Origin of the sequence: Geothermobacter ehrlichii (genome assembly GCF_008124615.1) — a bacterium.
Classification (GTDB): domain Bacteria; phylum Desulfobacterota; class Desulfuromonadia; order Desulfuromonadales; family Geothermobacteraceae; genus Geothermobacter; species Geothermobacter ehrlichii.
In genome coordinates, this window is sequence record NZ_VNIB01000008.1 from 1 (window position 1) to 115,343 (window position 115,343).

Annotated in this window: 96 protein-coding genes, 2 tRNA genes, 1 other RNA gene and 2 pseudogenes (1 of these 101 running past the window's edge); 65 read left to right on the plus strand and 36 right to left on the minus strand. The window is 62.5% G+C overall.

The genetic code is table 11. The features are described 5' to 3' along the window. Window positions 1-129, plus strand: a pseudogene (locus EDC39_RS15835) (electron transfer flavoprotein subunit alpha/FixB family protein); the annotation flags it as partial. A gap of 81 nt (window positions 130-210) precedes the next feature. Beyond that, window positions 211-657, plus strand: coding sequence for a hotdog fold thioesterase (locus EDC39_RS15840; RefSeq protein WP_148896143.1), 447 nt, complete (start codon window positions 211-213; stop codon window positions 655-657). A gap of 17 nt (window positions 658-674) precedes the next feature. Here the strand turns inward: EDC39_RS15840 and EDC39_RS15845 are convergent. Further along, a pseudogene (locus EDC39_RS15845) lies at window positions 675-809 on the minus strand (integrase core domain-containing protein); the annotation flags it as partial. 331 nt (window positions 810-1,140) lie between these two features. Here EDC39_RS15845 and EDC39_RS09475 point away from each other — a divergent pair. From EDC39_RS09475 to EDC39_RS09520, 10 genes are all read left to right on the plus strand, one after another. Beyond that, a complete protein-coding gene (locus tag EDC39_RS09475) occupies window positions 1,141-3,285 on the plus strand; it encodes a putative bifunctional diguanylate cyclase/phosphodiesterase (protein WP_187426734.1) in 2,145 nt (714 codons plus the stop codon). A gap of 84 nt (window positions 3,286-3,369) precedes the next feature. Next, a tRNA-Ser gene (locus tag EDC39_RS09480) sits at window positions 3,370-3,457 on the plus strand. A gap of 308 nt (window positions 3,458-3,765) precedes the next feature. Continuing rightward, window positions 3,766-3,864: signal recognition particle sRNA small type (gene ffs / locus EDC39_RS09485), an RNA gene on the plus strand. A 45-nt stretch (window positions 3,865-3,909) separates the two neighbouring features. Then, window positions 3,910-5,583, plus strand: coding sequence for a DNA polymerase III subunit gamma/tau (gene dnaX, locus EDC39_RS09490; protein ID WP_148896145.1), 1,674 nt, complete (start codon window positions 3,910-3,912; stop codon window positions 5,581-5,583). 40 nt (window positions 5,584-5,623) lie between these two features. Continuing rightward, on the plus strand, window positions 5,624-5,938 hold the full coding sequence (locus EDC39_RS09495; RefSeq protein WP_222862861.1) for a YbaB/EbfC family nucleoid-associated protein: 315 nt from the start codon (window positions 5,624-5,626) through the stop codon (window positions 5,936-5,938). 236 nt (window positions 5,939-6,174) lie between these two features. Next, entirely contained in the window at window positions 6,175-6,774 is a 600-nt protein-coding gene (recR, locus tag EDC39_RS09500; RefSeq protein WP_148896147.1) for a recombination mediator RecR, read from the plus strand. A gap of 138 nt (window positions 6,775-6,912) precedes the next feature. Beyond that, a complete protein-coding gene (gene nifJ / locus EDC39_RS09505; RefSeq protein WP_148896148.1) occupies window positions 6,913-10,500 on the plus strand; it encodes a pyruvate:ferredoxin (flavodoxin) oxidoreductase in 3,588 nt (1,195 codons plus the stop codon). 177 nt (window positions 10,501-10,677) lie between these two features. Next, window positions 10,678-11,178: a roadblock/LC7 domain-containing protein gene (locus EDC39_RS09510; protein ID WP_148896149.1), complete on the plus strand. Its 501-nt coding sequence runs from the start codon at window positions 10,678-10,680 to the stop codon at window positions 11,176-11,178. A gap of 14 nt (window positions 11,179-11,192) precedes the next feature. Continuing rightward, window positions 11,193-11,780, plus strand: a complete 588-nt coding sequence (locus EDC39_RS09515) for a GTP-binding protein (RefSeq protein ID WP_148896150.1) — start codon at window positions 11,193-11,195, stop codon at window positions 11,778-11,780. Between the two features lie 111 nt (window positions 11,781-11,891). After that, a tRNA-Asn gene (locus EDC39_RS09520) sits at window positions 11,892-11,967 on the plus strand. A gap of 56 nt (window positions 11,968-12,023) precedes the next feature. Here the strand turns inward: EDC39_RS09520 and EDC39_RS09525 are convergent. Then, window positions 12,024-12,320, minus strand: a complete 297-nt coding sequence (locus EDC39_RS09525) for a helix-turn-helix domain-containing protein (protein WP_148896151.1) — start codon at window positions 12,318-12,320, stop codon at window positions 12,024-12,026. Further along, window positions 12,317-13,621 (minus strand): type II toxin-antitoxin system HipA family toxin, encoded by a 1,305-nt coding sequence (locus tag EDC39_RS09530; protein WP_148896152.1) that lies wholly within the window; start codon window positions 13,619-13,621, stop codon window positions 12,317-12,319. The genes EDC39_RS09525 and EDC39_RS09530 overlap by 4 nt, the downstream gene beginning before the upstream one ends. 431 nt (window positions 13,622-14,052) lie before the next feature. Here EDC39_RS09530 and EDC39_RS09540 point away from each other — a divergent pair, with 431 nt between their 5' ends. After that, window positions 14,053-15,027, plus strand: coding sequence for a hypothetical protein (locus tag EDC39_RS09540; RefSeq protein WP_148896154.1), 975 nt, complete (start codon window positions 14,053-14,055; stop codon window positions 15,025-15,027). A gap of 45 nt (window positions 15,028-15,072) precedes the next feature. Here EDC39_RS09540 and EDC39_RS09545 read toward each other — a convergent pair whose 3' ends face one another. Next, window positions 15,073-16,236 carry a cysteine desulfurase family protein gene (locus tag EDC39_RS09545; protein WP_148896155.1) on the minus strand — a complete coding sequence of 388 codons (1,164 nt, stop codon included), beginning with the start codon at window positions 16,234-16,236 and terminating at the stop codon, window positions 15,073-15,075. 119 nt (window positions 16,237-16,355) lie between these two features. Here EDC39_RS09545 and EDC39_RS09550 point away from each other — a divergent pair, with 119 nt between their 5' ends. Genes EDC39_RS09550 through EDC39_RS09560 form a run of 3 tightly spaced genes read left to right on the plus strand, consistent with a single transcriptional unit; the run spans window position 16,356 to window position 21,509 of the window. Beyond that, complete coding sequence (locus tag EDC39_RS09550; RefSeq protein ID WP_148896156.1) at window positions 16,356-17,315, plus strand: DUF4007 family protein; 960 nt, start codon at window positions 16,356-16,358, stop codon at window positions 17,313-17,315. Next, window positions 17,296-20,682 (plus strand): ATP-binding protein, encoded by a 3,387-nt coding sequence (locus tag EDC39_RS09555; RefSeq protein ID WP_148896157.1) that lies wholly within the window; start codon window positions 17,296-17,298, stop codon window positions 20,680-20,682. The genes EDC39_RS09550 and EDC39_RS09555 overlap by 20 nt, the downstream gene beginning before the upstream one ends. Then, window positions 20,679-21,509, plus strand: a complete 831-nt coding sequence (locus tag EDC39_RS09560) for a phosphoadenosine phosphosulfate reductase family protein (RefSeq protein WP_148896158.1) — start codon at window positions 20,679-20,681, stop codon at window positions 21,507-21,509. The genes EDC39_RS09555 and EDC39_RS09560 overlap by 4 nt, the downstream gene beginning before the upstream one ends. A gap of 29 nt (window positions 21,510-21,538) precedes the next feature. Here the strand turns inward: EDC39_RS09560 and EDC39_RS09565 are convergent, their stop codons facing one another. The 3 genes from EDC39_RS09565 to EDC39_RS09575 all read right to left on the minus strand — a co-directional run bounded on the left by EDC39_RS09565 (window position 21,539) and on the right by EDC39_RS09575 (window position 25,998). Beyond that, a complete protein-coding gene (locus EDC39_RS09565) occupies window positions 21,539-23,569 on the minus strand; it encodes a ParB N-terminal domain-containing protein (protein WP_148896159.1) in 2,031 nt (676 codons plus the stop codon). Window position 23,570: 1 nt separating this feature from the next. Then, on the minus strand, window positions 23,571-24,227 hold the full coding sequence (locus EDC39_RS09570; protein ID WP_148896160.1) for a hypothetical protein: 657 nt from the start codon (window positions 24,225-24,227) through the stop codon (window positions 23,571-23,573). Between the two features lie 166 nt (window positions 24,228-24,393). Further along, window positions 24,394-25,998 (minus strand): nuclease-related domain-containing DEAD/DEAH box helicase, encoded by a 1,605-nt coding sequence (locus EDC39_RS09575; RefSeq protein ID WP_148896161.1) that lies wholly within the window; start codon window positions 25,996-25,998, stop codon window positions 24,394-24,396. Between the two features lie 369 nt (window positions 25,999-26,367). Between EDC39_RS09575 and EDC39_RS09580 the strand changes: the two genes are divergently transcribed. Beyond that, window positions 26,368-26,559, plus strand: coding sequence for a hypothetical protein (locus tag EDC39_RS09580; protein ID WP_148896162.1), 192 nt, complete (start codon window positions 26,368-26,370; stop codon window positions 26,557-26,559). Between the two features lie 12 nt (window positions 26,560-26,571). Continuing rightward, window positions 26,572-26,952 carry a lactoylglutathione lyase gene (gene gloA / locus EDC39_RS09585; RefSeq protein WP_148896163.1) on the plus strand — a complete coding sequence of 127 codons (381 nt, stop codon included), beginning with the start codon at window positions 26,572-26,574 and terminating at the stop codon, window positions 26,950-26,952. 75 nt (window positions 26,953-27,027) lie between these two features. On the opposite strand, the gene EDC39_RS09590 is transcribed toward gloA, so the two are convergent. Then, entirely contained in the window at window positions 27,028-27,291 is a 264-nt protein-coding gene (locus EDC39_RS09590) for a hypothetical protein (protein WP_148896164.1), read from the minus strand. 191 nt (window positions 27,292-27,482) lie between these two features. Then, a complete protein-coding gene (locus EDC39_RS09595) occupies window positions 27,483-30,308 on the minus strand; it encodes a GPMC system transcriptional regulator (protein WP_148896165.1) in 2,826 nt (941 codons plus the stop codon). A 161-nt stretch (window positions 30,309-30,469) separates the two neighbouring features. Between EDC39_RS09595 and EDC39_RS09600 the strand changes: the two genes are divergently transcribed. From EDC39_RS09600 to EDC39_RS09615, 4 genes are all read left to right on the plus strand, one after another. Continuing rightward, entirely contained in the window at window positions 30,470-30,949 is a 480-nt protein-coding gene (locus tag EDC39_RS09600) for a CYTH domain-containing protein (RefSeq protein ID WP_148896243.1), read from the plus strand. 111 nt (window positions 30,950-31,060) lie between these two features. Continuing rightward, a complete protein-coding gene (pdhA, locus tag EDC39_RS09605; protein WP_148896166.1) occupies window positions 31,061-32,125 on the plus strand; it encodes a pyruvate dehydrogenase (acetyl-transferring) E1 component subunit alpha in 1,065 nt (354 codons plus the stop codon). Then, window positions 32,118-33,083 (plus strand): alpha-ketoacid dehydrogenase subunit beta, encoded by a 966-nt coding sequence (locus tag EDC39_RS09610; protein ID WP_148896167.1) that lies wholly within the window; start codon window positions 32,118-32,120, stop codon window positions 33,081-33,083. The genes pdhA and EDC39_RS09610 overlap by 8 nt, the downstream gene beginning before the upstream one ends. After that, window positions 33,076-34,317 (plus strand): dihydrolipoamide acetyltransferase family protein, encoded by a 1,242-nt coding sequence (locus tag EDC39_RS09615; RefSeq protein ID WP_148896168.1) that lies wholly within the window; start codon window positions 33,076-33,078, stop codon window positions 34,315-34,317. Before EDC39_RS09610 ends, EDC39_RS09615 begins: the two co-directional genes overlap by 8 nt. Here the strand turns inward: EDC39_RS09615 and EDC39_RS09620 are convergent. From EDC39_RS09620 to EDC39_RS09670, 10 genes are all read right to left on the minus strand, one after another. After that, window positions 34,272-35,417 carry a Glu/Leu/Phe/Val family dehydrogenase gene (locus EDC39_RS09620; protein ID WP_148896169.1) on the minus strand — a complete coding sequence of 382 codons (1,146 nt, stop codon included), beginning with the start codon at window positions 35,415-35,417 and terminating at the stop codon, window positions 34,272-34,274. The two genes, EDC39_RS09615 and EDC39_RS09620, sit on opposite strands and share 46 nt — an antisense overlap. A 56-nt stretch (window positions 35,418-35,473) precedes the next feature. Further along, on the minus strand, window positions 35,474-36,643 hold the full coding sequence (locus EDC39_RS09625; RefSeq protein WP_148896170.1) for an HD-GYP domain-containing protein: 1,170 nt from the start codon (window positions 36,641-36,643) through the stop codon (window positions 35,474-35,476). Further along, window positions 36,640-38,850, minus strand: a complete 2,211-nt coding sequence (locus EDC39_RS09630; protein WP_148896171.1) for a HEAT repeat domain-containing protein — start codon at window positions 38,848-38,850, stop codon at window positions 36,640-36,642. The genes EDC39_RS09625 and EDC39_RS09630 overlap by 4 nt, the downstream gene beginning before the upstream one ends. Before the next feature lie 99 nt (window positions 38,851-38,949). Next, complete coding sequence (locus EDC39_RS09635) at window positions 38,950-41,235, minus strand: serine protein kinase PrkA (protein ID WP_148896172.1); 2,286 nt, start codon at window positions 41,233-41,235, stop codon at window positions 38,950-38,952. Then, on the minus strand, window positions 41,232-42,851 hold the full coding sequence (locus tag EDC39_RS09640) for a SpoVR family protein (RefSeq protein ID WP_148896173.1): 1,620 nt from the start codon (window positions 42,849-42,851) through the stop codon (window positions 41,232-41,234). Before EDC39_RS09640 ends, EDC39_RS09635 begins: the two co-directional genes overlap by 4 nt. A gap of 405 nt (window positions 42,852-43,256) precedes the next feature. Then, window positions 43,257-44,627, minus strand: a complete 1,371-nt coding sequence (locus EDC39_RS09650; protein WP_148896174.1) for a DUF444 family protein — start codon at window positions 44,625-44,627, stop codon at window positions 43,257-43,259. Window positions 44,628-44,656: 29 nt separating this feature from the next. After that, complete coding sequence (locus EDC39_RS09655) at window positions 44,657-46,720, minus strand: serine protein kinase PrkA (RefSeq protein WP_148896175.1); 2,064 nt, start codon at window positions 46,718-46,720, stop codon at window positions 44,657-44,659. A gap of 134 nt (window positions 46,721-46,854) precedes the next feature. After that, a complete protein-coding gene (fusA, locus tag EDC39_RS09660) occupies window positions 46,855-48,912 on the minus strand; it encodes an elongation factor G (RefSeq protein ID WP_148896176.1) in 2,058 nt (685 codons plus the stop codon). After that, on the minus strand, window positions 48,909-50,750 hold the full coding sequence (locus tag EDC39_RS09665) for a TIGR04442 family protein (protein ID WP_148896244.1): 1,842 nt from the start codon (window positions 50,748-50,750) through the stop codon (window positions 48,909-48,911). Before EDC39_RS09665 ends, fusA begins: the two co-directional genes overlap by 4 nt. A 222-nt stretch (window positions 50,751-50,972) precedes the next feature. Next, entirely contained in the window at window positions 50,973-51,782 is an 810-nt protein-coding gene (locus EDC39_RS09670; RefSeq protein WP_148896177.1) for a GPMC system MBL fold metallohydrolase, read from the minus strand. A gap of 213 nt (window positions 51,783-51,995) precedes the next feature. Between EDC39_RS09670 and EDC39_RS09675 the strand changes: the two genes are divergently transcribed. Continuing rightward, window positions 51,996-53,303, plus strand: coding sequence for a hypothetical protein (locus EDC39_RS09675; protein ID WP_148896178.1), 1,308 nt, complete (start codon window positions 51,996-51,998; stop codon window positions 53,301-53,303). 6 nt (window positions 53,304-53,309) lie between these two features. On the opposite strand, the gene EDC39_RS09680 is transcribed toward EDC39_RS09675, so the two are convergent. Genes EDC39_RS09680 through prmA form a run of 3 tightly spaced genes read right to left on the minus strand, consistent with a single transcriptional unit; the run spans window position 53,310 to window position 56,560 of the window. Further along, on the minus strand, window positions 53,310-54,845 hold the full coding sequence (locus EDC39_RS09680; RefSeq protein WP_148896179.1) for an RDD family protein: 1,536 nt from the start codon (window positions 54,843-54,845) through the stop codon (window positions 53,310-53,312). Then, a complete protein-coding gene (locus EDC39_RS09685) occupies window positions 54,842-55,645 on the minus strand; it encodes a 16S rRNA (uracil(1498)-N(3))-methyltransferase (RefSeq protein ID WP_148896180.1) in 804 nt (267 codons plus the stop codon). Before EDC39_RS09685 ends, EDC39_RS09680 begins: the two co-directional genes overlap by 4 nt. A gap of 6 nt (window positions 55,646-55,651) precedes the next feature. Next, entirely contained in the window at window positions 55,652-56,560 is a 909-nt protein-coding gene (prmA, locus tag EDC39_RS09690) for a 50S ribosomal protein L11 methyltransferase (protein WP_148896181.1), read from the minus strand. Between the two features lie 302 nt (window positions 56,561-56,862). On the opposite strand from prmA, the gene EDC39_RS09695 reads away from it, so the two are divergent. From EDC39_RS09695 to EDC39_RS09715, 5 genes are all read left to right on the plus strand, one after another. After that, window positions 56,863-57,669 carry a pyruvate, water dikinase regulatory protein gene (locus EDC39_RS09695; protein ID WP_148896182.1) on the plus strand — a complete coding sequence of 269 codons (807 nt, stop codon included), beginning with the start codon at window positions 56,863-56,865 and terminating at the stop codon, window positions 57,667-57,669. Window positions 57,670-57,752: 83 nt separating this feature from the next. Then, window positions 57,753-58,433 (plus strand): response regulator, encoded by a 681-nt coding sequence (locus EDC39_RS09700; RefSeq protein ID WP_148896183.1) that lies wholly within the window; start codon window positions 57,753-57,755, stop codon window positions 58,431-58,433. 5 nt (window positions 58,434-58,438) lie between these two features. After that, window positions 58,439-59,878 (plus strand): sensor histidine kinase, encoded by a 1,440-nt coding sequence (locus EDC39_RS09705; RefSeq protein WP_187426735.1) that lies wholly within the window; start codon window positions 58,439-58,441, stop codon window positions 59,876-59,878. A gap of 83 nt (window positions 59,879-59,961) precedes the next feature. Continuing rightward, the gene (locus EDC39_RS09710; protein WP_148896185.1) at window positions 59,962-61,335 is read left to right on the plus strand and encodes a HAMP domain-containing protein; all 1,374 of its coding nucleotides are present in this window, start codon (window positions 59,962-59,964) and stop codon (window positions 61,333-61,335) included. A 173-nt stretch (window positions 61,336-61,508) separates the two neighbouring features. Next, window positions 61,509-62,267: a response regulator transcription factor gene (locus EDC39_RS09715; RefSeq protein ID WP_148896186.1), complete on the plus strand. Its 759-nt coding sequence runs from the start codon at window positions 61,509-61,511 to the stop codon at window positions 62,265-62,267. A gap of 88 nt (window positions 62,268-62,355) precedes the next feature. Here the strand turns inward: EDC39_RS09715 and EDC39_RS09720 are convergent, their stop codons facing one another. The 4 genes from EDC39_RS09720 to EDC39_RS09735 all read right to left on the minus strand — a co-directional run bounded on the left by EDC39_RS09720 (window position 62,356) and on the right by EDC39_RS09735 (window position 66,702). After that, entirely contained in the window at window positions 62,356-63,240 is an 885-nt protein-coding gene (locus EDC39_RS09720) for an Mrp/NBP35 family ATP-binding protein (RefSeq protein ID WP_148896187.1), read from the minus strand. A gap of 80 nt (window positions 63,241-63,320) precedes the next feature. After that, on the minus strand, window positions 63,321-65,213 hold the full coding sequence (locus EDC39_RS09725; protein WP_148896188.1) for a GldG family protein: 1,893 nt from the start codon (window positions 65,211-65,213) through the stop codon (window positions 63,321-63,323). Window positions 65,214-65,233: 20 nt separating this feature from the next. Continuing rightward, entirely contained in the window at window positions 65,234-65,968 is a 735-nt protein-coding gene (locus EDC39_RS09730; RefSeq protein ID WP_148896245.1) for an ABC transporter permease subunit, read from the minus strand. 2 nt (window positions 65,969-65,970) lie between these two features. Next, entirely contained in the window at window positions 65,971-66,702 is a 732-nt protein-coding gene (locus tag EDC39_RS09735; protein ID WP_148896189.1) for an ABC transporter ATP-binding protein, read from the minus strand. Window positions 66,703-66,809: 107 nt separating this feature from the next. Between EDC39_RS09735 and EDC39_RS09740 the strand changes: the two genes are divergently transcribed. Both EDC39_RS09740 and EDC39_RS09745 read left to right on the plus strand, forming a co-directional pair. Beyond that, on the plus strand, window positions 66,810-67,277 hold the full coding sequence (locus EDC39_RS09740) for a Crp/Fnr family transcriptional regulator (protein WP_148896190.1): 468 nt from the start codon (window positions 66,810-66,812) through the stop codon (window positions 67,275-67,277). 16 nt (window positions 67,278-67,293) lie between these two features. Beyond that, complete coding sequence (locus EDC39_RS09745) at window positions 67,294-68,493, plus strand: PP2C family protein-serine/threonine phosphatase (RefSeq protein WP_148896191.1); 1,200 nt, start codon at window positions 67,294-67,296, stop codon at window positions 68,491-68,493. 6 nt (window positions 68,494-68,499) lie between these two features. Here EDC39_RS09745 and EDC39_RS09750 read toward each other — a convergent pair whose 3' ends face one another. Both EDC39_RS09750 and pepN read right to left on the minus strand, forming a co-directional pair. After that, complete coding sequence (locus tag EDC39_RS09750) at window positions 68,500-69,435, minus strand: GGDEF domain-containing protein (protein WP_148896192.1); 936 nt, start codon at window positions 69,433-69,435, stop codon at window positions 68,500-68,502. Between the two features lie 58 nt (window positions 69,436-69,493). Next, a complete protein-coding gene (pepN, locus tag EDC39_RS09755) occupies window positions 69,494-72,142 on the minus strand; it encodes an aminopeptidase N (protein ID WP_148896193.1) in 2,649 nt (882 codons plus the stop codon). Between the two features lie 131 nt (window positions 72,143-72,273). Between pepN and EDC39_RS09760 the strand changes: the two genes are divergently transcribed. The 5 genes from EDC39_RS09760 to EDC39_RS09780 all read left to right on the plus strand — a co-directional run bounded on the left by EDC39_RS09760 (window position 72,274) and on the right by EDC39_RS09780 (window position 77,962). Then, a complete protein-coding gene (locus EDC39_RS09760) occupies window positions 72,274-73,116 on the plus strand; it encodes an ion transporter (protein WP_148896194.1) in 843 nt (280 codons plus the stop codon). A 434-nt stretch (window positions 73,117-73,550) separates the two neighbouring features. After that, the gene (locus EDC39_RS09765; protein WP_148896195.1) at window positions 73,551-74,252 is read left to right on the plus strand and encodes a response regulator; all 702 of its coding nucleotides are present in this window, start codon (window positions 73,551-73,553) and stop codon (window positions 74,250-74,252) included. A 10-nt stretch (window positions 74,253-74,262) separates the two neighbouring features. Beyond that, window positions 74,263-76,056, plus strand: a complete 1,794-nt coding sequence (locus EDC39_RS09770) for a sensor histidine kinase (RefSeq protein ID WP_148896196.1) — start codon at window positions 74,263-74,265, stop codon at window positions 76,054-76,056. Window positions 76,057-76,125: 69 nt separating this feature from the next. Next, complete coding sequence (aroC, locus tag EDC39_RS09775; protein ID WP_148896197.1) at window positions 76,126-77,208, plus strand: chorismate synthase; 1,083 nt, start codon at window positions 76,126-76,128, stop codon at window positions 77,206-77,208. Between the two features lie 58 nt (window positions 77,209-77,266). Then, window positions 77,267-77,962, plus strand: a complete 696-nt coding sequence (locus EDC39_RS09780) for an SDR family oxidoreductase (RefSeq protein WP_148896198.1) — start codon at window positions 77,267-77,269, stop codon at window positions 77,960-77,962. Between the two features lie 42 nt (window positions 77,963-78,004). Here EDC39_RS09780 and EDC39_RS09785 read toward each other — a convergent pair whose 3' ends face one another. The 5 genes from EDC39_RS09785 to EDC39_RS09805 form a co-directional block, all read right to left on the minus strand. After that, window positions 78,005-78,454 (minus strand): hypothetical protein, encoded by a 450-nt coding sequence (locus tag EDC39_RS09785; protein ID WP_148896199.1) that lies wholly within the window; start codon window positions 78,452-78,454, stop codon window positions 78,005-78,007. Then, window positions 78,451-79,518 (minus strand): type IV pilus twitching motility protein PilT, encoded by a 1,068-nt coding sequence (locus tag EDC39_RS09790; protein ID WP_148896200.1) that lies wholly within the window; start codon window positions 79,516-79,518, stop codon window positions 78,451-78,453. The genes EDC39_RS09785 and EDC39_RS09790 overlap by 4 nt, the downstream gene beginning before the upstream one ends. A 229-nt stretch (window positions 79,519-79,747) precedes the next feature. Continuing rightward, complete coding sequence (locus tag EDC39_RS09795; protein WP_148896201.1) at window positions 79,748-81,169, minus strand: carbon starvation CstA family protein; 1,422 nt, start codon at window positions 81,167-81,169, stop codon at window positions 79,748-79,750. 356 nt (window positions 81,170-81,525) lie between these two features. Next, a complete protein-coding gene (btsR, locus tag EDC39_RS09800; RefSeq protein WP_148896202.1) occupies window positions 81,526-82,236 on the minus strand; it encodes a two-component system response regulator BtsR in 711 nt (236 codons plus the stop codon). Continuing rightward, window positions 82,233-83,912 (minus strand): sensor histidine kinase, encoded by a 1,680-nt coding sequence (locus EDC39_RS09805; protein WP_148896203.1) that lies wholly within the window; start codon window positions 83,910-83,912, stop codon window positions 82,233-82,235. Before EDC39_RS09805 ends, btsR begins: the two co-directional genes overlap by 4 nt. A 187-nt stretch (window positions 83,913-84,099) precedes the next feature. Between EDC39_RS09805 and EDC39_RS15760 the strand changes: the two genes are divergently transcribed. Then, window positions 84,100-84,384, plus strand: coding sequence for a GSU3128 family (seleno)protein (locus EDC39_RS15760; RefSeq protein WP_281289750.1), 285 nt, complete (start codon window positions 84,100-84,102; stop codon window positions 84,382-84,384). A gap of 3 nt (window positions 84,385-84,387) precedes the next feature. On the opposite strand, the gene tsaA is transcribed toward EDC39_RS15760, so the two are convergent. Further along, window positions 84,388-85,116 carry a tRNA (N6-threonylcarbamoyladenosine(37)-N6)-methyltransferase TrmO gene (gene tsaA / locus EDC39_RS09815; protein WP_148896205.1) on the minus strand — a complete coding sequence of 243 codons (729 nt, stop codon included), beginning with the start codon at window positions 85,114-85,116 and terminating at the stop codon, window positions 84,388-84,390. 257 nt (window positions 85,117-85,373) lie between these two features. On the opposite strand from tsaA, the gene pstS reads away from it, so the two are divergent. The 27 genes from pstS to EDC39_RS09950 all read left to right on the plus strand — a co-directional run bounded on the left by pstS (window position 85,374) and on the right by EDC39_RS09950 (window position 110,069). Next, on the plus strand, window positions 85,374-86,444 hold the full coding sequence (pstS, locus tag EDC39_RS09820; protein WP_246140226.1) for a phosphate ABC transporter substrate-binding protein PstS: 1,071 nt from the start codon (window positions 85,374-85,376) through the stop codon (window positions 86,442-86,444). A gap of 15 nt (window positions 86,445-86,459) precedes the next feature. Continuing rightward, a complete protein-coding gene (gene pstC / locus EDC39_RS09825) occupies window positions 86,460-87,383 on the plus strand; it encodes a phosphate ABC transporter permease subunit PstC (protein WP_148896206.1) in 924 nt (307 codons plus the stop codon). Then, window positions 87,380-88,225: a phosphate ABC transporter permease PstA gene (gene pstA / locus EDC39_RS09830; RefSeq protein WP_148896207.1), complete on the plus strand. Its 846-nt coding sequence runs from the start codon at window positions 87,380-87,382 to the stop codon at window positions 88,223-88,225. The genes pstC and pstA overlap by 4 nt, the downstream gene beginning before the upstream one ends. Then, window positions 88,226-89,074 carry a phosphate ABC transporter ATP-binding protein PstB gene (gene pstB, locus EDC39_RS09835; RefSeq protein ID WP_148896208.1) on the plus strand — a complete coding sequence of 283 codons (849 nt, stop codon included), beginning with the start codon at window positions 88,226-88,228 and terminating at the stop codon, window positions 89,072-89,074. A 22-nt stretch (window positions 89,075-89,096) separates the two neighbouring features. Continuing rightward, entirely contained in the window at window positions 89,097-89,756 is a 660-nt protein-coding gene (gene phoU / locus EDC39_RS09840; RefSeq protein WP_148896209.1) for a phosphate signaling complex protein PhoU, read from the plus strand. 366 nt (window positions 89,757-90,122) lie between these two features. Then, on the plus strand, window positions 90,123-91,562 hold the full coding sequence (locus tag EDC39_RS09845) for a sigma-54 interaction domain-containing protein (protein WP_148896210.1): 1,440 nt from the start codon (window positions 90,123-90,125) through the stop codon (window positions 91,560-91,562). Between the two features lie 237 nt (window positions 91,563-91,799). Next, a complete protein-coding gene (locus EDC39_RS09850) occupies window positions 91,800-92,246 on the plus strand; it encodes an Hsp20/alpha crystallin family protein (protein ID WP_148896211.1) in 447 nt (148 codons plus the stop codon). Between the two features lie 58 nt (window positions 92,247-92,304). Further along, window positions 92,305-92,700, plus strand: a complete 396-nt coding sequence (locus tag EDC39_RS09855) for an Hsp20/alpha crystallin family protein (protein WP_148896212.1) — start codon at window positions 92,305-92,307, stop codon at window positions 92,698-92,700. Window positions 92,701-92,859: 159 nt separating this feature from the next. Continuing rightward, window positions 92,860-93,711, plus strand: coding sequence for a response regulator (locus EDC39_RS09860; protein WP_148896213.1), 852 nt, complete (start codon window positions 92,860-92,862; stop codon window positions 93,709-93,711). A 163-nt stretch (window positions 93,712-93,874) separates the two neighbouring features. After that, on the plus strand, window positions 93,875-94,150 hold the full coding sequence (locus tag EDC39_RS09865) for a thioredoxin family protein (RefSeq protein ID WP_148896214.1): 276 nt from the start codon (window positions 93,875-93,877) through the stop codon (window positions 94,148-94,150). A gap of 204 nt (window positions 94,151-94,354) precedes the next feature. Next, complete coding sequence (locus tag EDC39_RS09870; protein ID WP_148896215.1) at window positions 94,355-95,128, plus strand: NRDE family protein; 774 nt, start codon at window positions 94,355-94,357, stop codon at window positions 95,126-95,128. Window positions 95,129-95,250: 122 nt separating this feature from the next. Next, window positions 95,251-97,584, plus strand: coding sequence for an endopeptidase La (lon, locus tag EDC39_RS09875; protein ID WP_148896247.1), 2,334 nt, complete (start codon window positions 95,251-95,253; stop codon window positions 97,582-97,584). After that, the gene (thiL, locus tag EDC39_RS09880; RefSeq protein ID WP_148896216.1) at window positions 97,577-98,554 is read left to right on the plus strand and encodes a thiamine-phosphate kinase; all 978 of its coding nucleotides are present in this window, start codon (window positions 97,577-97,579) and stop codon (window positions 98,552-98,554) included. Before lon ends, thiL begins: the two co-directional genes overlap by 8 nt. 59 nt (window positions 98,555-98,613) lie before the next feature. Then, the gene (locus EDC39_RS09885) at window positions 98,614-99,474 is read left to right on the plus strand and encodes a CheR family methyltransferase (protein ID WP_187426736.1); all 861 of its coding nucleotides are present in this window, start codon (window positions 98,614-98,616) and stop codon (window positions 99,472-99,474) included. A 21-nt stretch (window positions 99,475-99,495) separates the two neighbouring features. After that, window positions 99,496-100,767 (plus strand): methyl-accepting chemotaxis protein, encoded by a 1,272-nt coding sequence (locus EDC39_RS09890; protein ID WP_148896218.1) that lies wholly within the window; start codon window positions 99,496-99,498, stop codon window positions 100,765-100,767. 6 nt (window positions 100,768-100,773) lie between these two features. Next, window positions 100,774-101,187, plus strand: a complete 414-nt coding sequence (locus EDC39_RS09895; RefSeq protein WP_148896219.1) for a chemotaxis protein CheW — start codon at window positions 100,774-100,776, stop codon at window positions 101,185-101,187. A 185-nt stretch (window positions 101,188-101,372) separates the two neighbouring features. After that, a complete protein-coding gene (locus EDC39_RS09900; protein ID WP_148896220.1) occupies window positions 101,373-101,744 on the plus strand; it encodes a response regulator in 372 nt (123 codons plus the stop codon). Window positions 101,745-101,755: 11 nt separating this feature from the next. Next, a complete protein-coding gene (locus tag EDC39_RS09905; RefSeq protein ID WP_148896221.1) occupies window positions 101,756-103,633 on the plus strand; it encodes a chemotaxis protein CheA in 1,878 nt (625 codons plus the stop codon). 8 nt (window positions 103,634-103,641) lie between these two features. Then, window positions 103,642-104,256 carry a chemotaxis protein CheC gene (locus EDC39_RS09910; protein ID WP_148896222.1) on the plus strand — a complete coding sequence of 205 codons (615 nt, stop codon included), beginning with the start codon at window positions 103,642-103,644 and terminating at the stop codon, window positions 104,254-104,256. Next, window positions 104,253-104,738: a chemotaxis protein CheD gene (locus EDC39_RS09915; protein WP_148896223.1), complete on the plus strand. Its 486-nt coding sequence runs from the start codon at window positions 104,253-104,255 to the stop codon at window positions 104,736-104,738. Before EDC39_RS09910 ends, EDC39_RS09915 begins: the two co-directional genes overlap by 4 nt. A gap of 35 nt (window positions 104,739-104,773) precedes the next feature. Continuing rightward, window positions 104,774-105,544, plus strand: coding sequence for a LolA family protein (locus EDC39_RS09920; protein ID WP_148896224.1), 771 nt, complete (start codon window positions 104,774-104,776; stop codon window positions 105,542-105,544). Window positions 105,545-105,679: 135 nt separating this feature from the next. Next, a complete protein-coding gene (locus tag EDC39_RS09925) occupies window positions 105,680-106,165 on the plus strand; it encodes a YajQ family cyclic di-GMP-binding protein (RefSeq protein ID WP_148896225.1) in 486 nt (161 codons plus the stop codon). A gap of 70 nt (window positions 106,166-106,235) precedes the next feature. Further along, entirely contained in the window at window positions 106,236-107,579 is a 1,344-nt protein-coding gene (gene rimO / locus EDC39_RS09930) for a 30S ribosomal protein S12 methylthiotransferase RimO (RefSeq protein WP_148896226.1), read from the plus strand. After that, the gene (locus tag EDC39_RS09935; protein ID WP_148896227.1) at window positions 107,566-108,588 is read left to right on the plus strand and encodes an FAD:protein FMN transferase; all 1,023 of its coding nucleotides are present in this window, start codon (window positions 107,566-107,568) and stop codon (window positions 108,586-108,588) included. The genes rimO and EDC39_RS09935 overlap by 14 nt, the downstream gene beginning before the upstream one ends. Then, window positions 108,579-108,974: a NusG domain II-containing protein gene (locus EDC39_RS09940; RefSeq protein WP_148896228.1), complete on the plus strand. Its 396-nt coding sequence runs from the start codon at window positions 108,579-108,581 to the stop codon at window positions 108,972-108,974. Before EDC39_RS09935 ends, EDC39_RS09940 begins: the two co-directional genes overlap by 10 nt. Then, complete coding sequence (locus EDC39_RS09945; protein ID WP_148896229.1) at window positions 108,955-109,521, plus strand: Gx transporter family protein; 567 nt, start codon at window positions 108,955-108,957, stop codon at window positions 109,519-109,521. The genes EDC39_RS09940 and EDC39_RS09945 overlap by 20 nt, the downstream gene beginning before the upstream one ends. Before the next feature lie 47 nt (window positions 109,522-109,568). Beyond that, on the plus strand, window positions 109,569-110,069 hold the full coding sequence (locus tag EDC39_RS09950; RefSeq protein WP_148896230.1) for a hypothetical protein: 501 nt from the start codon (window positions 109,569-109,571) through the stop codon (window positions 110,067-110,069). Here EDC39_RS09950 and hslO read toward each other — a convergent pair. After that, window positions 110,027-110,899, minus strand: coding sequence for an Hsp33 family molecular chaperone HslO (gene hslO, locus EDC39_RS09955; RefSeq protein WP_148896231.1), 873 nt, complete (start codon window positions 110,897-110,899; stop codon window positions 110,027-110,029). The genes EDC39_RS09950 and hslO overlap by 43 nt on opposite strands. A gap of 180 nt (window positions 110,900-111,079) precedes the next feature. Here hslO and EDC39_RS09960 point away from each other — a divergent pair, with 180 nt between their 5' ends. After that, window positions 111,080-112,672, plus strand: coding sequence for a DUF445 family protein (locus tag EDC39_RS09960; RefSeq protein ID WP_148896232.1), 1,593 nt, complete (start codon window positions 111,080-111,082; stop codon window positions 112,670-112,672). 26 nt (window positions 112,673-112,698) lie between these two features. Next, entirely contained in the window at window positions 112,699-113,748 is a 1,050-nt protein-coding gene (locus tag EDC39_RS09965) for an AI-2E family transporter (RefSeq protein ID WP_246140227.1), read from the plus strand. 296 nt (window positions 113,749-114,044) lie between these two features. Here the strand turns inward: EDC39_RS09965 and EDC39_RS09970 are convergent, their stop codons facing one another. After that, window positions 114,045-115,343, minus strand: partial view of a Fic family protein gene (locus EDC39_RS09970; protein WP_148896233.1) — the 3' portion only. The gene runs 210 nt beyond the window's last position; the window shows 1,299 of its 1,509 coding nt (coding positions 211-1,509); its start codon lies off the right edge, out of view; the stop codon is at window positions 114,045-114,047.

The following is a 115,343-nucleotide window of genomic DNA, read 5'->3' on the forward strand; positions in this document are numbered from 1 at the left end:
AAGAAATCGGACTTCATCCTGGCGATCAACACCGACCCTGAAGCGCCGATCGGCGAGGTGGCGGACGTTCTGGTGGTGGCGGACGTCAAGCAGTTCGTGCCGGCGCTGACGGAGCGGTTACAGGGATAACATAACGCCATTCCGGCAAGACCAAACCGGAGGCAAAGTAAATGAATAAGGCGATATTAGGTTGATCTGCTAATTAAACAAATGGAGCATTCTTTGACGACAAAGGACTTTACATATTTTCGTGCCATAATTGAGGAACAGATTCCTTTTCATCGGCTCCTCGGCGTTAAAGTGCGTTTTTTGGGGGAAGGGGTATGCACCCTTTACGTCCCCTTTCGAGAGGAACTTGTTGGCGACAGCATGAGAAGTACACTTCATGGCGGTGTTCTATCGACACTTATCGTCACTTGCGGTGGATTTGCAGTCTGGTCCATGTGCAATTTTAACGACAAGATTTCTACCATAGACATGAGGGTGGATTATCTGAGACCTGCATTTGACAGTGATTTGGTTGCAGAGTCGCGCGTGAGATTTGTTGGCAACAGGGTGGGTAATGCCCATACTGTAGTTTATCCTGATGGAGCTCCGGATAATATCCTCGCCGAAGGCCGGTCCGTCTATAACATCAAAAGGGAATCGCCGCGGTAATCACGTAAGCTTCCCCATCAAGCAGACAGTTGAAAAGTAGAGTTTTCAGCGTTCTTTGACATGTATTCGGCAGGCGTCAGATCCCCCAGGGAATCGTGAGGACGCTGCTCGTTGTAATCGATCATCCACCAGTAAGATGCTTTCCGGACTTCAGCCGGGTTGCGTATGCAACCCGGCCTGACTTTTTTATGTGACGTGGTACGCTCTTGGTGCGCTTGGAAACGAAATCTGGTGCCGAATGTGTGGGTTGCCGGCAGGATATGGCATCAGCGGGTAAGCGCGGGATTTGGCGGGATGTCATTTTGGTTAAAGCGGTGACGCCGGCCGGTCGATAAGATGAATGTGAGCCTGCATGGGCAGGCGACCGATAGGCTGGCATCTGGCACTCTCGAGGATTTGTTGGTGAACCCGCATTTGCAGATATCGTCGACTGGTGAGATGGTGGAGGCAGATTTCGGGACTTCGTCCGGGCCCGGGGCGTCCATGTCTGCCCGGGACGAGGAACAGGACCGTTACCGCCTGCTGGTCGAGGCGGCCAGTGACGTCTTCTACCAGATCGACGGCGATGGGGTCTGGATCTATCTCAATCCGGCCTGGGAAGAAGTGACCGGATTTCCCGTCGCCGCCAGCCTCGGTTCGCCGTTCCGCGACAGCGTCTATCCCCCCGATACCGCCAGGGCGCAGAGCCTGCTCGAGACGGTCCTGGTCGGCGAGGTGCCCTGCATCAAGACCGACCTGCGGCTGAAGACGGCCACCGGCAGCTACCGCTGGGTGGAGATGGTCGCCCGTCCCTTCGGCCGGGTGGGGAAGGGGATCACGGGCGTCGCCGGAACCCTGCGCGACGTGACCGCCAAGCGGCTGGCGGAGGAGGCTCTGCGGGAAAACGAAGAGCGCTACCGGCGGATTTTCAGCAACATCCAGGACGTTTACTTCGAGTCGAGCATGGGCGGGCTGATCATCGAGGTCAGTCCGTCGGTCGAAAGGGCGCTCGGTTTTCGGCGCGACCAGCTGATCGGCATGCCTTTCGGCATGCTGTGCGACGATCCGAACCAGGCGGCGGAAATCCGCAAGGCCCTGCTGCAGGAAGAACGCCTGAAGGATTTCGAGATCAATCTCCGGCAACGGCGCGGCCGGGTCATCGCCTGTTCGATCAACGCCAGCCTGGTGCGCGACGAAAAGGGCAAGCCGCTGAAGCTGGTTGGCTCCATTCGCGACATCACCGAGCGCAAGGAAGCGGAACAGGAAATCCGCAAGCTGGCCTACCACGACATTCTCACCGGCCTGCCCAACCGCAGCCTGTTGCGGGACAGGCTGCAGCAGGCCCTGGCCCAGGCCCGGCGGCACAAGCGGGCCCTGGCGCTGCTCTTTCTCGATCTCGACCGCTTCAAGGATGTCAATGACACCCTGGGGCACGATGCCGGCGACATCCTGCTGCAGATGGTGGCCGCCAAGCTCAACTCCTGCGTTCGCCAGAGCGATACCGTCGCCCGGCTCGGAGGGGACGAGTTCGTGATCCTGCTCACCGCGGTGAAGAACGAACGCGACCCGGCCATTGTCGCCGAAAAGGTGCTGCGGCTGCTGAGCGAGCCGTTCGAGCTGAACGGCAAGGAAGTCTTTACTTCGACCAGCGTCGGCATCTCCATGTTTCCCTACGACGCAGCCGACGCCGACAGCCTGCTCAAACATGCCGACATGGCCATGTACGAGGCCAAGGAGAAGGGGCGGGGCAATTTCCAGTTCTTCTCCGAAGAGATGAACCGCAACGCGCTCGACCGCAATGCGCTGGAGCACAAGCTGCGCCGGGCCATCGAGGAGGAGCAGTTCGAACTCTACTACCAGCCGCAGTGGGACATGCACAGTCGCACGCTGATCGGGGTCGAGGCGCTGATCCGCTGGAGGCATCCGCAGGACGGCCTCATCTCTCCCGGCCGTTTCATCCCGGTGGCCGAGGATACCGGCCTGATCCGTCCCCTCGGCGAATGGGTGCTCCGGACGGCCTGCGCCCAGGTCAGGGCCTGGCAGGACCAGGGTTATCCTCCGGTGCGGGTGGGGGTCAACATCTCCGGCCGCCAGTTCCGCCAGCCCGACCTGGTGGAGATGATCGACCGCATCCTCGCCGAGACGGGCCTCGATCCCTGCTACCTGGAGCTGGAGCTGACCGAAACCTACCTGATGGAAGATGCCCGGTCGACCAGCCGGATCCTGGAGTTTCTCAAGGTGCGTGGCGTCGAGCTGGCCATCGACGACTTCGGCACCGGTTACAGCTCTCTCAACTACCTGAAGCACTTCCCCATCGACCGGATCAAGATCGACCAGTCCTTTGTCCGCGAGGTGACCAGCAGCCGGGATGACGCCGCCATCGTCGAGGCGATCATCGCCATGGCCGGCAGCCTGGAGCTGGACGTCATCGCCGAGGGGGTGGAAACGGCGCAGCAGCTCAAGTTTCTCAAGGCGAAGGGATGCCGGGAGATGCAGGGCTACTTTTTCGCCCGGCCGATGCCGGCCGACGAGATGTCCCGCTACCTCGAGGAGCACCGCGAACGACTGCGGATTCCGCGTCGTGGCCTCAAGGATGACCTGTCCGAGCTGTCACTGGAAGTCGAGTACGCGCCCCGCCTTTTTCACTGATTTCCGCCGCCGGCCGGACTGCTTGACTCGCGCCGGCAAAAGCCTTTACAGCCACAGGGCCATCGTGTATGCTACGCAACCTGCGGAGAGGTGACCGAGCGGCCGAAGGTGCACGACTGGAAATCGTGTGTACCGAAAGGTACCGAGGGTTCGAATCCCTCCCTCTCCGCCAGTTCAATCAGCAACGCGAGTCCCGGGGAGGGATTCGAAGCGCAGCGAGCGCGTCCAGTGGACGAAGAGCGGCCAGTGATGGCCGCGGCAGCGAGCGGAGGGGAGCCGACGCAGGAGCCGCCGTGATGGCGGCAACGAAGTGGGCGAATCCCTCCCTCTCCGCCAGTTCTAAGTAGATACAGAGCGGGTTCCGGCAAGGGAACTCGCCGATTCCTGCATCCAGGTCAGGCGTCGAAGGGGGCCGTCCCTTGATTTCGACCCTTCCTGCTTGCCCTCTTCGTGGCGGCCGGCCTTGCCGTCAGAAGTGACAGCCGGGTCCCGCGCAACGGGCGGTTGTGAACCCCGTCAGGCCCGGAAGGGAGCAGCGGTAGCAACTTTCCCCGTGTGCCGCGGGGGTGCCTGGCTGTCACTTGTGCCGGCAATGTCCAGCCGGATTCTGCACGGAGAAACCGCATGTCCTATCTGGTCCTGGCCCGCAAGTGGCGCCCGCAATCCTTCGCCGACCTGATCGGCCAGGAACACGTCAGCCAGACCCTCGCCAACGCCATCCGCTCCGGCCGGGTGCACCACGCCTTTCTCTTCACCGGCGCCCGCGGGGTGGGCAAGACCTCGGCGGCCCGCATCTTCGCCAAGGCCCTCAACTGTGAAACCGGCGTCACCGCCGAGCCGTGCAACCAGTGCTCTTCCTGCCTCGAGATCGCCGAGGGGAACGGCACCGACGTTCTCGAGATCGACGGCGCCTCCAATACCGGCGTCGACGACATCCGCGACCTGCGGGACAATATCCGCTATCTGCCCTCGAAGTCGCGGTTCAAGATCTTCATCATCGATGAAGTGCACATGCTCTCCATCAATGCCTTCAACGCCCTGCTCAAGACGCTGGAGGAACCGCCGGAGCATGCCAAGTTCATTCTCGCCACCACCGAGCCGCACAAGATTCCGATCACCATCCTGTCGCGTTGCCAGCGGTTCGATTTTCGCAAGATTCCCCTGAAGCGGGTCGTCGATCGGCTGCGGCAGATCGTCGACGCCGAAGGGATCGACATCAGCGACGGCGCCCTGGCCATGATCGCCCGGCGGGGTGAGGGGAGCATGCGCGACGCGCTGTCGGCCCTCGACCAGGTCATTGCCTTTTGCGGCGACCGGGTACCCGACGAAGACGTGCGCGGCCTGCTCGGATTCATCGACCGCCGGCTGCTGTTCGAAACCCTTGAGGGGCTGATCCAGCGTGACTGCCCGCGGCTGCTCGACCTGGTGCGCCGGGTCGACCATCTCGGCTACTCCTTCCGCCAGTACTGCCGCGATCTGGCCGAGGCCTGCCGGTCGCTGGTGTTCTGCCGCATTCTCGATGACCCCGAAGAGGCTCTCGACGTCACGCCGGAAGAACTGGACGAGCTGAAGGCGCTGGCCGGGCAGACCAGCCTCGAGGATCTGCAGCGGCTGCAGGGCGCGCTGCTCAGGCTGGAGCCGGAGGTGGCCGCCGCCTCGATGCAGTACCTGGCGGTGGAAAGTTCCCTGCTGCGCCTGGCGCTGCTGCCGCCGGCCGAGGATGTCGGCACCCTGCTGCGCAAGCTGACCGACCTGGAAAAACGGCTGGCGGGGATGGTGGCGTCCGGCCCGGCCGGCGGCGTGCCCCGCCCGGCTTCACCGCCCCCTTCACGCGACCGACAGGAGCCGGCTGCAAAAAAGGCTGAGGCCCCGGTCGCCCCGATGCCCGCGTCGGGCGGGTGGCCGGGGCTGATCGAACAGGTCCGAGGCACTCGTCCCCTGCTGGCCGCCATCCTGGAAAAGGCGAGTCCCCTCAGGCTGGAACCGCCGGAGATCGAGATCGGCCTGCCGAAAGGCTCCTTCGAACTGGTTCAGCTCGGCGACCGCGACATGCAGCAGGACGTGGCCCGGCTGGCCTCCGACTATTTCGGCTGCCCGGTGAATCTCAGGGTCCGGGGTATCGAGCCCGACCGGGAGCCGGCGCCGCCCTCGCTGGCCGAGGAGAGGCGGCGGCAGGAGTCGGATCGCAGGCGGCGGCTGCGGGAGGACGCCCTCGGGCATCCCCTCATCCGCTCGGCGCGGGAGATATTCGGGGCCGAGGTGCTTGACGTGCGCCCCATCGACAAGGAGTTCGTCTGAACCGACATCAATCGCCCGCAAGGGCATGCGGAGGAAGAAAATGGCAAAAGGACTGGGCAACATCATGAAGCAGGCGCAGCTGATGCAGAAGAAGATGATGCGCCTGCAGGAGGAGCTGGCCGAACGCGAGGTCGAGGCCTCGGCGGGCGGCGGCATGGTGACGGCGGTGGTCAACGGCCGCCAGCAGCTGCTGTCGCTGACGATCGACCCCGGCGTCGTCGACGCCGAGGATGTCGAGATGCTGCAGGATCTGGTGCTGGCGGCGGTCAACGAGGCGCTGAAGAAGAGCCAGGAGATGATGCAGGAAGAGATGGGCAAGCTGACCGGCGGGCTCAACATCCCCGGAATGTTCTGAACCGGCTTTGCCAACGCCTCCCTTCGCGGGAGGCGTTGCTGTTTGGGAGGGCCAAAGCGTCTTTTGGTGCCGACGAAAGTGACGATAAAACCTTGATTCCTGGTGCGAAACCGTGGTATTACAACTGGGCTGGCCTGACCAATTTACCGGCGGCTTTTAAGGTCGTTGTAAAGTTTTTTTGGTGATCCTATAAAAATAAAACGGCGTTCCATATTGTTGGATTTTTGCGAAATCTCATGCTAGACTCCATCCCGTCTTTCGCCCGGCTGGTCGCCGAACTGGCCAAGTTTCCCGGTGTCGGCAAGAAGACGGCAACCCGGTTGGCTTTCTCGCTTCTGTCACGTCCGCAAGCGGATGCGGAGGCCCTGGCGGAGGCCGTTCTCGACCTGCACAGAAATATCGGGTTTTGCTCGGTCTGCTTCCACATGACCGAGGTCGATCCCTGTCCCATCTGCCGGGATCCGGCGCGGGACGAGCGGCTTCTGTGCGTGGTCGAAGAGCCGCAGGATCTGCTGGCCATCGAGCGCAGCCGGTCGTTCCGCGGTCGCTATCACGTGCTGCAGGGAGTGCTGTCGCCCCTTGACGGTATTGGCCCGGATGATATTCGTATCAGCGAGCTGATACGCCGCCTGCGGAAGAGCGCGGTGGAGGAGGTGCTGATCGCCACCAATTTCACCGTCGAGGGGGACGCCACGGCGCTCTACCTGGCGGAGCAGATCCGACCGTTGAACCTGCGGGTGACCCGGCTGGCGCACGGGATACCCACCGGCAGCGATCTCGAATTCATCGACGACGCCACCGTTCATCGGGCGGTGGAGGGGCGGCGCGAGCTCTGACTGTTTTTTTTCTCTTGTGGTGTATACTGCATACCGTACGCTCCTGTCGCGAACCAGCTCGAAACTCCGCCGCTCATTGGGGAGAGTGACGGACAGGACAGGTTGACAACCAGTCATCAAGCCAAAAGGAGGACGTATATGTCACGCAGGATGGTCTGTATTGACGGCAACACGGCGGCGGCACACGTTGCGCATGCCACCAACGAAGTGATTGCCATCTATCCCATCACCCCTTCGTCGGTGATGGGCGAAATCTCCGACGCCAAGAGCGCCAGGGGCGAGAAGAACATCTGGGGCACGGTACCCAGGGTGGTCGAAATGCAGTCCGAGGGCGGTGCCGCCGGTGCCGTGCACGGCTCGCTGCAGGCCGGGGCCCTGACCACTACCTTTACCGCCTCGCAGGGGCTGCTGCTGATGATCCCCAATATGTTCAAGATCGCCGGCGAGCTGACGCCGACCGTCTTTCACGTGTCGGCCCGCGCCATCGCCGCCCAGGCGCTGTCGATCTTCGGCGACCACAGCGACGTCATGGCCTGCCGTTCCACCGGCTGGACCTTCCTCTGCTCGAACAATCCGCAGGAGGTCATGGACTTCGCCCTCATCGCCCAGGCCGCCACGCTCGAGTCGCGGGTGCCGGTGCTGCACTTCTTCGACGGTTTCCGCACCTCGCACGAGGTGCAGAAGGTCGAGGAACTGACCCACGATGACATGCGGGCCATGATCGATGACGAGCTGGTCGCCGCCCATCGTGCCCGGGCGCTCTCTCCCGACCATCCGGTGCTGCGCGGAACCGCCCAGAATCCCGATGTCTACTTCCACGGCCGCGAGTCGGTCAACCCCTATTACCAGAAGGTGCCCGGAATCATGCAGGCGCAGATGGACAAGTTCGCCAAGCTGACCGGCCGCCAGTACAACCTGGTCGACTACGTCGGCGCCGCCGACGCCGAGCGGGTGGTGGTGATGATGGGCTCCGGCTGCGAGGCGATGGAGGAGCTGGTCCTCTACCTCAACTCCCAGGGCGAGAAGGTCGGTCTGGTCAAGGTGCGCATGTTCCTGCCCTTCCCGGTCGAGCAGTTCTGCAAGGCGCTGCCGTCGACGGTGAAGAAGATCGCCGTTCTCGACCGCACCAAGGAGCCCGGCTCCATTGGCGAGCCCCTCTACCAGGCCGTCCGTACCGCCATCGGCGAGGGCATGGTCGACGGCATGACCTCCTTTGCCGGCTATCCGACCATCGTCGGCGGCCGCTACGGTCTCGGCTCCTTCGAGTTCAACGCCGGCATGTGCAAGGCGGTGCTCGACAACCTGCTGCTCGACAAGCCGAAGAATCACTTCATCGTCGGCTTTGAGGACGACCTGCTCGGTCTGAGCCTGCCCTTCGACGAGAACTTCAAGGTGCCGTTCAAGGGCTACGCCGCCATGTTCTACGGTCTCGGTTCCGACGGCACCGTCGGCGCCAACAAGAACTCGATCAAGATTATCGGCGACTGCACCGACTACAAGGTTCAGGCCTACTTCGTCTACGATTCCAAGAAGGCCGGCAGCATGACCACCAGTCACCTGCGCTTCGGTGACGAGGTGATCAAGGGGACCTACCTGATCTCCGACAACGAGGCCGACTTCGTCGCCTGTCACAACTTCTCCTTCCTCGAGAAGTACGACATGCTGAAAAACGCCAAGGAGGGCGCCACCTTCCTGCTCAACGCCCCCTACGGCAAGGACGAGGTCTGGAGCAAGCTGCCGAAGAAGGTGCAGCAGCAGATCATCGACAAGAAGCTCAGATTCTTCGTCATCGACGGCGTGCACCTGGGCGAGAAGATCGGTCTCGGTCCGCGCATCAACGTCATCATGCAGACCGCCTTCTTCAAGATCTCCGGCATCATCCCGCTCGAGCAGGCGGTGCGCGAGATCAAGGACGCCATCGTCAAGTCCTACGGCAAGGCCGGCGAGAAGGTGGTCAACATGAACAAGCAGGCGGTCGACATCGCTCTCGAGAACGTCTTCGAGGTCGAGGTGCCCGCCAGTGCCGACAGCACCATCGAAATGCAGGTCGGCAAGTGGGAGGGCACCCCGGAGATGGTGCGCAAGACCCTCGGTCCGATCATCGACGGTCTCGGCCACAAGCTCCCCCTGTCGGCCATGCCGGCCGACGGCACCTTCCCCACCGGCACCGCGGCCTTCGAGAAGCGCAACATCGCCGTCAACGTGCCGGTCTGGAAGGAAGATCTCTGCATCCAGTGCGGCATCTGCTCCTTCGTCTGTCCGCATGCCACCATCCGGATGAAGATCTATGACCAGTCCGAGCTGAAGGGCGCGCCCGAGGCCTTCAAGGCGGTGCCGGCCAAGGGTAAGGACATGGACGGCAAGATGTTCACCCTGCAGGTGGCGGTCGAGGACTGCACCGGCTGCGGCGCCTGCGTCTACAACTGCCCGGCCAAGAGCAAGACCGAAGAGGGCGTCAAGGCGATCAACATGGAGCCGCAGTTCCCGCTGCGCGAGAAGGAGCGGGTCAACTGGGAGTTCTTCCTCGGTCTGCCCGACACCGACCCGGCGCTGATCAACCGCGCCTCCCTCAAGGGAAGCCAGCTGCTGCCGCCGATGTTCGAATTCTCCGGCGCCTGCGCCGGCTGCGGCGAGACCCCCTTCGTCAAGCTCTGTTCGCAGCTGTTCGGCGACCGGATGGTGGTGGCCAACGCTACTGGCTGCTCCTCCATCTACGGCGGCAACCTGCCGACCACGCCCTGGACCAAGCGCAAGGACGGCCTGGGTCCGGCCTGGAGCAACTCGCTGTTCGAGGACAACGCCGAGTTCGGTTTCGGCATGCGGCTGGCCATCGACAAGACCACGGCCTATGCCCGCGAGCTGCTCGAGAAGAACATCGAGTGCGGCTGCAAGGCCTGCGAAGGCACGGCCGATCTGAAGCGTGAAATCCTCGCCAGCGCCCAGGACAGCCAGGAAGAGATCGAGGCCCAGCGGGGCCGGGTGGCCGGGCTGAGCAAGATTCTCGGCGCCTGCACCCACGAAACCGCCAGGCCGCTGCTGGTCAACATCGACTACCTGGTGGCCAAGTCGGTCTGGATCCACGGTGGCGACGGCTGGGCCTACGACATCGGCTACGGCGGCCTGGACCATGTTCTCGCCTCCGGCGCCAACGTCAACGTCCTGGTGCTCGACACCGAGGTCTACTCCAACACCGGCGGCCAGGCTTCCAAGTCGACGCCGCTGGGCGCTGTCGCCCAGTTCGCCGCCGGCGGCAAGCAGATGCCGAAGAAAGACCTGTCGATGATCGCCATGACCTACGGCAACATCTATGTCGCCCGGGTCTCCCTGGCCAACCCGGCGCAGTGCGTCAAGGCCTTCCTCGAGGCCGACGCCTATCCCGGACCGTCGCTGATTATCGCCTACAGCCACTGCATCGCCCACGGCATCAACATGACCACCGCCGTCGACAACTGCAAGGAGGCCGTCAACTCCGGCTACTGGCCGCTCTTCCGCTACGATCCGCGCCTGGTCGAGCAGGGCAAGAACCCGCTGCAGCTCGACAGCAAGGATCCCTCGATCAGCTTCGAGGAGTTCGCCAACCACCAGAACCGTTTCCGGGTGCTGAAGAAGGCCAACCCCGAGCAGGCCGACGCCCTGCTGGAGCGAAGCGCCAGGGACGCCGCCAACCGCTACGATCTCTATAAGAAGCTGGCGGCGCTGCAGGCTGACTGCGGCAAGGGCGAGTAAGCTGAAAGCCCGGTATGCAAATGGCCGAGATCCCCGGCGCACAAGCGCCGGGGATCTTTTTTTTCGACCGGTTCCATCCCGGTTCGGAAGCGGTCCCTGGCGGGTAAAGTCCTTGCCCGTACAGGGGTTTGATGCTATATAACGACGGATGCGCAAACCTGCCGAAGGAGCTTTCGCATGTTCGGGACCCATACCTCTCCCTTTGTCATGTACGAGGAGGAACTTCAGCAGATCAACACCGTGCTGGACAAGCTGCTGAGGGAATCAAACTCCAAGGTCATCTTTCTGGTTGACAAGAACGGTCAGCTCATATCGTCCACGGGGGAGACCGAGCACCTTGACACCACCAGCCTCGCTTCGCTGACCGCCGGCAACATCGCCGCCACCGGCGGCCTGGCCAAGCTGATCGGCGAGAAGGAATTTTCCATCCTCTTCCACGAAGGGGAGAAGGACAATATCCACATCTCCATCGTCGCCCAGCGGGTGATCCTGGTCGTCATCTTCGACCAGCGCTCGTCCCTGGGCCTGGTCCGCCTGCGGGTGAAGAAGGCCAGCGACGAACTGGCCCGGATTTTCGAGGCGCTGAGCCGCAAGACCGAGCAGCTGGAAAGGGCGGGCCAGACCCAGAGTCCCTTCGCCGAAATCACCGACGACGACATCGACAACCTGTTCAAGTGACGGGGTAGCGGATCATGTCCTTCATCAACTACGCATCGCGGGAGATCAACTGCAAGATCGTCTACTACGGGCCCGGACTGTGCGGCAAGACCACCAACCTGCAGTACATCTACCAGAAGACCGACCCAGCGGCCAAAGGCAAGATGATCTCGCTGGCGACCGAAACCGAGCGAACCCTCTTCTTCGACTTTCTGCCCCTGGCCCTGGGGGAGATCCGCGGCTTCAAGACCCGTTTTCACCTCTACACCGTGCCCGGACAGGTCTTTTACGATGCCTCGCGCAAGCTGATCCTCAAGGGGGTCGACGGCGTCGTGTTCGTCGCCGATTCGCAGGAAGAGCGCCTCGACGCCAACATCGAAAGCCTGATCAACCTCGAGGAAAACCTCGAAGAGCAGGGCTACAAGCTCGAGAACCTGCCCTTCGTCGTCCAGTACAACAAGCGCGACCTGCCCAACGTCACCCCGGTGGAAGAACTGCGCCGGCTGCTCAACCCCAGGGGCGTGCCCGACTTCGAGGCCTGCGCCACCACCGGCGAGGGGGTGTTCGAAACCGTCAAGGCGGTCGCCAAGCTGATTCTGCTCGAGCTGAAAAGGGGAGGATAAACAAGGAGTTGCGCCCTGCCGGCCGGCGGAGGTGACGGAGGTCATTTTCTGGCTTGACACCGGCATTCTGTCAGTGTATATATTCGTTCGCTCCACCAAGGTGGAGTTTGTTCCCCGATAGCTCAGTTGGTAGAGCAGGTGGCTGTTAACCACCCTGTCGCAAGTTCGAGTCTTGCTCGGGGAGCCAGATTGATCAGGCCCGCAGGAGAAATCCTGCGGGCCTTTTTGCGTTTGCCCGCAAGGTCAGCTGTGTTCTTCAGGGTTCCGCCAGGAGGGCGGCGGCAGAAATGTCACTTTCAGTCCGAAGGGGGCGGCAATCTTTTCCAGGGTCGCCAGGGTGGGGTTGCCCGTTCCGGTTTCGAATTCAGCCAGAATGCGCGGGGAAATGCGGGCCACTTTCCGGGCGTATTCCTTCTGGCTCATGCCCAGGATTCGGCGCATTCTCCGGGTGGCTTCCCGGATGTCGATGGCGCCGGTTGCCAGATCCCTGTAGAGGGTCTCTTTCAGCCTGGTCATTTCCTTCAGTTCGGGTCGTTTCATGGGGTTCCTCCCTGCACGGTCCTGGCCCTGGCGGCGTCAAGTCCCCTGGCAACCTCTCCGATCCAGCCGGCCAGCCGTTCGATGAGGTCGTCATCGACCCGGCAGTCGTGCATGATGTCGGGTAATGTTCGAACCTTTTCGGCCTGGGACGAGAGCCAGTCGCGGGTTTCCTGCGGGTCGAGGCCATAGCGGAGTTTTTCCGCGATGGCGCCCCACTCCGGCTGGTTGCCGGGAACTTCGTCCTGCCAGCGGGTGACCCGGCTGATGCCCTCGGGATCGAGAAACATCGGGGCGAAATCAAAGACAGGAGAAAGGGCGATCTTGTCGGCCTGTCGCAAGATGGCGCTGTTGCGGCCGTGGTTGTCGGTATTGCGCAGTGCCAGGTTCAGAATGTCCCTGAGCAGATATTCCCGTAATTCCGCGGCCGGATCGGTGGCGGCCCTGGCTAGGGCCTGGCAGTAGATTTCATGATGGACGGCGGCTCCGAACCCGGGGATATTGGCCAGGGCGTAGAGGCTGTGCATCCCGTGGCGAACGACCCTGCCAGATTGAACGGCACGATCAAACCGTGGCACAAAGAGGGTGTCGTTCTGGTATTCCAGGGGAGCGCCGGTCCGAATGCCGAAGCGACGGGCGACCTCGAGATAGGGGGCCTCGTTTTTCAGAACCTTCCGGTTGCGCGGATTCGAGCGTTTGCCGCGGGGGAATTTCACCAGCCAAAACTTGCTGATACGCTCGTCGGGCAGTGCGCCCTCCGCGTGAAACATGCCGTTGAGGTCTTCGACCAGCAGGTATTTGGGGGCCTCCCCCTGTACGCTCGATGCGCCAGCGACATGGGCGCCCCGTTCGGCGGCGTATTCAAGAAAGTTTTCCTGCTGTTCGAGGATGTCCAGCTTGGTAAACCCGGCCCTGAACTGATCGGGAGGGGGAGGGAGGATCGCTTCGGCAATCCGGAGGTGCCCGGGAGGATTGCCGGCACCTTTGGTCAGCATGTGCCAATCCAGGTGAGGGCCGTCGCCGGGTGCCTGCAGGCGTTGCAGCCAGGCCCGCCGACCGGCGCCCGAGGGGAGCAGGTCGACCAGAAAGGCTGGCCAGGTTTCGAACTGAAACAGCTCGAACCCGACTTTCAGGCCGGGAACAATTTCGGCCCGGGGATTGTCGAGGTTGGTAACAGCGTAGTCGACATCGTATTGCAGCCGGCAGGGCCCCTCGACTCCCCTTTCAACCGTTGCCGGGTAGGGTTCGAAGGTCGCGGCCACCTGCCAGCGACCGTTGAGATAGGCTTCAATATGGCAGATCATGTTGGTTCACAATAGTGGTCTATATTGTGAGATTTTAAGAGTTTTGGTCCACTAAAGTAAGCTTTTTGTTGTTTTTAGCTTGATAATCGATAGGTGTCAATTCACTATCGTGAATCAAAAGAGGGGGATTGGCAAGAAAATTTTTACCGTGATGGCACGGTTGCCCTGTTCCTGTGCCGGCATCCCCAGGGTTTGCGGTGTCTCCAGATGCCTGGAGGATGATTCCGAAAACTGGTATGGTCAGTTTGTTCTCTATGGTCGTTGACGCGATTTTCTGGGTCGGCGGGGCTTGCAGCGCTGCCACTGGCTGAAAGCGGATATCGGCGACCGGTTCGTCGTCCAGTGATATCGATTGCAGATCCCGGCCACCGAAGAGGTGGTGATCGGGCAGCCGTCATCGAAACACTGTCTGCCGGCGGGAAGGAGGGGTCATGAGCAAGGACAGCGAGAACAAAGACGGCAAGGGGGTTTTGATTCCGTTTCGCTCCCGGCAAAAGGGCGGCACGAAGGATGACGCCGGCGTCGAAGAGAAAACGCCGGAGTCCGCGCGTGAGGCGTCCTGTCAGGACGCGCAGGAGGTTGGGAAGCCGGTCGACCGTCCCCCAAAAGAAGACCGGCAGAAGCATCCGGAAAAGCGGGGCAGAAGCCGGGAGGCGGAGGAGATGTCCCGAAAGGTCATGGAGGCCATCGCAAAACAGCCCCCCATGTCGCCGGAAGAATTTTCCCGGCAGACGAAAAAGCTTCTTGAAAAGGCCCGGCCCATCATTTCACGCAAAGAACGCAGCAGTTATTCCGCAATCCGGGACGTCAAGACGGGCCATTGTCCGGACGTGCTGACCTCCCGGCTTGACGCCGACCCGCGCCCGGAAGGAGAGGCGCTGCGGTCTCTGCTGCACCTGTGGCTGAAGATCTTTGGCACGCCCAAGCAGTACGGCACCAGCGGCAGGGAGCTGCTGCGGTTTCTGCGGCCCGTTCTCGAAGGCCGGGTCGTCGCCGTTCTGGAACAGCTCGAGGCCTCGAGCGACTCCAGAGACCGCAAGGTTGCCGAAATTCTCCGGGAATACGGTCTGAAGTGGCACTCGCCCGGCCTTCTCCCCGCCAACATTCTGGCCAGGGTAGACTTCGGCTGGATCGGTATCGAGATGGGCAACCCGAGCGTGGATCCCGCCGAGGGAACCATCATTGTCGAAACCCCCACCGTCCCGGTCCTGGAGGAATTCATCCAGGGCCTCGGCGGAACCAAGCAGAGCAATCCCTATTTCGCAACGGGCTTTTACAAAGTCGAGAACCAAATCCTGGGGTACATTGAAAAAGCCCGCCTGTTGGCCAGAGAACACGAGCTCTACGTCAGTATTCTCGACTGGAGAGGCATCGTGGTGTGGAAAAAGGGCGGGTGGCAGCGATGATGCGGTGTCTTCTCTTTGGAAGTAGCGTTTGGGATTTCCCGTTTGTCAGCTTCTTCTCAGTTTTGTGACGCCGTCGACAATGATTTCAACGGCTTCTTCGACCTCTTGGCGAGTACTCATTCGGCCAAGGCTGAACCGGATGGATGATTGGGCCTCCTCGTGAGAGCAGCCGATTGCTCTTAAGACGTGAGATGGCTCTACGATGCCGCTGCTGCAGGCTGAACCTGAAGATGCAGCTATTCTGGGTTGGAGAACGGCGATGAGATCTTGGGCGTTGATGCCGGGAAAACAAAGATTGATGTTCCCTGGGTGCCGTCGGGGCCAGCTGGGGCCGTTTAGATTGATGTCATTTATGCGGGCCTGGAGCATTTCAAAAAACAGGTTCCGAAGAGAGGCAATGCTCTGATTTTCACATGTGAAGTGTTCTTTGATGAGTTTTGCGGCCATTCCCATCCCTACGCACAGGGGGGCAGGAAGGGTTCCGCCCCTAAGTCCGTTTTCTTGTCCCCCGCCATAAATAATTGGTTCTATGTGCTTTTGTAATTCTCTGCTGATGTAAATGGCTCCTATTCCTTTGGGGCCATAAATTTTATGAGAAGAGAGAGATAAGATATCGATACCGCTTCGTAGAACGTCAATCTCCATCGCTTGAGGAGCTTGTGAAGCGTCGCTATGAAAAATTGCACCAGATTTTCTGGCAATTTTCCCGATTACGTCTAGGTTTTGTACGGTGCCAATTTCATTGTTTACAGCAATTATTGAGATAATAAATGTATCTTCATTGGCATTGTTGCTCAGCCACTCAATGTCTATAAAACCGTTGTTGTCAACAGGTATTTTTACAACTTCAAGCGAAAATTTTTTCTCTAATTTGTGGCATATAGACAAGATGCTTTTGTGTTCGATGCTGCTTATAAATATTTTTTTTCGAGGGCCAGTGTAATGTTCGACTAGGCCTAAGAGCGCGAGGTTGTTTGATTCTGTTGCTCCCGAGGTGAAAACAATCTCGTCGCTATCGGCGTTAATAAGCTGAGCAATTCTCTGTCTCGCAGTTTCAACGGCTTTTGCTGCTTGCCATCCGAACCAGTGCTCTGCCGAATGTGGGTTGCCAAAAGAAGCGGCATAGTAGGGGGTTAGCTCGGCTAAGACCTTAGGGTCTGTCGGGGTCGTTGCTTGATAATCCAGATAAATCGAATTGCCAATTTTCATGGTAGTGACTTTTTCTGTCGCAAATGAGGTGTACGCCTGGAAAGGCCTTCCAGACACAATTGACAGTACAAAAGCGTTAGGATATTTTCAAGCTGGAACATGTTTCCAGGAGGGAATATATGCCGGTTACACAATTGTTATCAACCCAATATAGGCCCCACTTTACAGGGCATGAAACCTTTCCTTTGCGCTATGGTTGGCTGAAAAAAGCCTACGATGCCGTCGTAACTAGTCGAAATAAAAAAGAAAAGAAGTCCGTCTTCAATGAGGATGATGCTGTGGCTCGGTTTGGTGTTGGTAAAAACATGGTGGCATCCATGCGCCATTGGGCGACGGCGACAAGGGTTCTTGAAGAAAATGCGAGCGGCACGCTATTGCCTGGCGAGGTGGGCGAAAGGCTCTTCGGAAATACGTTGGGTGACCCTCTCGATCCCTATTTGGAAAATCCCTCGTCCCTTTGGGTCCTTCATTGGCAACTCTGTCGTCATTCCAGTAAGACGACGTGGCACTTTCTGTTCAATTATTTTCACGCGGAAGAGTTTGAGCGGAGCGTCCTTGTTGATGCTCTTTTGAAGTTGGCACAGGAGAAAGGATGGGGACGTGTCTCCGCAGCTACGGTCAAGCGCGATGTTGAGTGTTTATTGCGTTGCTACGTTCCTAAGCCGGAGACAGCCAAAACCACCCCTGAAGACACTCTGGAATGCCCTTTGGCCGAGCTTGGGTTGATCAAGATGACTGGCAAGCGGGACGGGTTTCGATTGGCGCGGGGAAGCAAGCCAACGTTGGGTAATGGCGTGTTCCTCTATGCGCTGGTTGATTTTTGGGCCGAGTCTCGCTATGCGGATCTGAACCAGCTCCCCTTTGAGGCCATTGCTTACGAACCTGGATCGCCAGGGCGCATCTTTCTTCTTGATGAAAACGACCTTGCGGAAAGGTTGACAAAAATTGAGATCTATTCGGATGGAGTTTTAAGTTGGTCTGAGACCTCTGGAATTCGAGCGATTATCAAAAATCCAGGACGAGGTCTAAGAGGGAAATCGACGAGGCTGGGGTATATCCATGACGACTACCAAAGGTAAAAGCAACCTGGCGAGCATCGTTTCGATTGCTCCACGATTTCAGCGGGCCATTCGCATTGATATGGATCTTGGCAAGCCCGAAGCCTTGGAGGGTTTTATTTGCCCCCAGTCCTCAATCAACGCCTTGCTTGGGATGGCGAGGCATGTTTCGCAAACGGGGCAGTGTGCTTTTACCTGGACAGGTCCCTATGGGAGTGGCAAGTCGAGTTTGTTGGTTGCGCTTGGGGCTTTGCTGAGTAATAAGCCGCAGGCCGTTGCGGCAGTGGCGGCGTCGGTTGGCCAGGAGAATGTGGAAGAAATTTTAGCGGCACTCCCTCCCAAGAAAAACGGATGGAACGTTTTGCCCGTGGTGGGTCGCCGTGATGATCCCGCACGGGTGATATTTGAGGCGATAAAAAATCAATTTGGGAGGAAAGTTGCGGGGGAACAGGATTTAAATGACGGTGAAATTATCGAGTTGCTTTTCAAGATCGCCCAAGAGAAAAAGACAACCCGTGGGGGACTCATCGTGTTTATCGATGAGATGGGGAAATTTCTCGAAGCAGCGGCCAATCAAAATAAAGACATCTATTTTTTTCAGCAGCTAGCAGAAACAGCATCACGTAGCAATAACCGTCTGATAGTCATTGGGGCTTTGCATCAAGCCTTCAGTGAGTACGCCCACCGTCTCTCGCGAGAGATGCGTGATGAGTGGTCGAAAATACAGGGCCGGTTTGTCGATTTGCCCATCAACGTTGCTGGCGAAGAACAGTTAGAGCTGTTGTCCCGGGCCATATCAACCCAAAAGACGTCGACAACCAAAGAGATTTCGAGACAAGTTGCTGACATTATAGCCCGCAACCGACCGGGAGTGTCCGAAAGTCTTGCCCAGACTTTGGAGGCGTGCTGGCCGCTGCATCCTCTCGTGGCTTGTTTGCTTGGCCCCATATCGCGCAGGCGGTTTGGCCAAAACCAAAGAAGTCTTTTTGGTTTCTTGAACTCGGCAGAGCCTGCCGGGTTTCGGTACTTTTTGGAGAGGGCTACCGAGGACGATCTGTATGACTCGGATCTGCTCTGGGACTACCTTCGCTACAACCTTGAGTCGGCCATTTTGACATCTCCCGACGGTCATCGCTGGGCCTTGGCAGCCGAGGCTGTTGACCGTTGTGAACTGCAGGTGTCGAAGGGTGATTATTCACGGATCCTGAAGGCGATAGCCCTTATCGATATGTTCAAGGGCACCTCTGGATTGATGGCAAGTCCCGCTCTTTTGAAGGCTTGTTTCTTTGATCTGCCAGAGGCAGAAATCGACCGCATTCTCGAACAGCTTCGGAAATGGTCTCTTGTTATTTATAAGAAACACCTTGGGGCATACGCAATTTTTGCCGGCAGTGATTTTGATATCGAAGAGGCGATCAACCGTGCACGTTCCGAAATTGGTGAGGTTGATTTCGATGAACTGAAAGAATTGGCTGGTATTCAACCGATATTGGCCAAGCGGCATTACCATGAAACAGGGGCTTTAAGGTGGCTTGATGTCAGTCTTTTGCCCGCCAATCAGCTCAAGGCAAAGGGCATTGACAGCCCATTGGAAAAAGGCGCTTTCGGGCGTTTCGTGCTTCTCGTCGCTACTGAGAACGAAACAAGAGAAACGTTGGAAGCCCTTTGTGGCGAGGTGTCTGCCAAGCCACATGACTATCCTGTGATTATAGGCGTTTCCAAGCAGGCCTGGACGATCAATGCCTTGGCTACCGAGATCTTGGCGCTGAAGAAGGTTTATGAGGAAAGCTCAGAGCTCTCAGGTGATGCGGTTGCTAGAAAAGAGATAAGGGCCAATTTGGCCGAGGCTCAGATTCAGCTCGAGGCCGAGCTGAATAAAGCCTTTGACCAAGCATGTTGGTATGGCCCTTTTGGGAAAAAAGAGGTCAGCCGCCCTGGGCTTAGTGTGTTGGCGTCCGACCTCGCAGATGAGGTGTTTGAAGCTTCGCCCAGGATACATAACGAATTGTTAAACCGCATAAAACCTTCGAGCAATGCTGTTGCGGCCCAGAACAATCTGTTGCGGCTGATGGTCACCAAAGAAGGTGAACCACGTTTAGGGATCGAAGGTTTCCCTGCTGAGGGGGGATTGTTTGCGTCAATCATTGAAGAAAGCGGGCTCTACCAAGGCAAGCCTCCTGTTTTTCACCCCCCTACACCTGCTCGAGACAAGTGCCACCTTTTGCCGGCCTGGACGGCTGCAGACGACTATTTAAAAGCAAACGCCAATCGATCTGTCGCTCTGAATGAGGTTTTTGATCTGTGGAAAGATGCCCCTTACGGCATCAAAGACGGGCTGCTTCCGGTTCTTGGTGTGGCCTATATTTTGACCCGAAGAAGTCAGCTCGCTTTTTACCGTGAGGGCATTTTTCAAAGCCGGTTGACGGACCTCGATGTTGAAATCCTGGCCAAAAATCCCCAGGCCATCCAGGTTCGTTATATGAACTTGTCGGAACTGTCCAAAAAACTGCTTTCGGGGATGGCAGACATTGTGCGGGATTTGGACAGCGTCAATGTCCTTGAAAATCTTGAGCCTATTGATGTTGCGCGAGGGCTGATCGCTGTTTACGACCGCGTTCATCCTTGGGCCAAAAGGACCATGCGGCTTTCGAAGGATGCCATACGAATCAGGAACTTGTTCAAAAAGGCAAACGATCCCAACAAGTTTCTGTTCGATGACATCCCAGGGTTGTTAGGAAAAAATATCTCCGCTGCTGAGGAAGACGGCATAAAAGAGGTTGTCCAATTTATTCATAATGGATTGAAAGAAATCTTAAGTGCCTATCCCACAGAGCTTGCGCGGATTCGAGACCTGATGCTCGCAGAGTTGCAGGTGCCCAATCTCTATCCCCAGACCTTGGCAAATCTGAGGGAGAGAGCCGAAAACATAAAAGATGTTTCTGGGGATTTTCGGCTTGAAGCTTTTATTGTGCGCCTAGCAAAGTTTAAAGGAACGGAAGCGGACGTTGAAGGGCTGGCTAGTTTGGCTGTTAACAAGCCGCCACGAAGTTGGATTGACGCTGACATTGACCGTGCCAAAGTTGAGATTGTGGCTTTGGCGCAGCAGTTTATCCGCATGGAGACTTTTGCCCGGATCAAGGGGAGAAAAGACAAGCGGCAATCATTGGCAGTGATGGTCGGTCTGAACGGCCGCCCCGAGCCTCTTCAAAAGGATTTCGAAGTTTCAGAAGAGGACAGGGCCAAGATTGATTCTCTCGTTGCGAAGATCGATGCCGCAATGACAGCGGATGAAGATGAAAATGTCGTATTGGCTGCAGTTGCTGAATTTGTAGCCAAATATATTGAGGCAAGATCTTTGCTGAAAAAGAAAGCAGTTGGTTCGTCATGAAAGAGAAACATGTGTTGGGTATTTCCGGAGGGAAGGATAGCGCCGCTCTCGCTGTATATATGCGGCAAAATTACCCCGAGTTGGACATTGACTATTTTTTTACGGACACTGGAAAGGAGCTACCCGAGGTCTACGAGTTTTTGGGGCGCCTCGAGGGGCTGTTGGGAAAACCGATTTTGCACCTGAACCCCGACCGGGACTTTGATTATTGGCTGAAGCAGTTCAATTATTTTCTCCCTTCGCCGCAGACACGCTGGTGTACGAGGCAGTTAAAGCTCAGGCCTTTTGAGCAATGGGTAAAGCCTTTTCTAGACGATGGCTACAAGGTCTACAGCTATGTGGCGATAAGGGCAGATGAAGAGTTTCGTGGGGCCTACAATTCCAAGCATGAAAACCTCATTATCAGATTGCCTTTTAAGGAGGAAGGCATCGACAAGGCCGGGGTGCATGAGATTTTGGAAGTCAGTGGTTTAGGTCTGCCCGCGTATTATGAGTGGCGAACGAGAAGTGGCTGCACCTTTTGCTTTTATCAACAAAAGATCGAGTGGATAGGTTTGCTTGAACGCTATCCTGAAGCGTTTGAAGAGGCCATGTCCTACGAAAAGACCGCCCTAGAGCATGATTCGCCCTTTACATGGTCAGAGGGGGAATCGCTTGAGCAGCTGTCAAGGCCCGAGAGGATTGAGCAAATCAAAGAGGACCACCGTAAAAGACTAGAAAAAATAAAGGCTCGGCGTTCCATAAATCCTTTGAGGCCGAACGCCGAGCCTATTGATAATGATGATTTATATGGTCAGGCTAAAGTGTGCTTGTCGTGTCATAAATAAGAGTTGATTATTGGCGGTCGTTTATGGGCTTAGTCGTCGTTTTCCTCGTCGATGTCTTCATTATCATTTTGTTCGATAGTTGTTTTCTTGACAGACTCGGAGATAAAAGCTTTTTCTGTGGCCTTTACAATTAAATCATCACTTAGCGGATTGAGGCCACATTTTTGGAGTGTGCGCTTTAGTTCATTGATCGATTCATTTATGTAAGTCTTTACAAGATCTACTCCAGGTTCTTCCATTGGATTTGTTGCCTTGAATCCATCTATTTTAGATTTGACTTTACGTTTTACCGCCATGAAGTCTGGACTGTATCTAATGGTATCAATGTTATCAAAATATTTGTTCTTTGTATTGCTTTGAACAACCCTAAGAAATAGATTCCTCATCTGTATCCAAAGTTTAGGGTTAAGCTCGCTGCCAATTGCTTCTTTTTTTAAGTCTGTTAAGATAAAAATCCAGTTTTCAGCTGGAAGCTTGTTTAGGGCATTCACAAAAAGATTGTCGGACGTTGTTTCTTTGTTCCCGGTTTTTATTTTTCCCCAACCGGTTTTCTCAGAAAAATAGCTTAGGGCCATTAGCATTCCAGTTATTGATGCTTTGGTTGTCAAAGTATTATAAGCATTGTCAACTAAGTTGTGGACTTCTTCTTGAAATAGCCCTTTTCTTAGCTCAATGAATTTTGTTTCGAGTTCTTTGATCCCGTCTATGTATGTTTTAGCCGAGGCAGGTGCGTTTGCGCCAACTTTCTCAAAAGACATATAATTAGAAAACAGCCCTTCTCCTCCACAATATATTGTAGTCCATATTTCCTGTAAGACAGCAGAGCTTTTGTAGACATGTTTTCTGAGCTCTTCGGTTGCATTGATATGTTTTTCAAACAAAATAAACTTTGACAATAAATTGTAAATAATTTTGTTTATGGTTTTGTTTAGAGCATCTTGTATGTTTGATGTGGTGAATTTTTCGCTTAGATCTGGCTTTTCATTTTCCTCTAGGGTGTCAAAAAATTTTTCAAGCCTATTCAAGTTGCTTTGTTGTTTATATGAATCCCTGCTTATTTTGTGGGTTAATATGTTGAATTCGTCTTTTCCAATGGCAAACATTGAACATGCATAATGGATAATCACTGGATCAAAAAGATATACTTTTGATAGAGTTTCGCCATCAGAATCAAATCCGCTTTGCAGTAAGGAAAGATCTTTGCTGGAAAATGATTTAGACGAAAGCAGAGAATAAAAGCTCGATGTGCAAATTGAACTTAAATCGTGATCGTCAAGTAATATGTTTCTTGCTTCATTGACTTTTTTTGCATTTGTATTGACATCAACAAAAAGTCTTCTTGAAATAGTAAGAGGGGACACCTCTTCTTCTCCGCATCTCTCGAACCAAACTAATGTAACAGGCAGTTCTGATTTGAAGTTTTCCGGAGGTTTTGGGCAATTGCTGTAAAAAGGTTTGTATACGCTTGACTTTTGGCTAGTAACGTCGTCAAAGGTGTTAGTTAGGTATCGAAAGGCATTGGCCCTGTGTTGACCGTCAAGTACTATTAGATCTGTATTGTCGCTGTCTATGCTTATCTGACCTAGGGCAATCTTATTTCCTTTGGAATCTTCAAAAAGTTCAACAGTCCAATAGTCACCGTAGTTCAATTTTAAACCATTTTCCCCTTCGTTTGTTCTCTCTGGGTATTTTATGTTGCCTCCATTTCCGTTTGTCAAAAATCCCTTTGGTGAGAGTGCAACCAAAATACCGGGGAAAAAACCAGTACCAACTGGATTGCTTAGAAGATAGGGAATGAGGTCGTTGGCGACTCTAAAATCACTCAAATCTCTCTGTAGGAGAGAGGACATGTCCTTTATTTTGTCGGCAGATATCCTTTCTCTAACTGGCTTAAGTTCCTGTAGAAGGCTCTTTGAGTTTCCTCCGTCACTTGCATCGTTTGCCGACGCTTTAGTACTAAAGTGACATATTTTCCATTTAGATGTTGGAAGAACGGTAAATTCACCTAAAATTCCGTAAAGCCGAAATAGTTTTTTTTCAATAGATGTTCCAAGTTTCATATTACCTCCTTCCAAATACTGGATTGAAAATCGTGTTTAAGAATGTTTCGCAATATAGAAGGTCTTCAGTTACCTTTTTTATACACTCTTGGTGGCAATTTATTGATCTGCTGATACAGTTGTCAATGCACTTCCTTGGAATAGTGAACTTAACAAATAGGCAATCTGTTGACAATTTTTTGGGCCAGATTTTTGCTAGTCTGAGGCCAAAATATTCTGATTCAACATCAGAGTCTGCGGGTATTTCTGTGGATAGATCTGGATTGAGTTTCCCTAGCTGTTTTTCAAACTGACGTTTATGAGTTGTGAGCCTTTTGTTTAAATTTGTGGATATTCCTATATATAAAGGGTAGTTTACGCTAAAAATAGAGTCTGAGAATAAAGTGACGTCATCTAATGAGTTGGTATTGATATTTCCTATTTGTTTTTTTAGTTCGCCTTGGTATTTTAATCGAAGTGTAGACTTTACTTCTGCCTGGATTGAAATATTTCCGAATAGGGATAGCAGGTGATGCATTTGATGTTTTTTCTTAATTCTTATGTGCCAACTGTATATCCCTGGTGTACTTTTTATGGCAGCAATTTTTTCGTATGGACAAACATAGCTTATAAAATTTTCACCATATAGAAAATCAATTTTTATCTCTTTATATTCCATGTCTTTAATTTTTTTGTGAATAAAGCATGCTTGGTAGCTTTAAAAATAACCAAGAAATAATGAGTATATTTTTAATTGCATGTATAGTATTTTGTAATCATTTTTTAACAATGGTGAGTGGGGTGTTGTTCGAATAACTAGCCATGTAGTGTGTTTGTGAATGTTTTCAAAGAGTATGTCTAAGTTTTTTGACTTCCACAATCCTCACCACATCCGTCGCCCGAGTTAAGGCAATATGCATTCGCACATCCTTGCGGTCCTTGACCAGTCTCAGGTCTGTAACAATGATCGCCGGTCGTTCAAGCCCTTTGAACCGTAGAAATGTGTCGGCAACAATATTCTCCGTCATGGTCGGATCGTCCGCGCGTACGACGGGTGTGTTGCCGATTCTGTCAACTCTGGCGATGCCGTCGCTTGCGGTTTGTCCGCGCAGTGACAAAATCGCAATATCTTCTGGAGCGAAACCCTCTGAGCGTAATCTGGTGATTTCCTTTTCGAGTTCCTTTAGTGCAGTTGTTTCCCCCTTTGAGGTGATAAAACCAATCGTTCCATCCTTGATTCCTTTTTGCAGTCTCTCCTCGTCATAGGGCTGCTGACGTATCTTGCGGGAATATTCCATGACGGCAGGAGGGCAGCGGTAACATCTAGTGAGACAGAAGCGCCCTCCCTGGGCCGTCCATTCGGGGATACACCGGTCGTTCCAGAATGCCTGGGCCGGATCGTAAAAGATCCAGCAGGTCTGATCCAACCCGAGCGCCTCGACCAGCACCCAGTCGTTTTCTGTCAGGTCCTGGGCTTCGTCCAGGATGATGACTTCGGGGGCATCCTCTTTTTCGGGAAGGGCGTCGGCTGCGGCATGCAGAGAGACATTGAACCAGAACTCTGTCGTTGTGGGTGGGGAGTCGATCAGATTTGCTTTTTGCAGCAGGTGAACCGCATAGCGCGGCACGGTAAAGACATCAACACCGGCATTGCTCAGGGTCGGTCGTAACCATTCCGCCAGGGCATCGGTGAAGCAGAGATAGAGCACCCGCTTGCCCTGTTGGGCCATTTTCAGAGCCGCTTCGCGGGCGATCAGGGTCTTTCCTGAGCCGGCGACTCCCTCAACCAGAAGGCGCCGATTGCCCAGCAGGCAGTCGATCAGCCGAAGCTGTTCGGCATCGAGCTTGAGCCGTTCTTCCGCATTGATTCTGGCCTTGTGTCCCAGTTTCAGCCTGGGCGCCCAGCTTTCACCCCACAGCCGGTGAAGCTGCCCGGCCCAGTTGCCGTCCGGGACGAGGAATCCGGCAGGGAAGGCCTTGTCCAGTTTGGACTGAATCGAATCGATCAGCCAGGGGATATCCTGGGAACCCAGCAGCAGCTCGCTGATGTCATCCTGATTGGGCGGATTTGAGAAGGCGGTGTCGGGGAAGATGCTCAGTACGGCAAAAGGAACCGAGAGCAGGCCGGCTTCTTTGAGGCGGGTATGGAGCTTTCGGGCATAGCCTAGCCCCTGCTCACGTGGCCCTTTGGGTAGAAGGTGGCCGTTCTGATACCAGCGGCCATCGCGCTGCTCTAGGTGCCCTCCTTTGACTTCCAGCACGAGGAAGCCACGGTGAGGGATGGCGAGGACAAAATCACCCTCTCCCTCCAGCCCGTCGGCCGTTCGAATACGCAGGGAATGCCAGGCCGTCCAGTCTTTGGGCAGCTGTTTTTTCAGTGCCGCATAAACCTTCTGCTCGGCTAGCGAATCCGTTGGCCGCAACTGCTCTTTTGGCCAGAGCCCCCTCATTCAGAACATTCCCCAGAACACAAAAGGCCACCTGAAGTCCGGGACGTTGCCTCGGACGCAGGTGGCCTTTGAAGTTATGGTTTGATAATCAACAGTATTCCCCTCAACATACAATAACCAATCCCAAGTGCAGAGCTTAATCTACGGGTTTGATGGCAAAATGTCAATGAAACTGGCGAAATATCTGCGGGCCCGGGGAGAAGGGGTGGTTCCTGTCGCGGGGCGGGTTTGTGCGTGTTTTCGGCTTTCGTCGGATCTTGTCATCCTTTTGAGAGTTTTTTGAGATGCGTCAATTATAATCGCGCGAATTGCGGGTATTTTGTGCTGTACCTGTCGGTTTTTCGGTGTATCTTTGGGGGGCAGAGGACCATGGAAGAGAAGATCTACTGCCACATCTGCGGCGCGGAAACCTACAACGCCAAGGACCAGCTCTGCGATTTCTGCTGGGAAATGGATGTCCGCCTGCGTTTCGCCGCCCAGCATCGGCGCGAGGCGACGCGCAAGATCATCCGCATGCATTTTCCCGAGCTGACGGATCTGGGCGTGGTCGGCAAGGACTGAGGAGGCAAGAGCATGAACTGGCGCATGATCCATGTCTGCATCCGGGTGATGGACCTGGAGAAGAGCGAGCGTTTCTACAAGGAAGCCTTCGGTTTTCGGGTGGCCCGCAAGCGGGATTTTCCCGAGGGTGGTTTCACCCTCAGCTACCTGGTCGATCCGAGCGAGAGCTTCGAGCTGGAGCTGACCTACAACTACGACCAGCAACAGCCGTATGTCATCGGCAACGGCTATTCGCACCTGGCGGTGAGTGTGGAGGATCTGGAGGCGTCGCACCGCAGGCACCAGGAGCTGGGGCTGAACCCGACGCCGCTCAAGGGGCTGAAGGGGACGGCCAGCTACTACTTTGTTTCCGATCCGGACGGCTACCGGATCGAGGTGGTGCGGATGCGCTGAAAAACGGAAGTAACGACGACACAAAAAAGGGGTCCCGACCGGGACCCCTTTTTTGTGTCAGACAACGTCGCCCTGCTAGTGGCCGGCCACCTGGTTGCGGCGCCGGTTTGGCGTTTCGCTGCGCACCCGCACCACGGCCCGCTGCCGCTTCCGGTCGCGGAGCTTGTCGACGGCGACGGCCGCCAGCACCAGCATGCAGAAGAAGATCGCCAGCGCCGCGAGCACGTTGCAGGCGATCAGGGTGGCGAACCGGATATTGTCGAAGCCCGTTTCGGTCATGGCCAGGGCCGGTTGGGCGAGGGTGAGCAGAAAGAGCGGAATCATCAGTAAACGCTTCATGGGACTCTCCTTTGTCAACATCGTCGATCCGTTGCCGCGCAGTCTAGATGGATCGAAAATGTGCCGACAGCGCTATCCGCGCACGGTTCGGCACCGGTTGTCACGTCTGGGGGTGTGCGTTCGCACACAAAATATAACCAATATGGTTATATTTTGTGTTGAGCCGCCTGTCAAGGGGGAGAAAACGGTTTTCAGGTCAGACGGATGGTCTTGTAGAGAAAGTTCTTGAAGCGGTAGAAGACCTTTTTCTCTTCCGCATCGCCGTTTTTGGGATCGCAGGCCCGAAGCAGGACGGCAAGTCGGGGCATGCTGGTGGCGCCCTGGCTTTTCGCCTGCGCGATCAGGCTGCGCACCACGTCGCGGGAGATGCGGTTTTCGCTGTAGGGCCGGTAGACGCCGCTCCAGAAGGTCTCTTCGCCCTGGCGGATGCGCTGCAGGATTTCCCCGGCCAGTCGGCGGGTCAGTTCCTCGGCGGAGCCGGTGTCGGCGGCGGAGCCGGACGTCGCGCCGGCCGGGCCGATGGCGGTGCGGATCGTTTCCTCGTCGATGGTGTGGGCCCGGCGGAAGAAGAGGGCGCGGACCAGGATGCTGCGCAGCTCGCGGATGTTGCCGCTGTAGTGGTGGGCGGCCAGCAGGTCCTTGGCGGCGGCGGTGAGCTGCGGCGGATGTTCGGGCTCGCCGGGCCGGCGGTAGATGCGGTAGAGCCGGCCGAGGAAATGCACCGCCAGGTCGGGGATGTCCTCGCGCCGCTGGTTGAGGGAGGGCACCTCGATGGTCAGTTCCGACAGCCGGTGGTAGAGGTCCTCGCGAAAGCGCCCCTCGCGGATCAGCCTGCCCAGGTCCTTGTTGGTGGCGGCCACCAGCAGGACGCGGGCGTAGCGGGTGCGGTTCTCGCCCAGGCGGACGAAGCCGCCGTTATCGAGAAAACGCAGCAGCTGCACCTGGGTCTTGGGGTCGGCGTCGCCGATCTCGTCGAGGAAGACCACGCCGCCGTGGGCCTCTTCGAGGATGCCCTGGCGGTCGGTGTGGGCGCCGGTGAAGGCGCCTCTCTTGTGGCCGAAGAGTTCCGAGTAGGTCAGCTCGCCGCTGTAGGCGGCGATGTTGGTCTTCTTGACCGGCAGTTCCTTTCTCGGGCCGAAGCGGGCCTGGTACATCTCGTTGAGCCGCGAGAAGATGTTGTTGAAGATGAATTCCTTGCCGCTGCCGGTTTCGCCGGTGATGAGGATCGACGGCAGGCCGAGGGTGGCTTCCTCGAGGTTGCGCTGGTGCCAGAGGGCCATGCGGTTGAAGATGGGCGGCGTGACCTGCTGGATGAAGTGGACGATTTCCCGGGCGCGCGGGGCGTTGCCGATGATGTTGCCGAGACGGTAGGAGCTGACGCTCGGATCGCGGTAGCCGACATCCGAGCGCAGCTGCTCCACCTCGGTGGTCAGCTGTTCGATACGCAGCAGATCAAAGATGTGGCGCGAGATCATGCGCTGGATGATCTGCAGAATCCGCTGGTGTTCGTCGGTGAAGTAGTGGGGGCGCAGCGAGTCGAGACAGATGACCGCCAGCACCCGGTCTTCGTAGAGGACCGGCACGGCCAGTTCGCTGCGGATGTCGGGGGTGATCATGCGGTAGAAGCCGCGGCTGCCCTTCTCCTCGGTGGTGTCGCCGATCAGCTGCGCCTGGCCGGTGGCCGCCGCCAGGCCGGTGAGGCTGCGTTCCTCCGGCGGCAGGTCCTCGGCGCCGACGCGAATCGGGGGGATGTCCCGCTTCAGCCATTCCTTGATCTTCGCCCCGGTCAGGCTGCCGTCCTTTTCCTCCACCACCAGCCAGCGTTCGCCTTCCTGTTCCCGCACCAGGGCAATGCTGCCGGTATCGGCGCCGATCAGTTCGGCTGCCTTGGACAGTACCCGCGCCAGGAAGGGCTGCAGCCCGGAGAAGCTTTCCTGCAGCAGGGTGTTGATCTCGGCGAGCACCTGGATCTCCATGTGTTCGCCGCCGATCTCCTGGATGACCCGCTCGGCCATTTCGGCATGGGCCTCGAGCAGCCCCTGCTCGAAGGGGCTGAAGCGGTAGGCCTCGGAGGTGTAGTAGTTGACCAGGCAGCGCACCCGCCGGGTCCGGGGATCGTAGCGGGGAACGACGTAGAGGGACTGCAGGCCCATCTGCTCGGTCAGGTAGCGCTTCTGCAGCTCCTGCCGCGGCAGGTCCTCGATGTAGATCGGGTGCAGCAGCCGGTCGTCGCTGATGGTGCCGTCGCGGCTGATGTAGCGCGACAGCAGGGAGTGGCCGGCGCCCAGCTCGATCTGCCGTTCGGCTTCGTAGCGGCGCTTGATCTCCTTGTCGGGGGAGTAGGAGGCGAGGATCTCCAGGTAGCTCCCCTCGGGGTTGGCGGGCCGGGGCACCAGGACCGAGGCCAGGGTCAGCTTGTCGATCAGGCGCACCGCCGAGCGGACCATGAAGAAGGCGGCCTGCTGGCTCTTGGCGGCGTCGATTTCGCGGGCCAGCAGAATCTGCTGGTGGTACTTGCGGGCCTGATCGATGACGCCTGCGGCGTCGTCGAGAAACTGGCGCAGGGTCTCGATCTCCTCGTCGCCGGGCAGTTGCCGGCGCCGGCTGCTGTCGAGACAGAGGACGCCGACGGCGCGTCCCTGGTGGACGATGGGCAGCTGGCAGGTGGCCTGGATGCCGAATTCGCCGGCCAGGCTGCGGGCGGTGCGGCTCGGAAAGCGGTCCGGTTCGAGCACCTGGACCGGCTCCTGGTTGAGATAGACCTGCGAAACGAGGAAATCGCCGCTGTTCAGGGGAAAGCTGCGCTGGCGCAGGCTTTCGATGTGGGGGCCGGTGGCGGCGGCGCAGGTCAGGCGGCCGGCGGTCAGGTCTTCGAGGTAGATGCGCACCCGGCTCTGGCGGGTGATGAGGGTGGTGGCGTCGAGTACCAGGTGCAGGATGTCCTCGAGGTTTTCCTTGTCGAAATCGCGCAGCCGGGCGCTGATGCGGGCCAGGCGGTTGGTGCGGACGCTGTCCATGGGGCTCCTTTGTGAGTTGCTGTTCAACTCAGTGAGTATAGGGGGCGACGGCGAGGGTGTAAAGGGGCGGCTGGCCGGCGGCACGGTTTTGCAGTAGACTTTCCTGTCGGTGGGCACGACACAGGGAGGTGTTCGGCATGGAGAAGCGGACGGAGGAGGGGATGCGTTATGAAATCGAGCGCAAGTTCCTGGTGCGGGACGATTCCTGGCGCGGCCGGGACGAAGGTGTCCGCCTGCGCCAGGGGTATCTGAGCGTCGATCCCGAGCGGACGGTGCGGGTGAGGCTGGTTGGCGACCGGGGCTGGCTGACCATCAAGGGGGCATCCGTCGGCAGTGTGCGGCCCGAATTCGAATATGCCATTCCCGCCGCCGAGGCGGCCAGCATGCTCGAGCATCTCTGCCTGCGGCCGCAGATCGAGAAGATCCGCTACCGGATCGAGCATGCCGGCCTGCTGTGGGAGGTCGACGAGTTTCTCGGCGAGAACGCCGGCCTGGTGCTGGCCGAGATCGAACTGGCCGACCCGCGGCAGCCGGTGACCCTGCCCCCCTGGATCGGCGAGGAGGTGACCGACGATCACCGCTACAGCAACGCCTGGCTGAGCCGGCATCCCTTCCGGCACTGGGGAGCCGACCCGAACTGAGGCGCCATGGCGCCGGCCGCCGTTTGACCGTCCCAGACCCCCAAGGTAAACTGGAAGCAGGTTCGCACTGCGCCCTGCCGGCGTCGCTGCCGGGCCTGGGAAGGCGGAAGGATGCCGAAGAAAACCATTGCCTCCTTTGCCGTTTCCCGCCTCGAGATTCTGGATGAGCAGGGGCAGGTGGATGAGCGGCTGATGCCGGACCTGGACGATGACGACCTAGTCCGCATGTACCGGCTCATGCTGTTGACCCGCCTTTTCGACCAGCGCGCCCTGCATCTGCAGCGGGAAGGGCGGCTGGGGACCTACCCCTCGGTGCTGGGACAGGAGGCTTCCCAGGTCGGCAGCGCTTTCGCCCTGCACCCGGGCGACTGGTTCTTCCCCGCCTTTCGCGAACTGGGGGTGTTCCTCACTCTCGGCTATCCCCTGTCGGAAATCTACCAGTACTGGAACGGGGATGAGCGCGGACTGCTCTGTCCCGAGAATCTCCACATCTTTCCCATCTGCATCGCCGTCGGTACCCACATCCCGCACGCCGTCGGCGCCGCCATGGCGGCACGCTGCCGGGGGGACGGCATCGCCGTCGCCTGCTATTTCGGCGACGGTGGCACCTCCAAGGGCGATTTCCACGAGGGCCTGAACATGGCAGGCGTCTTTCAGGCGCCGGTGGTCTTCATCATCCAGAACAACCAGTGGGCCATTTCCGTGCCGCGCCGCCGCCAGACGGCGGCGACGACCCTGGCGCAGAAGGCGATCGCCTACGGCATTCCCGGCATCCAGGTCGACGGCAACGACGTGCTGGCCGTCTTCCAGGCGACGCGTCAGGCCCTGGAACGGGCCCGTCAGGGCGAGGGGCCGAGCCTGATCGAGTGCGAGACCTACCGCCTGGCCGACCACACCACCGCCGACGACGCCCGGCGCTACCGCGATCCGGAGGAGGTGCAGCGCTGGCAGCGGCGTGACCCCCTGCTGCGCCTGCGGCGGCTGCTGCAGCGGCGCGGGTTGTGGAACGACCGGCTGCAGGTCGAGGCGGAGGAGGAGATCCGCCGGCGTCTCGACCGGGCGGTGGCGCGGGAGGAAGCGACGCCGCCGGCCACGGTCGAGGATGTCTTCCGCTACACCTACGCCGAGCTGACCCCGAGGCAGCGGCGCCAGCTGCGGGAGCTGAAGCATGGCTGAAATGAACATGGTCGAGGCCATCAACCTGGCTCTGCGCGAAGAGATGGAGCGGGACGCCGACGTGCTGGTTCTCGGCGAGGATGTCGGTCGTGACGGCGGGGTGTTCCGGGTGACCGACGGCCTGTTCGAGCGTTTCGGCGGGGAGAGGGTCATCGATACGCCCCTGTCCGAGTCGGCGATTGTCGGCGTGGCGATCGGCATGGCCGCCTACGGGCTGAAACCGGTGGCCGAAATCCAGTTTCTCGGTTTTATCTACGGCGCCATGGAGCAGCTCTTCAGCCATGCCGCCCGTCTGCGCAGCCGTTCGCGTGGACAGCTGCACTGCCCGCTGGTGGTCCGGACACCCTACGGCGGCGGCATCAAGGCGCCGGAACTGCACGAAGAGAGCAGCGAGGCCCTGTTCTGCCACATGCCGGGTCTGAAGGTGGTGGTCCCCGCGACGCCCCGCTACGCCAAGGCCCTGCTGCAGGCGGCGATCAGGGACCCCGATCCGGTCATCTTTCTCGAGCCGACCCGGCTCTACCGCCTGCTGCGCGAGGAGGTTCCCGCCGGGGATATTCCGGTGGAGCTGGGGCGGGCGCGCATTGCCCGGGCCGGCGGGGAGGTGACGCTGGTCGCCTGGGGGAGCATGCTGGAAAAGGCCCTGCGCGCCGCGGAAGGATTCGACGCCGAGGTCATCGATCTGATGACCCTGGTCCCCTTCGACAGCGAAACGATTCTGGCCTCGGTGGAAAAGACCGGCCGGCTGGTGGTGGTACACGAGGCGTCGCAGACCGCCGGTTTCGGGGCGGAGATCGCCGCCACCGTCGCCGAAGAGGGAATCTGGTTTCTCAAGGCGCCGGTCAGACGGGTCACCGGCTGTGACGTGGTGCTCCCCCTGCCGCTGCTTGAGGACTACAACCTGCCGACGGCGAAGCAGATCGCGGCGGCCGTCGAGGAGGTGCTGGCCTTTGACTGACCGCCGATTCGAATTCGTGCTCCCCGATCTGGGCGAAGGGGTAACCGAGGCCGAAATCAGGGCCCTGCACGTCAGCGTCGGCGATCGGGTCGATGAGCACCAGACGGTGTTCGAAGTCGAAACCGACAAGGCGCTGGTGGAGGTGCCTTCGCCGCGCGCCGGCATCGTTCGCGAGATCCGCTGCGCCGAAGGGGAGAAGGTCGCCGTCGGCCGGGTTCTGCTGGTCATCGAAATGGAAGGCGAGGCCGCGGCGTCCGGGATGGCGGCGCCCAGGCCTGCCGCCGGCATTGTCGGCGTGCTGCCTGAAGCGCCTGCCGTTCCCGCGTCACCGGCCGCCGAACCCGGAGCGGCCGGGCCGCCAGCGCCGGGAACCAGGGCCATGCCCCGGGTGCGCCGACTGGCCCGCGAGCTGGAAGTCGACCTGCAGACCCTGACCGGAAGCGGCCCGCAGGGCAGTATCGTCGAGGCGGATGTGCGGGCCACCGCTGGCCGGAATTCCGGCGAAGCTGGTGTCTGTGGGGGCGGCGACCGGGTGGTACGGCGAATTCCCCTGACGGGATTGCGACGCAGCATCGCCGAGCATCTGCTCGAGGCCCAGCGCCGTACCGCCTTCGTGACCAGTATGGCAGAGGTCGACGTGACCCGTCTCTGGGGGATGAAGGCGCGGCTGGCGGAACATCTGGCCGGGCGCGGCATCAAACTGACCTTTCTGCCGTTTTTCATGAAGGCGGTTCAGCATGCCCTGGTTGAATTTCCGCTACTCAATGCCCGGGTCGATGAAGCGGCCGGCGAGATCGAACTGCTGGCGGATTGTCATCTCGGGGTGGCGGTCGACACCAGTGAAGGGCTTCTGGTTCCGGTGGTGCGGGATGTCGGCCGCAAGAGTGTGGCCGAGTTGGCAAACGAACTGCAGCAGCTGGCGCAACTGGCAGAGACCCGGCAGATCACCCGGGAGCAGCTGCGGGGAAGCAGTTTCACCCTGACCAATTTCGGCGCTTTCGGTGGCAGTTTTGCTACTCCGGTGATCAATCATCCCAACGTCGGGATTCTCGGCTTCGGCGGCATTGCGGAAAAACCCTGGGTGGTCGACGGCGAGATCCTGCCCCGGCGGATCCTGCCGATGTCGCTGACCTTTGATCACCGCGTGGTCGACGGCGCCGAAGCGACCCGGTTCCTGGTCCGGGTCGGTCAGTTTCTGGAGGACCCGGAGCTGCTGCTGGTCGAGAGCCGCTGAACGGCTCTGGGCCGGCCACCGTTGCCCATCGCCTGCAGGACGCGCTGCCGGGCGATCCGCTCGGCGGTCTGCCGGGGCAGCCTTCCTTCCTGTTGTGACTGGACCAGAATTCTTTCCGTGTTGCTTAGCAGTTTTTCCTCGATGCGGCGGAACGCCTCGTCCTTGTCCGCTCCCCGGTGTTCCGCCTCGGCCATGATCAGACCGCCGGCGTTGGCGATGACGTCGGGAACGACCAGCACGCCCCGCCCGGCGAGCGCCTTTTCCGCCTGCAGGGTGGCGGGGATGTTGGCGCCCTCCAGCACCATGCGCGCCCGGATCTGTTGCTGATTGTCTTCGCGGATGACATCGGCGGTCGCCGCCGGCAGCAGAATGTCGCAGTCGACGCCGAAGATGGCGTCCCGTTCCAGCAGGCTGCCGCCGGCGGCCGCTACCGGGTCGTCGCCGGATGCCCGTGCCGCCAGGGCGGCGTCCAGATCGAGGCCCTGCGGGTTCCAGGCGGTGCCCTGGCGGTCGCTCAGGGCCACCAGAACGGCTCCTTTTTGGGTGAGGAAGCGGGCGGCGGCGCTGCCGACATTGCCGAACCCCTGGACAGCGACCCGCGCGCCGGCCAGCGGCATGTCGAGATGGCGGCAGACGGTTTCGGCACAGACGGCGAGACCGAAGCCGGTGGCGCCGAGCTGATCCAGCGGCAGTCCGCCCAGGTCGGCGGGAAGACCGACGGCGCGGCCGGTTTCCTGGCGGATCCAGGTCATGCTGGTTTCGTCGCTGCCCATGTCGGGGGCCGGGATGTAGTCGCCGATATCGGCGATCAGCCGGGCGAACCGGCGCACTACCGTTTCCGTGTCCGGATCGCGGGAGTCGAAGACGATGCCCGCCTTGCCGCCGCCGAGGGGCAGGTCGGCGATGGCGCTCTTGAAGGTCATGGTGCGGGCCAGCCGCGCCACTTCCTCCGGCGTCACCTCGGGGGTGATGCGCACGCCGCCGAGCGCCGGGCCGCGGGCGGTGTTGTCGATGACCAGCCAGGCGTGAAACGGAATCGACGGATCGTACAGGTGCATTACCCTGGCCGGCCCGATGGAGTCGTAGCGGATGCGGTCCATGCTTCAACTATAGCAGTACGGAACGGGCCTGCCAGCCGCCGCCCCGCCGGAAGGCATCACCTGGCGGCCGAGGTGACCCGCTCGAGCACGCGCAGGAAGTTGTGGGTGAGTTGGGGGTTGAGCTTGCTGCCGGCGTTCTGCAGCAGGATCTGCGAGATATGGTGAACCTGCATCGAGCCGCGATAGGCCCGCTCGGTGCGCAGGGCGTCGAAGACGTCGGAGATGGTGGTCAGCTGGCTGCAGATGTTCTGCTTCCAGCCGGCGGGGACCTGCGGGTAGCCCTGCCGGTCGTACTGGATGTGGTGTTCGTAGGCAACGATCACCGCCAGCCGCGGCACTCCCGGGGTCTCCAGCAGGTAGCGGGCGCCCCTGACCGGATGCTGCCGGACCAGCTCCCATTCCCGTTCGTCGAGCTGCCCTTTCTTGGTCAGGATCTCCTCGGGGACGAAGAGCTTTCCCATGTCGTGCAGCAGGGCGGCCACGCCGATGTCGTGCAGCATCTGGCCGCTGATGCCGAGGGCCATGGCCTGGGCGATGTTCAGGGTGCAGACGTTGATCGAGTGGGTGAAGGTGTATTCGTCGAGTTCGCGCAGCGGGGCCAGGGCGAAGAAGGAGCCGGCCTCGCTGGTGAAGGCGGCGACGAAACGGGCGACGATTTCCGAAATCCCCACCACGTGCAGATGTCTTTTCTTGCGGACCGTCTCGCAGATTTCGGCGAAGCGGGCCAGCTCCTCTTCCGGGATCTCCTCGACCCCCGCCACCTCGGGCAGGTCCTCTACGGTGAAGTTGCTCTCGTCGATTTCGCCGCCGGCGTCAGGGCGGCTTTTGCCGTCACTGTAACGGATCTCGACCCGGCCGAGACGCAGGTTGGCCGAGGCGCGGATGCGCGCATCGGCGGCGGCTTCGCTCAGCTGGCGGATGAACTGGCGCAGTTCTTCGCCATCGAGTCCGGGCAGCAGTTTCAGGTGGCTGATGCCGAAGCGGCGCAGTTGCCGGGCCAGCCGGTCGATGTACATGCCGCGCCCGAGCGAGCGCCCGTCGGCCACCAGCTCGTCCTCGATGAAGAGGAGGGACAGGCCGGCGTCTTTTGTGCCGGTGACGGCGGCGGCCGCCAGTTCGCACAGCCTTTTTACCTGGGCGTGTTCGACGCCGTAGAGGCCGGCGGTGGCCAGGGCGGTGGCCAGGTGCCGGCAGAAGGTCCGGGCCGGGTGGCGTTCCCGGTTCATGGCCGCCTCCGGCGCAGCCTGCGCATCTTTTCGGCCTGCCGGTCCTGCCGGGCCAGCAGGATTTTCTGGGCGGCATCGCCCAGCCGCCCGCCATTGGCGGCCAGAAGCTCGAGCAGGTCCTGTACCTTTCTGAACGGATAGCGCTCCAGTGATTCGACGATGGCCAGCTTGAGTTTGGCCAGACCCTGCAGGTGCAGCAGGCTCTTGTCGTTGAGAACCTTTTCCAGCACCGGCAGGGCGGCCGGATCGCCGAGGGCGGCCAGTTCGGTGACCGCCCGGTGCTTCAGTTCGAGCATCTCCCGGCTGTAGTCGGGTTTTTCCATCAGGGCGATCAGGGCATCGCGCAGCGGTTCCGCCAGGGGACGGCGGACCTGTTCCATGGCCCAGCGGCGACGGCCGGGGTCGTCCCCGGCCAGTTCGTCGGCCAGGATCAGGTCGGCCTCGGCGTCGTCGAACTGGCGCAGCGCCTTGAAGACCTCGAGCCGCACTTTCGGATGGGGGTGACGGCGCAGGGCGCGGATGGCGTAGAGGGCGACCGGATCGGCCAGCCGCTGCAGGATGACCAGCATGTTGCGTACGACGAACCAGCGGCTGTCGCGCAGCCGGGCCAGCACCGGTTCGCGGATGGCGTCGCCCATCTCGAGCAGGCGGTCGATCAGGAAGCGGCGCAGGGCGCGCCGTTTTTCCACCGCCAGCCGGTCGAGCATCGGTTCGATGAAGGGAGGGCCGATCTGGCGGATCAGCTCCTCGATGCCGGCGAAACGTTCCTTGTCCCAGACGCTGAGCACTTCGAGGATGTGGTCGAGCAGTTCCCGTTCGCCGAGGACGCGGACCACCTCTTCCGACAGACCATCCCGGGTTGCCCGCGTCAGCCGCTGGTGCAGATCGAGCAACACGTCGAACTGGCCGAGTTCGACGAAGTAGTAGATCAGTTCGATCAGTTCGGTGAGCAGCCTGTCGCGGCCCTCGTGTTCGCTCTCTTGTCGCAGCAGGTCGAGCAGGATGCTGCAGACCTTGGTTTCGACCTGCTCGTTCGCCAGCTGTTCGCGGATCTCGACGCTTTCCCGGGTCTCGAGGGGGGGGATCTCTTCCAGGGAGACGATGCTGTGCAGCAGGTGCTGGTAGGTGCCGGGGACGTAGCGGTCGGGGTCGTCTTCCCTGAACAGGGAGCGCAGGTGCCGGCCGAGTTCGGCGCTGGAAAGGATCTGCTCCCCGGTTTCGGGAGGCGGCTGTTCGGCGTGCTGCGACAGCTTGCCGAGCAGGTTCATGATGGTTGGGGGAATGGTCAGCCGCTGCTGGTTGACGTCCTCCAGAGCCTGGAACAGGGCGTCGTTGGAGAGATGGGCGATGACGTCCTCGGCTATGTCCTCCCTGGCGGCCAGGGTGTTGAAGGTGCTGGCGAGAAACTGGCGGCGCAGATCGGGGCTGAGGCTGCTGACGAAGTTGCCCAGTTTTTCCATCGATTCCGTTCGGTAGGACTGGCAGCGCCCTTCCCGGTCGAGTTCGCGCAGAAAGCTGGTGATGGTCTCTTCGTAGCTGGCCAGGGTTTCTTCCGCCCGCCCTCCGTCCCGGCGCCGGTTCAGGTACTTGGCGACCAGTTTCGGATCGACCACCCGGGCGGCGGTCTTCTCGCCCTGCGGGTCGAGTGTGCCCTCCACCAGTCCGCCGACGAAGAGGTCCCAGAGGGATCCGGCCCTTTCCTCCTCGAGTTCGGCGTCGGCGGCGCCGATCTCCGCCTCTTCGCAGATGCTGAAGGCGCTGTAGTCGATGCCGGAGATGTCGATGTGCCGCAGGTCGAGATCGCGGCAGGCCGCGGCCAGGCCGCCCCTGTCAGCCAGTTCTTCGGGCCGGCTGACCGCCAGCCGCTGAAAGCGGAGCAGTTCGTCGCTGGTCAGTCCGGTTTCGAAGGTGATGGCGGCGATGCCCAGGTCGAACAGTTCGCTCGCCAGCTTGCGGAAGACCGGATTCTTTTCGTCCAGCACCGAGCCGTGCACCAGGATGCTGTCGCGGGCGATGCCGAGGGTCAGCCTGGGACGGAACTCGAGCAGGTTGGCCAGAAGATCGACCATGGCCAGGGCCGATTTGCGTACCAGGGGATGGTCGTCGGGGTAGGAGAGGGTGTGCTGGCGGGAGATGTTGAAGGCATAGATGAACCTGGTCAGCACCCGGGTGTCGAAATCGACGCTGTGGGTTGCGGTCTCGTCCATCTTCGGTTCCCCTCCCTGCCGGCAAGACGGCGGCCGGGCGGCCGCGACCGACAGGATACACCAGCCTCTCCTTTCATGAAAGGGGACGAAAGGGGGAGCTCAGCTGAACTTGCCGGTCAGGTTGTTGTCGATGACGTAGATGCAGACTTCTTTGGCGCCCTTCTTCGAGTAGTTGTGTCGCTCGCAGAGGTTCTGGATCAGGTAGCTGACGTCCTCGCGGATCTTGCGGTCGTAGGTCCTGAATTCCTCGCGCTCGTAATCCTTGATAGCGCGGCGGAAGTTTTCGTTCTCGAGGAAGGGATCGAGGGCTTTCTCCTTGAGGCTGTCAACATAGCGTTCGTAGAGGCGCCGGTACAGCTCGGTTTCGGTCAGGGGGTGCCCCTCGACCATGATCTCCTGGGTCAGGGTGCGGGCGGTGTATTCCTTCTGCGTTTCCAGGCGGAAGGCCTGGCGCTGTTCGCTGGACGCCCCGGCGCCGAGCAGGCGGTTTTCGATGGTGGAGAGGAACTCCTCGGTCACTTCGACCTTCTGGCCGTTGAAGCGGTTGGTGACCTTGCTGCCGAGATCGTAATTGAGGGCGAACAGGTAGTTCTGGATGTCGTTGGAGATCTGTTCCTCGTTGTAGTAGTAGAGGGATTCGCGCACTTCCTGCAGTACCGTGTAGTCGTACATGCGCAGCAGCGAATCCATGAAGCCCTCGGGGAGCTGCTTCTTCAGCTCCGGGTGGGTTCTGGAGAAGAAGCGGACCACCGTGGTCATGTCGATCAGCTGATCCTTGCGCGACATGGTGGAGAAGAGGTCGTTGAAGATGCGGATCGAGTCGCGGCCGGAAACACCCTTGAAGCCTTCGGTTTCCGATTCGGCAATGATCTTGCGCCGGCGCTTGGCGGTGAGCCGCTTGCGGTCTTCGCTGGTCAGCCATTCGGGGATGTGGCCGGTGAATATCTCCATCTTCAGCAGCAGCAGGTTTTCGTCGCAGTACAGGGCGTATTTCTTCGGATCCTCGATCCAGTCGAGCATCGCCTGTGAGGTTGGGTTGAGCCGCGAGGCGATGATCACCCGGGCGAAGTTGTGCAGCACCCGCGGCAGGAAGGCCTCTTCGATATGTTTGCCGAAATGGTGCCGGTAAATCTCGACCTCAGTCTTCAGATCGAGCACGTAGGGGATCTTGATGGTTTCGGTGCGGTCGGTGAAGGACTGGAAATTTTCGATGTTGTCCCGGTCCTCCGGGTTGAGCAGGGCGATGAACATGGAGTTGACGTTCTCCTCGATATCCTCGACCTTGTGCACGCCCTCGCTGATGATGTTGTGCAGCTCGAAGAAGCGGTCCTTGTTGTGCGACTTGATGTCCATCAGGGCGTAGATGCCGTTGTTGGTCCTGGCGAACCGCGAATAGATGTAGCGCACCCGGTTGCTGTCCCGCAGGATGTCGTCGATGCGCGACTGCAGGATGGGGTTGGTCAGGATGCTCTCCTTGGCCGGGGCATCGCCGGGGCTGAAGACGCTGATCCCCTCACCGAGCCGTCGGTTGAAGCGGAAGGGGCGGGCATGCAGCATCTTCAGTACTTCGGCCGGACTGCCGAGCTTGTCGAGCAGGGCCTCGTAGAGGGAAGTGCAGATGGTGCAGGCCTGGTCCCTGAATACCCACTCGTATTCTTTTTCGGTGAAGATCTCGTACTTGTGCTTGGTGTTGGCGAACAGGTCGTCGATGAAGGAGCGGCGCAGCTCCTTGGGCACGATGAGAATCGGACTGTCATGGCTGGGGCAGGGAACTTCCACGATGTGGGCCGATTCGTAGGCGTTTTTCTGCGCCTGGATGATGTCGTCCTGCAGGCTGGCCGTCTTGTCCAGCATTTGCGACAGCCGGTTGATCAGCAGACTGGTTTCCCGTTCGTCGAAACGGATGAGCACCTCCTTGTCGAGCCGCCACACCGCCTCGTAGCGGCAGCCTTCCGGGCTGTTGGCGTATTCCTCGAACTTTTTCAGCAGGTTGTTGAGAAAGGTGCTCTTTCCGCTGCCGTGCGGCCCTTCGAAGATGTAGATCTTGTTCTGCTGGGCGCTGCGCTGCAGGGTGCCGGCCAGGGCGACCAGCCGGTTGGCGAAGAGCCGGTCGGCGAAGAAGGGGCGGTCGGTGTCCTCGACGAAGAGGCGGCTGCAGTCGTAGGCCATGTAGTGGATCGACTCCGGGTCCCCCTCGTATTCGTCCGTGCCGGCCTCGATGCAGGTCTGGATCAGGTCGGAAAAGACCTGGAAGACGTTACGCAGGACCAGGGCCGGATTGCGGCTGAGGTGCTCGAGGTACTGCTCGAAGCGGATGGTCTGCGGCTTCTTCTGCCGCCGCAGGGAGCGGTCGATGTTGGTCAGGGCCTGGTCGATCTTTTTCATGCCGCGTCCAGTTCTTCCCGCTTGAGTTGACGCTGCTGCATCCGGTAGCGGACTCGGATCCACTTCGGTTCGGCAGGTTCCCCTGAGCGGGACGGCGGAGCCGGCGCCATTTCGTGGGTTTCGAGTTCGACCGGCCCGCCCCAGAGATATTCGATCCCGATCATGGTTCCGTGGATGTACTCCTGCACCAGCGGCCGTCCCTCGAAGACGTGTACCAGTTTCAGGGTTCCATTGTCGCTGCTGCTGGCGTCGATGCGGATGCGGGGTGGATGGTAGAGGCTGTCGAGCAGCATGCGGCGGTAGTCTTCGGCCCGCCGGCTGCCGACCCGGTATTCCCAGACCATCCGCTCCTCGTTGAGCCGCTTTTCGCTGACGAAAAGCCGGTAACGGTCGATGAAGTCCTGGTCGACGAACTGGTTGATGAAGAGGAAGTCGGACAGGTTCTCCCGCACCAGGAAGATGGTCTCCTTCCCCCGGCCGGTATTGCGGTCGAAGCCGGCCCGCTGGTGCCGGTCGCGCAGTTTCTGGTAGTCCCAGTCGAGCTGGCCGCGGTCGGCCTTCTCCTCGATGTGGCGGAAGAGGCGCAGGCCGATGGCATAGGGATTCAGGCCGACCCGCGGCAGGGCGGTGACGAAGGCGTTGACCCGGGCGAAATTGATTTCGTGACCGCGGATCCGGTCGTCGGTGAGGAAGAGCTCCTCGTGCCAGTAGCTGGCCCAGCCCTCGTTCATGATCTTGGTGCGGATCTGCGGCTGGAAATAGAGGCTGGTGTTGCGTACCACGTGCAGGACCGACTGCATCCACTTGTTCTCTTCGCGGTTGAGGAATTCGGAATGCTCCAGCAAAAAGAGCATCAGGTCGTCGTCACGTTTCGGACGACTGGCGACATGCTTCTGGTAGAGGGCTTCGAATTCGGGATATTTCTTGACCGTGTCGGCGAAGAAGGCCTGTTCGCACAGCTCGCCCGCTTCCCGGACGCAGGCGTTGTAGCGGTCGATCTCATCGAGATATTCCCGGGTTCGAACCTTGCGTATCTGTTGCAGAAAGATGTCGAAATAGTAATCGATCCGGCTGCTGGCCTTGATCTGGCGGGGGCGGTGCAGGTCGCCGAGCAGGCCGTGATAGTCGACCAGATTGTCGATGCTGAGCGAAAATTCGATCACATAGTCGACCCAGCGGCCGTAACGCGACCGCAGCTGGGCGATCAGCCGTTTGTCGGCCAGGGCCTGGGCGGTGAAATCGAAATCCCAGGTGTGGCGGAAATAGAGATTGTTCTGGAAAAAATCGATATGGGCCAGAACGTGGTAGAAGATCATCACGTTCAGCCAGTCCGGATTGTTGTCGTTGTAGAAGGAGATGGCCGGCCGGGTGTTGATGACCGTCTCGAAGGGGTTGTCCGGGTAGAGTTCGTAACGCCCCCGCTCCCGCATAACCTCGACGTCATGCACCCAGTAGTCGTACATGGTCGGGATCATGTTCTTCGGCGTCAGCTCGAGCAGGTCCCGGTTGGAGACGATGTATTCCAGCGTCTCGTCGCTGAAAGAGAGGCCGGCGTCGCGCGCCCGCTCCTTGCAGCCTTCCATGATTCGTTTGGTGTGCTGGTCAATCAGTTCCATTGCTACCGGGAAACGGTCTTTTTCCACGATCTCTGCGTTGTCTGCGCGCGGTCTGCGTCGACGTAGTTTTGGCTACGCCTCCTTGACCCGTGCTCGACGCCTTGACCTCGTGGAAAAATCCTCGTTTCTGTCACCTTTCTGCACGAGTTGTATGCCGGTGCACAGTCTGCGTCGACGCAGCTTCTGCTACGCCTCCGGCGCCTTCGCTCGGCTTCCTTGATTTGACAAAAAACTCCTCGCTCCGGATTCCTTTCCGCTTGGGTTCGTTCGGCGTTCAGGCCAGTCTTTTCTCGTCCCTCGTCCCTCGTCCCTCGTCCCTCGTCCCTCGTCCCTCGTCCCTCGTCCCTCGTCCCTCGTCCCTCGTCCCTCGTCCCTCGTCCCTCGTCACTCGTCACTCGTCACTCGTCACTCCGAAATCAACTTCTTGATCCCCTCGATGATGCGTGCCTCGTCGCTGTTTTCGCTCAGGGTGTCCTTGCGCAGCAGGTTTTTCGCGTCCTTGAGCAGGCCCGATTTGTGCAGGTACTTGTCGACTTCGGTGTTGCCGGCCTCGGTGTAGGCATGTTCGGCGATGGTGATACCGACCCGACTGGCGTAGCGCAGCATGCGTTTCAGTTCGGGGATGGTCTTCTTGCCGGTGGTGTCCCAGTCGTCGCCGTCGGTGCCATGAAAAACGTAGATGTTGTAGTCGCGCTCCAGGCTTTCCCGTTCGACGATCTCGTTCACCAGCCGGTAGGCGGAGGCGACCTCGGTGCCGCCGGCGACCTTGGAGTTGTAGTAGGTGTAGAAGTCCTCGACCTCCCTGGCTTCGGTATCGTGCAGGATGAAGCGGGTCTCCACCTGCCTCTGGTACTGGTAGAGCAGCCAGCTGTAGATCAGCACGTGCTGGGTGCAGACGACCTCGGTCGCCTTGCCGCCCATGGAGCCGGAATAGTCGCGGACAAAAAAGACCATCGCCTGGGATTCGTAGTCCTTCTCCTGCGACAGGACGCGATAGATCCGGTCCCGGGGGGCGATGATAAATTCGCTGGTGTCGATCTCGTCGAAGTCGGGCAGCCGGCCCAGTCCGATATTGGTTTCGAGAATCCTGCGCAGAGTGGCCTTCTTGTCGAGTACCTGGCCGGAGCCGCGGTTCCGGTCGGTCAGATCATAGGTATAGCGGGTCAGCGAGCGCTTCTTCCCCTTGTCCTTGAGGTTGGGCAGTTCGAACTTTTCGGTAAGGATTTTGCCGAGGTCATAGGCGTTCGATTCGAGCTCGTGGGCACCACCGCCCCCCTGGCCGGCCTGGCCGGAGCCGCTTTCGCCCTGCTGGCGCACCGGCTGCTCGCCGACCAGCTCCCCCTCCTCGCCGTCTCCCGAGCCGCCGGAGGTCGATTCGGTTGGCGGCCCGGCGCTCATGTCGTGCAGAAATTTCTCCTCGACCGTGGTCGGAACCACCACCACCTTGTCTTCTCTGCCGCGGCCCGGGCGGACCATGCGGCCGACCCGGATCTTGCGCGGAAAGCCGTCCTCTTCGCGCTGCCGGTCCCGCTCGAGCAGTTCGTCGAGGGTGTGGATGCGGGCGGCGTAGCTGCCGGCGGGGCGGGTCAGGGCCTGCAGCGCCGCCAGGTCGTTCCAGGCGTAGAGACTGTCGACGATCGGCACCGTTTGCCCGGGGGGGGCCGGCAGGTCGTGGTGCCCTTCGTGACGCAGTTCACGCAGGATCATGCGCTCCTGTTCCGCCGTGAGCCCCGCTCTTTTCAGCTGGTGGTAGCGTTGCCAGAGCTTCTGTTTCATGCCGGTGGCCGTTCGTCGGGGGTCGGGGGTCAGGATTCGTCCTCCTGGGTGCAGAAGTACTCGATGGTCTTCTGGGCGCAGGTACGGCAGTAGCCGAGTTTTTCCAGCATGGTGCTGATCATGCGGTCGTAGAGTTTCTGGTTCTCTTCGTTGGTCCGGTTGGCCAGGGCGCCGATCAGGCTGCCGGCGCCGGCGATGTCCGACTTCAGCCGTACGTCGGTGACTGCCTTGACCAGCTCGAGGTTGTCCATGAAGTCGTAGTTTGGATCGACGGTGATCTTCTGGCCGTAGATCTTGCGGATGGAGGTGCGGAAGGTCTCCCGCTGTTCCTCCGTCTTCAGGCCGAGCAGTTCCTCGACACTCTTGACGAAGCGCTCGTCGATCTTGATCGCCTTCAGTTCGCCGGTCTGCGGATCCTTGTATTTCCACATCTTGTCCGGCCCCAGGTTTTCGGCGTCGATGCCGATGATCATGTTGACGTAGTTCATCACGTCCTTGCGGATGGCCATCGGCTCGTCCATGTAGGCATTGAACATCTCGGTCATCACCCGTTCCCGGTAGAGACTGCGGGCGATCTTGAGGTCCTCGAGGTACTTGGCCCGGTCGTTGGCGTCGGGCACGTAATCGAGGATCACCCGCTCAAGGGCTGGGAAAAAGTCGATGGCGACCATGCAGTGACCCTCGTTGGTTTCGGAGCTTTCGCCGAGCAGCTGGATGGCCCGGCCCAGGTTGCGTTGCCCAAGGCCTTTCTGGCCGAACCGCTTGGTGATGTCCGGGTCCTGGTTGAGGGTGTCGATCACCTCGGCCAGGGTCTTGATGCTCTTTTCGCCGGCGACTTCGCCGGCGGCCAGCTTCATGGTTTCGATCGGGGTCAGCTTCTCCGACCGGGGCAGCCGGGTGAGCACCGCGGCCACCGAGGCGGCGTAGTTGAGATTCGGGTCCTGGTGCAGCGCCTCGCGGCTGAGGGTGGTCTTGGTTTCTGAGCCGATGGCGTAGGCGGTCAGTTCCCGCTGGCGGATGTAGTCGGTGTTGTGGGAGACGTAGCAGACGCGGCAACGGTCGATGATCGGCGCCTCTTCCTTCTCCGCCAGGAAGCGGTTGAACTCGGAATTGTTGCTGGTGGCGACGATCATGGTATCGATGGGCCACTTGTAGCCGTCGATTTCGATGGTGCGGTTCTGGATGACGGCGAGATAGACCTGAACCAGGTCCTTCTTGTTCTTGAATATCTCGTCGGAAAAGTGGATGCCGCCGCCGGCGACCCGCGCCAGGGCGCCGCGGCGCAGGTCGAAGCGGTAGGGGTTGTTGGTGTCGGTAATGTGCAGCAGCCGCTGGATCGATTCTTCGCCGAGCAGGTCGACGGCCGAAGAGGTGATCTTGTCCTTGGCCGAATACTTGCCGGTTATGGTGCCCAGGCTTTCGGTCATCGGCACCGGCACGATCTCGATGAATTTGAGCATCTCGTCGATGTTGCCGTCGCAGTAGCGGCGGATATTGTTCCAGATGTACTCGCTGCAGGCGCCCAGCGGCCGGTAGTCGCGGTAGAGCTGGTCGATGTCGGCGTCCTTGAAACCGCCCTTGGCGGCAAGCCATTCCTTGCTCTGCTCGATGGTCTCGCCGACGTTCATGGCCAGCACCATCGGGTCTTCGTAGGTCTGGGATTCGATTCGCGACAACTTGCCGTAGCCGCCGATCTTTTCCAGGCCATTGAAGGCGAAGGTGTACTTGCGGTTTTCCGGCCGGGCGAGAAACCGCCGGTAGCAGCTGCAGAGGAACTCGACGAAGAAGGTCTTGCCGTTGCCCGGTTCACCCACCAGCACGAAGGCCATTTCCTTCGAGGAGCCGCCCTCGGCGGCGTCCTTGACGAAGGAGACGAAGCTGTTGATCTCGTCGAACATGCCGATGACGTGTTTGTTTCCCCGGCGGAAGATGCTGAAATCGTAGGTGGTCTTGCCGTTGACCACGACCTTGCTGATCTCCTGTTCGAGAATCATGCGCGCCACGCCCTGAACGGAGTTCTCGAACCGTCTTTTTCCCGCCCTGACTGCCTTGAGATGATGAATCAGTGTCGGAGCAACAGGTCGCGTCGCCATGGATCTCCTCCCGTCGGTTGGTCGGTTTTGCCGGCTGTATCAAAAAGTATAGCCGTTCCTGGTTGCTTTTCTAGGCGGGGAGAGGGGGAGCGAAGGCGGACAGGGAGGGAGCGTAAACGGATGGAAACGGCCGGTCAGAGCAGTCCGAAGCGGGCCTGGACGTCGTCCGGTGCCCGGTCGTAGCGGGCGAATTCCATGGTGAAGGTTCCCCGGCCGCGGGTGGCGCTGCGCAGTTCGGTCATGAAGCCGAACATCTCCGAGAGGGGGACTCTGGCCCGCACCAGTTCGAACTCGCCCTGTGGATCGACGGCTTCGATCTGGCCGCGTTTCTGTTGCAGCGAGCCGAGAACCTTGCCGGTGGATTCGCCGGGAGTGGTGATTTCGAGGTTCATTACCGGCTCCAGCAGCAGAATCCCGGCCTGGCGGGCAGCCATGGCCAGGCCCCGCTGGGCTGCGGCGCGCAGGCCGGTTTCGGTGGTGCCATCCTCCACCGGAACCTCGAGCACTTCGACGACGAGATCGGTCAGCGGGTAGCCGGTGCACACACCGGCCTGGCAGGCCAGGGCGAGGCTTTCGCGCAGGGTCTGCCGCCAGGGCTCGGGCAGGTCGAGCCGCTCCGGCAGATCGATGTTGCAGCCGGCGCCCCGCGAGGCGGGGCTCAGCCGGAGCCTGATTTCGCCGGACTGGACCCGGCCTTCGGCCTCGCGCTGGAAGGTTTCGTGGTGTTCGGCAGGGCCGCGCAGGGTTTCGCGGTAGACGACCTGGGGCCGTCCGGTCAGGACCTGCACGCCGAAATCGTCGGTCAGCCGGCGGATGGTGACCTCGAGGTGCAGTTCGCCCATGCCGGAGAGGATCGTCTGTCCGGTCTCTTCATTCTCGTGCACGCGAAAGGTCGGATCTTCCCACTGCAATTTTTCCAGGGCCGGAAAGATCCGGTCTCGATCGTCCACCCGGCGCGGTTCGATGGCGATGGAGACCACCGGCTCGGGGATGCTGAGGCCGCTGAGGCGGACCGGCTGCTCGACGGCGCAGAGGGTGTCGCCGGTCAGGGCGTTCTTCAGGCCGGTGGCGGCGACGATGTCGCCGGCGCAGGCCCGGTCGAGCCGCTCCCGCTTGTGGGCGTGCATGCGGAAGAGCCGGGCGATCTTCTCCTGTTCGCCGGTCCGGCTGTTGAGCAGCGTAGTGCCCGGTTCGATGCTGCCGGCGTAGAGCCGCAGGTAGGTCAGCTTGCGTCCCTCGTCGGAGATGACCTTGAAGGCCAGGGCGCAGGCCGGCCCTTCGGGGTCGCAGGTGATGTCGAGGCTTTCATCCGGGCGGTCGAGGGGGTGGGCGGTCGCCGTCGGGCGATCGAGGGGGGAAGGGAGAAAGAGGCCGATGGCGTCGAGCAGCGGCTGCATCCCCCTGTTGCGCAGGGCGCTGCCGAGAAAGACCGGAAAGATCTCGCCGGCCAGGGTGCCCCGGCGGATGGCGGCGACCAGGCGCTCGGTAGTGACCGGTTCCCCCTCGAGAAAGGCGGTCAGGATCTCTTCGTCGTAATCTGCGGCGACCTCTACCAGCCGTTCACGAGCTTCGGCGACCTCCGCCGCCAGCTCTTCCGGCACCGGCGCTTCCTCCGGCGGCTGTTCCGGCTTGTCGCCGAACAGCAGGGCGGTGCCGCGCAGCAGGTCGACGATGCCGCGGAAATTTCCCTCTTCGCCGACGGGCCACTGCATCAGGACCGGCCGGGCCATGAGCTGACTGCGCATCTGCTCGAGTACGGCGCGAAAGTCGGCCCCGGTGCGGTCCATCTTGTTGATCAGGCAGATGCGGGGCACATTGTAGCGCCCCGCCTGCCGCCAGACCGATTCACTCTGTGACTGCACCCCCTCGACAGCGCTGAAAATGGCGAGAGCGCCGTCCAGGGCCCGCAGCGAGCGTTCGACCTCGATGGTGAAGTCGATGTGTCCGGGGGTGTCGATCAGGTTGAACCACCAGTCCTTCCAGTGGCAGACGGTGGCGGTGGCGGTGATGGTGATGCCGCGCTCCTGCTCCTGATCCATCCAGTCCATGGTGGCGGAGCCTTCGTGCACTTCGCCCATCTTGTGGATTTCGCCGGTATAGAAGAGGAACCGTTCCGAGACGGTGGTCTTGCCGGCGTCGATATGCGAGATGATGCCGAAGTTGCGGATTCTGTCGAGCACGGGAAGGGTCATGGCCGGACCTCGCTGTTCAGCCCCCGGCGCAGGTTGTTGAGAACCTCCGGATCAATCCGGTTCTGTTCGCAGTATTCGCGTTCCAGCTCCTCGACATGGAAACGGTCGAGGCCGCTGTTCTCGAGAAAATCCTCGCGCAGGGCCAGGTTGCGTCCGGAGATGATTTGCGGCAGCAGGCTGTGCAGGTAGATGGCCTCTTTCTTGATGTTGAGCAGCACGTCGCGGAACAGCTTCTTCGGAATCTCGCCCTGCCAGATCCCCTTGTTGCCGAATTCTTCGCTCAGCTCCCGCCGCAGGGCCTCCTGCTCGGCGCGGGTGTTGTATCGCGAGTAGAGGTTGCGGATGCGGTCCTTGACCTGGTCGAGCAGCCGCTGGTAGAGCTGCTCTTCGACGGCGATCTCCTCTTCCTGCTCCAGCAGCTGACGGATGGTCAGGCTGCCGTCGGCGATGGCGGCCAGTCCCAGGCGCAGCAGCTCCACCTTTTTGCGACCGTAGCGGCCGAGATAGGCGTTGCCGAGGATGCCGGCGAAGAAGAGGCGATCGAAAAGGCCTTTTTCCAGTTGTTCGAAGGCATTCCGGTTGCCGAGCAGGCTGCGGATGGTCTCTTCGCTCAGGCGCATCCCCTCCATGAAGGCCAGCCGGTTGATATGGGTGGAGACGCTGTCGTAGCGGTCGAAATAGGTAATGATGTGAGAAAAGCTTTCCAGCAGGGACAGGTCGGCGCCGTCGCGGATGCGCTCGTCGCAGATCTTGCCGGTTTCGAGCAGCAGCTGCTCGAAACCGTGGTCGCGGTTTTCGCATGCCGTCTTCTTGGCCTCGAGCAGCTTGACCATGTCTTCGTTGGTGATGCCGGCATCGATCTGGGCGTCCTGCAGCAGGATGCCCTCGAGGATCTGCCGGGTTTCGGAGAGATAGTCCTCCTTTTCGTCCGGATGCAGAAGCCGGTCGTCGCGCAGCATTTCGTCGAGGGTGTAGAAGAGGGCGCTGGGAATCTTCTTGCGGACCGACAGGGTTTTCAGCCGGGTCAGCCGGGCGTTGTCGGCGGCGCCGATGTGTCCCCGGCGATTGCAGTCGATGAGGATGTTCTTGTACTCGTCGACGATCCGCCGGTTGTCAGGATGCCGGTACATGACATCGATGCGGATGCGTTCCTGCTGGTAGCGGTCGATGCCGAGGCCTGCCGCCAGCCGCTTCAGCTGGTTGAAGTCGGCATCCTCGATCGCCTTGCTGGCGAAGTAGAGTTCGGCGAAGGCCTCCTGGTAGGCCTTGTGGCGCTTGTGAATCAGCTTCACCAGGTAGAGGGTGCTGCGGTGGCCGATCAGTCCGATCAGTTCGCCGATCAGTTCGCTGTCGTCGCCGTGGCCGACATGGGGGCTGCGTTTGAGCTGCTTGCCCAGCAGGCGGACGATCTCCTGCTGCTGCTGGCTCAGGCGGCCGGATACCGAGCCGGAGAGGAAGAAGAAGTAGTTGCAGACCGCGTGTCCGTCGAGGAAGATCCGGTCATAGGAAAGCTGGCCGTCGGTATGGTCGGTGAAAACCAGTTCGTGCCGGTTCCGGTAGGTGGCGCCGAAGAGGACCAGGCGGTTGCGGACCTCCGCCTTGGCCATGTCGGAGAGGGGCTGGTCGACGCCGAACATGTATTCGCAGAAGGTGCCGCCGTTGCCCCGGTGCTCGAGACCCTCCGGACTCAGCAGCAGTTCGTTGCCCGGGCTGAAGAAGCGCAGGCTGGCGCCATTCTGCTCGTAGAAATAGCTCTGGCGCAGGTTGTAGCTGGCCGCGGTGGCGTAATACTCGATGGTATTGTCAAGATGTCCGTGCAGGCGGATTTCCTGGTGCATGGTTTCGGTCCGGGATGAAACCTGAATCGGTGAGTTCATCACCGGTGGATGGCACAAGTCATTGATCTGTCAGCGTTTTTCAAAAGTCGCCGGCGAACCTGCGGGGGCGTCTGGGATTTTCTGAAAACCTGTTCAGGCCAGGCACTTGCGTTCTCCATCCGGCATGGACTCATTGATTCCGGTGAAAGCATTCCTCCAATTAAAACTGAATTATGTGTAAATTCAAGTGGATTCTTCCGACAGGCTGTATTCGAGGAAAATCCGCAGTCCGTCGTGGGCGAGAAAGAAACCCGCCGGCAGCTCCGGCTGGTGGCGGGGATGGTCGATTTCGTGGTTCAGGTGGGTGAGGTAGGTTTTTCCGGCGCCGATGCGTCGACCTGCTTCCACTGCCTTTGCCAGGTGGAAATGGGTTGGGTGGGGGCGCAGTCGCAGGCCGTCGAGAATCAGGACCTCGATCCCCTCGAGCAGGGGCCACGAGCTTTCGGGAATGGCGCTGCAGTCGGTCAGGTAGGCCAGGGGACCGATGCGGTAGCCGGTCGCTTCGCCGGCGCCGTGGATCAGTGGCACCGGAACGATCCGCAGTCCGAGGATGTCGGTCGGTCCCGTCAGGATGTGCGAGCTGAGGCGGGGGCGGTAGCCTTCAGGCGCCGGATCGGCAAAGATGTAGGGGAAAACCCGGTGCAGGTGACGGATGGTCGTCTCCGAGGCGTAGACGGGAATCGGCTCCTGCCGCCAGCGGTTGAAGGGGCGCAAATCGTCGATGCCGTGGACATGGTCGGCATGGCCGTGGGTGTAGAGGACGGCGTCGATCCGGTCGATGCCTTCGCGCAGGACCTGCTGCCGCAGGTCGGTGGTGGTGTCGATCAGCAGATTGCGTCCCCGGTAGCGGATAAGCAGGCTGCAGCGGGTGCGGTTGTTGCGCGGGTCGGTGGAGCGGCAGACTCCGCAGTCGCAGCCCGGCATGGGAACGCCCGGACTGCCTCCCGAGCCGAGGACGATCGCTTCCAGAATGGTACCGGTGTCGTGGTTCATGGGCAGAAGTGCCGGTCGGGGGGACCGGTTATGGCTCCCATTCTGCCCGACAACGGAGGCCGCGTCCAGACCGGATCGCAGCGCGCCGGTGTTTGCCGGCCGGAATCGGTTGCGCTTGCTTCTGCCGGGCGGTGCGTCTTCGCGGTCCGGGCTGCCGGATTCCAGTTGTTTTTGCGGGAGGCCTGCCCCCATAATGAACAGGTGCAACCGACGATGAACAACAGCTGCCCCTACATACCGCCGCTCTTTCTGTCGTCCTTTACCGTCGACGAAAGCGCTCCGTTCCGGCGACATCTCAACCGGCTCGAAGTGGAAATCGGCCGGGAGGACTACCACCATCTGAAACGGGTGGAGCTGCTGGACCATCCCCTGAGTGAGGCGGAGATCGCCGGCATGGTCGATCTGACCGACCGCCTGCTGGCCACCACCCAGAACGGCTACAACCGGGAGCTGCTGAAACGGCTCGACATCCAGGTGCTGCTCGACGAGCGGACCTACCGGGTCTACTACCGGCTGCCCGACCGGGTGATCCGCTTCGTCGCCGTCTGGCGGGAGAGGGTTCTCGAGCGCTTCTTCCACCATCTGCCGCAGCAGGATCTCGGCTGGACCGGCTGCGGCGCCGGGCTGCCGGGCTTCGAGGCCCGCTACCTGCCGGACGACGCAGGCGGCTCACTGCTGCTGCGTCGCCGGGGCGGGCTGCCGGCGGACGGGACGCTGCTCACGGCGCCGCACGGTCCCTACGATCCCCATACCCTGGAGGTGGCGCTCTATTTTCTGCGGACCGGAAAGGCGGTGGCGGCGGTGATCAATCTCGGTTTCGCCGGTCGTGAGCCGCTGACCGACGCCAATCTCGAGAAACTGCGGCGCTGGGGCGTGCCGCTCAATCCGAGCAACATCGACGTCATCTATCCCTATGTCGACGAAAAGGGACGCCCCTGCAGCTACAAGACCGAGCGCAATCTGCCCCGCTTTCTGCAATTGCTGGCGCTGCCGGCGCCGGCGCTGATTCTCGATATCCACGGCTGTGTCGGCACCTGCCGGGACGACCGCAAGGTGGTTGTCGGCCTGGGCGGCTGGCCTCCCTATGTCCGGCCGGAGGATTTCGGCCGGCTCGAGGAACGCGGGCCGGTCCTGCACCTCTTTCCGTCGACCAGGCTGCGACGGGGACTGGAGCTGGTGCGGGAGCTGTCGGAGGAGATCTTTCTTCAGTTCTGCGAGCAGGCCGACCGTTGCTTCAATTTCGTCCTGCTCGGTGGACTGCAGGCCGTCGGTCGCCGCATCGATCCGCGCCGGCACACCGCCAGCCTGATCGAGGGGGAAGAGAGGAGCTGGCTGCCGGAGGAGGGAGTGCGCTGGCTGCCCGGCGCCGGCGCCAACGCCCTGCAGCGCAGCAAGGCGCTCGAGCTGTCGCCGCCCCCGCTGTGCCTGCACATTGAGATTCCGACGGCGATCCGCCGCCGCATGGTGCTGCGCCTGGAAGAGCTGGCGATTACCGACTCGCTGCAGTCGAGCGGCCTCTGACCTGAATCAGACGGCCGGCTCCGGATCCTGTTCCTCTTCGCCGGTCAGCCCGCAACGGACCAGCCGGCTGCCGGCCAGATCGTCGTTCCAGCCGCGGCGGCTGTCGCGAAAGAGAATGACCAGAAAGCCGAGGCCGGCGGCGAGCAGCGAAACGAGCCCGCCGACGCTGCGCAGAAAAGCCTGGGAGAAGGTCAAAGGCGAGCCGTCTTCTCCTTCGACCCGCAGATGGAAGAGCATCTTGCCGGGCGTCTGCCCGGTCAGAAAGTGGAAGAGGGTGAAGTAGCCGAAGCAGAGGGTGAAAAAGACGATGAAATAGGGAATGGCCAGCTCGACCAGGGTTTCGACCGACGGCAGCAGACCCCGCTGTGGAGTGTCGCTCAGGGTCCATTCGCCGGCTGCCAGAAAGAGAAACAGAATCACCGCCAGAACGAGGATGTCGCAGGCGGTCGCGGCCAGACGCGCTCCCAGGGGCGGGCCGGCGGTCTCTTCATCGTCTGTCTCCGGTTCTTCGGGTTCTTCCGCAGCGGCGAGGGGTACTGCCACCGGCTCGTCCTCCGGTTCGACGAAGGAGAGCGGCTCATCCGTCGGCAAAGCCGTGCCGAGGAGTGTTTCTTCGGTTTTTTCCGCCGCCTCTTCCTCCGGTTCGGCAAAGGCGAGCGGCTTGTCGATGGCCGGCTCGGCATCCAGCAGGGTCACATCGGCGAGGGATTCTGCCACCGGCTCGTCTTCCGGTTCGACGAAGGAGAGCGGCTCGTCCGCAGCCGGTTCGGCATCCGGCAGGGTCGCATCGGCGAGGGGTTCTGCCGCCGGTTCTTCATCCGGTTCGACAAGGGTGAAGGCTTCGGCTGTCTCCGGGGCGTCCGGATCAGCCAGCTCCTCGTCGAGAGAGGCGATCAGGTTCGCGTCGGCCGGTTCGATGGGGGAGCGCCCGAAGTCGGCGCTCCCCCCTGAATCAAAAGGGTCGGCGGGATCCTCCTGTTCTCTTTTCCCGGCGGCTGTTTCCGCTTCATCCTCACCGGCAGGTTCCTCCTGCCAGTCCGGGTCGTCGGTATCGGTGTCGAAATCGAAGTCGATATCCTCAGCTCCGTCGTCACCGAAATCGATCGGCGTCGTATCGTCCGCACCCTCTGCTTCAGCAGGGGGGACATCGGCCGACCAGCTGTCATCGCTCACGTCGTCGAGCGAAAAGCCGAAATCTTCCTCTTCGGTCGCGGTCGTGAACGTGTCACTGGTTTCCGCGACCTGTTCGCTGGCGGGTTCGGTGCTCGGGGCGGCGGCCAGGTCCTGGTTCGGGACCGTTTCGGCGGTTGTCTCCTCCTGTTCGGCCATGAAGTCGAATCCCAGGTCGAGATCTTCGGCCCCCTGCGGATCGGGCGCCTGGCTTTCGCCGGTTGCGTCCGTGGACTGCGCGGCGGCGAGCAGCTCCGGAAAGAGCAGGCTGCGCAGACCGTACTTGGCCTTGTGCTCCTGAAGATCCTGCCCGCACTTCTTGCAGTTCTCCAGAAAGTCGAAACTGGTGTAACCGCATTTAGGACACTTCATAGGCGCTCCTTCCCTCCTGCCGGTTCGGGACAGGTCCTCCCCCGTGCTGTTTCCGCCGCTGCAGACGGCTCGTTCGGTGATGAAAAACGGCCAAGATCGCCGTAAAGATACTGCAAAATGCCGGCCACGACAAATCCCGCCGTTTCGGTGCGCAGAATTCGGGGGCCGAGGCTGACCGGCTGAAAGCCGTACGCTGTCGCAAGCTCGATCTCCTCGGGGCTCAGGCCGCCTTCCGGTCCGATGAGCAGGGCCGCGCTTCGGGGCGGTGTGGCAGGAAGTCTCTCCGCCAGTGGCGTGGTGGCTTCTTCCCACGGCACGAGGCGCAGATCGGCGTCGCATCCGGCCAGGCCCGCCGCCAGTTCGAGGGGCGACGACAGCCGGGGCAGCAGGTTCCTGCCCGACTGCCGGGCGGCTTCGGCGACGATGCGGTTCCATCGCTGCATCCGTCTGCCGGGTGTTTTGACCTGGCTTCGGCGGCAGAGGACCGGTACGAAGTCGCTGATGCCGATTTCGGTGCCTTTCTGCAGAACGAGTTCGAACTTGTCGCCCTTGGGCAGCCCCTGGAAGAGAGTGACCGACAGGGCGGTCTCGCTCACACGGCAACGTTTTTCGATGCCGGCCAGCGCCTTTTGGCGGTCGATTCGCAGCAGGCGCGCTTCGCACAGCAGGCCGGCGCCGTCGAGCAGGCAAATCCTGTCGCCCTGTTCCATCCGCAGAACCTGCAGGTGGCGCAGGATCTCCGGCGGCAGGCTGACCAGATCGTCTTGCAACAGTTGCGGATCGACGAAGAAGCGGCGCATCGTGCTTTACCGGCGATAGGTCAGGCAGGCCCATTCGTCCTGCAGGCGGATCTCCGGTGGGCGGGAGAAGCGCCGGTCGAACGCTTCGCGGACCGCGCCGATCCTCTCCTGCAGAATGCCGGAGAGGACCAGACTGCCGTGGTCGGCGAGGTGCCCCGTCAGTTCGTTCGCCAGACGGATGTTCTCTTCGGCCAGAATGTTGGCCAGCACCAGGTCGAATCGCCCGGCGATCTGTTCGAGAGGGGTGTCGACAACCGTCATTCTCGCGCCCACTTTGTTGAGTTCGGCGTTCTCCACCGCAACGCGGCAGGCGTCGGGGTCGATGTCGCAGCCGACCACGCGTTCGGCCCCCAGCAGCGCCGCGGCGATGGCGAGGATGCCGGAGCCGGTGCCGACGTCGAGGACCGACCGGATTCCGCCTGCGGTGGCGGCCGCGACCACGGCTTCGAGACAGAGGCGGGTGGTGGCGTGACTGCCGGTGCCGAAGGCCATGCCGGGATCGATCCGCAGCAGAACCTGCTCCGGATTCGGCGGGGTCGGATCCCAGGTCGGCCGGATCAGCAGCGGTCCGACGGTGAAGGGCTGAAAATGCTGCTTCCAGCCTTCGGCCCAGTCCTGGGCGCCGATGGTACGCCAGCCGAGCAGGTGAACCCGTTCCATGGGAAGCCAGGAAGCGGCCTGCGCGAAGGTCTGTTCCAGATTGTGCTGCAGGGCAGACAGGGCCTGCCCGGGAAAATAGGCGCGCAGTGTCTGGGGGCCGGTTTCGGGCTGATCCGGATCGGGGGGGACAAAGGTGTCGAGCGGTCGGTCGGCGGTGATGACGCCGGCGGCTCCGGCCTCGGTCAGCAGGCAGCTGACCAGATCGACCTGTTCCGCCGGAACCTCGAGGGTGAGTTCGTACCAGCTGTCCTGCATGTCCCCTGTTTAGCAGAAAGAGGGACCGCCTGGCAATCTGAACCTTGACACGGGACGGAATTCGCCGTTAACTTGGACAAAAATTAATGAACGATTACCTTTTGTGGGAAAAACTGCTTCCGTTTGTGTGGCCTGAGTCCGTGGGCAATGGGATGGAGAGTGTACGTGTTTGGCCTGAACGGGCTTGTCAAAAATCGCCAGGCGTACCCAGGTTCATCGGCGACAGGCAAAAGCGTTCTCTGCGGCTTGCGCATCAGGGCAGAGCTGTTAGCCTTCTAATGATAGACAGATAAGGAGCCCGGATGTCGGCCCGACGGCACATTTTTCTTCTTTCCGATGCCACCGGCGAGACCGCCGAGAAGATGGCATCGGCCGCCTTGTCGCAGTTCGACGAGAAGAACGTGCGTCTGTTGCGCATCAGCAATGTCCGCAACAAGAGCCAGATCTACCAGGCACTGGATGACGCTTTGCAGCAGAGGGCGCTGGTGATCTACACCATCGTCAACCGGGACCTTGCCCGGCTGGTGCGCGACGAATGCGATGCTCTGGGGCTGCCGGCCATCGACCTGCTGACCCCGCTGCTGGGCCGGCTGGCGGCCTTTTTCGGTCGCTCCCCGCAACAGACACCGGGACTTCTGCACGGGGTCGACGAGGACTACTTCCGCCGCATCGAGGCGATGGAGTTTGCCGTCAAGCATGACGACGGCCAGGAGCTGCGCCATCTCGACCAGGCCGACATCGTGCTGGTCGGGGTCTCCCGGACCAGCAAGACGCCCCTTTCGATCTACCTCTCCCACCGGGGCTGGAAGGTCGCCAACGTGCCGCTGGTCCCCGGTATCGAGCCGCCGCCGGAGCTGTTGCGGGTCGACCCCGACAAGGTCGCCGGCCTGGTCATCGATCCGCAGCGGCTGGTGGAGATCCGGGCGGCGCGCATGCGCAACCTGGGACAGGACCCGAGACGGGCCTATGCCGATTACGAGAAGGTGGAGGAGGAGATTCGTTTCTCCCGCGCTCTGTTCCGTCGGCATCCCTGGATCGTGGTCGATGTGACCGGCAAGGCGGTGGAAGAGACGGCGAACGAGGTTCTGGTCAAGCTGCGTCTCAAGTGACAGCGGGCGGCGACGGAGTTCATTGGATTCGGGCATATTTCCCGGTTGTACTGCTGAGTACACAGACAAAGGAGAATGGAGCGATGAGCGCGAAAATTCTGGTTGTCGAGGACGAAAAGAAGGTTGCCAGCTTCATCAAGCGGGGGCTGGAGGAAGAGGACTTTACCGTCGATGTCGCCGCTGACGGTGAAGAGGGGCTCGAGCTGGCCACCGGCAAGAGGTACGATCTGATTCTGATGGATCTGATGCTGCCGAAAAGGGACGGGCTCGAGGTGATTCGCGAGCTGCGGCAGCAGGAGATCTTCACTCCCGTTCTCTGTCTGACGGCCAAGGACACGATCGAGGACATCGTCTCCGGTCTCGATTCGGGCAGCGATGACTACCTGACCAAGCCCTTCGCCTTTGCCGAGCTGCTGGCCAGGGTGCGGGCCCTGCTGCGGCGCGGCAGCCAGGATCGCGGGGCCGAGCTGGTCTATGCCGATCTCCGGCTCGATCCGGTGACCCACAAGGTCTGGCGGGCCGACCGGGAGATCGACCTGACGGCCAAGGAATATGCCCTGCTCGAATACTTCATGCGCAACGCCGAGCAGGTTCTGACCCGGACCATGATCGCCGAGCACGTCTGGGACTACACCTTCGATTCCTTCACCAACATCATCGACGTCTATGTCAACTATCTGCGCAAGAAGATCGATCGTGACTACGAGAAGAAGCTGATCCATACGGTGCGCGGCGTCGGCTACGTGCTGCGCGAGGAGAACTGAGCCCTTTGTTTCGCTCTCTCCGCTTTCGGCTCACCTTCTGGTTCGCCCTGTCGCTGGCCGTCATCCAGGCGGCCAGCGGTTTTGTCTGGCACTGGTACCTGCAGACGGAGCTGAAGCACCAGATGCAGGAGCGGTTGCGGTTCATCGCCCAGGACGTCACCGTCTTCTGGAACGAAAGGCCGCAGGGCGGGCCGTGCCGCGAGCTGAACCGGCATCTGCGCAACAGGAACTGGAACGACTATGTGGTGATCCGCTCCCGTTCCGGCGACGTTCTCTGTTTTTCCGACAATCTGCGTGGTTCGATGCTTCCCCTGACCGCCACCGGCCGTCAGGCCCTGCGGCACGAGCGGGAGAATTTCGAAATTCTGCAGGCGCAGCCCTTTGCCGGCCATGTGTTGATCAATCTTCCCTTCCGAGCTGGTGACGGCCGTTCTTTCCTGGTGCAGATCGCCACCGATCCCGAGCCGATCCGGCGGCCGCTGAAGCAGCTGCGCATCATGCTGCTGACCATGAGTCCGCTGGCGTTGCTGGCCGTGGCCCTGGGTGGATGGTTTCTCGCCGGCCGCACCCTGGCACCGGTGGTGCGGGTGACCCGTTCCATGCGCCGGATCAGTGCCGAGAACCTGCGCGAGCGTCTGCCGGTACCGGCCGGCGGGGATGAGCTGGCCCGGCTGGCTAAGACCTTCAACGACATGCTGGCCCGGCTGGAGGAGTCCTTCAGTCGCATCCGCCAGTTTTCCGGCGACGCATCACACGAACTGCGTACGCCGCTGACCATTCTCAAGGGCGAGACCGAGGTCGCCCTGCGCTGGGCGAAGAGCGTCGAGGAGTTCCGCAACGCCCTGACCTCCAACCTGGAGGAGATCCAGCGCATGGAGCGGATCATCGACAACCTGCTTCTGTTGTCGAAGAGCGACAGCGGCGAGCTGCCGCTGGAGAAGAAGCCGCTCAGCCTGTCCGACCTGCTGCAGGCGGTCTACCTGCAGACGCGGGGACTGGCCGAGGAGCGGGGACAACGGGTTGAACTCGATCTCGATGTCGACCGGGAGATCATCATCCAGGGTGACGAGTTGCGTCTGCGGCAGATGCTGCTCAACCTGCTCGCCAATGCCGTAAAGTACACGCCCAGAGGGGGGCGCATCGACATTCATCTGTCCGTCACCGGCGAAGAGGCGGTGATCGCCATCTGCGACACCGGCATCGGCATCGCCAAAGAGCATCTGCCGCGCATCTTCGACCGTTTCTACCGCACCGACCAGGCACGCAACCGTGAAGAGGGAGGCGCCGGACTGGGACTGGCCATCGTCAAGTGGGTGGTCGAGGCGCACGAAGGGAGGATCGAGGTTTTTTCCAGGCCCGGCGCCGGCAGCCGTTTTGTCGTTCACCTGCCACTCAAGGGCCCGGGCCGGGTGCAGCGCCGGTCCTATGTCGACGCCGACGACTGAGCCGGCAGCGCGGCGCCGCAGAATTCCGGGGTCTGCGGGAATGCACAGTGGAAACGGCACTTTCATGTGATAAGACTTGAAGCATGCGGCTTGCCCTCAAACATCAGATCATCCTGGCGCCGGCCATCGTTCTGCTGCTGATGAGCCTGCTTCTGGGCTTTCTCCAGTACTCCTACTGGGATCTTTCCCTCAAGCGCCAGGCGTCCCGCAAGCTGACCACTCTCTTCATCGCTCTGGCGGAAGCGAATCTGGCCAGTCAGCGCATGCAGGCCCTGGCGGTGCGCTTCAGCCGGCTGGAGATTGTCGATGTCAGCCGCCTGGAGGAGCTGGCCGAGCTGCACAAGCATCTGAAGGGGGCGGCGAAACGGATTCTCGATCTGGTCACCCTGTCGGACGAGACGGAGAAGATATGGCGACAGGCGGTCGAGGATCTCGATCCGGAGCAGGGATTCGACAGCCGGCGCTTCCTCGACGCCCTCAACCGACTGCGACCCGAGCTGGAGAAGCTGTCGGAGCTGATCCAGAATGAACGGGAGCGGCTGCGGGATGTGCACAACCAGGACATCGACGCCCTGGTGGCGCGCACCACATTCGTTTCCATCGTCGTTCTCGGCTTTTCCATCCTGCTGGGCATCTTCCTCTCCCTCACCCTGGCGCGACGGATTCTGCGCCGCATCCAGTACCTGTCGGAGAGTGCCGGCCGCATCGCCCGCGGCGACCTGACACCGCCGAAGGCTCCCGAGATGGTGCGGGACGAACTGGACGCCCTGGCGCTCTCCATCAATCACATGACCGAAAAACTCATCCGGGTGGTCGGCACCGAAAAGCTGCTCGAAGGGGCCGAGGAAGAGCGGCGGCGCATCGCCATGGACATCCACGACCAGACCCTGGCCGATCTTTCCTCGGTACTGCGTGGCCTGCAGGAGCTGAAACAGCGGCCGGACCCGGACCGGCTGGCCCAGCTGGAAGCGGAGCTGCAGAAAACCATGTCCAGCCTGCGCGAGGTGATGAACAACCTGCATCCGCAGAGCCTGGAGATTCTCGGGCTTGGTGCCACTCTCGAGGCGCACGTCGAACAGCTGCAGGCCAAGGACGGCGCCATGAAGTATCATTGTTATATCCAGCCGGAGCTGCAGGATCTGAAACTTCCCCGTCTGATCAGCCTGACCCTCTACCGGGTGGCGGTGGAGGCCCTGCACAACGTCATCAAGCACGCTCGCGCCAGTCGCTGCGAAATCTGTCTGGAAAAACGGGGACAAGGGCTGCTGCTGGTGGTCGAGGACAATGGCATCGGCATGCCCCGCCAGGTAGCGGGGCATGGGCGGGGCCTGAACAACATCCGGGAGCGGGCCAGGGCCATCGGGGCCAGGGTCGAATGGAAGACGTCGCGTTTTTCCAGCGGCACCCGCTTCGAACTGCTGCTGCCGCTCGCCGCGGCGGGGCAAAGTGAGACCTGAATCAATGTGTTCATCTCCGGCGAATAGCACAATTCATTGACCTGCCTGCACTTGGCAAAAATCACCGGCGAACCTGTGGGGGCGCCTCAGATTTTTGCCAACCGCTTTCAGGCCAGGCACTTGCGCTCTTCATCCGGCATGAATCCACTGATTCAGGTGAGTGAGAGGAGATCATGGACAGAGTGAAAATGAACATCCTGATCGCCGAGGACAATCCGAAGGATTTCGAATTTCTCGAAAAGATGCTGGGAGAATGGGACCTCGAGCTGCAGCTGCAGCGGGCGCAGGACGGTCTGAGCGCCCTGGAGCTGGCGCTGGAGATGGATCTGCCGCTGGTGATCAGCGACATCCAGATGCCGCAGATGAACGGCATCGATTTTGCCCGCGCCCTCTGGCAACGGCGCCCCGACGCCCGCATCGTCTTCTGGAGCCAGTACAAGGACGAGATGTACGTGCGTTCGCTGGTGCGCATCGTTCCGCCGGAGACCGTATATGGCTACATCCTCAAGTCGAACACATCGGACCGCATCTCCACGGCCATCCGCACCGTGCTGCTCGACGAGCAGTGCTGGATCGATCCGGAGGTACGCAAGGTGCAGGGGCGGGCGGGCCATGCCCAGACAGCCCTGTCCGACATCGAGTACGAGGCGCTGGTCGACATCTCCCTGGGCCTGACCGACAATCTCATCGCCCAGCGGCGCTACCTTTCCCGGCGCGGGGTGCAGAGCCGGCTCAACTCTCTCTACAGCAAGCTCGGTGTCGACCAGGAGCAGTTTCAGGCCGAAAATGTCGGTGATGCCTTCAACCTGCGCAACCGCGCCGTCGCCGTCGCCCTGCGGCGCGGCCTGGTCAACGCCTTCGAGCTGAAGCACGAGGAAGAGGAGTTCCAGTCCTGGCTCAAGCGCTTCCGGGCGACCCGCAGGACGAGCTGACGCGGGCAGGGCCGGCAGGAAAGAAAAAACGAAGGGGCTGTTCCGGTTGTCCGGAACAGCCCCTTCGCCGTCTGGAGGTTCGTTTCGCTCAGGCGGCTTCCGTCAGCCGCTTCAGGGCGCTGCGCGCCACGTGGCGCAGGGCCTCGGCGGCGATGCTGTCGGCATGCTCGAGCAGAAAGGGGCGGCCGCTGTCGCCCGACTGCACCAGCCGCGGATCGAGGGGGATGCGCCCCAGAAAGGGGATGTCCATCCGGCCGGCCAGCCTTTCGCCGCCGCCGCGACCGAACAGGTCGGTCACTTCGTTGCAGTGGGGACAGACGAAACCGGCCATGTTTTCGATGACGCCGATGATGTTCATCTTCAGCTGCCGGGCGAAGCTGACCGATTTTTCCACGTCGACCAGGGCGACGTCCTGCGGCGTGGTGACAATGACCGCGCCCGCGCCCTCGCCGAGAAGCTGCGCCGCCGACAGGGGCTCGTCGCCGGTGCCGGGCGGGCAGTCGATCACCAGGACATCGAGCGGTCCCCAGGCGACGTCGGCGAGAAACTGCTGGATGGCGCCGTGCTTCATCGGCCCGCGCATGATCATCGCCTGGTCCCGGCTTTCCAGCAGAAAGCCGATGGACATGACCCTCAGCCCCTGAAAGTCGAGGGGCAGGATGCCCTCTTCGCCCATCTGTGGCCGCTGGTCGGACATGCCGAGCATGGTCGGCAGGCTCGGTCCGTGCAGGTCGACGTCGAGCAGGCCGACCGCCTTGTCCTCGGCGGCCAGCGCCAGGGCGAGGTTGAGGGCGGTGGTGCTCTTGCCGACGCCTCCCTTGCCCGACATCACCAGGATCTTGTGTTCGATGCGGCAGAGGTTGCGGTTCAGCCGCTGGCGCATCTGGAACTGCTCGTCGCTTTCTCCCTGCTGCCGGTTGCGGGCGCTGCAGGAGGAGACGCCGCAGCTGTTGCAGTCGCTGTGATCGGTCATGGTCGAGGTGACTCCTCTCGGATATGGATTCTGTTCCTCCTGAATCTAGGCCACCCGGTGTGCCGGGGTCAACCTCCGGCTCATTCCCGGGAGCGCCTGAGGATCCAGGCGACGAAGGCGACCAGGGTCAGCAGGCCCGGAACCAGGCCGATATTGAAGGCCTTGATCGTCGTTTCCAGTTCTTCGATATCGGCCCGCAGCTGGTACTGGACCTGCCGCAGCTGTTTGCGGATGCGCACCTTTTCCGCCAGGAACTTCTCCACTTCCCGCTCCTGTTCCGGGGTCAGGGTGGTGGAGCCGCTGTCCTGCCGCTTGCGTTGCAGTTCGTTCAGCCGCGACTCGGTTTCGCGCAGCTTGCGGCTCAGCTCCTGCTCCTTGGCCCGGAAGCGCATTTCCGCCTTGCGCTGCAGTTCGGCCAGCAGGGTGAACGGACGCTGGTAGCTGCCGCGGCTGCGGACCGAAATCAGGTCGGGACTGCCGCCGAGCGCCTCGAGGGCGTTGGCCACCAGGTCGGCGTTGGCGGCGGTGGGGATGGCCAGGGTCCGGCCGAAGAAATTGGTGCTCTGCACCCAGAACTTGTCCTGCAGCAGGTCGGAGTCGGCGACGACGATGAGGTGAACCGGTCCCTTGCTGCGCGACAGGTGCTCCGGCTTTTTTTCCTTGTCGGATTCGTCCTTCTTGCCGGAGGAGGTCTTTTCCTTCTCCTGTTTCGGCGGCCCCTGCACGAAGGCGCTTTCGATTTCGCCGCTGATGCGCGCCGCCAGGACGAAGGACTCGCCGGCCGGTTTGAAGTCGGCGAGCAGGCCGGCCGGGTCGGGAGCGAAGGCGATGCGGGCGGCGTCGATGAGCATCGCCTCGTCGCTGCTTCGGACCAGGGGGGTGAAGGTGGTCCTGGCGCCCTCGACGGGGCTGAGCGCGCCGGCCGTGGCCATGGTGATGTTGCCGAGCTGGCTGGTCACCACGTCATCTTCGGACAGCGAGGCGGGGCCGATGTTCAGCCAGGGCAGGTAGTTCACCTGTATGATACTCCGCCGTCCCTGGTAGTTGACCTTGAGCGACTGGGCCAGGTCGCCGACGACCTTGCCTTTTTCCAGTCGCACGCCCCAGCTGGCGAGCATGCGCTCGAAATCCTCGTTGGGACTCAGCGCCCGTCCCGGATCGCCCTGGATGGAGGCCTCGCTCAGGGGATCGGCGAAGACCAGGGCCTTGCCGCCGCGCAGGATGAACTGGTCGGCGGCGTACAGGGCGTCAGCCTCGAGGTAGGCGGGATGCACCAGCATCAGGACATCGACCTCCTCGGGAACCGGTTCGCCGTTTTTCGGCAGCATCCGCACCTCGAACTGTTGCCGCAGCTGGTCGACGATCAGCCAGGGCGGCTGCATGCGCAGGCTCATGCCGCCGGAAAAGCCGCCGTCGATCGGCGCGCCGGAGAGGATGCCGACGACCAGCCGCTTGGGATGGGCGAGCTGGTAGATGAGCTGGGTCAGGTCGTATTCGAGGAAACGCTCCCGTTCCGGCTGGAAGAAGGGGATGGTCTTGTGGCGGCCGTCCAGCTCGCCGACAAGGCCGAAGTAGAGGTTTTCCGCGCCGTCGCCGAGCGGAATCCCCTGCAGGCCGAAGCGCACCGCGTCGTCCTCGGCCTCGGAGAAGGGTTCGGGGTCAATGCGCTGCAGGCGGATATTGTCGCCGGCCAGGGCGGCGTATTCGTCGAGCAGGCTGGTGACCCGGTCGGCGTAGGTGGCCAGGCCGGGAGCCTTGCGGATCGCCTGCCGGCTCAGGTAGAGCCTGAGGGTCACCGGCTTGTCGAGGGCGGCGAGGATGTTGCGGGTTCCCTGCGACAGGGTGTTCAGGTGCTGTTCGGTCAGGTCGATCCGCCAGCCGCGCAGCCCGAAGGCGGCGGCCAGGTTGAGCAGAACGAAAAGCAGCAGGGCGATGAGCAGCCCGCTGCGCGAAAGCAGGCGTTGATGCGTCATGGCGTTCTTCCTCCTTCCTCTCAGTCGGCCTTCTTGCGGCAGATCACCCAGGCGCCGAGATACATCCAGACGGCGATGAAGCTGATGAAGAAGACCAAATCCTTCAGATCGAGGATGCCCTTGGTGATGCCCAGATAGTGGTTGTAGAAGCTGAGAGCGGCGATGCCGTTCAGCACCGCCTCCGGAAGCCAGGGGCGGAAGAAGTCGAGAACGATGGGAAAGCCCGCCAGCAGAAAGGCGAAGCAGGCGATGGTTGACAGGACGAAGGCGATGACCTGGTTGCGGGTGGTCGCCGACAGGCAGGAGGCGACCGCCAGGTAGGCGCCGGCCAGCAGCAGGCTGCCGAGATAGTTGGCGAAGATGACGCCGTTATCCGGGTCGCCGAGAATGTTGACCGTGATCCACATGGGAAAGGTGAGGGCCAGCGACAGGGCGATCATCAGCCAGGCGGCGAGGAACTTGGCCAGCACCGCTTCGACCATCGAGACCGGCAGGGTCAGCAGCAGCTCGACGGTGCCGGTCTTGCGCTCCTCGGCCCACAGCCGCATGCCGAGGGCCGGCACCAGCAGCAGAAAGAGCCAGGGATGCCAGAGAAAGAAGGGCTGCAGGTCGGCCTGTCCCCGTTCGAAGAAGCCGCCGAGGTAGAAGGTGAAGATGCCGGTCAGGGCGAGAAAGATGACGATGAAGACATAGGCCAGCGGAGTGACGAAGTAGCCGGCCAGCTCCCGTTTGCACAGTGCCTTGAGATGGTTCATCCTCATGCCGCCTCCTCCTTTCTGCCGGTCAGGCTGCGGAACATGGCGTCGAGGCTGTCGTATCCCTGCCGCAGCTGCTCCGGGGTACCGTCGGCGACGATGGTCCCGCGGTCGATGATCATGGCCCGGGTGCAGATGGCGTCAACCTCCTCGAGGATGTGGGTCGAGATGATGATCGCCTTGCGGTCGGCCATTGAGCGCACCAGCTGCCTCACTTCATGTTTCTGGTTGGGGTCGAGGCCGTCGGTCGGCTCGTCGAGAATGAGCACGTCCGGATCGTGCAGGATGGCCTGGGCCAGCCCGACCCGGCGCTTGAAGCCCTTGGACAGGGTTTCGATCGGTCGCCGCCAGACCTCCTTGAGATGGATGGTTTCGGCCAGCTCCTCCAGCCGGTTCCTCTTTTCGGCGCCGCTCAGTCCCCGGATGCCGGCGATGAAATCGAGGAAGGCCGCCGGCGTCATTTCCGGATAGAGGGGAGCGCCTTCCGGCAGGTAGCCGAGCCGCGCCTTCGCCTCCACCGGGCGGGCGGTGATGTCGATGCCGCAGATGCGGGCGGCGCCTGAGGTGGGGGGGAGGAAACCGGTGAGCATCTTCATGGTGGTCGACTTGCCGGCGCCGTTCGGTCCGAGGAAGCCGAGGACCTCTCCCTTGCCGACCCGGAAGGAGATGTCGTTAACGGCGACCAGGGAGCCGAATGCCTTGCGCAGGGCGTCGGCCTCAATGTAGCATTCCATGCTGAACCTCCTGTGTGATGGGATCGGGTTCGTAGCGGAAGGCCAAACGGTGAAAAATTAATCCTCCCCCAGGCTACTGTCAAGGCGGGGAGGCGCGATGGAAAGGGATGGAAATGGCGGATGCCGGAAACTGGTGCGAGAAGCTGCGCGAGGAGCTGAGCTTTCACTTCCTGACGCCGGAAGAGACGGCGGAGCTGGCCTCCTGGCTCGACTGCCGGTCGGTCGCGCCCGGCGAGGTTCTGTGGCGGCAGGGCGATGTCTGCGCCGGCGTGGCCTTCATCGTCTCGGGGCAGATCGAGGTGCGCCAGCCGACCTCCTTCCCCGACAAGAGCGTCATCGTCGCCCTGCTGGGGCCGGGCAGCTTCGTCGGCGAATTCTGTCTGCTGCAGGAGTCGGAACGGTTCGTGACCGTCGCCTCGCGCGAGGGCGCCGAGCTGCTGGTGCTGTCGCGCCGCCGGTTCGAGCAGCTGGCGCAGGACCGGCCCCGGCTGGCCGTGCGGCTGATGCAGGGGATGCTGCTGACGGTCTCCCGGCGCCTGGGACAGGCCTACGAACGGCTGGCGGCCTTTTTCTGAGACTGGAGCGGAGACGATGCACGACGCCGTTTCCGGCCGGAAGTCGCCGGCCGACATTCTTCTGGTTCATCATCCGCGGACGGAACCCGGCGCGCTGGCCCGCACGCTGCGGAAGGCCGGCCACCGGGTGCGGCACTGCACTTCGCTGGCCGCGGCCCGGCAGGCCCTGCGCCGCTTTCCGGCCTTGCTGATGCTCGACCTGGAACTGCTCGAAACCGACCCGGAGCCGGCGGCGGCTCTGGGTGAGGAGTGTCGGCTGGCTGGTACCGATTGTCTCTGTTTCGGCGCCGACGGTGGCGAACCGCCGCCGCTGCCGGCCTGGGCATCCGGCCGCCTGCATGCTCCCGACCGGGCGGAGTGCCTGCTGGAGCAGGTGCGGCTCAGGCTGAGGCTGCGGGAGCTGGCGCGGCAGAACGAACTGCTGCTCGACCAGTTGGCCGAGCGGGAGATGGCCCTGCGCGAGGGCCTGAAATCGGCCGCCGCCATCCAGCAATCCCTGCTTCCCCGGCAGGCGCCGTGCCAGGAGGCCTTTCGTTTCGCCTGGCGGTTCCAGCCCTGCGAATCGGTCGGCGGCGACCTGTTCAACCTGCTGCAGATCTCGGAAGACCAGCTGATGGTCTACCTGCTCGACGTCAGCGGCCACGGGGTGTCGGCGGCGATGGTCACGGTGTCGGTCTACCAGAGCCTCTCCCTGCACACCGGCCGGCTGATCAAGCAGCGGCTGGACCAGCCTCCCTTCTTTCACCTGCAGACGCCGGCCGAGGTGCTGACCGAACTCGACAGGGAATATCCCTTCGAGCGCTTCGAAAAGCTGTTCACCATCGCCTACCTGCTGCTCGATTCGGTCACGGGCGAGGTCCACTACTGCAACGGCGGGCACCCACCGCCGTTGCTGTTGCGCCGCGACGGTGGCATCGAACGCCTGGACGCCGGCGGTCCGGTGGTCGGCCTTGGCGGTCTGCTCCCCTACCGGGACGCCAAGGTGCATCTGCGGCCGGGCGACCGGTTGCTCCTCTATTCGGACGGGTTGACGGAATATCCTTCGGCCGGCGGGGAGCTGTTCGGCGAGCAGCGGCTGCTGCAGTGCCTGGCCGGGACGGAAGGTCTGGATCTGGACGGGCTGTGCGAGCGGATTCTGCAGGCGGTGGCGGCGTTCGCGCCGGTGGTGCGGCCGCCCGACGATCTGACCCTGCTCGCCGTCGAATACCGTCCCTGAGCGGTTTCAGCAGCCGGCAACGCCGTCCCGGCCGGCGGCCTTGACCCGGTACATGGCCCGGTCGGCCAGCTGGATCAGCCGCTCGGGGGTGCGGGCGTCGGCGGGAAAGGCGGCGACGCCGAAGCTCGCCGTGATGCGAAGCGGGCCGCTGCCGCCGAAATCGATGGCGTGTTCGGCCAGTTCCTTGCGTAGTTTTTCCGCCAGGGTGAGGGCGCCGACCTTGCTGGCCGACGGCAGCAACAGCATGAATTCGTCGCCACCGTAACGGCAGGCGAGGTTGACCCGCCGGGTGTGGGTGCGAAGAAAATGACCGATCTCCTGCAGTACCCGGCTGCCGACCAGGTGGCCGTAGCGGTTGTTGACTTTCTTGAAGTGGTCGAGGTCGAAGAAGATGATGGACAGATCCTGCCCGTAGCGGCGGGCGCGCTCCATTTCGTATTCGACCAGTGCCCGGAAGTGGCGGGCATTGTACAGTCCGGAGACCTCGTCGGTGATGTTCTGCTGTTCGAGGCGGCTGCGCGTCTCGACCTGTTCGATGGCCGGACCGAGAAAGCGCGCCAAATCGTCGAGCCGCGCCAGGGTCCGGGCGTCGAACGCTTCGACCCTTTCCAGCAGCAACAGCCCCGCCGGCCGGTCGTGGGATGGCAGGGGGAGCCAGCAGCGGCCGGGGGAGCCTTCCGCCTCGACCAGGGGCCGGTCCGCGCCGGCGAGCTGCGCCAGGCGGGCCGGCTCAACGCTCCGGGATTTTGGTACGGCCTCTCCTTCCGTGTCGAGCGGCAGCAGGACACCGTCCAGGCCGGTCAGCCAGAGCCTCCAGCGGGCGACGGCGAACAGGAGCGGCAGTTCCTTCGCCAGCACCTCGACGACGTCCTCCCGGCGGCGGCAGGCGATGAGCCTCTGCCCGAGGCCAAGGAGCTTTCGTTCGGCGCTTTGCCCGCTCATGGCGCGTTCACCCTTCGCTTGCTGTCCTGGTCCGTTATCCTGTCAGTCTATCTCAGATTCAGGCCTTTGTTTCGGCCGCCAGCGCCTTGTCGACGATCTCCAGCACGTCGCTTGAATGGCAGCCGGCGCGCAGGTATTCCAGTTGCTGCCGCATCAGCTCCCGCCGCATCGGCTCCATCCGCCGCCAGCGGTTGAAGGCGCTCACCAGGCGGGCGGCGACCTGGGGATTGAGCCGGTCGAGTTCCGTCACCCGTTCGGCCACCAGCCGGTAGCCGGCGCCGTCCGGGCGGTGGAAAGCCGCCTGGTTGGCGTGGGCGAAGGTGCCGAACAGGGCGCGGCAGCGGTTGGGGTTTTTCAGCTTGAAGTCGGGATGGGCCGCCAGGGTCGCCACCCGTTCCAGGGTCGCTTCGCCGGGAGCCGCCGCCTGCAGGGCGAACCACTTGTCGACGACCAGGGCCTCGCTCCGGTAGCGGCGGTGAAAGTCGGCCAGCAGGGCGTCGGCCGCCGGGGAAGCGCTGTCGACCAGGGCGCGCAGGGCCGCCAGCCGGTCGGTCATGTTGTCGGCGGTGTGGTACTGTTCCTCGGCCAAAGTCTGGCATTCCGGTCGCCCGGACAGGAGCAGCCAGGTCAGGCAGAGGTTGCGCAGGCTGCGGCGGCTGGCCTCTTCAGGGGCGTAGCGGTAAGGGGCCGTGTCGGCCAGTTGCCGGTAGAGGCGGCGCAGATCGTCGGCCAGGGCGCCGGCGACCCGCCCGAGGTAGAAGCGCCGCGCCCGGTGGATGGCCCCGGGATCGACTTCGTCCACCTGTTCCGCCAAGTAGGTTTCGCCCGGCGGCGTCAGCAGCTGGGCGCGCAGGGCCGGGGTCGCCCGCTCGTCGAGCAGGGCCTGCCGCAGGGCGGCGACCGGCAGCGGAACGCGCTCCGGGTCGTCGCCGGAGCGGAAGCGGTCGGTCAGCTGCAGCAGAGTGCGGGTCGCCAGGGTCTGGCCGGCGTCCCAGCGGCAGAAGGGATCGCTGTCGTGGGCCAGCAGAAAGGCGAGATCCTCGTCCCGGAAGGGGCAGTCGAGGACGACCGGGGCGGAGAAGCCGCGCAGCAGTGAAAGGACCGGTCTTTCCGGCAGGTTGATGAAGACGAAGGTCTGCTTCTCTTCCCGCAGCTCCAGCACCCGCTCCGTCGCCGGCGCGGCGGTGTCGCCTTCCAGGCGCAGGGGCAGCTCCCGCCCGGCACGGTCGAGCAGGGCCAGCCGCACCGGCAGGTGGAAGGGCAGCTTCTGCGGTTGGCCGGGCGTCGGCGGACAGCTTTGGCGCAGTTCGAGGATGAAGCGGCCGCTGTCAGCTTCGTAGCGGCCGTTCGCTGTCAGCCGCGGGGTGCCGGCCTGGCTGTACCAGCGGCCGAACTGCGCCAGGTCGCGCCCGCCGGCTTCGGCCATGCAGGCGAGAAAATCGTCGCAGGTGACCGCCTGCCCGTCGTGGCGCGTGAAGTAGAGGTCCATCCCCCGGCGGAAGCCGTCGGTGCCGAGCAGGGTCTGGACCATGCTGATCACCTCGGCTCCCTTGTGGTAGACGGTCATGGTGTAGAAGTTGTTGATCTGCCGGTAGCTGTCGGGTTGTACCGGGTGGGCCATGGGGCCGGCGTCCTCGGGAAACTGGCTGTTGCGCAGCAGGCGCACGTCCTCGATCCGCTTGACGTCGCGATGGACCTGGTCGGCGGAGAACTCCTGGTCGCGAAAGACGGTCAGCCCCTCCTTCAGCGACAGCTGAAACCAGTCGCGGCAGGTGATGCGGTTGCCGGTCCAGTTGTGGAAGTACTCGTGGGCGATCACCTCCTCGATCGCCTGGTAGTCGGCGTCGGTGGCGGTGTCGGGGCGGGCCAGCACGTACTTCGAGTTGAAGACGTTGAGCCCCTTGTTCTCCATCGCTCCCATGTTGAAGTCGTCGACCGCCACCACCATGTAGATGTCGAGGTCGTATTCGCGGCCGAAGCGCTCCTCGTCCCAGCGCATCGCCTTTTTCAGCGCCTGCATGGCGTGACCGACCTTGTCGCGATGGTGGTGTTCGACGTAAAAGCGCAGGGCCACCTCCCGACCGCTGGCGGTGGTGAAGCTGTCGCCGATTTCCGCCAGGTCGCCGGCGACCAGGGCGAACAGGTAGCAGGGCTTGGGAAAGGGATCCTCCCAGGTGACGCCGTGGCGGCCGTCAGCCAGCTCTTCGCGCCTGATCGGGTTGCCGTTGGCCAGCAGCACCGGCCACTGCTTCCGGTCGGCGACGATGCGGGTGGTGAAGCGGCTCAGCACGTCGGGCCGGTCGGGGAAGAAGGTGATGTGGCGAAAGCCCTGGGCTTCGCACTGGGTGCAGAAGGTGCCGTTGGAAAGGTAGAGCCCCTCCAGGGCGGTGTTGGCAGCGGGATCGATGCGGACGGTCGTTTCCAGCACGCACTGCGCGGGAAGGTCGGGAATGGTCAGTCCTTCGTCGTCGTGCCGGAAGCGGTGCGCCGGCAGTTTCGTGCCGTCGAGGCGGATGGCGACCAGCTCCAGTTGCTTGCCGTCGAGAAAGAGCGGCTCGCCGGGGCAGTCCGGCCGGCGTCGCAGGTGCAGACGGCCGGTGACCTCGGTCGCCCGCGGGTCGAGATGGAAATCGAGCTCGACGCGGTCGACCAGCCAGGGATAGGGGCGATAGTCGCCGCGGTGAAAAATCCGGGTGTCGTCAGCCATGCAGCTCCCTCTTTTATTGAATGCGTTTTGCCGCCAGCATACTGCAGGCGGCGGCGAATGAAAACCGCCTTGACCGGCTGGTCTGCAAGACACCTTACGTTGTGTTATCCTGAACGGCATCAGGAGGAGCCATGCCGCTGAAGCCGCGTCCGCAACCGCCGCCGAGACCCGATGCCGCGGGCATCCGGCACCGGCTGCACACCATCATTTTCGAGGCTGACACCTTTGCCGGCCGGCTGTTCGATCTGGCGCTGATCGGATGCATCCTGGCGAGCGTACTGGTGGTGATGCTCGACAGCGTCCCGTCCATGCAGCTGCGCCACGGCCGGCTCTTTCTCGTCCTGGAATGGGCCTTCACCCTGATGTTCACTCTCGAGTATCTGCTGCGGCTGTTCTGCATCGGGCGACCGCTCAGGTACGCGCTCAGTTTCTACGGCGTGGTCGATCTGCTCTCCATCGTCCCCACCTATCTCAGCCTGCTGCTGCCGGGCAGCCAGTATCTGCTCACCATCCGGGTGCTGCGCATCCTGAGGATCTTCAGGGTCATGAAGCTGGTGCAGTACGTCGGCGAAGCGGAGCACCTGGTGCGGGCCCTGCGGGCCAGTGGAAAGAAGATCACCGTCTTTCTCTTTGCCATCGGCTCGCTGGTGATCATCTTCGGTTCCCTGATCTATCTCATCGAGGGGGAAAAGGCCGGTTTCGGCAACCTGTTCGAGGCCTGCTACTACGCCATCGTCACCCTGTCGACGGTCGGTTACGGCGACCTGACGCCGCAGACCCCGCTGGGCAAGGCCATCTCTGCACTGATCATGATCCTCGGCTACAGCATCATCGCCGTGCCGACCGGCATCGTTTCGGTCGAACTGGCCCAGGCGCGCAAGCTGAAGATTTCGACCCAGGTCTGTCCCGACTGCAGCGCCGAGGGGCACGATCCTGACGCCGCCTTTTGCAAGTACTGCGGCAGCCGGCTCTGATCGCGGCGGCCCGGAGTGTCGGAATCCCGACACCCCCGGTTTGTAACCTGTTGAATTTCAACAAGCTCGGTTCTGGCACGAAACTGGCTTAGGTTTCAAGGCAAACGGGCTCTTCCTCTGCGACGATCCATCAACGCAGACAGATCGAGGCTCCGGACTGAATCGTGGTGAGCAGGCCCGCCCAGGCAAGCGGGAAGCCTGAAGCGGTTATCCGGGGTGAAGACCTGAAACACTGGATGGACCACACGGGAAGAGCTCCCCTCCTATCTCCTTGACGAAAGCCCCGCCGACCGGCGGGGCTTTCGTGTCTGGGGCGGCAACGGGATAGGCAGAAAGATGTTTCCGGGGTATGATGCCGAGGGAGCAGGCCCCTGCCGGGTGCCTGCCCTGTCGACAATCTGCGGCTGCCGGCTGCGGTGGTCCGGAGAGGACGGATGGCGAAGGAGCACATTCTGATCATCGAGGACGAGGAAGACCTTCTCGCCCTGGTCCATTTCAACCTGTCCCGCGAGGGTTACCGGGTCAGCGCGGCCCAGACCGGGGAGGAAGGGCTGGAGCTGGCCCGGCAGCGGCCGGACCTGGTGCTGCTCGACCTGATGCTGCCGGGAGTCGACGGTCTCGAGGTCTGCCGCCGGTTGCGGCAGGACGACGCGACGCGCGAGCTGCCGATCGTCATGATGAGTGCCCGGGGCGAGGAGGCGGACGTTGTCAGGGGGCTGGAACTCGGCGCCGACGACTATGTCACCAAACCCTTCAGCATCCGGATTCTGCTGGCCAGGGTGGCGGCCGTGCTGCGCCGGCGTGGTACCGCCGCTCCGCAGGAACAGGAAGTCCTGGTGCACGGCGAGCTGGAGATCCATCCCGGCAGAAACGAGGTGCTGGTCGCCGGCCGGCCGGTTTCGCTGACCTACACCGAGTTCCGGGTGCTGCACCTTCTCGCCAGCCGTCCCGGCTGGGTCTTCACCCGCGGTCAGATCGTCAATGCCGTACGCGGTGAGGACCACGCCGTCACCGACCGGGCCGTCGACGTGCAGATCGTCGGTCTGCGCCGAAAGCTCGGAGCCTGTGGCGGCCTGATCGAGACGGTGCGCGGCGTCGGCTACCGCTTCCGGGAACCGGGCCAGCCGGCAGGATAGGGACGGATCCATGGCCGCGCGCAGACTCCTCTGGACGCTTTTTCCCGCCTTTCTGCTGGTCATTCTCCTCTCCCTGGCCGGCGGCACCTGGTATGCCTCCCGGGTGTTGCGCCGGTTCCACCTCGAACAGACGGCGGCCACCCTGCTGGCCCGGGCGCGGCTGGTCGACTACCAGCTGGCCGGCCGGATCGACCGGATCGAGCGCCTGTGGATCGACCATCTCTGCAAGGAGCTGGGCCGCCGTTCTGGCAGCCGTGTCACCGTTGTTCTGGCCGACGGTACCGTGCTTGGCGATTCGGACGAAGATCCGGGGCGCATGGACAACCACGGCACCCGGCCGGAGATCCTTTCGGCCCTGTCCGGGCGGGTCGGCCGGTCGATGCGTTTCAGTCACACCATCGGCCAGACCATGCTCTATGTCGCCATTCCCGTCGCCCGGCAGGAGAAGATCGTTGGCGTGGTCCGGGTGGCGGTGCCGATGACGGCGGTGAACGAAACCCTGGCCGGCATGCGCTGGCAGATTCTGACCGGCGGTCTTGTCGTCGCCCTGCTGGCGGCCCTGATCAGCCTGCAGGTCGCCCGTCGCCTCAGCCGTCCGCTCGAGGTGATGAAGGCGGCGGCGCACAGCTTCGCCGACGGCGACCTGAGCCGGCGCATCCCGGGGCAGGGGACGGTGGAGATGCAGACACTGGCCGAGTCGATGAACCGGATGGCGGAACAGCTCGACGGCCGCATCCGCATGGTCCTGGAGCAGCGCAACGAGATCGAGGCGGTACTCGCCAGCATGGTCGAGGGTGTGCTGGCGGTGGACGCCGAGGAGCGTCTGCTGCGCATCAACCGCGCCGCCATCGACATGCTGGGCCTGTCCGGCACCGGCTTCGCGGGCCGGCCGCTCGAGGAGGTCATCCGCCGGGTCGATCTGCAGCGTTTCGTCCGCCGCGCCCTGGAGAGCGAGCGGCCGGTGGAGGCCGATCTGGTCGTGCGCGGCCATGAAGACCGTTACCTGCAGGCGCACGGCACCCGGCTGGCAGGGGCGGATCGCAAGCGCCAGGGGGCGGTGGTGGTGCTCAACGACGTCACCCGGCTGCGGCGGCTGGAGAGAGTCCGCCGCGATTTCGTCGCCAATGTCTCGCACGAGCTGAAGACGCCGATCACCGCCATCAAGGGATTCGTCGAGACCCTGGAGAGCGGCGGGGTCGACGACCCGCACGAGGTGCGGCGCTTTCTCGGCATCATTCACCGCCAGGCCGACCGGCTCAACGCCATCATCGACGATCTGCTGCAGCTGTCGCGCCTGGAGCAGGAGTCGGGGGGGCAGAGGATCGAGCTGGCGGCGGTCGCCGTCGCCCCCGTTGTCCGGGCGGCGGTTCAGGATTGCGAAATGCAGGCGCTCCGGGCGAAGGTGAAGGTGCATTGCGAGCTGGTGGAGAACCTGGTCGCCCGCGTCAATCCGCAGCTACTCGAACAGGCGGTGTCCAACCTGGTCGACAACGCGGTCAAGTACAGCCCGGCCGGAAGCGAGGTGCGGGTACGGGCCTTCGGCACCGAAGACGGCATTTGCATCGAGGTGGCGGACCGGGGCTGCGGCATCGCCGCCGAACATCTGCCGCGCCTGTTCGAGCGCTTCTATCGGGTGGACAAGGCGCGCAGCCGCAAGCTGGGCGGCACCGGCCTGGGGCTGGCCATCGTCAAGCATATCGCCCAGGTGCACGGCGGCCGGGTCGGGGTCGAGAGTGCACCCGGCGAGGGGAGCCGTTTCTGGATCTGGCTGCCCGCGACCGATGCCACCGGCGGTCGCGCCTGAATCGGCCGTCCTTTTCATTTCCCCCGGTTCCGCTATAATGGGCTCCACTCCAAAGACGAGGAGCCTTTCATGTCCAGCAGTTTCGGGACCCTCTTTCGGGTCAGCACCTTCGGAGAATCCCACGGCATCGGTGTTGGCGCCGTTGTCGACGGCTGTCCCCCCAATCTCGAACTGAGCGAGGCCGACATCCAGCCGCAGCTCGACCGGCGGCGTCCCGGTCAGTCCGATCTGACCACGCCGCGCCAGGAGGCGGACCGGGTGGCGATCCTCTCCGGGGTGGAAAACGGCCTGACTCTCGGTACGCCCATCGGCCTGCTGGTGCGCAACAAGGATCAGCGCCCCGGCGATTACGGCGAGATGAGTCAGGTGCCGCGCCCCTCGCACGCCGACTACACCTACCAGGTGAAATACGGCATCCGCGCATCCAGCGGCGGTGGCCGGTCCAGCGCCCGCGAGACCATCGGCCGGGTGGCGGCCGGGGCGATTGCGGAAAAGGTTCTCCGCCAGTTCTGGGGGGTGGAGATCGTCGCCTGGGTCAGCAGCATCGGCAGTGTGCGCTGCGGCGAGGTCGACGTCGAAACCCTGGACCGCCGGCAGGTCGACGCCCACATCACCCGCTGCCCCGACCCGGAGGCGGCCGAGCGTATGGCCGAGACGGTACGCGAGGTGCGCGACGCCGCCGACTCGATCGGCGGGGTGGTCTCCTGCGTCTGTCGCAACGTCCCCGCCGGCTGGGGAGAGCCGGTGTTCGACAAGCTCGAGGCGGAGCTGGCCCGGGCGATGCTGTCGCTGCCGGCGACCAAGGGCTTCGAGATCGGCTCCGGTTTCGCCGGCACCGAACTGCTTGGCTCGCAACACAACGATCCTTTCGTCGCCCGTCAGGGGCGTCTCGGGACGCTCACCAATCACGCCGGCGGAGTGCTGGGAGGAATCTCCAGCGGCGAACCGCTGCTCTTCCGTGTCGCCTTCAAGCCGGTGGCGACCATCGGCAAGAGCCAGCGGACCGTCGATTTCGCCGGCAAGTCGGCCACGCTTGAGGCCAAGGGGCGCCACGACCCCTGCGTGGTGCCGCGCGCCGTGCCCATCGTCGAGACCATGGCGGCGCTGGTGCTGGTCGATGCCGCCCTGCGCCAGCAGGCGCGGCAGCTGTAGCACGGAGTTCCAGGTTTCGGGGTAAACTGATGGGAAACCTTTGCCACGGAGGTTTCCCATGGCCGAGACCATTCTGATCACCGGTGCCAGCCGCGGCATCGGCTACGAGCTGGCGCGCCGGTTTGCCGGGATGGGCTGGCAGGTGCTGGCCTGCTGCCGCAACCTCGGGCAGGCGGACGAGCTGCAACAGCTGGCGCAAAAATGCCCGCGGGTCGAACCGCAGGATCTGGATGTCACCGACCAGGCCGGCATCGACAGCCTGGCGCATCGGCTCGCCGGGCGAGCCATCGACATCCTGTTTCACAATGCCGGCCTGTTCGGATCGCGTGAGCAGCTTTTTGGTGCCACCGATGTTGAGGACTGGCTCCAGGTCTTTCGGGTCAACGTCATCGCGCCACAGAAGCTGACCGAGGCTTTGGTCGACAACGTTGCCCGATCGAGGCGCCGCATCATCGCCGTCATGGGCAGCCAGCTCGGCAGCCTGACCGACAATCTCAGCGGCGGCTGGCCCATCTACCGCAGCAGCAAGGCCGCCGTCCACATGGTGGTGCGTACGCTGGCCTGCGACCTGAAAGAGCGCGGCGTCGTCGTGGTGGCCTTTCACCCCGGCTGGGTGCGTACCCGTATGGGCGGGCCCGAGGCACCGCTGGAGCCGGCGGAGTCGGCCGCCGGCCTTGCCCGGCAACTGCTCGCCCTGGAACCCGGGGATACGGGCAGCCTGATTCACCAGGATGGCCGCCGTCTCCCCTGGTAGGTTCCAGAGCCGGATGGCCGGAGCGTACCGGTTCGGGGGGATTCAGTCGTCGACCAGCTGCAGGAAGGCGGGATTGACGTAGATGACCCGGTCGGGCTGCAGGCAGGTGAGAAAGCGCACCTTCTGGTTGAGAAAGTCCTTGACCCGCCCCCGGCTCTCGGGGAGGTTGACGAAGATGTCGGCCACCAGCGAGCGGCCGTCACCGAGAATGAAGCGCACCCGATGATGTTCGCCCAGGGTGAGCATGCCCTCTTCCTGCTCGCTGCGCGCCACCGTTACCGAGACCACCCGGTCGAGATTGACCAGCACCACCTGTGTCGGGGTGCGCACCGGGATGAAGCACTCCTCGTCGTTGAGCAGTTCCCCCACCCGCTGCCTGCCGCCGTGCCGGGAGCTGACCATCTGCAGAAACAGTTCCCCCCTGAGTACTTCGCCGTTGCCCAGATGTAGCGTCGCTGCCATCGCCTCGGTAGCCAGCCGTTGCTCGCTCATGGTTTAGCCTCCTTGAGCAGGGGCGCGAACTGCGCCTTGTTGAGCGCGAAGCGGTAGGCCTCCTCGGCGCTGATGCGTTTCTTCTGCAGCAGTTCCTGCAGCGCCTGGTCCATCAGCTGCATCCCCTCGTTCCTGCCGGTCTGGATAATCGACGGAATCTGGAAGGTCTTCCCCTCGCGGATCAGGTTGGCCACCGCCGGGGTGACGCTGAGAATCTCCATGGCGGCGCAGCGCTTGCCGTCGACGGTGCGCGGCAGCTGCTGGGCGATCACGCCCTTGAGCGATTCGGCCAGCATGGTGCGGATCTGCTCCTGCTGGTTGGTGGGAAAGACGTTGATGATGCGGTCGACGGTCTTGGCGGCGCTGCTGGTGTGCAGGGTGCCGAAGACCAGGTGCCCGGTCTCGGCGGCGGTGATGGCCAGCTCGATGGTTTCGAGATCGCGCATCTCGCCGACCAGAATGATGTCGGGGTCTTCGCGCAGCGCCGCCTTGAGTGCGGCGGCGAAGGAGAGGGTGTGGTGTCCCACCTCGCGCTGGTTCACCAGGCTCTTCTGGCTGATATGGACGAACTCGATCGGGTCCTCGATGGTGAGGATGTGCTCGGCACGGGTGCGGTTGACATGGTCGATCATCGCCGCCAGGGTGGTCGACTTGCCGCTGCCGGTCGGTCCGGTGACCAGCACCAGTCCCTTCTTGTGCTCGGTGAAACGCAGCACCACCTCCGGCAGTCCCAGCTGTTCGGCGCTGAGGATTTCGGTCGGGATGATGCGGAAGACGCCGCTGGTTCCCAGGCGGCCGCGGAAGATGTTGGCTCGAAATCGCGCCTTGAGGGGGGGAACCTCGTAGGCGAAGTCGAGGTCGTGGTCCTGTTCGAAACTTTTGCGTTGCGCATCGCTCATGATTTCGTAGAGCAGCGCCTTGCAATGCTGGCTGGTCAGGACCTGGTTGACCACCGGCTGCAGCTCGCCGCTGACCCGCATCAGGGGGGGATTCTGCGGCGAGATGTGCAGGTCGGAGCCACCCCGGTCGCGCAGGATTTTGAACAGTGCGTCAATTTTCGCCATCCGGGATCCTTGTCCAGATTGGGTTTGGTCCGTGCCGCCCGGTTGGACTGCCAAGGGGCGACGAAGCCTGTCTCCTTTATCGGCGTGGCCGGGACAAAAATTTACTGTCGAATGCGAAGGGTTCCGATCCTTGAACTGTGTCCTGTGTCCTGTCAACGGGAGAGAGGGGCACAGGGAAAGGCTGGCGGGGCGCCAGGCCTTTTCTGGCGCCCCGTGCAGGAGAAGCAATTCAGTTTTCGGCGACCATTTTCTCGACCTTCTTGCTGCTGAATTTGAGCAGGAAGGCCAGCAGACTGACAAGGGCGGCGGCAAACCCGAGCGAGGTTGCAATCGGCAGAGACAGAGCAAAGCCGATTTTGGCGTAGGCCAGATAGGTGACTGACACGGCGGTCATGAAAGCGGCTGGTAGAGTGGCGATCCAGTGGCTCTTCTGCTGTTTGATCAGGTAGGCAGCGCCGGCCCAGAGGACAACAGTCGCCAGGGTCTGGTTGGCCCACCCGAAGTAGCGCCAGATCAGGCCGAAGTCGGCGCGTGAGATCAGAAAGCCGATGGTGAACAGCGGAATCGCCAGCAGCAGGCGTTTGCCGATCTGCTGCTGGGGCAGCTTGAGAAAGTCAGCGATGATCAGGCGTGCGCTGCGGAAGGCGGTGTCGCCCGAGGATATCGGCAGGATGACCACGCCGATGATGGCGAGCAGACCACCTGCCGGACCAAGCAGGGTGGTGGAGATGTCGTTGACGACGAAGGCGGGGCCTCCCTTGGCCAGGGCGGCATTGAGGGCATCGGCCCCTTGGTAGAAGGACATGCCGAGGGTCGCCCAGATCAGGGCGATGACTCCTTCACCGATCATGGCGCCATAAAAGAGCGGACGGCCATGTTTTTCGTTGCCAACGCAACGCGCCATCAGGGGCGATTGGGTAGCATGAAAGCCGCTGATGGCGCCGCAGGCGATGGTGATGAACATCAGTGGCCAGAGGGGCAATCCTTTGGGATGAATGTTGCTCAGGGTTGCCTGCGGGAAGAAGTGGTAACCCTTGACGATCAGGGCGGTGGTCAGTCCGATCGCCATGAAGATCAATACCGCGCCGAACAGGGGATAGATGCGGCCGATGATTTTCTGGATCGGCAGGATGGTGGCCAGGAAATAGTAGGCGAAGATGACCGCCACCCAGACAGGGGCCGTCCAGCCGCTCAGGTTGCCGAGCAACTTGGCCGGGCCGAGAACGAAGACCACCCCGACCAGCAGTAGCAGGACGATGGAGAAAATCCGCATGAACTGGCGGAAGAAACTGCCGAGCTGGTCGCCGACGACGTCAGGGACACTTTTTCCTTCGTGTCGCAGCGAAAGCATGCCTGAAAAGTAATCATGGACCGCTCCTCCGAAGATGCAGCCGATGACGATCCAGATCAACGCCGACGGCCCGTACAGGGCCCCCAGAATCGGCCCGAAAATCGGGCCAAGGCCCGCGATGTTGAGCAACTGGATGAGCCAGATCTTTCTGGGGGACATTTCGACGTAGTCGACCCCGTCCGCCATGCTGTGGGCCGGAGTGGGGCGGTTCGGGTCGGGTCCGAAGACAGTATCGACGGTTTTGCCGTAGATGACGTAGCCCAGCAAGAGTGCTGCGACGCAAGCGAAAAAGTAGAGCATGATCAGGCCTCCTGACAGATGAATTTTGTCTCAGACTATCTTCAGGGGGGAGGGGGAAGAAAGGGAGGAGCCACCGACCGGCAGGATAATCTCGTGTCCGGTTCTTTTGTGTCAGCAAACGGTTGCCGGTGTCGAGATCTGGGGCGAAAGGGACCGTCTGCGTTCATGCTCCGGGCGGGCCCGTTTTAGACATGAGCGTTCGTTGTGAAACTGGCGATTGTGCGGCAGGTCAGGCCTGGTACAGCGAGCAGGTTTGCAGACTTACGCTGATGTTCTGTCGAAACGCAGGGAGCGAGCACGGCATGAAGTGATGGACAATCGACGGTTGCGGCAGAAGGTCTGATGAATAGTCCGGGTTAGAGCCCGAGCGCCTGTTTGAGCTGCCTGAGATAGCGGCGGCTGACCGGAAGCCTGGTTCCGCCATGAGTGAGGATTTCGCCAAGGCCGCCCTCAAGCAGGCTGATTTCGTCGATTTTTTCGATATTGACCAGATACTGTTTGTGACACTGAAGTAGTTGCGGTGAACGGGCCAGAACCCTGAGGGTCAGTTCGGTGAAGAAGGAGCCGTCCTCTGTGTGCAGATGGATGCCGCTGGCGTCGGAGCGGACGTAGTCGATGTCTTCGGGGGCGATCAGTTTGATCCGCTTTCCTTTCAGGCAGGGAATGCGCTTCAATTCAGGGAGCCGGTGGCGAGGTTCGGCATTGTTGCCGAGCAGCTCCTTGAGCTTGCCCACGGTTTTGGCCAACCGTTCGGGGGCGACCGGTTTGAGCAGGTAGTCGAGGGTCTTTTCCTCGAACGACTGCAGGGCGTAGTCGTCATAGGCAGTGACAAAGACCACGTGCGGCATCAGTTCGCTGTCGATCATGCTCAGCAGGGCGAACCCGTCGACGACTGGCATGGCGATGTCGAGAAACAGGACCTGCGGTTGAAATTTGCGGATACTGCGCAGCGCCTCCAGGGCGTTTGCACAGGCAGGGAGCAGTTCAAATTCCCCCGTGGCTTCCAGCAGGGCCACCAGCTCCTCGCGGGCGTGTTTTTCATCGTCGACCAGCAGGGCACGAATCATGGTTTCTGTCCTTCCGGTTTGGGCAGTCTGACACAGGCTCTGGTCCATTGGTTCGGCCGGCAGTTGAGGCTGACCCCGTAGGAGGGACCGTAAAGGTTGCGGATGCGTTTGTCGACCAGGGCGATACCGATACCACTCTGCCTCCCCTCTTCACAGTAGCTGGCGGCATTGTCCTCGACAATGATTTCCGCGAAATCGTCCCGCAGCCGGGCGCTGATGGCGATGCGTCCTCCCTCCAGCAGGTTGGCGATACCGTGCTTGACGGCGTTTTCGACCAGTGGCTGCAGGGTGAAGACGGGTATCTGGAGCTGCTCAAGTGCCGGGTCGATATCGAAACTGACCTGCAGCCGGTCGGCGAAACGCGCTTCCTCGATTTTCAGGTAGGACTGCACATGGGTCACTTCCTCGGCGAGGCTGGCAAGTTCACCGGTGCGTTTGAGATTTTTGCGTAGAAAGGTAGAAAGATGCAGCAACAGGCTGCGTGCCTGTTCGCCATCGCGGGCCACGATGGCACGAATGGTATTCAGGGCATTGAACAGGAAGTGCGGGTTGATCTGGGCCTGGGCCAGGCGCAGCTCTGACTGCAGCAACAGATTTTTCTGGTCCTGAAAACGGCTGCGCAGCAACTGGTTGGAAAAGAGATGGGCAAGCCCCTCACCCAGGGCCCGGTTGATGTTGAGGAAGAGTTTCTGTTTCGGCTCGTAGAGTTTGATGGTGCCGACCACTTCCTCGTCGCACATCAAGGGGACGATCAATGCCGACCCGAGGGGACAGTCCTTGTTGATGGTGCAGGTGAATCTGCGCTGGTGGCCATCGGCGAAGACGACTCGCTTTTCCTGCATGGCGGTTTTGCACAGTGGCGACTGTACGGGGTCTCCCGGCAGGTGGTGGTCGGCCCCCTGCCCGATGAAGGCCAGCAACTTGGTGGTGTCGGATATGGCAACGGCGCCGACGCCGGTCTCCTGGTAAATGACGCTGGCAATCTGGGTGGCCGTCCGCCGGTTGAATCCATGGCTCAGCAGGTCCAGGGTTTTTTCAGCGATCTTCAGGGCTTTGGCGCTGGAGATGACGCCTATTCGGTCACGCACGCTTTTCTGGTCGCGAATGATGCTGATGAACAGTGCCGCGCCCACTGAGTTGGCCAGTATCATCGGCAGGGCGATGGTGCTGACCAGGGAATAGGCATCCTGCCAGGGGCGTGACAGCAGCAGGATGACGATCATCTGCAAGGCTTCGGCGGCGAAGGTTGTGGCCAGGACGACTGTTGGACTGAATCGTTTGTCTGCCAGGTTGTGCCGTGTCAGATGTCGGTGGACCAGCCCGCCGATCAGCCCCTCGAGGGTGGTTGAGATGCCGCAGGAGAGGGCCGTGAACCCTCCCAGGGCGTAGCGATGCAAGCCCCCGGTCAGGCCGGTTGCCAGACCCAGTCCTGGACCGCCGATGATGCCGGCCAGAACCGGTCCTATGGCACGGGTATTGGCAATGGCCCCCTTGACCGGCAGTCCGAAGTAGGTTCCGAGAATGGAGAAACTGGAGAAGATGAGATAAAGTAAGAGCTTCTGGCGGAATGGAAGGACTTCCGAGGTCAGAGGCCGAAAGGCAGGGGATTTGGTAAACAGATAGGCGATCACGACGAAGACCGACATCTGTTGCAACAGGGCGATGATCAGAGGCATGGACAAGTCCTTGCTTGTTGTTCTTTTTCCTGGTTTCCCGGAGTTGGTCGGTAGTGTCGTTGTCGGGCTGTGCAAGCCTAGAACCAACCTCGGACCTGGTAAAGGTTTCTGCCTGTAACCGGTTGTTTGCAGTTGCTGACCGGTTGGTGTCCGAGCAGATTTTCAACCGCGGAAAAGGAGAAGAGCCGTGAAAATCCGCAAGACGTTTTTCGATTTCGAATACAGCGAGGTGCTCGACGGCAAGACCCGCGAGCTGATACGGGTTGCCTGTGCGGTGGCTGTGCACTGCCCCGACTGACTGCAGAAGCACTTCGCGGTCGCGAAGGAGCACGGAGCCAGCGACGAGGAGTTGCGCGAAGCCATGGCCTACGGCATGATGGCGCCGGGCGGGCGGGCGAAGAATTTCGCCAAGGCGATGCTGCGTGAGCTGAGTCCGCCGGCAGGGCTGGAAGAGGAGGACGAGCTGCCCTGAGTTTCAGGAGGTGGCGTCCGTTTCGACTTCGGTCACCAGCGGTCCCGCCGCCTCTTCCCGCCAGCGGATGTTGCAGCCCGCCAGGCACATGCCGAATTCGCCGCTTCCCTCGCCGTGACGGTAGCCGGGACGGGGATCGAGAGCCAGGGTCTGGATGATCAGTTCCTTCAGGTCCGGTCTGTCGGCCAGGTTCTTCTGGGCCTGGTCGCAGAAGCGGACCTTTCTTTTTTGCCCCGGCGGACTGGCGAAAACGCCCGCTTCCGCCGCCGTGACCCGGTCGACGTAGGGCAGGTAGGGCTTGATGTCGATCACCGGGGTGCCGTCGGTCAGGTCGATCCCGGTGACCGCCAGGCCGAGCCGGCCGTTGCGCCGTTCGATGCCCTTCAGTTTCACCACCGACAGGCCGATCCGGTTCGGCCGGAAGGGCGATCGGGTGGCGAAGACGCCGACCCGCCGGTTGCCGCCCAGTCGCGGCGGGCGTACCGTCGGCTGCCAGGGTCTGTCGGTTGGCACCCGGTCGAAGAGAAAGAGCAGCCAGACGTGGCTGTACTGTTCGATGCCGCGCAGGGCCTCCTCGCGGTCGAAGGGCGGAAGCAGCTCGACAAACCCCTCCGCCGCCGGTGCCAGGCCGGGCTGCCGCGGGGTGGCGAATTTTTCCCGATAGGGAGAGTGGACCCGCGCGATGACCTGCAGCGCGGGAAGCTGGTCCGACGAAGTCCGACTCTTCTGCATCGCGTAATCATCCCTCCGCAAGCTGTTTCCGTATCCAGCCGGGCGTCACCGCCGCCACGACGAGCCGAATCCCTTTCCTGCGCCAAGGCTACCATAAACCCGTCGCCTGCGGGCAAAGTCTCTTTCCGCCTGGTCTCGCTCCTTTTTGCAGACTTTTAACCGGGCGCTAACAGAATCCTAACCTGCATTCGGCAGAGTCGGCCGAGTCAACCGGCCGGGCCGCAAACAGGCCCGAAACGAAAAGGAGATGCAGGAGCATGAAACAGATGAAGCGGATGATGCAGCAGATCTGGCGGGTCGTGCCGATGGCCCTGGTTTTGACCCTGGCGGTCGGTGTCGTTCCGGCCCTGGCCAAGTCCCGCACCATCAACGGGGCCGGCGCCACCTTCCCCTTCCCTGTCTATTCACAGTGGGCTTACCAGTATTACCGCGAGGCCAGGGTTCGCCTCAACTACCAGTCGATCGGCTCCGGCGGCGGCATCCGCCAGATCAAGGCCGAAACGGTCGATTTCGGTGCTTCCGATGCGCCGCTCAAACCGGTCGATCTCGAGGCTGCCGGGTTGCTGCAGTTTCCGATGATCATGGGTGGCGTGGTGCCGGTGGTCAATATCTCCGGAGTTGCCGCCGGCGAACTGAAGCTCTCCGGCCAGCTGCTGGCCGATATCTTCCAGGGCAGGATCACCAAGTGGAACGACGCCCGCATTCAGGCGGAGAATCCGGGGCTGAAGCTGCCCGACCAGGCGATCACCGTGGTGCATCGCAGTGACGGTTCCGGCACCACCTGGATTTTTACCAACTACCTGACCAAGGTCTCGCCGTCCTGGGCCGAGAAGATCGGCAACAACAAGGCGGTGAACTGGCCGGTCGGGGTCGGCGGCAAGGGGAACGAGGGGGTCGCCTCCTATGTCCAGCGGGTCAAAGGCTCCGTCGGCTATGTCGAATACGCCTATGCGCTGCAGAACAGGATGAGTTACGTGCTGCTGAAGAACAGCGCCGGCAACTATGTCGCGCCGACCAGTAAAACCTTCCAGGCGGCCGCCGCCGGCGCCGACTGGGAGCACGCCGAGGGCTACTACCTGGTGCTGACCGATCAGCCGGGCGAAAAGAGCTGGCCGATTACTGGTGCCTCCTTCATCCTGATGCACAAGAACCAGAAGAATGCGGACAAGGCCAAAGCGGTCCTCGCCTTCTTCGACTGGTGCTACAAGAACGGCGCCGAGATTGCCGAGCGGCTTGATTATGTGCCGATGCCGGCCAAGGTGGTCGAGATGGTTGAAAAGACCTGGCGTGAGCAGATCAGGGCCGGCGGCAAGCCGGTCTGGAAATAGACCGGGCCGGAATCGATGCGAACCGATCGTCGGATTGACTGGGATCCTTTGTTTCGCAGCCTGACCCTCGGCGGCGGGCTGGTCCTGATGCTGGTGGTTGTCGCCATCTTCTGGGAGCTCTGGCAGGGTTCGCAGCTCTCGCTGCAGAAGTTCGGCTGGTCGTTCCTGTTCACCGAAACCTGGGACCCGGTCAGCGAAACCTTCGGCGCCGCCAGCACCATCTACGGCACCCTGCTCTCCACCTGCATCGCCATGGTGCTGGCGGTTCCCCTGAGCCTGGCCATCGCCCTGTTCCTGGTGGAGCTGGCGCCGCCACGGCTGGCGGCGGCTGTCGGCGCGGGAATCGAACTGCTGGCCGCTATCCCGAGCATCATTTACGGCATGTGGGGGCTGTTTGTTTTCGCTCCGTTCATGGCCGAAAAGGTGCAGCCGCTGCTGGCGAAGATTCCCGGTCCCTTTTTCACCGGACCGCCGATGGGGATCGGCATGCTCAGCGCCGGCATTATTCTGGCGCTGATGATTCTGCCCTTCATCACCTCGGTGACCCGCGACATCTTCCGGATGGTGCCGGCGGTGGTCAAGGAGTCGGCCTACGGCATGGGCTCGACCACCTGGGAGGTGACCCGCAAGGTGACCATTCCCTACGGCATCCAGGGGATTGTCGGCGCCTGTTTTCTCGGCCTGGGCCGGGCCATCGGCGAGACCATGGCGGTCACCTTCGTGATCGGCAACCGGCACGAGATTTCCGCCAGCCTGTTCGCCGCCGGCAACAGCATCGCCTCGACCCTGGCCAATGAATTCACCGAGGCATCGGAAGAGATTTACCTCAGTTCGCTGGTCGAGCTCGGGCTGGTGTTGTTCGGCCTGACCCTGCTGCTGCAGCTGCTGGCCCAGTGGTGGCTGAAGCGCACCCGGCGCAGAATGGGAGGTGGGCTGTGAGAGGGCGTTCCCTGGCCGGCCGCAAGCTGGTCGATACCCTGGTTCGGATCGCCTCGGCCCTGGCGGCCCTGCTCGGGCTCTGCGTGCTGGGCTGGATTCTGTACGTCATCCTGTCGCGCGGTATCGGCGCCATCAACTGGGAGTTCTTCACCGAGCTACCGGCACCGCCGGGCATGAATGGCGGCGGTCTGGCCAACGCCATTGTCGGCACCTTGCTGATCACCCTGCTGGCGAGCCTGATCGGCATTCCCCTGGGACTGCTGGCCGGCATCTACCTGGCCGAGTTCGGCGGTCGGTCGCGGCTGGCCGAGAGCATCCGCTTCTGCAGCAACCTGCTGATGGGAACCCCCTCGATCATTGTCGGGGTCTTTGTCTACGGGCTGATCGTGGTGCCGCTGGGGGATTTTTCCGCCTGGGCGGGGGCGATCGCCCTGGCGATCATCATGCTGCCGGTGGTGGCCCGCACCACCGAGGAGATGCTCAGCCTGGTCCCCAACAGCCTGCGCGAGGCGGCCCTCGGACTGGGCACGCCGCGCTGGCGGACCACTTTGCAGATCCTGTTCAAGGCCGCCGGCAGCGGCCTGGTTACCGGGATTCTGCTGGCGGTCGCCCGGGTCAGCGGCGAAACCGCGCCGCTGCTGTTCACGGCGCTGAACAGCCCCTTCTGGTTCGAATCGCTGAACGAGCCGATCGGCAACTTGACCGTGACCATTTTCAACTACGCCATGAGCCCCTACGCCGACTGGCAGGCCAAGGCCTGGGGCGCTTCGCTGCTGATAACCCTCGGCGTGCTGGGGGCGACCCTGTTGGCCCGCACCACGCTCTGGCTGAGGAGAAAGTAAATGAACAGCCTGTCCGAACCGCAGAACGCAACAACCTTTTCGACAGCCGGGGAGCAGGCCGGACGGCATGATGCCGCAGCCGCCCCCGTCGGGAAAGACGTGAAGATTTCGGCGCGCAAGCTCAGTTTTTTCTACGGCAGCCAGCAGGCGCTGTTCGACAACGACCTCGACGTCATGGCCGGCAGGGTCACGGCCATCATCGGTCCGTCCGGCTGCGGCAAATCGACCCATCTGCGCATCTACAACCGCATCTTCGAGCTCTACAAGGGGCAGCGGGCCAGTGGGGAGCTGCTGCTCGACGGCGAAAACGTTCTCGATGCCGGGGTGGACGTGCTCGAGCTGCGGCGGCGCATCGGCATGATCTTCCAGAAGCCGACGCCGTTTCCGATGAGCGTCTTCGACAATGTCGCCTACGGCCTGAAGCTGCACTACCGGATGCCGCGCAGCGAGATGCAGGATCGGGTGGAGCAGGCGCTGAAGGCGGCCGCTCTCTGGGACGAGGTGCGGGACAAGCTCGACAGCCCGGGAACGGCCCTTTCCGGCGGCCAGCAGCAGCGGCTCTGCATCGCCCGGGCGATCGCCGTCGAGCCGGAAGTGCTGCTGATGGACGAGCCGACCTCGGCCATCGACCCGGTGGCCACGGCCAGGATCGAGGATCTGATCGGCGAGCTGCGCGGCCGCTACACCATCGTCATCGTCACCCACAACATGCAGCAGGCGGCGCGCATTTCCGATTTTACCGCCTTTTTCTACCAGGGACGAATCGTCGAGTACGGCGAGACCGAGATGATGTTCACCAAGCCGAAGGTCAAGCAGACCGAGGACTACATAACCGGCCGCTTCGGCTGAGCCAGGCAGGGGGAGAGAAGTCATGACCGTTCACATGCTGAGAGAACTGGACAAACTGAAGCGGATGATCCTGGTGCTGGCGGCGCTGGTCGAGGAGAGCGTGCAGTACAGCGTCCTCGCCCTGCGGAAGCGGGATGCCGAGCTGGCGCGCAAGGTGGTGGCGATGGGCGATCAGGTCAACGAGATGGAGGTCGACCTGGAAGAGGAGTGCCTGAAGATTCTCGCCCTCTACCAGCCGGTGGCGGTCGACCTGCGCTACATCGTCGCCGTGCTGAAGATCAACAACGATCTGGAGCGCATCAACGACCTGGCCGGCAACCTGGCCGAGCGGGCCCTGACCCTGATGGACGAGCCGCCGGTCGAGCCGCCTTTCGACGTGCAGGCCATGGGCGAGATCGTGCAGCGCATGCTGAAGAAGACCCTCGATGCCCTGGTCAACATGGACCAGAAGGAGGCCCTTGAGGTCATCGAACTCGACGACGAGGTCGACCGCTACCACCGGGAGAGTTTCGCCCGCACCAAGGAGCGCATCCGGCTGCAGCCCGGAGAACTCGACGGGCTGATCAACTACCTGTCGATCTCCCGCTACCTGGAGCGGATCGCCGATCTGACCACCAATGTCGCCGAGGATGTGGTGTATATGATTGAAGGGAAAATCATCCGCCACCACAATACTGCGTAGGCGGCCGATACGCGCACATCTGCTGCGTTACGCTCAGTCTTCAATCCTCGACGTAGCTGCCGCTACGCCTGTGGTTTCAGCCTTCGCGTGCCTTGCATCTGCACGCGTCTCGGCCGCCTTGAGCCGTTTGTAGGGGGAGATAAGCACTCGTCTACTGCGTTGAGTAGCTGCCGCTACACCTCACTCCTCAGGCCGCAAGGCGCCTTGCATCTGCACGCGTCTCGACCGCCTTGGAACTTGCTCTTCGTCCTCTTCCGGCCCTTCCGCAACGGGGAAGGGCCGGTTCCCATCATTCCCATAACTCACAGCCGGCAATAGCCCACGAACCTTGAAGCCGCGTCGCAGAGCGGTTACATTGTCTATGTCATGCAGACCACTCCGGTAACCATCGAACATCTGCCCGCTGTCAGTCCCGACATGGTTCTGTGTGGTGACGGCCGTCGCTGGAGGGTGGAGCGCTGTGTCCCATGGCTGGCCGAACGTCTCGGCGTCAGCGTCGACAGTGTTTGTGGCCGGGATGTGGGCCACCTGTTCGCCGACAGCCAGCCGTCGCTGCTGGAGCTGCTGCGCGAAACCGTCGAGCGTGACGCCCTGCTCAACGACATCCTGCTGCGCCTGCCCGACGGCTCGACCCACGTGCGGCTCGATCTCGAGCCTTTGGGCCTGTCGGAGGACTATTCCGCTTACCGGATCGCCGCCTACATGCGGCAGGTTCCCCGCCCCGGTGCGGTGGAAACCACCTACGGCCTGGTGGGGTCGAGCTCGGCGTTGCGCGAGGTTCTGCGCAAGATCGGCAAGTATGGTCCCACCGACGCAGCGGTGGTCATCACCGGTGAGACCGGCACCGGCAAGGAGCTGGTCGCCGCCGCCCTGCACCAGGCCAGCCCCAGGTCCTCCGGTCCTTTCGTCGCTGTCAACTGCTCGGCCATATCCGAAGAACTGCTCGAATCGGAACTGTTCGGCCACGAAAAGGGCGCCTTTACCGGCGCCGTGCGCACGCACCGCGGGCGGTTCGAACGGGCGGACGGCGGCACCCTCTTTCTCGACGAAATCGGCGACATGCCGCTGCACACCCAGACCCGGCTGCTGCGGGTGCTGGAAACCGGTCGCATTGAGCGGGTCGGCGCCGAGCGTGAACAGCAGGTCGACGTGCGGATCGTGGCCGCCACCAACGTTCCCCTCGAGCGGGCGGTCGGCAACGGGCGGTTTCGTGCCGATCTCTACCACCGGATTTCCGTGCTGCGCATTCACCTGCCGCCGCTGCGCGAACGCAAGGAAGATATTCCGGCCCTGGTTGATTTCTTCCTGGACCGTTTCAACCGCAAGTACGGCAAGGTGGTCAAGCGCCTGACGCCCGAGGCGATGGCCCTGCTCGAATCCTATCTCTGGCCGGGCAATATCCGCGAGCTGCGCAATGTTCTCGAACGGGTCTACATCGAGACCGAGTCGGAGGTGATCGGCGCCCGAGCCTTCGCCGAGTGGGTGCGCGAACGCCAGGATTTCGCTCCCGGCGAGTGGGGAACCGCTCCATCGTCGCAAACGCCGATCGCGCCACCGTTCCCCCTGGTGTCGGAGCGGAAGCTGCTCGATGCCGGCACGACGCCGCTGCTGGCTCCCCGCGCCGTCGAGCAGGTTCCGCGGCCATCGACCCGCCCCGCCAATCTCGACGAGGAGAGCATCCGCGCCGCCTTTCGTGCCGCCGGCGGCAACATCGCCGCCGCCGCCCGCATCCTCGGCGTTCACCGGGCCACCCTCTACCGGCACCTGCAGAAGCTCGGTCTCGACCGGGAATCGCTGCAGGGCTGAATCTCTCCTTCTTTCGGCCACGTCCTTTCCTGTCGCATCTTTTGTCGCAACTGTCGTGACGCACCTTCCGGCAACGTCGCGGTTCGTGACGTCGGGAGGTGATGGCTGTGTAACATGCCGAAATGACAGGACAATTCTGTGGAAGGGCGGCTGGCATGGCGATTGTAATGGACAATGGGCGCCAACGGGCCGCAAGGTCCGCGAACGAAACCAATCAAGCAGAAGGAGGATAGAAAGATGCTGAGCTGGAACCTGATTCGGGAGATGGAACATCTGCGCAGGGAAATGGATGAGCTGTTCCGGGGGGCCGGGTTCGGTCCGATGCTCGACGCACCTTTCCTGCCGGGGGTCGGCACGCGTCGCTATCCGAGGATCAATATCCGTGAAGATGCCGACAACTACTACCTCGAAGCGTTGCTGCCCGGCGTCGATGTCCGGAATCTCGACATGAGCGTCGTCGGCAGCACCCTGACCCTCTCCGGCGAACGGAAAGAGGATGAAAGCGACGGTCGTACCTGGCATCGCCGTGAACGTGGCGCCGGCAAGTTTTTGCGCACTATCGAGGTGCCGATGGAGATCGACGCCAACAAGGTGAGCGCCGAATACCGGAACGGCGTGCTGAAGGTGACTCTCCCCAAGGCGGAAGGGGCCAAGCCGAAGCGCATCGCCATCAAGGCGCGCTGAGGGTCTGAACGGAAGACGACGCAATCGAGAACAAAATTCTGCGAAAAGGAGAGAAGCCATGAGCGAGAGGACTCTGACCCTGACTCAGGATAAAGAACTGACCCGTGAGGAGATGCGTACCCGTGACCGTTATCTGACCCCCGCGGTCGACATCTTCGAAACCGACGAAGGCCTGACCCTGATTGCCGATGTCCCGGGTCTCGACAAGGACCATCTCAAGGTCGACATCGACCAGGGCGTACTGACCATCGAGGGGGCGGCCGGTCATGACGACAAGGGTGAAAGGCTGTTCGAGGAATTTGCTGTCGCCGGTTACTTCAGGCAGTTCCGGTTGCCCGACAGCATCGACCCTGATCGGACCGAGGCCGAACTCAAGGACGGAGTGCTGACCCTGCATCTGCCGAAAGCCGAGGCGGCCCGTCCGAAGAAGATCGCCATCAAGACCGTGCATTGAGTTCTCGAACAGCCTGAGCCGGGCGTGAAGCCCGGCTTGCTTTTTTATTATTTGCCGGTTGACAGCGACGGTATTGCTAAAGAATAGTTGGGTGAGGGCCGAAAAGAAGGGAAAAGCCCGTATTCATCCATCGACAGGAGGGGGCGGAAAGGGGCATGGATGTCCGAGCGCAAGCGTTTCGGCGAAATACTCGTTGAAGCAGGGGTCCTGACGGAACGTACCCTGCAGCAGGCGCTGGAAAAGCAGCGCCAAAGCGGCAAGCACCTGGGCGAGATTCTCGAGGAGAGCGGCGTCATCACCGAACGCGACGTTGCCGTGGTGCTGGCGCGACAGTTCGGCCTGAAGACGGTGCGGGACATCGCCGCCCACAGCTTTTCCGCCGATCTGCTGCAGCTCGTCGACGGCGATACCTGCCTGAAGAAACTGATCTTTCCCCTCAAGCTCGACCGGCGGCGTCTCTTTCTGGCCATGGTCAACCCCCTCGACATGGAAACCATTGACGAGCTGGCCTTTCGCACCGGCCTGTCGATCGTTCCCTGCGTCACCACCCGCGAAGAGATCGTTGCCGCCGTCAACCGGCACTATCTCGGCAAGGATCCGAGAATGGACCAGAACTGGTGGACCATTCTGGTGGTCGATGACCAGGAGATGGTGCGGGCGACCATCAGGGCGGCGCTGGAACGGGAGGGCTACCAGGTGCTGGAGGCGACCAACGGCGCCGAGGGGCTGAAGGAGGCCCTCAACCAGCTGCCGCACCTGATCATCGCCGACACGGTGATGCCACGGCTCACCGGCGACGAGATGTTCCGCAGCCTGCAGGCCAACGCGCGCACCCGCAAGATACCGGTCATCGGACTTTCTTCCCGCAGCGCGCCGGAGGAGGAGGCCCGGGTGCTGGATCTTGGCTACTTCGATTTCATCGCCAAGCCGATCAACGCCATCCGCCTGCAGGCGCGTGTCCGCAGGGCGCTACGGACTATCTACGGCGATACCCCTCCCCCCAGACTCTGAGCGACGGACGAAGCGGTTCGGCGATTTTCTTCCCGAGCTGTTTGACGGCTACCGTTGACGATGCATCAGCGCAAGATGTGAGAAAATCTTGCTTGCGTTTCCCACCGCCGGGACTATAATGATGACTAAAGAGGTCATCTTTTTGACCGAAAGGAGGCGACTCATGCGCATTGACATTCTCTGCAAGCCCGGTTGTGGCGAGCGCTGTGAGAAAACCCTCGAAAACGTCCGGCAGGCACTCGACGATCTGGCGGTCAAGGCTGAGGTTCATGTCTACAAGGATGTCCGCAAGATGATCGACAACCGTGTCTATGTCACGCCGGCTCTGGTGGTTGACGATTTCGTTCGCATCTCCGGAAGGGTTCCCGAGGTTGGTGAGATCCGCTCTCTCATCGTCGAACGGCCGCGCTACCGCAAACGCTACGAAGACGTGGCCTGAGAGTTTTCGACGATGTCGCGGCTGGTCGCTGACGTCTCTGTTAGCGGTCTCCTCTTCATCCCTCGGCGCGATGTTCAGCTTGAGGTGCGCCCTGTCTCACTTCTGAACTCTTTTGAATCGCAGCAATCTCACCCGCCTGCTTTTCGCGGCGGTTTTTTGTTTGCCATCCTTGGCGGCAGGCTCCGTTCATGCGAGAATTGCCGCATGTGTCTCATTCTTTTCGCCATACGTCCCGATGACCGTTACCGACTGGTGCTGGCGGCCAACCGCGACGAGTTTTATGAACGGCCGTCAGCCCCGGCGGCTTTCTGGCCGGACGCGCCCGACATCTGGGGCGGACGGGACCTGCAGGCCGGCGGCACCTGGTTCGGGGTGACCCGGAGCGGGCGGCTGGCGCTGGTCTCCAACGTTCGCGAACCGAAACGTCTGCCGGAGCCGGGGCCGTCGCGCGGCCTGCTGGTCAGGGATTTTCTCCGCTCGGAGACCGATGCCGCCGGCTGGTTGACGGACGTGCTGGCCGACAGCGGTCGCCGGTCCGGCTTCAACCTGATTGTCGGCGAAGGCGACCATCTTTTCTATGGCAGCAACCGCCGCCAGGGCGTGGTGCCCGTTCGGGACGGACTGTACGGCCTGAGCAACGCCGGGCTCGATACCCCCTGGCCGAAGGTGCGCCGCGGCAAAAAGGGACTGGCCGGGCTGCTGCGGCGTCGCCTTGCCGGGGAGGAGCTGGCGGCGGGCCTGTTCGCCCTGCTCGGCGACCGGACCCCGGCCGCCGACGACGAGCTGCCCGACACCGGGGTGGGGCTTGCTATGGAACGGGCGCTGTCGCCGGTTTTCATCTGTGCCGGACAATACGGCACCCGTTCCTCGACCGTTCTGCTGCTTGAGGCGACGGGACGGCTGCTGGTTGTCGAACGCCGCTTCGGACCGGATGGGCGTATCACTGGCGAAAGCAGGGAAAGTTTCCGAATTTCTTGACTCTTTTCTTGCCGGGTCTAAAATTGGCAAGATCGGGCAGGTGCGCGGTCCGGCACTTCGGGCGGCACCCTGCATCGAGCGACCAGGGAGGCAACGTGGCCAATCCAGCCGAACAGACGGAGATGGAATTTCCGGGGATCCTGCCCCTGCTGCCGGTCAGGGACGTGGTGGTCTTTCCCTACATGATCATCCCCCTCTTTGTCGGCCGGCAGAAGTCGCTGCAGGCAGTGGAGCAGGCTCTTGCCGGCGACCGGCTTCTCTTTTTGGCCAGCCAGAAGGAGCTGGTCGAGGAGCATCCGTCGCCGGACAATATCTATGCCGTCGGCACCGCGGCTATGGTGATGCGGATGGTGAAGCTGCCGGACGGCCGGGTGAAGATCCTGGTTCAGGGGCTCGGTCGGGGGCGCATCCTGCGCTACCTGGGGGAGAGTCCCTGCTTTACCGTCGAGGTCGAGCCAATTCCAGAACCGGAGGTCAGCGGCGACCCGCTGGAGATCGAAGCGCTGATGCGCACCGTGCGCAAGCAGCTGGCCCAGCTCACCAACCTGGGGCAGAACATGCCCCCCGAGGTGATGATCGCGCTGGAGAATATCGAGGATCCGGGCAGCCTGGCCGATGTGGTCGCCAGCAACATCGGGCTGAAGGTGGCGGAGGCGCAGGCCCTGTTCGAAACCATCGATCCGCTGGAACGGCTCCGGCGGGTGCAGGACACGCTCACCAAGGAACTGGAAGTGGCCGCGATGCAGACCCGCATCCAGAACCTGGCCAAGGAAGAGATGAGCCGTACGCAGCGCGAGTACTTTCTGCGCGAGCAGTTGCGGGCCATCAAGGCCGAACTCGGCGAGACCGACGCCCGGGCCGAGGATGTCGCCGAGCTGAGCGAGAAGCTGGCGAAGGCCAGGTTGCCCGAGGAAGCAAACCGGGAGGCGGAAAAGCTGCTGCGCCGGCTGGAGAGCATGCATTCGGAGGCGGCCGAGTACGCCATCCTGCGCACCTATCTCGACTGGCTGGTCGAGCTGCCCTGGAGCGTGCGCACCCGGGACAATCTCAACCTGGAGAAGGCGCGGCGGGTGCTCGACGAAGATCACTACGACCTGGAGAAGGTCAAGGAGCGGATTCTCGAATACCTGGCGGTGCGCAAGCTGAAAAGAGAGATGAAGGGGCCGGTGCTCTGTTTCGTTGGCCCGCCCGGGGTCGGCAAGACCAGCCTCGGACGCTCGATCGCCCGCGCGCTCGGCCGTAAATTCGTCCGCATCTCTCTCGGTGGCGTGCGCGACGAGGCCGAGATCCGCGGTCACCGCCGCACCTATGTCGGCGCCTTGCCGGGCCGCATCATCCAGGGGATGAAGCAGGCCGGCAGCAACAACCCGGTCTTCATGCTCGACGAGCTGGACAAGATGGGGGCCGATTTTCGCGGCGATCCCTCGGCGGCGCTGCTGGAGCTGCTCGATCCGGAGCAGAACCATGCCTTCTCCGACCATTACATCAATATTCCCTTCGACCTGTCCCATGTCCTCTTCATCGCTACCGCCAACCTGCTCGATCCGATTCCGAGCGCGCTGAAGGACCGGCTCGAGGTGATCCATCTGGCCGGCTACACCACCGAGGAGAAGCTTTCCATAGCCCGGCGCTTTCTGGTGCCGCGCCAGCTCGAAGCCAACGGCCTGAAGCCGGATGACCTGCGCTTTTCGGACAAGGCCCTGCTGCGCATCATCTCCGGCTACACTTCCGAGGCCGGCCTGCGCAACCTGGAGCGGGAGATCGGCAGCGTCTGTCGCAAGATCGCCCGCCGTTTCGCCGAGGGGAACCGCCAGCGGGTGCTGATCGGCGAAAACATGCTTCCCAAGCTGCTTGGCCCGCCGCGCTATCTCCCCGAGGAGGAGCGGAAGCAGGACGAGGTCGGGGTGGCCACCGGGCTGGCCTGGACCGAGAGCGGCGGCGAGATCCTCTACGTCGAGGTGTCGGTGATGCCGGGCAAGGGAAACCTCACCCTCACCGGCCATCTGGGCGAGGTGATGAAGGAGAGCGCCCAGGCGGCGCTCAGCTACGCCCGCGCCAATGCCGACCGGCTCGGAATCGTCCCGGACTTTTCCGAGCGGGACATCCACATTCACGTTCCGGCCGGCGCCATTCCCAAGGACGGTCCGAGCGCCGGCATCACCATGGCGGTGGCGCTGGTCTCCGCCCTTTCCGGCCGGCCGGTCAGCAAGGACGTGGCCATGACCGGCGAGCTCACCCTGCGAGGCAAGGTGCTTCCCGTCGGCGGGATCAAGGAGAAGGCGCTGGCGGCGGCCAGGTCGCATGTCCCGACCCTGGTGCTGCCGGCCCGCAACGAGAAGGATCTGGCCGACATTCCCGCTCCGGTGCGCAAGAAGCTCCGCTTCGTCAAGGTGCGCACCATCGACGAGGTGCTCGCGCTGACGCTGCGCGACGCCGCCGGGGGGGGCGGTGACTGACGAATTCAGGCTGATCGAGCGCATCCGCGCCCTGGCGCCTTCCTGCCTCGAGGTCGAAGAGGGGATCGGCGACGACTGCGCCGTTCTGAATCCGCCCGCCGGCGAACGGCTGCTGGTGACCAGCGACCTGCTGCTGGAAGGCGTTCATTTCCGTCGCGACTGGACCTGTGCCGCCGATCTGGGCGCCAAGAGCGTCGCCGTCAACCTTTCCGACCTTGCGGCCATGGGCGCCAGGCCGCTCGCCCTGGTGCTCGGCCTGGGGGTGCCGGACGACTTCGCCGCCGGACAGCTCGACGCGCTGATCGCCGGTTTCTGCCGGACGGCGGCTGATTACGGGGTGGCGCTGGTGGGCGGGGACACCTGCAGGTCCCAACAATTTTTGACAGTTGCAGTGACCGCTTTCGGCACGGCCGCCCCCGGGCGGATCGTCCGCCGTTCCGGCGCCAGGGCCGGCGACTGCCTGCTGGTTTCGGGCGAGCTGGGGGACAGCGCCCTGGCCCTGCGGCTGTTGCAGCGGGGGGAGAATCCGCCGCCGGAGATCGCCGAACGCCACCACCGGCCGCGGGCGCGGGTCGAGCTGGGGAAGCGGCTGGCCGCCGCCGGCATTCATGCCATGATCGACCTGTCGGACGGCCTGATCGGCGATCTGGGCCATATCCTGGCCGCGTCCGGGGTCGGGGCGGAAATCGAAACGGCGAAGATTCCGCTATCCGGCGCCTTCAGACGCGCTCTGGCGGACGACCCCGGCCTGTTCGCACTGGCCTTGGGCGGCGGCGAGGACTACGAACTGCTGCTGGCGGCCGAGGCGTCCGGGGTCGCCGGACTGCAGGCGCTGGCCGCCGGGATCGGGGTGAGGCTGTCGGTGATCGGCCGTGTTGTCGACGAACCGCGCGCCATCTGGCTGGTCGATGCCGACGGTGAACGACGGCGGGCGGAGCCGGCGGGATTTAGGCACGCCATCGGCAAATAGACGCCGAAGCGGCAAGTTGGACTGATGTTTGCTTGCGGTTGAGTTCCATGGAGGGAGAATTGACCGGCTACCGAGGCAGCGGCCATTCGGCCCCCTTTGTCGGCAGCGATCTGGCGGAGGAGGATTTCGACCGTATCCGCCAGCTGCTGCTCGCGCGGCGCGGCTTCGACCTGGGGATGTACAAGGACCAGTGCATCCGACGGCGGATTGCCGCCCGGATACGGGCCTGTGGCCTTGCCCGGGCAGCGGACTACATCGCGCGGCTGACGGCGCAGGACGAGGAGATCGACGCCCTGCTGGCCGCCATTTCCATTCACGTCTCCCAGTTTTTTCGCAATCCGCAGATTTTCGCCCGGCTCGAGGCGGACGTCCTGCCGCAGCTGGCGCGGCAGGCGCTGCAGCGCGCCGACCGGACCCTGCGCCTGTGGTGCGCCGGCTGCGCCGGCGGCGAAGAGGCCTATTCCCTGGCGCTGCTGATGGACGAACTGGCGCCGCAAGGACTGACGGTCGAGGTGCTCGGCACCGACATCAGCCCGCAGGTTCTGGACAGGGCCCGTGCCGGCGAATACGGACTGCATCGCCTCAGCGAAGTGCCGCCAGAGGTTCTGGAGCGCTATTTCGACCGGGACGGCCTGCGCTACCGGCTCTGCGAGCGCATTCGGCGGCAGGTGCGCTTCGAACTGCACAACCTGCTCGACGAAGGGCCCTATCCGGCAGCCGACCTGGTCCTTTGCCGCAATGTGATGATCTATTTTTCCCGGATCGACCAGCAGCGCATCCTGCGCCGCATGGCCGCGGCGCTGGCGCCGGAAGGGATTCTGGTTCTCGGCAGCGCCGAGACCATCATCGGAGAACCCCGCCAGTGGTTCGAGCCCCTGTTCGCCACCGAGCGGATCTATCGTTGCCGGCTTTCGCCATGAGGGCTGCCAGGGAGAGAGAAGATGCGTGTTGACATCAGCTACAAGTTCGTCATGGGTTTCATCATCGTCGTCTGGTCGATCGTGCTGCTGAACCTGCTGGTTCCGCACACCGGCCTGCCCGAGCAGTACCGGCAGCTGGTGACGGTCGCCGTCGCCCTGCTGGTCGGCCTGCTTCTCGGCTGGATATTTTCCAAGGTCTTCACCGCCAACATCCGCAGCCTGCGCGAGGCGGCCGAGCGTCTGAGCAAGGGGGACCTGTCCCGCTACGTGCGGCTGCGGCAGACATTTTTTCAGGACGAAACCTACGATCTGGCCAATTCCCTCAACACCGTGGTGGACAGCCTGCGCGAGCTGGTCGGTTACATTCGCGGCACCTCGGTCAAGACCGCCGATGCGGCGCAGGCCCTGTCGGCGACCTCACGTGAAATGACCGCCTCGGCGCACGAAGTGGCCAATACCATGGATCAGATCAGCCATGGCGCCGAAACGCAGACCGAGATGGTGGAACGCACCTCGGTCTTGATCCGGGAGATGGCGATGGCGATCGATCTGGTGGCCGCGTCCGCCCGCAAGGTCGAGGAAGCCGCCGGGCAGACCGCCAGCACCGCCGAAGAAGGGGGACAGGTGGCCCAGGAGACCATGCAGCGGATGCGGCAGGTATTTCAGTCGGTCGAGACAGGCGGCAAACAGATCGTCGCCTTCGGCAACCAGGTGCAGCAGATCGGGCGGATTGTCGAGGTGATCACCGGCATCGCCCAGAAAACCAATCTTCTGGCCCTCAATGCCACCATCGAGGCGGCGCGGGCCGGTGAATACGGTCGCGGCTTCGCCGTGGTCGCCGACGAGATCCGCAAGCTGGCCGACTCGACCAGCCAGTCGGCCGGCGAGATCACCCGCCTGATCGAGGCGATCCGGGAAGAGAACCAGAAGGTGCTGGACACCATCCAGCTCAGCATGCAGGAGGTCGAGGCCGGGCATCGCGCCGTCGATCGCACCGGCGCCAGCTTCGAGGCGATCATCGAAACCGCCGCCGCGACCCGGGAGAAGGCGAACAGCATCGCCGATCTCGCCGGCAAGCAGACCGACGGCGCCCGGAAGATGGTGACGGCGATGGAAGAGATCTCGCGGGTGATTTCCGACAATGCCGCCAGCGTGCAGGAGGTTTCGGCCGCCAGCGAGGAACAGTCGGCCTCCATGGAGGAGATGGCGCACCAGGCCCAGGAGCTTTCGACGCTGGCCGAAGAGTTGCTGGCCATGGTCAGCCGCTTTCATCTGGGCAGCGAAAAGGTCTGAGCACCGATGGAGAAGGTTCTGACCTTCGAATTGGGCGACGAGCTGTACGGCCTGCCGCTGTCTTCCATCCAGGAGGTGGTGGAACCGGCCGGTCTTTACCCCATCCCTTCGGCGCCCGCGTGGTATCTCGGCGCGATCAACTGTCACGGGACCATTCTGCCCATTCTCGATTTGCCCGGGATACTCGGGTTCGTCTCAGGGCCGAGGGATGGCAAGATGATTGTCATCGACGGCGGGGCCGCCCGGCTCGGTTTCTGTGTCACCCGCCTGGGGGAGATCGTCGAACCGGATGATGACAACAGTCCTGCAAACGGCCGGCAGCTGCCCGAGTGTTGCGTGGAGAGGGTACTCGACCATTGCGGCCGGATGATCCATCTGCTCGATCTGACGGCGCTGCTCGACCGGCTCGACCGTGACTGATTACAGCCTGAATCAGTGAGCTCATTACTGGTGAATAGCACAAGTCATTGATCTGTCTGCACTTTCCAAAAATCATCAGCGAACCTATGGGTGCGCCTCAGATTTTTGAAAATCGCATTCAGGCCAAGCACTTGCACTCTTTATCCGGCATGAGCCCACAGATTCAGGTACAGGAGACATGAGTTATGCCCTACCGGATACTGATTGTCGATGACGCCCTGTTCATGCGCAACATGCTGCGGGACATCTTTTCCCGGCAGAATGATTTCGAGGTGGTCGGCGAGGCGGCCAACGGTGTCGAGGCGGTGGAGTGTTACCGCGAGCTGCAGCCTGACCTGGTGACCATGGACATCGTCATGCCGCTGAAGAGCGGCATCGAGGCGCTGCAGGAAATCGTCGCCCTCGACGGCGACGCCAGGGTCATCATGTGCAGCGCCCTCGGGCAGGAGAGCCTGATCGTCGAGGCGGTTTCCGCCGGCGCGCTCGATTTCATCGTCAAGCCGTTTCAGGAGAGCAGGGTTCTGGAGGTCGCCCGCCGGGTTTTTTCCCGGCAGTAGGCGGTGACGGCGTGGAACGACCTATGGACATGGCAAAATACCGGGAGCTGTTTCTCAGTGAAACCCGGGAACATCTCGACAGCATGTCCCGCCTGCTGGTGGAGCTGGAGAAACAGCCGGACGACGCCGACGTCCTGGCCGCCCTGTTTCGCCAGGCGCACTCGGTCAAGGGGATGGCCGCGTCCATGGGCTACGGCGAGATGGCCGAGCAGGCGCACGCCCTGGAGGATCTGCTCGACGATTGCCGCCGGGCCGGCCGGATTTCGCCGGAGGCGATCGACCGTCTGCTCAGGGGCTGCGATCGGCTGGAAGAACAGCTCGAGGCCCTTGCCGCCGAGGGGAAACCGGCGCCTGACCCTGCTGATTCTGCCGTCGATGTGGGAATCGAGGAGCTGCCGGCCAACGCCCTGATCGTCGAAGATGTGGACGAAGACGGTCCGAAGTCCTCTCCCGCAGAGACGATCCTGCTGATCGACATCGCCGAACATGCCGTGGCCCCTGCCGCCCGGGCCCTTCTGGCGCTGCGCGAACTGGAACGGGTCGGCGAGGTGCTCCAGGTCCGACCCGACCGGGAGACGCTGCTGCAGGGGGCGCCGGTGCGGACCCTCAGGGTGGTTCTGCGCAGCTCCGCCGCTGCCGAGCGGATCGACGCAGCCCTCCTGGCGATGGCCGACATCGCTGGTGTGAGGCGCGAGGACGAGACGGAGCAGGAAGGGACCGAACTGCCGCGCCGCCGGCGCGAGGACAGCGAGCGTTCGGTACGGGTCCGCACCGAACTGCTCGATCAGCTGATCAACCTGACCGGCGAACTGCTGACCACGCGCACACGGCTGCAGACCGCCCATCGCGAACGGGCCGTCGCGGACCTTGAGGCGGGGCTGGATCAGCTCTCGCTGCTGGTCGACGATCTGCACTACCGCGTACTGCAGGTGCGGATGATGCCCCTGGCCAGCATCACCGGCCGGCTGCCGCGCATGGTGCGAGACCTGGCGCGCAAGACCGGCAAGCGGGTCGAACTGCGCATCGCCGGCGAGGAGGTCGAGCTCGACCGGTCGATTCTCGAGGAGCTGGCCGATCCGCTGATCCACATGCTGCGCAACGCCGTCGATCACGGCATCGAAGAAGAAGGAGTGGTCGCGGTGCGGGCCTGGCGGGAGAAGGACCTGGTGCTGATCGAGGTTTCCGACAACGGCCGTGGCATCGACCCCGAGGTTGTCAGGGCCAGGGCGGTGCAGCTGGGGCTGGTCGACGCCGAGCGGCTGCGCGCCATGGGCGAGCGCGACCTGTTCGCCCTGCTCTGCCGGCCGGGCTTTTCCACCGCCGCGCAAGTGACCGAAACCTCCGGCCGCGGTGTCGGCATGGATGTCGTCAAGGCCGCCGTCGAGCATCTGGGCGGCGACATGGAGATCCTGTCCGCTCCCGGCGAGGGGACACGCATCCTGCTTCGGCTGCCGCTGTCGGTTGCCATCATCAAGATTCTGCTGGTCGCCGTCGGCGACTGCCAGGTGGCGATCCCCATCACCCGGGTGCACCGAACCCTCGAGGTGGCCAGGGACGAGCTGCAGTCGTCCGGCCGGCAGCTGGTGCTGCGGCTCGACGAGGAGGTGTTGCCGCTCCTCTCTCTGCGCAAGATGCTGCGCATGCCGGGGCGTCCCGTCGCCGGCAACGTGCCGCTGGTGGTGGTCGAGATGCGGGGGCAGCGCGTCGGGCTGGTTGTTGACCAGCTGATTGGCCAGCACGAGGTGTTCGTCAAGAGCCTGGAATTCCCCCTCGACCGGTTGCCGGGACTGACCGGGGCTTCCGTGCTCGGCGACGGCAGGGTGGTTTTCATCATCGATCCGCAGGGACTGCTTGAGGCGGGACGACCGGCGGCGGAACATGCCGCCTAGGGGGATACATGGATTTCGGCAGACTGGCCGAACGGCAGAAGGACATACTGCGCGAGCTGAGCAACATCGGCGTGGGGCACGCGGCCACGGCCCTGTCGCAGATGGTGGGACAGCCGGTCATGCTCGAGGTGCCGGATGTGGCCGTCATCGATCTGGCCGAGGTGCCCGATTTCATCGGCGGGCCGGAACAGCTGGTGGCCGGGGTGGTCTTCAGGCTGGAAGGGGAGGCGTCCGGCCATCTGCTGCTGATCTTGTCTGAACCCAGCGCCGATCGGCTGTTGCAGCTGCTGTTCGCCGACGACCGGCACGCCATCGACAGCGACATGGGAAGCTCGGCCCTGATGGAGCTGGGCAACATCATCGCCTCGTCCTATCTGTCGGTGCTGGGCGGCATGCTGAAGCTCGATCTGCGGCCATCGGTGCCGTTCATGGCTCATGACATGGCCGGGGCGGTGGTCGACCAGGTGCTTGGTGAACTGGGACGACACGGCGATCTGGCACTGGTGCTGGAAACCCGTTTCACCAGCAGTGACCGGCAAAGGGATGTGCGGGGACACCTTTTTCTGCTGCCCGACCCCGGCACCCTTGACGTTCTGCTGCGAGCGGCCGGAGGTGACGCTTGAGCCGGCGGCAGCGGGTCGGCATCGCCGAGATACGGATCGCCAGGGCTCCGGCGGGGCTGGTCGGTTATGGTCTCGGGTCCTGTCTCGCCATCAGCCTGTACGATCCGGAGCTGCGCCTGGGCGGTTTCGCCCATGCCCTGCTGCCGCGCGACGAGTCCGGGCAGGCCGGAGAACGGCCGGGCAAGTACGTGTCGAGCGCCGTCGAAGCCCTGCTGGCCGCTCTGGTCGAGGCCGGAGCGGCGCCACAACGGCTGCAGGCCAAGCTGGCCGGCGGCGCCACCATGTTCCCCGGCCTGTCGTCGCGACAGAGCGTCGGCGAGCGGAACGTGCAGATGGCCCGCCAGGAGCTGTCGCGGTTGGGTATCCCCCTGGTGGCCGAGGATGTCGGCGGCAGCCACGGCCGTACCTGCGAACTGCTTCTGAACGACGGCAAACTTTTGGTGCGCCTGAGCCGGGGGCGTGATAGAATCAGGATCATCTGACGCCGCATGGCGGCGAAAGAACAAGGAGAGGTTCGATGAGACGACTGACCTGCATCTGGATGGTGTTGCTGCTTCTGCTTCCCCTGTCGCAGGCGACGGCGGCGAGCGTCCGCCTGCGGGACGTGATTCAGACCCTGGAGAGGCCGTTCCGGGCCGACACCCCGCCGGCGGAGGTAATTCGCGATTTCGAGGGGGAGTTCTTTCAGGAATCGCGCATCGCTTCCCTCGATCAGGTACAGCGGGGACGCGGCTTCGTCACAGTTCGCTTCGATCGCTTCGATACCCGGCATGTCCCCCGAACCCTTTTCCGCTGGGAGTACCGGCAGCCCACCAACCAGGAGATCATCTCCGACGGCGAGACCCTGTGGGTCTACCTGCCGGAGAACCGGCAGGTGATCCAGAGCGACATCGAGCTGACCCGGCAGGCCGGCCAGGAGGATCCAATGACCTTTCTTACCGGCCTGGGCAATATCTCGCACGATTTCCTCATCACCTGGGCCGAGCCGAACCGGGACGTGGAAGGAAACTGGATTCTCAGCCTGCGTCCGCGCCGGGTCTCTTCGCTGATCCGGGAGATGAAGCTGGTGGTGGACAAGGACGCGGTCGACGACTTCGTTGGCAACGGCAGGACCGGCCGGTTTTTTCCCATCCTTTCCAGCTACGTGACCGATCCCAACGGCAACACCACCCTGATCGAATTCAGCGACCTGCGCATCAACCGCGGCGTCTCCGACCTCACCTTCCGCTTCATCATTCCGGCGGGAGTCGAAGTGATGCGTTCGACCGGCCGGGGAATGGGATTCTGAACGAACCCGGCATCCATGCATGAAACCGCCCCGGGGGGATTCCTCTCCGGGGCGGTTTCGTGTTATAAGGCTGTGGTTTACGCCAACGCGACCGACCCTATCTTCGATGCCAACGGGCATCGGCAAGGAGTTCACGTGCCAAGTTTCGATATCGTTTCCAGGATCGACATGCAGGAGGTTGACAACGCCGTCAACCAGACCCGCAAGGAATTCTCCCAGCGCTACGATTTCAAGGGAACGCACAACGAAATCGAGCTGAAGGACGGGATCATCACCGTCCTGGCCGCCGACGACTACAAGCTCGAGGCCATTCTCACCATTCTTCGCGGCAAGCTGGCCGGGCGCAAGGTGCCGGTCCGCAACCTGGACTACGGCGGCAAGGAGCCGGCTTCGGGCGGCGCCGTGCGTCAGCGGATCACCCTGATGCAGGGCGTTTCCAAGGAAAAGGGCAAGGAGCTGGTCAAGGCGATCAAGGCCACCCGCCTGAAGGTGCAGGCGCAGATCATGGACGACCAGGTGCGGGTCAGCGGCAAGAAGATCGATGATCTGCAGGCAGTCATCCAGACCCTCAAGAGCCAGGATTTCGGCCTCGAACTGCAGTTCGTCAACATGCGTTCCTGAAGGCAGGCGCCAGGCTTTGGGGTGAACCGGTGCCCGAAGCCCGGTGTCCAAAGCGTGTAGAGTGGTGAACATGACATACAAAGTCGCGCTGGTCAGTCTTGGCTGCCCGAAGAATCTGGTCGACGCCGAAGTGATGCTGGGGCACCTGCCCCCCGAGCGCTACCAGATCATCACCGAGGAAGCGAAGGCCGACATCATCATCGTCAATACCTGTTCCTTCATCCGCGAGGCGAAGGAGGAGTCGATCCAGACCATCCTCGAGGTGGCGGACTACAAGGAGAAGGGCCGCTGCCGGCTGCTGGCGGTCACCGGCTGCCTGCCGCAGCGCTATCGCGAGGAGCTGGCGGCGGAGCTGCCGGAGGTCGACCTGTTCATGGGAACGGGCGATGCGCCGCGCATCGCCGCGCTGCTGGACGAGGCGCTGGCCGGAAAGGGCGGACAGCTGGCGGCGGTCGGCCTGCCCGACTTTCTTTACGACCACAGTACACCGCGGGTGAAGTCGTCGCCCCACTATTCGGCTTATGTCAAGATCGCCGAGGGCTGCGCCAACCACTGCTCCTACTGCATCATTCCGCAGCTGCGCGGCACCCTGCGCTCCCGCAGCATCGACTCGGTGGAAGAGGAGGTGCGGCGGCTGGTCGCCCAGGGGGTGAAGGAGATCAATCTCATCGCCCAGGATGTCACCGCCTTCGGTGCCGAGCGCAACGACGGCGGAAACCTGGTCGCCCTGCTGCGGCGGCTGGTGCGGATCGACGGCGTGCACTGGCTGCGCCTGCTCTATGCCTATCCGGACGGTATCGACGACGAGCTGATCGACCTGATCGCCGGCGAGGAGAAGATCTGCAACTATCTCGACATCCCGCTGCAGCACATCGACGACGCCATTCTCTCCCGCATGAACCGGCGGGTCGGCGAGGCCGAAACGCGCGAGCTGATCGAGCGCATCCGCCGGCGGATTCCGGACGTCACCCTGCGCACCTCCTTCATCGTCGGTTTTCCGGGCGAGAGCGAAGCGCAGTTCGAAAAGCTGCTCGCCTTTGTCCGCGAGGGGCATTTCGAGCGGGTCGGGGTCTTCCGCTATTCCCGCGAGGAAGGGACGCCGGCCGCCACCCTGCCCGACCAGATCGGCGAACGGGTGAAAAAATCGCGTTACAGCAAGCTGATGAAGGCCCAGGCGCGGGTTTCCTTCCGCAAGAACCGGGCTCTGGTCGGCCGGATCGAGCCGGTGCTGGTCGAAGGCTACAGCGAGGAGACCGACCTGCTGCTGCAGGGACGGAGCATCCGCCAGGCGCCCGATGTCGACGGCCTGGTCTACATCACCGCCGGCAACGCCAATGTCGGTGACATCGTTCCCCTGCGCATCACCGATTCCTCCGAGTACGACCTGATCGGCGAAATCTGTGAGGACGACTGAGTTGCCGTCGCCGGCCATGCGGGTGCGTCGCTTCTCTGCCTGTCTGTTGCTTCTGGTTCTGGTCCTGCTGCTGACCGCCGGCTGTCGCGACCGGCGGCCGGAGCCGGTGCGGCGCACGCGTATGCTGATGGGGACCATCGTCGAGGTGGTCGCCTTCGGCGACAGGAAGCCGACGCTGGCGGCGATCGACCGTGCCCTCGACGAGATGGCGCGCATCGAGGAGCTGATGTCGCCGCGGCGGCCCGGCAGCGATCTGGCCCGCCTCGCCGCCGCCCGTGACTTCGTGACTCTCAGTCCCGAAACCGCCAGGCTGCTGCGCCTGTCTCTGGCCATCAACCGGCGCAGCGGAGGCGCTTTCGACCCGACCCTCGGTGCGCTCAAGCGGTTGTGGGACATCGAGGGGGAGCATCCGGCGGTTCCGGACGAGGCGGCGCTGCGCCGGGCCCTGGCTCTGACCGGTCCCGACAGGCTGCTGCTCGACGGCGACCGCGCCAGGGTCGCCGCCCCGGGCGTCGGGGTCGATCTGGGGGGGATCGCCAAGGGGTACGCCATCGACCGCGCCGCAGCGGTGTTGCGGCAGGCGGGGATAACTCATGCCTCGATCAACGCCGGCGGTGATTTGCGGCTGATCGGCGACCGCTTCGGCCGGCCCTGGCGCATCGGCATCCAGCATCCCCGCCGGCAGGGGGAGATGCTGGCGATTCTCGAGCTGGAGGACGCCGCCGTGGTCACCTCCGGCGACTACGAGCGTTATTTCATGGCCGACGGGAAGCGCTACCATCACATCTTCGATCCGGCCACCGGCCGTCCCGCCCGGGGCTGCCAGAGCGTCACCGTGGTCGCCGGCGACGCCGTCCGTGCCGACGCGCTGGCGACGGCCGCCTTCGTCCTCGGCCCAAAGCGGGGACTCGAGCTGCTGCGGCGCGAGGGAGTCGAGGGGGTGCTGGTCGCCGCCGATGGCCGCACCCTGGTCACCGAGGGGCTGAAAGGGCGCATCCAATGGCGCTAAAGGCGGTCTGGGCGCGCATGACCTCTCTCGACCGGCTGGTGTTCGCCGTTCTGGTCACGCTCGCCCTGCTGTTGCTGCTGGCGACCCTTCTCCTTCCTTCCGGGCGCACGGTGCTGGTCGAGCGGGACGGCCGGATCGTCTTCCGGGCGCCTCTCGATACGCCGCGGCAGGTCAGCATCGACGGTCCGCTGGGAACGACGCGTCTGGTGCTGGACGGCGCCGGGGTGAGGATTGCCGAATCGCCCTGTCCGCATAAGGTCTGCATCGGTATGGGGCGGATTGACCGGGCGGGAGAATGGCTCGCCTGCGTGCCCAACCACATCCTGGTTCGGGTGACCGGCGACGGCGAGGCGGGGGAAAGGGACTATGACCTCATCAGCCGCTGATCCGGAACGGTTGCGCAAAAGCCGCCGGGAAGTCTTTCTCGCCCTGTTCATCGCCCAGGCGGTGGCGCTGCACACCTTCGAATATCTTCTCCCCTCGCCGGCGCCCTGGTTCCGTCTCGGCTTCGCCAATATTCTGACCCTGGTCGCCCTCTTTCTGTTCGACGCCGGCGGCGCCTGGACGGTGGCGCTGAGCCGCATCCTCGTCTCGTCCCTGCTGCTGGGGCGGTTTCTGACGCCCGGATTCTTCCTCTCCCTGAGCGGCGGGGTGCTGGCGACTGCGATCATGATTCTGGCCCGCCGGCTTGCGGGTGACCGTCTCAGCCCCATCGGCGTCTCGCTGCTGGGGGCTGCCGGTCACGCCTTCGGCCAGCTGCTCTGCGCCTGGCTGCTGCTGGTCCGGCACGCGGGGCTCTGGACCCTCTTTCCGCCGCTGCTGCTGTTCGCCCTAGGGACGGGGCTGGTCAACGGCCTGGCCGCCGACGCGGTCATCCGCCACCTGCGCGGCCATCGGGCGTTTGCCGGCGACCAGGGGAATCGTTCGGCATGAGCGGGAGGGATCTGCTATACTTCGGTTCGATTCTCAGGGAGTGAACCATGCTGCGTTACGTTCTGCCGACAGCTCTGCTGATCCTTTGCCTGGCCGCTTGCGGTCCCGTGGTCCGCGGTGACCTGAAGACCGAAACCGTCCCCCGGGTGGATGCCGCCACCCTGAAGGCGGGGGTGATCAACCTGCCCGGCGCCGAGGTGCAGGCGCAGCAGCTGCCGGTCATCTTCTACAGCGAGCAGAGACTGTTTGCCGAGGGGGCGGTGCTCCCCCGGCCGGAGGCCCTGAACCTGCTCAGGGCGCTGGCGGCACGGCTGCAGCGGTTCCCGTCGGTGCGCTGGCAGGCGACGGTGCGGGCCACCAGCCCCCATGGCGACGACCACGCCCAGGTTCTGGCCGCTGCCCGCGCCGAGATGCTCGACCGCTTTCTGCGACGCTCCGGTCTGGCGGATGGGGTTGTAGAGTGGAAGCCCGAGGCGGGGGCGGGAAAGGTGCTGGAGCTGGTGCCTCAGCTGCCCAGTCCCGCCAGTTCGTCCGGCGTGAAGGAATAGCTCTTGCGGCAGTATTCGCAGGTGACGGTGGTCGCCTCCTCGCGTCCGGCCAGCTCGCGGCGCTCTTCCGCGGGCAGGGCGCGCAGCATCTCCACGATGCGGCGCAGGTTGCAGCGGCACTCGAAACGCAGCTGGTAGCGGCCGACCTGGTGGTGGTCGATGCCGGCCAGAACCAGCTGCAGTACCTGCTCGGGCGTCTTGCCTTCAACCAGCAGTTCGCTCAGCGGCGGCAGGGCGGCGATGGTCTGCTCCAGCTGCTGCAGCCGGTCGTCGGGGCAGCCGGGCAGGGCCTGGATCAGAAAACCGCCGGCCGCGGTCACCTCGGCGTTTTCGTTCAGCCGCACGGCCAGGGAGACGGCCGAGGGAACCTGCTCGGATGATGTCAGGTAATAGGCGAGATCCTCGCCGATCTCGCTGGTCTGCAGCTGTACCGTGCTGTGGTAGGGTTCCTTCATGCCCAGATCCCTGATGACGTGGAGGAAACCGGCCCTGCCGACGGCCTGGGCCACCGCCGAGCGGCCGTCCTCCGGCGGCGGGCCTGACAGGGGCTGGCGGATGGTCGCCCGGATGGCGCCGTCGGCGTCGGTTTCGGCCTGCAGCCGCTGCAGGGGCCCGTTGCTTTCCACCATCAGGGCGAGGCGCTGCTTTCCCTTGAGCTGGGCGCCGAGCAGGGCGGCGCCGGTCGCCAGCCGGCCGAGGGCGATGGTGGCGACCGGATCGGTGCCGTGACGTTGCTGCAGATCGGCGACGAGCCGGGTGGTCAGCGCAGCCGTGGCGCGCAGTGTGCCGTCGTCGCTGAGAACCCGGATGAGATAATCGTTGTTCGACATGGGATGACCGTCCTTTGCCTTGGACCTGAATCAGTGAGCTCATCACCGGCGAATAGCGCAAGTCGTTGGGCGTGAACCCACCGATTCAGGTTGGGATCAGAAGTCAGGATCTGCGGGCGAGGAACATATTTAACCACAAAATCGGCCGGGGGAAAATCCCCCGGCCACGATGTACAGGGCATGGATTCGAATCAGCTGATCGCCTATCTCGTTCCGCCGGTGGTCGGGGCCTTTATCGGCTACCTGACCAATTCGATTGCCATCCGCATGCTCTTTCGGCCGCTGCGCCCCTGGCACCTGTTCGGGGTGCGGATTCCCCTGACGCCGGGGATCATTCCCTCCCGCCGGGGAGAGCTCGCCGAGCGCCTGGGCGAAACCGTCGGCCGCCACCTGCTGACTGCCGGGGATGTCGGCCGGGTGCTGGCGCGGGAGAGTTTTCAACGCGAATTGCGGCAGGCGGTGGCGGAAAAGGTCGCCGGTTTTCTCGGCCGCGAGCTGGGGACGGTCGAGAGCCTGGTGCCGGCCGAATTCCGCGGCCGTTTCCGTGACCTGCTGGAGCAGGCGCGTGGCAAGCTGGTCAAGGCGGTTTTCGCCTGGCTGGAAGGCGAAGAATGCCGAAGCCGGCTGGCCGCCTGGCTCGACCGACTGGGAGACGACTGGTTGCGCCGGGATCTCGCCGGTTGGCTGGGGGAGGAGGGCTGCCGGGAGTTGCTGGCCCATCTCGATGCCAGGGTCGAACGGCTGCTGCAGTCGCCCGAGGTCGGCAGGGCTCTCGAACGGCTGGTTGACGACCAGATCGACCGGCTGCTGACCAGCCGGCAGAGCCTGCGGGACCTGCTGCCTGACGACCTGGTCGAGGTGCTGCTCGACCAGCTGGAGAAGGAAGTCCCCGGGCTGCTGGAAAAGTTCGGTGGCCTGCTCTACGATCCGGGATTCCGCCAGCGGCTGGTCGTCCGGGCGCGGGAAGGGATCGAGGGTTTTCTCGACTCGCTGCAGGGGTTGGCCGGGCTCCTTTCCGGGTTCATCAACCTCGACGGCATCTACGAAAAGCTGCCCGGCTTTCTCGACCAGGCCGGTGACGAGATCGCCGCCTGGCTGCGCGAGGAGCAGACCCAGCAGCAGGTGGCCCGAATGCTGCGCGAGCGGGCCGAGGCCTTTCTCGACCGGCCCCTGGCTTCCTACCTGGAAAAGCTCCCCTACGAGAAGGTCCACGGCATCCGCAGTTACGCGCGGCAGCAGGCGGTTGCCCTGCTGACCGGGCCCCGCACCCTGGCCCTGGCCCGGGGAGCGGTCCACGCCGGGTTCGCCCGGATTCGCGACCGTTCCTTCGGCGAGCTGCTGCAGCAGGCGTTGCCCGACGGACGGCTTGCCGCCTGGCGGCGGGATCTGCCCGAGAAGCTGCTGGCGGTGGCATGTTCCGCCGAGGCGCGGCGGGCGGTTGACGAGGTGCTGCGCGGCCAGATCGATGAGCTGGCGCTGCGCAGGCCGCTCGGCCGGCTTTCGGCCCGGATGCCGGGCGACGTGCAGGACGAGCTGGTCGAGGGGATCTGCCGGGTGCTGCGCGAACTGCTGCAGCGGGAGATTCCGCCGCTGGTCGAGGCCCTGAACATATCGCGCATGGTGCGGGAAAAGGTCGACAGCCTCGATATCCTCCAGGTCGAGGGGCTGCTGCTGTCGATCATGAAGGAGCAGTTCAAGTACATCAATCTGTTCGGCGGTCTGCTCGGTTTTTTGATCGGGCTGATCAATCTGCTGGTCCTGCGGCTCGGTTGAGCAGGACCCGGAGGAGTGAGAACAAAATGACGATTCAAGGCAAGGACGGACGCGCCCTGTGGATGCTGGCCGGCCTGGCGGCTTTTGTCGTGGTGGTGGCCGGCCTGCGCGAAGCCAGTGCCCTGATCATTCCCTTTCTGCTGGCGGTCTTCATCGCTGTCGTCTGTGCGCCGCCGGTCTTCTGGCTGGCGAAGCGCCGCGTGCCGACGCCGGTGGCGGTGCTGCTGGTGGTGCTGTTCATCTGGCTGCTCGGCGGCAGTTTCGCCGCCCTGTTCGGCACCTCGCTCAACGAGTTCACCAGTTCGCTTCCCGACTACCAGAGCCGGTTGCAGCACGAGTTCACCAGTCTGCTGGCCTGGCTCGAACAGCACGGGCTGAAGGCGCATACCTCGACCCTGCGCGAGCAGATCGATCCGGGGGCGGCGATGCGCCTGGCCAGCCGCATGCTGACCAGTTTCGGCGGCATCCTGACCAACGCCTTTCTGATCATGGTTACGGTTATCTTCATTCTGCTCGAGGCGGCAAGCTTTCCCGGCAAGCTGCAACGGGCCTTCGGCAACACCGAAAAGACCCTGAACGCTTTCGGCGAGTTCGCCCGCGGCCTGAACCGCTACCTGGCCATCAAGTCGCTGCTGAGCCTGATGACCGGCGGCCTGGTCTGGCTGGCCCTGACCCTGTTCGGCGTCGATTTCCCCCTGCTCTGGGGGTTGCTCGCCTTCATGCTCAACTATGTGCCGACCATCGGTTCCATCGTCGCCGCCGTTCCCGGTGTGCTGCTGACCCTGGTGCAGTACGGAGGTGCCCGCGCCCTGGCGGTGGCGGCGGTTTACGTGGCGCTCAATATCGGCATCGGCAGCATGCTCGAGCCGAAGGTGATGGGGCGGGGCGTCGGCCTGTCGACCCTGGTGGTCTTCGTTTCCCTGGTCTTCTGGGGTTGGGTGTTCGGTCCGATCGGTATGTTGCTGTCGGTCCCCCTGACCATGACCCTGAAGATTGCGCTGGAGGCCAGCGAAAACACCCGCTGGCTGGCGGTGCTGCTCGGGCCGGAAGTGGTGGCGGAGCAGAAGGGGGAGTGAGGGGCGGAGGCATGCTTGTCACGAGCCAATCGTGAATGCCCATTTGTCAAGCCTGCCCCCTTTGCTTAAAGCCCCCGGCTTGGCCGGGGGATACTTACTTTGTCCTGTTTTGAGGTACAATCGTTCTCCACGGCAGTGCTCTCCTTTCGGTTAGGGATGATGTTGGCAAGCACAATTCTAACCGGAGGGGCACTGCCGTGCCTTCTCAAAAAAGCGAAAAATATTCTACGTTATCTGCCGAAAAAGCAATGGGGGCAAGATAGAATGTCCCCAATTGGCTTTCATTTCCTTGAAACTCAGTTCCTCGCGTATCCTTCCCGGACGGCGTTTTCCATGCTGGCCAACTCATCATCAGTCAGAAACACGAAATGTGATTCCCTCTTTCTGGCCGAAAGACGACCATTGTTTTGCAGGCAGAGCTGGATAAAGAGATCGATGAGGCGGTCAGGCATGTCCACGATCTCCTGAATGGCCTGCTTGGTCCTGTCGTAATTCGCCAGAAAATCAAGTTCTTCCACCAGCTCGTGTTCGATGGTGAGTTTGACGAAATCGTACAATGCCTCCGCCTGAGCGGTCATGTCGATATACCGATACAGACGTCCGGTCTCACCCAGCACGGTCATCTGGCCAAGTTCGTCCAGGTCGTATTCCACCAGCCGCATCAGCGGGCTTGAGTACGCCTTCAGGGAGTGATCGTAAAGCGTCGGATTTTTCAGCATGGCGGCGGAGATCGGGAACATGAGACCTTTCGGGATCGCGCCGCGCAGGGACAGGATGTTGTGAATGAGAAAACGGTGAATGCGGCCATTGCCGTCCTCGAAGGGATGTATGAAGACGAAGCCGTAGGAGATGGCGGCGGCATGGATAATGGCAGGGACCGCGCCTTCCTTCATCACCTGGTGAGCGGTGAACAGGCCCTTCATCAGTTCTGGGAGGTCGTCTGGCTTCGGGCAGACATAATGAACGAGCTGTTTCTGGTAGGAAATGGTTTGACCGACGTAGTTCTGGTTGGCCCGGTAGTCCGCGTCCCGGAACCGGGGATCGACAATGCGGTTCTGCAGGTCGATCAGGAGAGGCTTCTCGCAAAAGTCCTTGTGCTCGGCCATTTCCAGCAAGCCGATGAACTTCTCTGTCCGGGAGGCGCTCGGCTTGATGTGTTCGATCTCGAACGAGGATTTGGTCTCTTTGTTGTAGAGATAGCTCAGTGCCCGTCTGAGAAGCTCCGGTGGATAGGAGGTCACGACCTCTTCGCACCGTTTCCGCAGGTCGATTTCCTCCATGGCGGCGAGTTTTTCGGTGCGCCGGATGATGGGACAAAAATCTTTCCCGCCAAGCAGATTGTCGATGACCCTCTGACGTCGCACGCGACGACCGGGCGCTGCGGTGTAGTAACGGTCCGGCTCAAGCAGTTCTGTGTAATTCCCCCTGGTCAGGTCCGGCAGTGGGAGTTCCCGTCCGGTCAGGAATTCATACAGGAACCAGATCCTGCGGGCGTATTTTCCGGTCGGTTTCGAGCTGATCCAGGCCGTTATCTCATCTGCCGGAACCACATCGAAAAGGGCCGACAGGATTCCCAGGTTGACACCATCATATTT

Bases quoted from the DNA above. Each gene is read 5' to 3' on its own strand.
- EDC39_RS09865 (WP_148896214.1), top strand. From the start codon at position 93,875: ATGCGCATTGACATTCTCTGCAAGCCCGGTTGTGGCGAGCGCTGTGAG.
- EDC39_RS09510 (WP_148896149.1), top strand. From the start codon at position 10,678: ATGTTCGGGACCCATACCTCTCCCTTTGTCATGTACGAGGAGGAACTT.
- EDC39_RS09960 (WP_148896232.1), top strand. From the start codon at position 111,080: ATGGATTCGAATCAGCTGATCGCCTATCTCGTTCCGCCGGTGGTCGGG.
- recR (WP_148896147.1), top strand. From the start codon at position 6,175: ATGCTAGACTCCATCCCGTCTTTCGCCCGGCTGGTCGCCGAACTGGCC.
- pdhA (WP_148896166.1), top strand. From the start codon at position 31,061: ATGCCGAAGAAAACCATTGCCTCCTTTGCCGTTTCCCGCCTCGAGATT.
- EDC39_RS09595 (WP_148896165.1), bottom strand. From the start codon at position 30,308: ATGGACAGCGTCCGCACCAACCGCCTGGCCCGCATCAGCGCCCGGCTG.
- fusA (WP_148896176.1), bottom strand. From the start codon at position 48,912: ATGACCCTTCCCGTGCTCGACAGAATCCGCAACTTCGGCATCATCTCG.
- hslO (WP_148896231.1), bottom strand. From the start codon at position 110,899: ATGTCGAACAACGATTATCTCATCCGGGTTCTCAGCGACGACGGCACA.
- EDC39_RS09940 (WP_148896228.1), top strand. From the start codon at position 108,579: ATGGCGCTAAAGGCGGTCTGGGCGCGCATGACCTCTCTCGACCGGCTG.
- aroC (WP_148896197.1), top strand. From the start codon at position 76,126: ATGTCCAGCAGTTTCGGGACCCTCTTTCGGGTCAGCACCTTCGGAGAA.
- EDC39_RS09675 (WP_148896178.1), top strand. From the start codon at position 51,996: ATGAACAACAGCTGCCCCTACATACCGCCGCTCTTTCTGTCGTCCTTT.
- EDC39_RS09560 (WP_148896158.1), top strand. From the start codon at position 20,679: ATGAAAGAGAAACATGTGTTGGGTATTTCCGGAGGGAAGGATAGCGCC.
- EDC39_RS09900 (WP_148896220.1), top strand. From the start codon at position 101,373: ATGCCCTACCGGATACTGATTGTCGATGACGCCCTGTTCATGCGCAAC.
- pstB (WP_148896208.1), top strand. From the start codon at position 88,226: ATGAACAGCCTGTCCGAACCGCAGAACGCAACAACCTTTTCGACAGCC.
- EDC39_RS09635 (WP_148896172.1), bottom strand. From the start codon at position 41,235: ATGAAAAAGATCGACCAGGCCCTGACCAACATCGACCGCTCCCTGCGG.
- EDC39_RS09740 (WP_148896190.1), top strand. From the start codon at position 66,810: ATGGAAATGGCGGATGCCGGAAACTGGTGCGAGAAGCTGCGCGAGGAG.
- EDC39_RS09720 (WP_148896187.1), bottom strand. From the start codon at position 63,240: ATGACCGATCACAGCGACTGCAACAGCTGCGGCGTCTCCTCCTGCAGC.
- EDC39_RS09845 (WP_148896210.1), top strand. From the start codon at position 90,123: ATGCAGACCACTCCGGTAACCATCGAACATCTGCCCGCTGTCAGTCCC.
- EDC39_RS09790 (WP_148896200.1), bottom strand. From the start codon at position 79,518: ATGGCGAAAATTGACGCACTGTTCAAAATCCTGCGCGACCGGGGTGGC.
- EDC39_RS09670 (WP_148896177.1), bottom strand. From the start codon at position 51,782: ATGAACCACGACACCGGTACCATTCTGGAAGCGATCGTCCTCGGCTCG.
- EDC39_RS09600 (WP_148896243.1), top strand. From the start codon at position 30,470: ATGCGTTATGAAATCGAGCGCAAGTTCCTGGTGCGGGACGATTCCTGG.
- pepN (WP_148896193.1), bottom strand. From the start codon at position 72,142: ATGGCTGACGACACCCGGATTTTTCACCGCGGCGACTATCGCCCCTAT.
- gloA (WP_148896163.1), top strand. From the start codon at position 26,572: ATGAACTGGCGCATGATCCATGTCTGCATCCGGGTGATGGACCTGGAG.
- EDC39_RS09920 (WP_148896224.1), top strand. From the start codon at position 104,774: ATGAGACGACTGACCTGCATCTGGATGGTGTTGCTGCTTCTGCTTCCC.
- EDC39_RS09475 (WP_187426734.1), top strand. From the start codon at position 1,141: ATGTCTGCCCGGGACGAGGAACAGGACCGTTACCGCCTGCTGGTCGAG.
- EDC39_RS15840 (WP_148896143.1), top strand. From the start codon at position 211: ATGGAGCATTCTTTGACGACAAAGGACTTTACATATTTTCGTGCCATA.
- phoU (WP_148896209.1), top strand. From the start codon at position 89,097: ATGACCGTTCACATGCTGAGAGAACTGGACAAACTGAAGCGGATGATC.
- EDC39_RS09785 (WP_148896199.1), bottom strand. From the start codon at position 78,454: ATGAGCGAGCAACGGCTGGCTACCGAGGCGATGGCAGCGACGCTACAT.
- EDC39_RS09545 (WP_148896155.1), bottom strand. From the start codon at position 16,236: ATGAAAATTGGCAATTCGATTTATCTGGATTATCAAGCAACGACCCCG.
- EDC39_RS09895 (WP_148896219.1), top strand. From the start codon at position 100,774: ATGGAGAAGGTTCTGACCTTCGAATTGGGCGACGAGCTGTACGGCCTG.
- EDC39_RS09765 (WP_148896195.1), top strand. From the start codon at position 73,551: ATGGCGAAGGAGCACATTCTGATCATCGAGGACGAGGAAGACCTTCTC.
- EDC39_RS09850 (WP_148896211.1), top strand. From the start codon at position 91,800: ATGCTGAGCTGGAACCTGATTCGGGAGATGGAACATCTGCGCAGGGAA.
- EDC39_RS09570 (WP_148896160.1), bottom strand. From the start codon at position 24,227: ATGGAATATAAAGAGATAAAAATTGATTTTCTATATGGTGAAAATTTT.
- EDC39_RS09525 (WP_148896151.1), bottom strand. From the start codon at position 12,320: ATGAAACGACCCGAACTGAAGGAAATGACCAGGCTGAAAGAGACCCTC.
- EDC39_RS09860 (WP_148896213.1), top strand. From the start codon at position 92,860: ATGTCCGAGCGCAAGCGTTTCGGCGAAATACTCGTTGAAGCAGGGGTC.
- EDC39_RS09910 (WP_148896222.1), top strand. From the start codon at position 103,642: ATGGATTTCGGCAGACTGGCCGAACGGCAGAAGGACATACTGCGCGAG.
- EDC39_RS09725 (WP_148896188.1), bottom strand. From the start codon at position 65,213: ATGACGCATCAACGCCTGCTTTCGCGCAGCGGGCTGCTCATCGCCCTG.
- EDC39_RS09580 (WP_148896162.1), top strand. From the start codon at position 26,368: ATGGAAGAGAAGATCTACTGCCACATCTGCGGCGCGGAAACCTACAAC.
- EDC39_RS09730 (WP_148896245.1), bottom strand. From the start codon at position 65,968: ATGAACCATCTCAAGGCACTGTGCAAACGGGAGCTGGCCGGCTACTTC.
- nifJ (WP_148896148.1), top strand. From the start codon at position 6,913: ATGTCACGCAGGATGGTCTGTATTGACGGCAACACGGCGGCGGCACAC.
- EDC39_RS09695 (WP_148896182.1), top strand. From the start codon at position 56,863: ATGTCGGCCCGACGGCACATTTTTCTTCTTTCCGATGCCACCGGCGAG.
- pstC (WP_148896206.1), top strand. From the start codon at position 86,460: ATGCGAACCGATCGTCGGATTGACTGGGATCCTTTGTTTCGCAGCCTG.
- tsaA (WP_148896205.1), bottom strand. From the start codon at position 85,116: ATGCAGAAGAGTCGGACTTCGTCGGACCAGCTTCCCGCGCTGCAGGTC.
- EDC39_RS09855 (WP_148896212.1), top strand. From the start codon at position 92,305: ATGAGCGAGAGGACTCTGACCCTGACTCAGGATAAAGAACTGACCCGT.
- EDC39_RS09685 (WP_148896180.1), bottom strand. From the start codon at position 55,645: ATGCGCCGCTTCTTCGTCGATCCGCAACTGTTGCAAGACGATCTGGTC.
- EDC39_RS09680 (WP_148896179.1), bottom strand. From the start codon at position 54,845: ATGAAGTGTCCTAAATGCGGTTACACCAGTTTCGACTTTCTGGAGAAC.
- EDC39_RS09555 (WP_148896157.1), top strand. From the start codon at position 17,296: ATGACGACTACCAAAGGTAAAAGCAACCTGGCGAGCATCGTTTCGATT.
- EDC39_RS09710 (WP_148896185.1), top strand. From the start codon at position 59,962: ATGCGGCTTGCCCTCAAACATCAGATCATCCTGGCGCCGGCCATCGTT.
- rimO (WP_148896226.1), top strand. From the start codon at position 106,236: ATGACATACAAAGTCGCGCTGGTCAGTCTTGGCTGCCCGAAGAATCTG.
- EDC39_RS09715 (WP_148896186.1), top strand. From the start codon at position 61,509: ATGGACAGAGTGAAAATGAACATCCTGATCGCCGAGGACAATCCGAAG.
- EDC39_RS09795 (WP_148896201.1), bottom strand. From the start codon at position 81,169: ATGCTCTACTTTTTCGCTTGCGTCGCAGCACTCTTGCTGGGCTACGTC.
- EDC39_RS09870 (WP_148896215.1), top strand. From the start codon at position 94,355: ATGTGTCTCATTCTTTTCGCCATACGTCCCGATGACCGTTACCGACTG.
- pstS (WP_246140226.1), top strand. From the start codon at position 85,374: ATGAAACAGATGAAGCGGATGATGCAGCAGATCTGGCGGGTCGTGCCG.
- EDC39_RS09700 (WP_148896183.1), top strand. From the start codon at position 57,753: ATGAGCGCGAAAATTCTGGTTGTCGAGGACGAAAAGAAGGTTGCCAGC.
- EDC39_RS09945 (WP_148896229.1), top strand. From the start codon at position 108,955: ATGACCTCATCAGCCGCTGATCCGGAACGGTTGCGCAAAAGCCGCCGG.
- EDC39_RS09805 (WP_148896203.1), bottom strand. From the start codon at position 83,912: ATGCCTCTGATCATCGCCCTGTTGCAACAGATGTCGGTCTTCGTCGTG.
- EDC39_RS09750 (WP_148896192.1), bottom strand. From the start codon at position 69,435: ATGAGCGGGCAAAGCGCCGAACGAAAGCTCCTTGGCCTCGGGCAGAGG.
- EDC39_RS09780 (WP_148896198.1), top strand. From the start codon at position 77,267: ATGGCCGAGACCATTCTGATCACCGGTGCCAGCCGCGGCATCGGCTAC.
- EDC39_RS09620 (WP_148896169.1), bottom strand. From the start codon at position 35,417: ATGGACCGCATCCGCTACGACTCCATCGGGCCGGCCAGGGTAATGCAC.
- EDC39_RS09495 (WP_222862861.1), top strand. From the start codon at position 5,624: ATGGCAAAAGGACTGGGCAACATCATGAAGCAGGCGCAGCTGATGCAG.
- EDC39_RS09530 (WP_148896152.1), bottom strand. From the start codon at position 13,621: ATGATCTGCCATATTGAAGCCTATCTCAACGGTCGCTGGCAGGTGGCC.
- EDC39_RS09540 (WP_148896154.1), top strand. From the start codon at position 14,053: ATGAGCAAGGACAGCGAGAACAAAGACGGCAAGGGGGTTTTGATTCCG.
- EDC39_RS09760 (WP_148896194.1), top strand. From the start codon at position 72,274: ATGCCGCTGAAGCCGCGTCCGCAACCGCCGCCGAGACCCGATGCCGCG.
- EDC39_RS09565 (WP_148896159.1), bottom strand. From the start codon at position 23,569: ATGAAACTTGGAACATCTATTGAAAAAAAACTATTTCGGCTTTACGGA.
- EDC39_RS09625 (WP_148896170.1), bottom strand. From the start codon at position 36,643: ATGAACCGGGAACGCCACCCGGCCCGGACCTTCTGCCGGCACCTGGCC.
- EDC39_RS09655 (WP_148896175.1), bottom strand. From the start codon at position 46,720: ATGGCGACGCGACCTGTTGCTCCGACACTGATTCATCATCTCAAGGCA.
- btsR (WP_148896202.1), bottom strand. From the start codon at position 82,236: ATGATTCGTGCCCTGCTGGTCGACGATGAAAAACACGCCCGCGAGGAG.
- prmA (WP_148896181.1), bottom strand. From the start codon at position 56,560: ATGCAGGACAGCTGGTACGAACTCACCCTCGAGGTTCCGGCGGAACAG.
- dnaX (WP_148896145.1), top strand. From the start codon at position 3,910: ATGTCCTATCTGGTCCTGGCCCGCAAGTGGCGCCCGCAATCCTTCGCC.
- EDC39_RS09770 (WP_148896196.1), top strand. From the start codon at position 74,263: ATGGCCGCGCGCAGACTCCTCTGGACGCTTTTTCCCGCCTTTCTGCTG.
- EDC39_RS09665 (WP_148896244.1), bottom strand. From the start codon at position 50,750: ATGCACCAGGAAATCCGCCTGCACGGACATCTTGACAATACCATCGAG.
- EDC39_RS09630 (WP_148896171.1), bottom strand. From the start codon at position 38,850: ATGGACGAGACCGCAACCCACAGCGTCGATTTCGACACCCGGGTGCTG.
- EDC39_RS09640 (WP_148896173.1), bottom strand. From the start codon at position 42,851: ATGGAACTGATTGACCAGCACACCAAACGAATCATGGAAGGCTGCAAG.
- lon (WP_148896247.1), top strand. From the start codon at position 95,251: ATGGAATTTCCGGGGATCCTGCCCCTGCTGCCGGTCAGGGACGTGGTG.
- EDC39_RS09590 (WP_148896164.1), bottom strand. From the start codon at position 27,291: ATGAAGCGTTTACTGATGATTCCGCTCTTTCTGCTCACCCTCGCCCAA.
- EDC39_RS09550 (WP_148896156.1), top strand. From the start codon at position 16,356: ATGCCGGTTACACAATTGTTATCAACCCAATATAGGCCCCACTTTACA.
- EDC39_RS09575 (WP_148896161.1), bottom strand. From the start codon at position 25,998: ATGAGGGGGCTCTGGCCAAAAGAGCAGTTGCGGCCAACGGATTCGCTA.
- EDC39_RS09745 (WP_148896191.1), top strand. From the start codon at position 67,294: ATGCACGACGCCGTTTCCGGCCGGAAGTCGCCGGCCGACATTCTTCTG.
- EDC39_RS09515 (WP_148896150.1), top strand. From the start codon at position 11,193: ATGTCCTTCATCAACTACGCATCGCGGGAGATCAACTGCAAGATCGTC.
- EDC39_RS09610 (WP_148896167.1), top strand. From the start codon at position 32,118: ATGGCTGAAATGAACATGGTCGAGGCCATCAACCTGGCTCTGCGCGAA.
- EDC39_RS09735 (WP_148896189.1), bottom strand. From the start codon at position 66,702: ATGGAATGCTACATTGAGGCCGACGCCCTGCGCAAGGCATTCGGCTCC.
- EDC39_RS09890 (WP_148896218.1), top strand. From the start codon at position 99,496: ATGCGTGTTGACATCAGCTACAAGTTCGTCATGGGTTTCATCATCGTC.
- EDC39_RS09950 (WP_148896230.1), top strand. From the start codon at position 109,569: ATGCTGCGTTACGTTCTGCCGACAGCTCTGCTGATCCTTTGCCTGGCC.
- EDC39_RS09965 (WP_246140227.1), top strand. From the start codon at position 112,699: ATGACGATTCAAGGCAAGGACGGACGCGCCCTGTGGATGCTGGCCGGC.
- EDC39_RS09650 (WP_148896174.1), bottom strand. From the start codon at position 44,627: ATGAAACAGAAGCTCTGGCAACGCTACCACCAGCTGAAAAGAGCGGGG.